The organism is Mesorhizobium sp. M1169 (assembly GCF_040318345.1).
GTDB lineage: Bacteria > Pseudomonadota > Alphaproteobacteria > Rhizobiales > Rhizobiaceae > Mesorhizobium.
Genome location: NZ_JAMYME010000003.1, coordinates 57672 through 168863, shown reverse-complemented (window position 1 = coordinate 168863; position 111192 = coordinate 57672). Strand labels below are relative to the sequence as shown.

Genomic DNA, 111192 nt, shown 5'->3' with positions numbered 1-111192 from the left:
GCCGCCTGAACGCGGCAGCAGCACCCACCAGAACAGCAGCCCCGTACCGAAGAAGCTGGCATGTTGCGCATAATGCAGGACACCCTGTGCAAGCGCCGCCTCGAACAGCGCCGGAACGTGCCACGCCCATATCGCGACGCCGTGCAGGAAGGTCGCGGCTAGAGGACGGCTGACAGCGGCCCAAACGGCTCGAAGCACCTTCGCCTGCCCGGCTGCGCCAAATGCCAGCCGCAGCTTGATCGGCAATGCCCACATCATCGCCGCCGCTGGACGGGAGGCGACCAGCAGGGGTGCCGCCACCGCCATCAACAGCTCGTGCTCGATCATGTGGGCGGTGAAAACGCGCTCACCGAATGCGTGGAGCGGGCTGACCAGTGCTGCCGCCAAAATGGCCCAGCCGGTCGCAAACAGCAGGGCTTGCCGCAACCGCAACGGGCGGCTGCGGGCACTCCGCCGCCACAGCCGAAAGGCGCCTGCCGCGTAAAGCAGTGCGACCATGGTTAGCGGCAGCGTGATCGGCAACGCCAGCGTCCAGCCGGCCTGCGAGGCACCGGCACCGTAGCAGATCGAGGTCGAGAAGAGCGCGTCGAAGCTCATCGTAGGCAGCCGTCAACAATGAGCGAGGCCGCGCCTTGCATGACGATTACCAGCGCAAACAGCACCGCGCTGAGAATGCCGATATTGGCGACGAAATGCTCGGTGCCGCGCGTACGATCCGGTTTAAAGGCGGCGCCACCTTGCTGTCGCGCCCGCCACGAAAGCACGCCGCCGAGCAAGGCCAGCACTGTCAGCACCAGCGCAATGACCGGTATGACGGGAATACCGTGGGCGCACTGCCACTCCACGAACGCATAATTCAGCTGCGTCGACACCGCCCAGGCCAAAGGCCCGGACAACAGCCCGCCCCATGATGTGCCCAAGCGAAGCGCACGCATCTCAGTCAAGCCTCGGCATCCAGTAGATCAACAGATAGATCGGGATCCAGGTCGCGACCACGAAATCCCAGTAGAAGACGTTGTCGCCAACGTCCCCGAAACGCCGGCCGCTATAGCCATGGCGCGTGAACATCAGGACCGTCAGCACCAGCGTGTCGCCGACGTCGGTAATCAGGTGCGTTGTGTGAAGGCCGAGCAGGACCCACAGCATCGAGCCGTACGCATTGGTATCCCAATAAATGTTGAGGGCCGGAAATTCGAACCACCGCACGACAAGCGGTGCGATACCGAGCAGCGACATGACGATCAGGCCGATGCGCACGGGCACCATGGCACAGGCTTCGGCGTAGCGGTTCAGTATGTGATTGGGCACCACGCTGGCGAGCAGCAACAGCGTGACGATGGTGCCCGGCCAATGGTTGGGCGGCGGCACGCCCAATGGCCATTTGGGCGATAGATAGGCGAGGTAAAGATAGGTGCCTGCGGCGAGCGCGAAGCCGGTGCCCTCCAGCGCCATGAAGGCGAGAGTGCCCCACCAGGTCGGGCTGCGCGGTCCGATCCCGAAGGTCGGGAGTTTGGAAAGATCGGCGGCAGGACGCTGTTTCATTCCTCATCCTCCGGATCGCCTTTCGGCCAGAACCAACCGATCAAAGTGATGGCGATCGGCCCGGCTCCCCAGACCACCGCCCACGGGCTGAAGATCGAATATAGAAAGGTGGCGCCGACGGCGAGCGCGGCGAACAATGGCCAGATCGACGGCGTCGCCGACTTCTCGCGCACATCTGGATGCGCCTCTGCCACGGTCGAAATGACAAGTTCGCGCGCGTCGACGCGAAGCCCGGTCGCGACAGGCAGCGTGTCACGTTCGGCCCAGAGCGGCTCGGCGTGGGTAACCACCGGGATCCGAGCGAAATTATAGCTCGGCGGTGGAGAGATCGTCGCCCATTCCAGCGTGCCGGCATTCCAGGGATTGTCCCCCGCCGGGGCGCCCCTCGAGGCGCTGTACACCAGGTTTATAGTGAACAGAACGAAGCTTAGGAACAGGATGACCGCGCCGGCTGTGATGAACAGGTTGATGTTGCCCCAGCCGAGTTCCACCGGATAGGTGTAGACCCGCCGCGGCATACCCCACAGGCCGACAATGTGCATCGGAAAGAACGCCGCATTGAAGCCTAGGAAGGCAAGCCAGAAGTGCCAGCGTCCGAGACGTTCGCTCATCATCCGGCCGGTGATCTTGGGGAACCAGAAATAGGTCGCGCCGAGCAGCGGGAACACCGACCCGCCGATCAGCACGTAATGGAAATGCGCGACCACGAAATAGGTGTCGTGCACTTGCAGGTCCAATGGCACCGACGCCAGCATCACCCCGGTCAGGCCGCCCGCGACGAACGTGAAGAAGAAGCCGAACATGAACAGCAGCGGCGTCCTGATTATCGGGCGTCCGTCCCACAATGTCGCCAGCCAGCAGAAGATCTGCAGCCCGTTCGGGATGGCGATCAGCATGCTCGAGGCGGTGAAGAAGCTCGCGCCGAGCTTGGGCAGACCGGTTGCGAACATGTGGTGAACCCACAGGCCGAACGACAGAAAGCCGACTGCGATCAAGGCCAGTACCATGCCCAGATAGCCGAATACCGGACGCCGGGCGAAAGCGGCGATGATCGAGGACACCATGCCGGTAGCCGGCAGGAATATGATGTAGACTTCGGGGTGGCCGAAGAACCAGAACAGGTGCTGGAACAGCAATACGTCGCCGCCCTCGGCGGGATTGAAGATATGGGTGCCGACCAGCCGGTCGAGGATCAGGAACGTCGACGTGATCATGACCGCCGGCATGGCGAACACGATCACGAAGGAGGTGACCAGCATCGCCCAGACATAGAGCGGAATCTTGTCCAGCGACATGCCCGGCGCGCGTTGCTTCAGCACGGTGACGATGGTGGCAACCGCAACCGCCAACGATGACACTTCGGTATAGGTGATCATCTGCGCCCACACGTCGGAACGCTTGCCTGGCCCGAATTCAGGACCGGACAGCGGCACGTAGGAGAACCAGCCGACGTCGGGCGCCATGTCGAGTGCAAACGACACCCAGGCGAAGAGGCCACCGGAGAGATAAATCCAGAAGCTGAATGCATTGAGGCGCGGAAAGGCGATGTTGCGGGTGCCGACCATCAGCGGCACGAGGTAGATGCCGGTCGCCTGGACGATCGGCACCGCAAACAGGAACATCATCGTCACGCCATGCATGGTGAACAGCTGGTTGTAGCGGTCGGGCCCGATCAGCCCGCGCTCCGGCCCCGACAGTTGGATGCGCATGGCAACGGCGCTGAGGCCACCGAGGCACAGGAAGGCGAAAGCGGTGATCAGGTAGCGCCGCGCGACAATCTTGTGGTCGACGCTCGAGAGCGCACCGATGATGCCCGGTGCCGTCTGCCATGTCCGCGCCAGCCAGCGGTCAAGGCTGAAGTCGGCGAGGCCGGTGTCGCGAGGACCGTCGCGCTCGGGGGCCAGGTCTCCTTTGCCGGCCGCTGCACGCTCGCCGGCAAGCCGACGCTCACGGGCCACGTCGGCGCTGCTCATTTCAGGCCCTCGAGATAGGCGACGATCGCATTCAGTTCGTCCCCGTCCAGTCGCACCACCGGCATGTGGGCGCCTGGCTTGATCCCCTGCGGATTGGCTATCCAGGCTGCGAGATTGCCGCGGCTCATTGTCAGCGTGCCGGCAGCGAGCGTTTGCCGGCTTGCGATATGCGTGAGGTTTGGGGCGACCGTGCCGCCGGCGATGGTGCCGCCGATCTTGTGGCACATCACGCATGGCCGTTTGAGGAACAGGTCGTGACCGGTTTTGGCCTCGGCCGACACGGGGGCGGCCGCCGGCCGCAGCTGATCGTTCAGCCAGGCATCGAAGACGGGCCGAGGTTCGGCGATGATGAAGGTGATCATATTGGCATGCTGCGCGCCGCAGAACTCGGCGCATTGCCCGCGATAGACGCCGGGCTTGTCCGCCTTCAGATCGAGAACGTTCTCGTGGCCGGGGATAAGGTCCAGCTTGCCCGAGAGGTTCGGCACCCAGAAGGAATGGATAACGTCGGTCGAGGTCACTACAAGCCGCACCGGCTCGCCCGCCGGAATGTGGATTTCATTGGCGGTCGTCAGGATGCGGTTCGGCTGATCGTTTTCGTAGCGCACCTCCCACCACCATTGATGCCCGGTCACCCGGATCGTCAGCGCCGCATCCGAGCCGATGGCGGCGAGCGTCCGGTTAGCGAAGTAGCTCAGCAGCGTCAGGCCGACCAGGATCAGAGCGGTAGCGGCGAGTGCGGCGACGACAATTCGCATCTTGCTGCGCTCGGCGGCAGCGTCGAGGACAAGCGGATCGCCGACCGGCGCCGGGCGCCGGGCCAATGGCACGATCAGCACGGCCATCACCAGAAGCCAGACCACCGTGCAGAGTGCTGTGAAGAACCAGATCAGCCATGCGAGTTCGCCCGCGGCCGGGCCCTTTGGGTCGAGCGCGGATTGCCAGCCGCTGCACCCTGCAAGGAGCAGGATGCAGGCCGTGCACCCGCCCACCGTCCAGACACCGCGGCTCACGGCGACTTCCCCAGCGTCGTGGCGTCCGGCAGGCGATTCTCGGATGGATGGGGCATCATGTCGTCGTCGCGGCCCGGCGCGGTGGAGGACGGTGCGTTGCCGCTCAGTGCCCGGACGAAGGCAGCAAGCTCCCAGATCTGGTCATCCGGGATCGTGTCGCGGAAGCTCGGCATGCCGTTTGGCCGGCCGTCCCTGATCGTGGCGTGGATGCTTTCGATCGAGCTGCCATAGAGCCACTTCTGGTCCATGAGCGCCGGGCCCATGCCGCCGCCGCCATTGGCATGGCAGCCGGAACAGTTGAACCAGTTGAACAGACGCTTGCCCTCGCTGAGGTGGAAGGCGTTGGCCTCGAACACGCCGGCCTTGCTGTCGGACGAGGTCGGCCGTTGGCCGCCCGGCTCGAGGGCAGTCACGGCTGCCGGTTGATCGCCCGAGCCGAGCGCCGATTGTGGACGCGTGTCGCGTTCCTCACGCTGGCAAGCGGCAACCGCGAGGATTGCGAACACCAGAAAGAGAAGACCTCGCTTCATTTCAAGGCGCTCCGACAGGATCGAGGCGGGGCACCTGGTAGGTCGCCAGGATCGCGTCGATCTCGGCGCGGCGTCTGGTCAGGGCGGCGTTCACCTCGCTGCGCAGCGTATCGTCGCCACGGCGCACTCCCATCGAGATGTCGAAGATCATCGGCAGTTGCGGGCCGTCCACGCGCGGCGAAACCGGCGTGATCCGCAGCGCCACCTTCTGCCTGGATGCAAAGTAGCCGGCCAACGGCCCCCAGACGACGGCCATATCGATGTCGCCATTCGCGACCGCCTCAATGATGCGCGCTGGCGGGTTCGGCGCCGAATAGTCCCCATAGACGGGGAAACCGATGAGATGGCCGACGATGCCACGACGGCCAAGCGCCTGGACGGGGGGCGAGTTGGCGCCATCGTCGCCGATCAGCTGGACGCCGATGTGCAGATCGCGCAGGCGAGGATCGTTGAAGGACGTGATTTCCGGCGCATCCTTGCGTGTCACGAACACATAGGAAGACCGGTAGTAGGGCGCGGTGGTGCGCAGCATCTCAAGATTGGCGGGCGCGCCGGGCACCAGATCGCATAGCCCGGCCTTCAGCGTGTTGCGGACGAAGCCACGGCGCTGTGCCCACCATGTGTAGGAAACAGTCGCGCCAAGCTCCGTCGCGACGAGTTCGGCGATCTTGTTTTCAAAGCCCTGCCTGGCGGCATTGGAGAACGGCATGTTGTTGGGATCAGCGCAGATCCTCAATTCGCGCGCATCGGCAACGGCGGCGACGAGCGAGAGCGCCAGTGCGCCGACCGCGGCGCCAACCCGCCGGGAAGATTTTCTCCGTGCGCGCGCAACTCGGCCGGTCGTCTCAAGGGAGCCGGAACACATACAGTGTACCTCCCGGCGTGGTTACATCCTTCAGATCCTTCATGACGTTGACAAAGCCGAGCGCGGCGGTGGCGTCGCGCGGATCGAGATCGCCGGATACGATCGCGCCGGCCCAGCCGCCGACACCCGAAAGGATCGCAACATATTGGTGCCCGTCCGGGCCGCGATAGGTGATCGGCTGGCCGATGATGCCGGACGACGTTTTGAACTGCCACAGCAGTTCGCCGGTCCTGGCGCTGACCGCCTTGAACCAGCCTTCCATGGTGCCATAGAACACGACGTTGCCGGCGGTGGCGACGGCGCCGCTCCACACCGGAAAGTTCTCCTTCAGGCTCCACGCCGGCTTGGCGGCGGCGACATCCCAGGCGGTGAAAGCACCGCGATTGCCGCCCGGCCCGGGGATCATGCGCACGTTCATGCCGACGTAGGGCGTGCCGGCGATGTAATTCACCTCGACGCCCTCTTCGTCCATGCAGAGATTGTTGTGCGGGATGTAGAGCAGACCGGTCTTGGGCGAGAATGCCGAAGGCTGCCAGTCCTTGAGGCCCGATGCGGTCGGACAGATGTCGCGGATGACCTTGCCGGTGCCGGTCTTCTTGTCCGGATTTACAATCAGCCGGCCGGTCTTGAGGTCGACGCCCGTGCTGGAATTGACGGGCCCGAAGGGGACTGCCGAGAGGACCTCGCCTGTGGTGCGATCCAACAGATAGACGTAGCCGTTGCGTTCCGGTCGGACCAGCACCTTGCGGGGCTTGCCCTGCCAGGTCATGTCGAGCAGCACCTGCTCGTTGATGCCGTCGTAATCGTGCAAATCGTGCGGGGTCCACTGATAGAACCATTTGGCTGCGCCGGTGTCGGGATCGCGGGCAAAGATGCCGGCGGTCCATTTGTTGTCGCCGGGCCGCAGATCCGGATTCCAGGGACCGGGATTTCCGGTGCCATGGAAGATCAGGTTTAGGTCCGGGTCATAGGAGATCCAGCCCCACACATTGCCGCCGCCGATCTTCCAGGCGTCGGGCGGCCACGACGTCACGCCGAGATCCTTGCCCTTGTCCATGTCGTAATGCGGCTTGAAATCGGGGCCGATCAGCACCTCGGCGTCCGGGCCGGTATTGTAGGCCGTCCAGACGACGTGCCCGTCACCGGCGTCGAGCGCCTTGATCCAGCCGCGTACGCCCATTTCGCCGCCGGAATTGCCGACCAGTACCTTCCCCTTCACCACCAGCGGCGCCATGGTGATGGTCTCGCCGATATTGATGTTGCCGATATGAGTGTTCCAGACCGGTTTGCCGGTGGCCGCATCGACGGCGATCGTGTGGCCATCGAGCGTGTTGAAATAGATGTGCCCTTCGAAGAAGGCTGCACCGCGGTTGACCACGTCGCAACAGGCAACGCCCTGCGCCGCAGGCTCGGGATTGGGCTCGAACTTCCACTTCATTGGCGCGCCGGGCTTGGTAAGGTCAAGCGCGTAGAGGATGTTGGGAAACGGTGTCACGATGTACATCGTGTTGCCGACCACCAGGGGCGCAGCCTCCTGACCCTTGTTGACGCCGATCGAGAAGGTGAAGGCCACCTGCAGGTTCTTGACATTGTCCTCGGTGATCTCCGCAAGTTCGCTGTAGCGGGTCGAGGCGTAGTTCTTTGCCGGCATCGCCCATTGGCCGTCGTCGGGCGGAGCAGCTGCGGCCGGCGGATTTATCGCAAAGCTTGACGTTGACTGAGCAACCGCCGCGGTAGTCAGCGCGAAGCCTGCCAGCAGCGTCCATCCCAGCATCGCAGCCAATGGCCTCTTTCCCCTTTTGCCAGGCACCCTATTTTTCGCCGCCACCAGTCGCGCTTGCCTCATTGGCTGTCGAGTTTGCCGACATTGGCGCAGAGCTCCATTAGCTGCCGCTGCGCCGTGTTTGTTGAACACTCTCCAACGCGTGAGCGGCGCAGAAGTGCCAAATGCAACGAAATAAATGTCGGATTCGGTTGGCCAAAGTCGGCGGCCGGGGGCTTGGGACAGCCGATCCGAATGTTAGCGCTCAAGTCGGAAGTAAATCTATTCCCGGTGGTCCGGGTTCGGCTGGAACGGAGCGGCGCTTTTCGCAGTTGTGTCGAATGCTGAATGCAGTCGAGCAACTGGCTCAATCGGTAAAAGAGCGGCGAGCGATCTTGTTCGTTGGAGCCGGGGTGTCGATGAGCGTCGGCTTGCCGTCCTGGCAAAAGCTCATCGAACACATGCAAAAAGAGCTCGGTCTGGACGAGGATACGATCGGTGCGCCGGAGGCCAGCTATCAGGCGCTTGCCGAATACTACCGGCTCAAGCAGGGGAGCCTCGGCCCTTTGCGCAGTTGGATGGATCGTGAGTGGAGCGTCTCGCGGGAAGAAGTGCAGCGGTCGGCAATCCACAAGCTCATCGTATCGCTCGATTTTCCGATCATCTACACGACAAACTACGACCGAAATCTCGAAGTTGCCTTCGAGATCCATAGCCGGCCCTTTGTGAAAGTGGCCAATGCGAAGGATTTGCCCAAGGCCACTGGCGAGGTGACGCAGATCATCAAATTCCACGGCGATTTCGACGACGACAAATCTTTGGTCCTGGCGGAGACCGACTATTTCGACCGGCTTTCGTTCGATTCGCCGCTCGACGTGAAATTTCGGGCCGACGCGCTCGGGCGCACCATCCTGTTCATCGGCTACAGCATGTCCGACATGAACATCCGTCTGCTGCTGCACCGGCTTTGGCAGACCTGGCGCCGCTCCGGCTATGACAAGAATCGCCCGAAATCCTTCATCTTCATGTCGCAGCCGAGCATCGTCCAGGAGGCTGTCCTCGGCCGCTGGGGCATCGATATGCTGACCGAAGAGGCCGACGATCCTGAGGACGCGCTGCTCGCGTTCCTGAACGAACTCAAGGATAGGGTGGGCCAGCCAGACAGCGGGTGAGAAAACCTGCGGAAAGCGGATTGGTCAGGCAGTAGGGAACCGGCTGATCCGATGTGAGTTCGGGAGGACTAACGTATCCGGGACCGAGTCTCGATGGGCGCACGCAAACACCAGCGAAAAATGCATGCCAAACACGACCTGTCGGCCGAGTTGGCCTATGAGATCGATTTTTTTGCCCGCAGGTGCGGCCTGACGAGGGACGAAGCGCTCAAGATGATGCGGGATGCCGGCCGGTTGAAGGACGGCGCAAAGGCATCTTACGAAACCGGGGCGAAGTAGCGGCATGGATCCCGCTTCGTGGTTGGCTTTTCTCGGAACGGTCATCCTGATGCAGATGCCGCCGGGGCCTGACAGTCTGCTGGTGATTTCGCGCGGCATCGGGCAGGGCCGTGATGTTGCCCTGTTCACCGTCCTGGGAATGACTCTCGGCGCCGGTATGGTCCAGTTGCCACTCCTTGCCCTCGGCATATCGTCGCTGCTCCAGGCATCGCCGTTTGCCTTTGCCATGCTTCGCTGGGCGGGTGCAGCCTATCTCGTTTGGCTTGGATCGCGTCTGATGCTGTTGCCGTCAGCCAGCGTCGCCGTCGAGCAGCCGCGCAATGTCGGACCGCTTATGGCCGCACGCGAAGGAATGATCGCCAATCTGATAAATCCCTGGCCGATAACCTTTATGGTGGCATTCCTTCCGCAGTTCGTCGATCCTGCTCGCGGATCGGTCACGCTGCAATTGCTGCTGCTCGGTGGCACCCAGAAAATGACCGGTGTGCTGGTGCTGGGCACATATGCACTCGCATCCGGCACGCTCGGGACCTGGGTCATGAAACGCCCGAAGGTAAGGCTCTGGCAGCAGCGCGTGGCAGGCTGCTTCGTCGTCTGTCTCGGTATCCGCATGGCAATCGGTGGCGCGCACCGCTGAGGATCAAGCGATGCACCGGCCACCGCCGATGGAACATCCGCCGACAATTTTCGTTGACATGCTCCACAAGGCGAGAGGTCGAACATGTCGAAGTTCCAAGCCGCTACCCCGGAGCGTTTGCAGCAGCTCAGGCTTGAGGCGACGGCGCATTTTGCGCCACTCATACTGCGCGAGGCGCTGGTGCGTCTCTGCCGGGCCTGCGGAAACGATAATCTCGACCGGTTCGAGAAGACGATGGTCGACCAAATCGAGGCATCGCGTGACGAAAAAGCCGATTTTGATGCGATGAAGGAATTTGCCATCGAACAGCTCTACGGCTGGATTCGAGAGGTCAAGTCTTCACCGGACATGAAGCAGCCACTGGAGAACGTAGATACCCGAAGGACCCCCGGCCGGTCTGAAGAGCCGCAAACGCTGGAAGACCAGTTGCAGGCGGGTCTGGAGGATTCTTTCCCGGCAAGCGACCCACCGGCTGTTGTGTCCACCGCGATTCCCGGCGGATCGAAGAAGCTGGTCGGAACCGACGAGGTCCTCAGGCAGCAGCGCGAGAAAAAGGCCGAGAACGCCAATCATTCGCGATAAACCAAGCTTTGGACGGAACTGCCGGGAAGCAGCGTGCCGGTTCACCCGCTGTCCGACATGAAGGCTGTCAGGCCACGCGCGTCATGCGGCTCGCCTTCGGCAAGAATGTTCGCCTCCCAAGCGGCGTCGACAAATGCTTGCCGCGCTTTGGCGGCCGTAATTTCACCGGTCCGGGCGCCATTCAATACATCAGCGGCGGCCAGCGCCAGCGGAGCATTGCGCGCCGGCCATTTCTCGCTTTTCAGGCAATGTACTGCTTCGAAAACGGAACTGACCAATCGCGATCGCCCAGGCTTGCCGAAATAGATGCAAACAGGGGTATCGAACTCTGTTCTCAGCACCGTATTCCTCCCGGTTCAACCAAGGTGGCCGCTTCAAGCAAGCTGGGCGTCTTCAGGGTCTACACGGCCGTCCGATGGGCGTTTCGGCCAAACGTCGTGGGCCTTCGCAGCTGATGTGGGGCGTGCTGGTGTTTCGGCTGCGATATCGTAGGCCAGAATGCCCGCCTTGCGGGCGAACGTATCGAACGCCGCGCGCACCGTCTCGACGTCGACCTCGTCAGCCAGCCCGGCGCGACAGGCGTCGAACGCCGCCTTGTGCGCCGGACCGCGGCTCGGCCATTCGTTTAAGACGTCATAGGCCTGCCAGATATTCTCGATATGGCGAGGGAAACCAAGGCCGACGAGAATTGGAACGGGGCGGCCAAACGATTTTTTTGTCATCTGTGTCTCCGCGAAAAAGCCTGTCGCATCAACGTCCGGGGCGGACACGAGGCTCATGCTCTTTAACGCGGGATTGCTGCACGGGTTGCAGCAGGTTTGTTCGATCTGCGCAGCCGGTCACTTGTTGGTCCGCATCTTCTGCCGGGGATTGATACCGCCTTGCGGCGTGGTGTCGTTCTCGACATCGCCTTCGAACGTATTGTTGCCCTGATCGAGCCGGTCGCCCTCCTTGATCGTGCCCCTGGAACTGCCGATGCCGGGATCGTTGGCAAGATCGCTATCGGCCGGCGTTTTGCCTTTGGCGTGCTTGTTTCCTGTCATGGACTCCTCCTGTTTCTTGAGGTGGCGGGCCGCCCTTGAGGTCGCAGCCAAGGCTCGCTGCGAGATCGCATTTCGACGCGCCAAATGTCGGCGCCCGAATTTGTCGGACGACCTTGATTTTGAACTCCGCGATCCCGATGGTTGTTCCGTCAAAAATATCGCCGTCGGCCGGGATTGCTCAGCCAAGTCCTCTCCGGTTTCTGGAGCCGGGTGCTTTCGCCAACCGGAACGATCTTTCGCCCAATGCATTTAACTGGTCTGCGCTCACGAACTCATTCTGGACGGGAGCTGGACCATTGCCACCTACAGCCTACGCCTTGGCGACTCGCGAAACCGAAGAAGTTTCCATCGTCGACCTCATACCCGCTTTGAGGGCTTTCGCCCGCACCTTCTGCCGCACCCCCGATGATGCCGACGACCTGGTCCAGGAGACGCTGACCAAGGGCTTGGCTAACATTGACAAGTTCGAAGCTGGAACGCGCATGAAGTCATGGCTTTTCACGATCATGCGCAACACCTACTACACGCGTGTCAGGGCCGCGGTGAGGGAAGCGCCCGGCCTGCTCGACTGCGCCTCGCTGCGGCCGATCTCGGAAGCGACGCAGGAATGGTCCGTGCAGGGCAAGGAGGTCCACCAGGCCATCCAGAGCCTTCCTGAGCACCAGCGCGAGGTTCTGATGTTGATAGGCGTTCTGGGCGTCAGCTATGAGGAAACGGCCGAAATATGCGGTTGCGCGGTGGGAACCGTGAAGAGCCGGCTCAACAGGGCACGCGCCGGCGTGCTGGAATACCTTGGCGAAAGCTCCTCGCAAACCCTGATGGAAAGGCGCAGCTATCTGTCAGAAGGACAACTGGACTTCGAAGCCGAGAGGCGCCGCTAATACACGTCACGTTAGTTGCTGGTCTCGCAAGCGCCTTTCGACAAGCGCATGCTGCAACTCGATCGCAAGTTTGGTCAGCCGGTCAGGAACCCTTTCCTGTTCGATGGCCGCAAGCAAGGAAGCGATTTCCCGGTCTATCGTCAGATCGGCACGCGTGCTGACGGAATCTTCCCTTGAGCGAGACATCGCGTTCTCTTGGCAAATGTTGGTCCCTTCACCTCACTCTGCTGGCAACAGTGCGAGTTTGCAAGAATTTGCAGGCCATCCATGCGACCGGCTTCGGTCCTTGCACAGCTTCGTCAGCGGTTGGGCTCTCGCTGCGTTTCAATTGCTCGCCGGCTGCAAGCCATATGCCGCCGCAACGATCAGTCTTCAGGCCGCCGATCCGCTGAATGATCCTGGTACTGCTCGGACTTGACCCGATTGCCGTCGAGCCCACGCTCCTTGGTGTGCTGCTTCTTGTCTCTGTTGGACAGAACGGCGTTCTCTCCGATCTTGTCCTTGGGAAGATCGGTCATCGCGCCAGCGCCAGCGCCTTTGCCGTGACTGCCGCGACCGATGTGCTTCTTGCTTCCGGACGCCATCTTGTCCTCCTTCATACCGTCGAATAGCGGCTTTTCCCGTTCGGCATCCGAACCATCGTTGGGCCGCAATGTTCCGCCGGAAATGGTAAGCAGGAAGGCATCGCCGTCCCAGTGCCGGAACGGCTTTTCGCCGTCGACGAGGACTTGCATGCCATTTGCGTTGGCGAAGTTATGGACATCGGCGCGATCCAGCGCCGGCGAGCCGCGATATGAATAATTCAAAAGCGCGGCCTTCCCCGGCCTCTTCAGCACGCGCGCGATTTCCACGAAATGTCGCTCCGCAAGGCCGGCCAGCACCAGATAGGGAAAGCTGTCGACGGCCAGCACGCGGTCGAAGCTGGCATCGCAAAAATCGGCAAGATCGAAACCGCGCGCAGGGCGGAATTCTACATTGCCGAGCCCGGCGCATCGCCGGCGGGCGATCGAGATCATCGCTGGGGATATATCGCTGCCGACGATCCGGTGCGACAGAGCGGAGAGCGCCTGTTCGAACCGACCGATACCACAGCCGATATCCAGTATGTCGCGGTCAGTGCCGGTAAAGCCTCGCCTCTCAAGCCATGCAACGATCTCAGCCGTAGCGGCGGAGAGCTTTTCCTCATTGCCCAGCGATGACAGCTGGACGCTCGCCGCCGGGGAGATCGCCGCCGCCGCGTCAAACCCGGCCGCCAGCCGCTTGACGACCGCATCGTCGGTCTCGTCCTCCCCACGCTCGTGCCGAACGGCACCACCTGTTTTGCGCAGCGTGGCGAAGATCTCGGGCCTGCGCTGCAGCAGGTCGGCAATCCGTTGTAGTTTTGCCGTCTTTCGCGAATCGGCCGAATGTGTGGTTTGTGCAATCTTCGCCAGTTCTGCGGCTTCGATTCCTGTCTCGAAACGGAGAGCCAGCCTGGCGATGACGGCTTCGACGCCGGCACCGTCTGCCATGCAGTCCTCCAGCACCCGCCTTGCTGATGTCGACCGCCGAGATCCTGGCTGCGTCGCGCTCATCGCCCTTTGCTCCGCGTCCAGATCTTGCGCATCGTCCACCGGTCTACGGCGCCCCAGCTGTACTTGTAGGCCTCTTGTCCGCGCAGAAAATCGAACTCTTCCGCGCCTTCGCAGATCGCCTGCCTTATCGCCTGGCCGATGAGCAGCGCGCCGGGACTTTCCTCGGCATAGGCCGGATCGAAGCCACCGAGATAAGCGCAAGCGCGGCCACGATGATGGAACCCGTAATAGGCGCCCACGATCGCGTTACCGATCGTGATAAGCCAGCATCGGGCAAGCACCTGTGCGACCAGCTGCGGCAGCGCCTGACGGTGGAATGCTTCAACGCGGGAATCGGACAGAACCCCGTCGCCGTGTCCGGCCCAGCGCGCGCGGTGAAAGCGGATCAGGTGGTCCAAGAATGTCTGCGGATCGGACAGAGCGGGTTCGATGGAGACACTGCCGCGTCTCGACGCGGCCCTGTGGGCGCGCCGCAATTGGCGCCTCCGCCGTGCCGGAACGCAGCCTTGAAGCGTCTGGTCGCCGGCGAGGGCGAGCACCGGGCAAGCGGCGTGACCGACGGGTTGGCACGATTCGAGCGCGGCATGCCTGATGGCAAGGCCGGCGCCGCCGGGAGGCAGATCCTGCAAGATCCACTGTGACCAGCCGACGGAAAGAACGGCGCCACCGATGACTGCGCCGACCGGTTCGGCCATCTCGGGAAGACAAAGGACATCCAGATAGTCGCTCAACGAAATGCCGAGCGGAAGCAATCGCGCGCCGGCGTCGTGGCGTTCCAGATAGAGTGGCGCCAGGCCGACCAGATCGTCGCCACGCCAGACGGCGACCGTCGCTAGCTCGCCGGGAGCAAATGTCCGCCACCATGGCAGCAACCATGCGGGAGACTGGAACGGCGTCGCCGAGGGACTGCGCGACCAAAGTTCCCACCAGTGCGGCTCGAGGGCTTCGAGGTCCGCCGGATCGTCGATGATCTCACTGCGGAGCATGTCCTGCTCACCTCGCCGTCGCGAGCTGCCCGCTGTCTGTGCCGAGCCGTGCCAGCGCCCGATAGGCGTCCATGTAGGAGGAAACCATGCGGTCGAGTGAAAAGCGCCGCCGCGCCTCGGCTCGGCAGGTCTCGGGGTCCAGGCTGGGTGCGGCAGCGATGGCTTCGGCCATCTCGTCGACATCCCCGACCAGATACCCGGTCTTGCCGTGCTCGACCACATCCGGCAGTGCGCCATTCGGGAAGGCCACCACGGGGGTGCCGCAGGCGAGCGCCTCCATTGCGACGAGCGAACTGGTCTCCGCGGCAAGGCTCGGGATGACTAGGCAGCGGGCTGTATTCAGCAGGCGCCGCTTGGCGACAAAGCCGAGCGGACCAAGGAAGCGGCGCCGGTCGTCCAGCCGGCGTTCGACCTCGTCGCGAAAATACGTTGTGTGAGTTTCATAGGGGTAGACCTTGCCACCGATGACCAGCGGCACGCTGGCCTTCTTGGCTGCGTCGAGCGCCAGATGGATGCCCTTTTCCGGGCAGACGCGGCTGAGCACGAGCGCAAAGTCGTGTTTGGCCTGCGGCTCGCTCAGCGCGTCGACGTCCACTCCGTTGGGAATCGGCCCAATCAGCCTGGCTCCCGGCGGTGCGGTTCTTTGCTGAGCCGCCGATACCGCATGCAGCCACAGATCCTCCCGCGCCGGATTGAGAGCGTCGGCCGGATACCAGTCGAGCGGCAAATGCAGGGTCACCAATGTCGGCCCGTCGCCCGGCAGATAGGCATCGAAATCGATACCGTGCAAATGGACCACGTCGATTGGCCAGCGAGCGCGTGCGGTAGCAATTACGGCGCAATGAGCACGCTGCGCCCGGCGCTTGGCCGCTTCATCGAGCACGCCCGGTTCGGCCGGCGTCTCGATGAGGACACCCGCAGCGCTCGAGCCCTGGCAGCCGATCACGATCGAGCGGTGTCCGGCCCGTACGAGCGCCTGGTCGAGCATCGACAGCACCTGCTCGGCACCACCGACCGCATCCGGCCCGACCGGGGCGAGGGGATAGGCGACGTTGAGGATGGTGAGCGTCATGGCTGGAGGGCCGAAGCTCCTCACGCTGCGGAGGCGCGCAGCCTGCCGACCGAAGGGGCAGCGATGCTGCCGGCATATCGGCGCGTCATTGCCGCGCAGAAGTCGGCGAATTCCTCCGGCACCAGCGGCGGACTGCTGTGGTGCGGCATCATTCCGCGGTGTTCCGGCGTGAAGCAGAAAGTAACCGTCACGTCGAAGTCGGCCAAAGCTTCCATCTGCCGGTCGAACCAGTCAAGTGCGTTCGGCCTGAAGCTGTCGGCCCAGGAAAGCCCGGTGCGCAGATTGGTGACGCCGAGGCGTTTCATCCAGGCAACGGCATCGTCCAGCCGGTGATCTTCGAAATGGAACCACTGCACCAGTCCCATTGCCGGCGTGTGGTGCAGGAACTCCTCGAGCGCGGGCTTTGGCGTGCCGTCCTGGCGGAGCAAGCCCATGTAGAAATGGCGGTAGTAAGACGAGCCTTCCGCCTCGCGATGGCGCGTCGTCGCTTCCCACTCGCGCGGCAGGTCGTAGAGGCTGTACCATTGGATGCGCGGTGCGTTGCCGATCAGCAATTCCGCGGTCCGGCGCAGGCCCCAGACCTGTACCTCCTCGGCGCCGAAGGTCGACACGCCGACCTCGCTGACCCATACCGGAAGATCGGTGACAGCCGAAATCTCGCCGATCTTCTGCGGCCATTCGTGGATCTGCCAGAGGTTCCAGTCGAGCGGAAAGCCGTGCACGGCGACTGCGTCGACATGATCGAGCACGCCGAATTCCTTCATCCGTGTCATGAAGCCGGCATCGATCGGCGAGATGCCGCCAAGGACCTTGGTCAAGGCCGGATTCTCCAACGCGATCGCGTCGGCGGCCAGGATTGCCGTAGCGGCGAAGCGACTCCAGTCGGGGTCGAGCTCGGGATCCCAGTGGGATTTGTTGTTGGGCTCGTTCCAGATCATGGCGGCTTCAATCATTTATCTGTCCTTTCGACGGGTAGACGGCGGCGCCGCCGGCCGGCACGTCGCCGGTGCGGCAGAAATAGACCTCCTGCTCCGGTTGCAGCACGATCTCGAAGCCGGCGCTGCGCAGCATGGCTTCGGTGCAGGCGCGATTGGGAATCCACCAGTTGGTCGGGTCGTCGGCATAGCGATGCTCGATGAAATGCAGCTTTGGGAACTCCGGCCGGTCGAACAGGTCGTGGGTCCAGAAATGATAATTCTGCTCGAGCGCCGGCACGTTGGTGCTGCCGCGCTGCATCGACTGGAAGATCATCAGGTCCCGGGCGACGTGCTCCCGGATCAGATCGAGTGCGAGCAAGGGATGGCGCAAATGGTAGAGCACGCCCATGAACAGCACGATGTCGAACCGCTCATGCAGGGCGCCAACGTCGTAGACCGAGAGCTGCCGGAATTCGATGTCGCAGTCTGCTACCTCGGCGGCAAAGCGCGCCTGCGCCAGGTAAGCCTCATCGAAATCGATGCCAAGCACGCGGCCGGCGCCGCGGCGTTTCATCTCGATCGAATAGAAACCCGCATTGCAGCCTATGTCGAGCACCGCCTTGCCGGAAAGATCGGCGGGAATGGCGTCGGCGAATTTGCGCCATTTGATCAGCGGATAGTTGCCAAGGAAATGGTCGGGAGCGGTTTCGATGCCGGCCAGTTCCATATTGTGGAACCATGGGCCGAGCGCATCGATACGGCGGCGGATTTCGGCATCGGAATGCAGCATGGCTAGCCTCTTTCGCCTGCGAGGACAGGGACGTGCTGGTGGCTGGCCAGCGTAATGTCGACTTGATCGTCCCTGGTACCGGCGGCGCTTTCAAGCAGGCGAAGTGCGGTGCGGTAGCCGTTGAAGGTGCCGACGTCGACATAGGCGGTGCCAGCCTTGATGCCGCAGGCATCGCCTCCGGCGGCGAGATAGGCATTGACCAGCGTGCCGATATATTCGTCGCACCGGTCCCGTTCCCGCCACAGCGCGGCGAGCTGGTGAAGGGTGCGGCCGGGCATCTTGAACGCACCCCAGATCCAGTTCGACGCGGCATTCTGCTGTTTGACCTGGATTTGCTTCACCCGGCTGTCCTGGTCGACAACGACGGCGTCGAAGAACTCCGGCTGGTCCACCGGAAACAGCAGGAAGGACAGGCCGTCGTCCGGGAGGGCCAGGAAGCCGTCTTCGGGAAACCAGATCGTATCGGGCAACCCGACCAGAACGGTCTCATCGGCTGTGACGAGCGGTGCGGCACGGAAGATGGCGTCGCAAAGGCCGACCGGAGAGGGCTGCACCACAAACAGCGCAGTCGCGTCGGCATAGCCGGCAGAATAATATTCGAGGATATCCGACTTACCCGAGCCGATGACGAAGCAGATCTTGTCGGCCCCCGCGCGCACCATGCGGCGCACCAGGTATTCGCTGACCGCGCAAGGCCGCTCGGTGTTGCCGTCGATGCGGCTGCCGACCGGCAGAAGCTCCTTCGAAAAGCCGAGCGGCTGGATGCGGCTTCCCCGTCCGGCTGCGGGCACGATGCCCAACATCAAACTGCCTCCTTCAACGGCTCGCCATGCGTGGAGCCGTGCAGTGCATCGGACAGGATGCGGTCGAATTCCTTCGCGCGCCGTGCCGAGGTGTGTTCCTCCAGCACCCGCTCGCGCGCTCGGCGGCGGATGGCGTCAAGCTCGGCGTCGGACAGGTCGAGCGCGGCGACCACGTCGTCGGTGCTGTTCGCCACGACGATCTCTTCGCCGGGCCGGAAAAAGGCCTCCAGTCCCGGCCATGTGTCGCTCACCATCGCGGCACCGCAAGCGGCGGCTTCGAACAGCCGGCCGGATGGGCACCAGCCCCTTTCTGCCATCGCCTCGCGGGTCACATTCAGAGTCAGCCGTGATGATGAAAAGAAGGCGGGGTGGTCGGCGGGCGGCAGGTGACGGACGAAGAAAATATTGTCGCTCCACGGGAATTCCTGCGGATATTGTGCGCCGCCAATGATGAAGCGGCGCTCCGGCAGGCGCGCAGCCGGACTGACCAGCAGCCTCTCGACCCCGGCCTGGCGGTCTGCCGCATAGGTCCCGAGATAGGAAAGGTCGCCGGCAAACTCCGGCCTGGGCGGAGCCGGCCGGTGTCGCTCTGGATCGACATGGCCGTAGAGCGGCATGACGTGGCGCGCACCCAGCATCGACCTCAATGCGTCGATCGCGGTTCCTCCCGTGTAGCTCAGCACGAGATCGAAATCGCGAAGCCCTTCCGGCCCGAAATAGGCCGGAGGCTCACCTTGTTCGATCCGCGCCAGCGTCACCGGCGTGTCCAGATCGTAGAACACCTTCAGTCCGCGGCAGGCCTGGTGGGCAAGGCGCGACGCGCTCACGGCATCGGGGCAATAGGAGGTGACGATGACGACATCGGCCTCACTCATCGCCTGCTCGGCAACGCTCTGGATGTCCTGCCAGTCCGGATAAAGGACAATGCTGCCGCCATCCAACTGATCGAGGTCGCGCGTCCCGGCATAATAGGGAGTGTTGCGTTCGAAGAAGGTGATGGACCAGCCCAGCCCGGCCATCGCCCGGATCAATCCGCGCCACAGTGTGGCGTGCCCATTGCCCCACGACGATGTCACGGTAAGACCGAAAATAGCCATGCGCATCCGGCAATTCCTCGTCAGGCAGCTTCGTTGAGTCTGATCAGCTTCGACCCCCAGTCCCCCCAAACAACCGTGGTGATCGAGGCTGGGTCGATATCGAAGCGAAAGCAGTTCCCCAGCGACAGGCCGAGCACCTTGCACACGGCGGCCTTGATGACGTCGGCATGGCTGACCAGTGCGACGCCCTGGTTCTGGTAGGTGCCGCGGACCTGCTCGATCAATGAGACGACGCGTTGCTGCACGTCCAGCATGGTCTCGCCGCTCGGTGTTCTCGCCTGCTGACGCTGGTCGTTCCACACCCGCCAGTCGGCATCCTGGTTCAGCTCCTCGAAGGTCTTCCCCGACCAGGTGCCGAAGTCGATCTCATCGATCTCCTCGCGGATCGCGATTTCACCGGCATTGCAGGCGAGCGCGATCGGATTGGCAGTCTCCTGCGTGCGTTCGCGCGGGCTGCAGAAGATTGCCGCTATCGCCTCACGTGCCATGCGGTCTGCCAGATGCGAGGCCTGTGCCTTGCCGGCTTCGCCGAGGCAAACGCCGGCCATCCTTCCGGCAAGATAACAGCCGACATTGTCGTGCGCGGCGTGGCGCACCAGAAAGAACGTCGTCGTCATTCCGCGGCATCGAGCATCGGCTCGTCCTTGCCGGCGATAAAAGAGAGCGTGCGCTGGCGCGCTTCCGCGTCGGTGAACTGCTCGGGCGGCGATTTCATGAAATAGCTGCAGGGACCGGTCAGCGCGCCCGCGATACCGCGGTCGAGCGCCAGCTTGGCGCAACGCACCGCATCGATGACGACGCCGGCCGAATTGGGCGAATCCCACACTTCCAGCTTGAGCTCGGCATTGAGCGGTACGCCGCCAAAGGTCGTGCCTTCGACCCGGATATAGGCCCACTTGCGATCGGTCAGCCACGGGACATGGTCGCTCGGCCCGACGTGAATGTTGCCGGGCTCCAGGGGAACGTCGATCTGGCTGGTGACGGATTGCGTCTTTGAGATCTTCTTCGATTCCAGCCGCTCGCGCTCCAGCATGTTGAGGAAGTCGGTGTTGCCGCCGAAATTGAGCTGGTAGGTGCGATCGATGCGCACGCCGCGCTCGCGGAACAGGTTGGCGAGCAGCCGGTGGACGATCGTCGCACCGACCTGGCTCTTGATGTCGTCGCCGATCAGCGGCAGGCCGTGCTGCTCGAAGCGCCGGCGCCACTCCGGCCGCGAGGCGATGAAGACGGGTATGCAGTTGACGAAGGCACAGCCCGCCTCGAGCGCGCACTCGGCATAAAAGCGCGTTGCCTCCTCCGAACCGACAGGCAGATATGACACCAGGATTTCGGCGCCGCTTTCGGCGAGGATCTTGCTGATGTTGGCGACGGGTTCGTCGGCCTCCACGATCTCGTCACGCAGATATTTGCCGATGCCATCCAGCGTCGGTCCGCGTTCGACGCGGGCGCCGGTAGGCGCTACATTGGCAAAGCGGAAAGTATTGTTCGGCGCGCTGTAGATCGCGTCGGCCACATCGCGTCCGACCTTGCCCTTGGCGATGTCGAAAGCGCAGACCACCTCGATGTCCTTGACATGGTAGCCGCCAAGATCGGCATGCATCAGCCCGGGTATGGGCTCATTGCTTCTTGCGTCGCGGTAATAGGTGATGCCCTGAACAAGGGAGGAGGCGCAGTTGCCGACGCCGACTATTCCGATCCGAACTTTCTTCGATCCCACGAAACCGCTGCCTATGCTGTTGAAGGTAAGTTCTTCGTGCCAAACCGCCTGCCTCGCTGATTGTTCCTTGCCGGCTGCAAAAATCGTGCAACCGATGGTGGATCAAAGTAGCGCTCGCCGAGTTGTGCAGTGAGGCCAACCGGGACGGGACAATGATCGTCTATGGCGACCACAAGCGAATTGAGAGCGCGCGACATGTTCGCAGCTCGGCCTGCGAAGCGGCCGGGCACATTGCGGACATGCCCAGCGGGATCGAACGCCACGCAGCCCTGGTCGGCCTGTTCATCAAGACCTCGGAATTGGTCCAGGGCCTTGCCGATGCTGAATTCGAGGCCAACGGCATGGACAGGAATTCCCGACAGCGGATCGCGGGCGCAAATCTCCTGGTCGGCTTGGCCCGGGACGTGGGCAGATCGTGGAGGGCCGGATTCGCCGTCGACGGCCCGATCGATGCCGACGTGCCGCGAATGCTGGCCGAACTCGATTGCGACGGCGAAATCCTCATCGGCACGGCCGAGGGCTACGCCCATTACGCGCTCTATCCGGAAAGCTATTTGGTCGCCGCGCGGCAGTCGGGTCTCGATGCGAACACATGCGTAATCGGCATCCGCAGCATCGGCCTGGGGCTTGCAGCGATGGTGGCTGCAGCCATCGGCGCACAGGCACCCGTCGGTGTCCGTCCGATCGGTCATCCGTTTCGCAGGCGGCTTGCCGCCGATCCGGAACTGATCGGCGGCTGGAGGACAAGGCCATCGGCCCATTTCGCTGTCGTCGATGAGGGCCCGGGCCTGTCCGGCAGCTCGTTTCACGCCGTCGTCGCATGGCTGCAAGCGCTGGATATCGATGCCGGGCGCATCCATCTGTTCCCCAGCCATTCGGGTGGGCCGGGTCCCGAGGCATCGGCGGACATCCGTGAGGCATGGACGGTTTGCCAAAAACACACCGCGGATTTCGAACGGACTTTCCCCGCGGGATCCGCTCTGCCGGCGCTGCGGGATTGGGTGGCCAGGACGATCGGCCGCACAGCGGTCAGCCTGATGGAAATATCCGCCGGAGAGTGGCGTCGCTTGCATTATGGCTCGCAGGATCATTGGCCACCCGTCCACCGCGGCTTCGAGCGGCGAAAGTTTCTTGCTTCTGCGGGCCGGGAAAAATGGTCGGTCAAATTCGTCGGCCTCGGTGAAATCGGAATGCACAAGGCCGAGACTGCCAGGAGGCTGCATGACGCAGGCTTTGGCCCGGAAATTGCCGGGCTGTGCCATGGCTTTCTCGTCGAACGCTGGAGCGACGGTGCAACGCTGGAGCGGGCAAGGCATTCGAAACAAAAAATGGTCGCTCATCTGGCGCGCTATCTCGCCTGGCGCGCAGCCAATCTGCCCGCCTCCGGGCCGGGTGCCTCGCTGGAGGCGCTTGCCGACATGGCCGTGCGGAATACCAGCGAGGCGCTGGGCGAAAGCCGCGCGGCGGAGCTGCGGAACTGGTTCTCGAAACAGGCTTCACCAAAGACCATGCAGCGGGTCGAAATCGACGGGCGGCTTCATCCGTGGGAGTTCATCCTTTCGCGCGGCGGAACGCTGATCAAGACGGACGCCCTCGACCATTGCCGATCGCACGATCTGATCGGCTGCCAGGACATCGCCTGGGACATTGCCGGCGCCCGTGTCGAGTACAGCCTCTCCGATGCGGCGACTGCGGCACTGTGCAAAGCTGTCGAGGCGACTACGTCTCGTCCCGTCGATGCCAAACTGGTCCACTACTACGAGCCCTGCTATCTCGCCTTCCAGCTTGGCTTGTGGAGCATGGCTGAGCGATCGGGCGATGATCGGGAACAGATCCGGCTGGCGGCCGCGGCAAGACGTTACGCTGCCGCGCTGCTTCGTTTCCTGGAAAGCCAAGGCGACCTGCGGCCCTTCGAGCGGGATCAGTCCAGCCGGCGCAGCATATCCGCTTCCTTTTCGAGGATGGCGGCTACCTCCTCGCGCTGAAGATGCGTCATCATCAGGCTCACACAACATTCCAGATAGGTGATAGAGGCGCGCCGCAGGAAGGCAGCCGTCTCCTTTGCGGCCATTTGTTCGATGTCTTTGGCGGATCGCTTCGGATGCACAATCGTCTCCATGCCGGTACCTTGGCAGAACCAGAAGCTGGACGGGTTGTTCCCGCGACGAGAAAAAGTGACCAAATCCGAAACGACCGCGCGATCATACAGCGGCCAGACGCTCCTCGCCTCAGGCCGGCAGGTTTTGCAGCCGGCCTGATGCAGAACGCACGGTGGCGGCAATTCGACGTCTTCTGTCGATCATCTGCGCCGTCTCAAGCTCGGCAAAATAGCCGATCGTGTGCATCAAACCCTGCCTGAGCGGCACTTTTGGCGACCAGCCGAGAAGCTTTCTTGCGCGGGAAATGTCGGGTTGCCGACGACGAGGATCGTCTTGCGGCAGCGGCAGGAATTTCAGGCCCGATTTGGTTGCGGTCATGCCTCTCACCAGGCTCGCCAGTTGCAGGATGGTGAACTCCCCCGGATTGCCCAGATTAACCGGCTGGCGTGGATTGGGATCGACCTCCATCAACCGGATCAAGCCGTCGACCAGATCGGAAACGTAGCAGAACGACCTGGTCTGCAGCCCGTCGCCGAATATCGTCAGCGGCCGTCTCTCGAGTGCCTGCATGATCAGATTGGAAACGATCCGTCCGTCCGCAGGGTCCATCCTGGGACCATAGGTGTTGAAGATGCGCGCGACACGGATATCGGCCTTTCCCATTCTCAAATAATCGAAGCATAAGGTTTCGGCGGTGCGCTTGCCTTCGTCATAGCAGGCGCGGGGCCCGATGCAGTTCACGTGGCCGACATAGTCTTCCTTCTGCGGATGCTGTTCGGGATCGCCATAAATTTCGCTGGTGGACGCCTGCAGGAACCGGGCGCCATTGCGCGCGGCGAGCTCCAGCAGATTGAGCGTTCCGATGACGCAAGTCCGCGTCGTATGGACCGGGTCGGCCTGGTAACGCGGCGGCGAGGCCGCGCACGCCATGTTGAAGATGCGGTCAACCGGTTCGCCAAGCTCCAACGGTCGGCAAATGTCTTGCTTGATCAGCCGAAAATCCGGACGATCGGCGATCGATGCTATGTTCTCCATGCGGCCGGTAAGGAAATTGTCGACGCAGATCACGCGCCAGCCGGCCTGGAACATTGTCTCGCAAAGATGCGAACCGAGGAAACCTGCGCCGCCGGCGACAAGCACGGTCTTGGTCCGTTGCGCCTTTCTTGATAGCTGCATCTCTATCTTCTCCCGTCTGCGGGTCATGCTGCGCTCTCGACGTCCAGATCGAGAACAGAACGTGGCGATTTGGCCTGCGCCAGCAGCGAAACGAATTCGCGAGCTCTTGCGATGCTTGTGTGAGCTGCGAGGATGAGCACGCGCGCCTGCCTGGCCATGGCAAGCCGGGCGCCGTCGGATTCCCCGGACAGGATACCGACTACGTCCTCGGTCCTGCGAGCCGTGTGGATCGTCCGCTCTGGAAACAGGCTGTCCAGTCCGGCCCAGCTATCGCTGATGATCGCCGTACCGCAGGCGGCTGCCTCGAAGAGGCGCACGCTGGGCGACCATCCGGCCGCGATCATGGAACTGCGCGTGACGTTCAACGTGTAGCGTTGGCGGCTGTAAAAGGCGGCGTGATCTGCCGGCGGCAGGTGTTCGATGCGATCCACATTGTCCGGCCAGGCGATTTCGCGCGGATATTGCGAGCCTGCCACGACGAAGCGGCGCTCCGGCATGCGACGCGCCGGTTCGAACAGCAGCGTCTCCAGCGTCGCCTGGCGGTCGGGGCTGTAGGTGCCGAGATAGCCGAGATCCCAGCGGATTGGATCACCGGTTCCGTGATGCCGTTCAGGGTCGACGGAGCAGTAGAGCGGCTCGGCCCGCCTCGCGCCGAATTCCGCCGTCAGACGGGCAAGCGTCGGCCCGCCGGTGAAGGAGAAATAGACGTCGAAATACGGGACCTGCCGCCTGGCAATGTACTCGCAATCATCGGTCGAAAGCTTTGCCAGCGTGATCGGCGTGTCGATGTCGTAGAAGCAGAACTGACCCGTGCACAGCGATGCCACGACGTCGATGATTTCAGGGCCTTCGGGAACGAAGGAGCCGACGACCACGATATCGGCATCGCGCAGGCAGCGCGCAAAATTGCGGCGAAGATCATCGATCGTTTCATAGTAGCGCAAGGCGCAGAAATCGGGATCGCGCAGATCCCGGTGACTTGCGTACCACGGCACGTCGCGTTCGAGAAAAGTGACGCGGTGGCCGAGTTCGTGGAGACCTTTAAGCAGCCCCCGAAAGGTGGTGGCGTGGCCGTTTCCCCAGGATGAGGAGAGCGACAGGCCAAGAAAGACGATGTCGAGCGGCTTTGTCATTCGGCCGCCTCCACGGTCGGACGCTCGAAATGGCGCCTGAAGATGGCGTCGGCCAAAATGGCACGTGTCGTATAGGTATGTTCGCCAAGCACGCGCCGAAGCGCCGATGTCCCGATCGCCTTAGCCCGTTCGGCACTAAGGCTTTGCATGATCTCGGCGACGTCCTCGCCATCGCGCGCGACCAGGATTTCCTCTCCGGGTTTCAGGAACAGGTCCACGCCGAGCCAGGCGTCGGTGATGAGGCATGCGCCGGCGCCCGCCGCCTCGAAAACGCGCGTCGCAGGTGAAAAGCCATTGGCCGCCATGCTGTCGCGGCTGATGTTCAGCACCGCCTTGGCCGTGACGTTCAATGCATTGTGGTCACGCGTGCCGACATGGCCGAGCCATCGGACATTGGCGGGCATCTGCTTGTCGCCCCAGCCCGATCCGCCGAGCAGGAAGCGCTGATCGGCGGAGCGGCTGGCCGGGTCGAGGAAGAAGGCCTCGACGCGCGCCTCGCGGTCCGGCAGCCGGTTGCCGAGAAAGGCGAGATCGCAGGTAAAGCGCATATCCTTGCCGACCGGATGATGCGTTTCCGGATCGAGCGCATTGTAGATCGGCACGCATTCGGCCGCCCCCATTGCCCGATAGGCCCAGACCACCGGGTCGCCGCCGCCATAGGTCAGCACGAGGTCGATTTCCTGCAGCGCGCGATGCAGCGGATGGTCGGGCTCGTCGCGCAACTGGCCAAGCGTCGCCGGCGCATCGACATCCCAGAATACGGTGAGCGCATCGGCACGGGCGTGACCGAGCACCGCCCGCAGGAGCGCGTCGTCGGCGAAACCGACGCCGCTCGCCTTGACGACGATATCTGCCTCCGCCGCTCGCGCCGCCACCTGCATCATGGCATGCGGAGTGGCCTCGTAGACGACGACGGCACACCAGTCCGGCGCCTCGATATCGCGGTTCTTCTGGCGATCGTAGACGTCCGGCTCGTAGAAGGTGATGTCGTAGCCGAGCCTTGCCAGGGCCTTGAGCAGCCCGCGGTAATAGGTGGCCGCGCCGTTCCAATAGGACGACAGCAGGCTCGACCCGTAAAATGCGATCTTCATTCGGCGGCCTCCTTTGCAAGGATCGTGTCGGCGGCTTGGCGGTGCCCGCATTCGGCGAGCACGCCGAACAGCTCATCCGCCCGGTGCCGGCATGTGTGCCGCAAGCGAATGGTCTCGAGGCCCGATGTCGCCAGAGAAGCGGCGAGATCCGCGTCGTGCAGCACGGCGCGAAGATGACGCCGCATCTCGGAACCGTTGTTTGCAAACAGAAAATCTACGCCGGGCCTGAACAGGCGTTCGACATCGGACCACGGCGCCGAAACGAGCGGAATGCCACAGGCGAGCGCCTCGAACATGCGGATGGTCGGGATGCCGGGCAGGCTTTCGCGGTATGGACGCCTGGGGATGTGCACTGTGATGCGGTTTGCTGCAAACGCCTTCGGCACGTCGGCGTTGGCGATCCAGCCTTCGTAGTGCAGGCCGGCGACCGCAAGGTCGGCGAGCGCTTGCCGTGGATAGCGAACGCCGTGGACGGTGCCGCTCAGGCCGAGTTCACGCACCGGGTCGACCAGGAACTCTCTGATTTCGGCACTGCGCTCGTCGTCGCCCCAATTGCCGATCCAGATCAAGTCGGCGCTGCGCTCGATTTCAGGATGCGGCTGGAACAGGTGGTCATCGGCTGCCTCGTGCCAGGTGAAGACCCGCTTGCCCCATCCGGCGCGAAGATAGCTTTCCCGCAGCGCCTCGCCGAAGGCTAGCACGCCGTCGTAATGTTCAAGCCGCAAGGCGGAAATCGCTTGCGTAGCCGAAATAGCGCGATGGTGCGTGTCGTGGAACAGCAGCGTGAAACGGCCGCCAGTTGCTTTCGCCCTGCCCAGCCGCGCAACAAGGTCCGGCTCGGTCCACTCATGCACGATCACCACATCGGCATCGGATATCCAGGCTTCGTGGTCGAAGGCGGCATCATAGGTGACCGGCATCAACTCGGGGAAATCCTTCCGGAATCGCTCGATCGCGAAGGACCCTTTCTCGGCTACCAGGTTCGACCGGCTCCAGCCGTCGGCGGGTTCCAGCGCGATCGTCTGGTGCCCGCGCGCGACCAGCTCACGCATGATGCCGCGCAGGAAATGTGCGTTGCCGTGGTTCCAGTCGGAAACGATCGAATGGGTGTAGAACAAAAACCGCATGATCAACTATCCGCCATGGTGGCCAGGGCCGCCTTGTCGTAGACGCCGCGCATGGCGGTCGCCTGTCTTGCCAGTGAAAATCTGCGGCTTCGGCGGGCGGCTGCCTCACCGAGTTCTCGCCGGCGCTGCGCGTCGCTGCAAAGGTTGTTGATGCATCTGGCGAGATCGTCCGGATCGCGCGCGTCGTAGAATAAGGCCGCGCCGTCCCACAATTCGCGATAGGTCGAGATATCGGCGAGCACCAAAGGCGTCTTCGACATCGCGGCTTCCAGCGTGGCCAGACCGAACGGTTCGTAGAGCGACGGCGATACGAAAATGCCGGCCCGCGCCATCAGCGAGCGCACTTCCTCATGCGGCACCGGTCCGACGGGAATGGCGTGACTGAAGCCAACATGCTGGCCGTCCGGGCCTTGCAAGGAGCCGGCGACGAAGACCGGCCATTGCGTCAGGGAGGCGGCCTGGTCCAGCACCGCCGCATTCTTTCCTTCGTCCCACCAACGCGCGGCGGCGAAAACCACCGATTCCCGCCTTTCGCTCTTCGCGCCGGGCCGTGCGCCGTTGCCGACGACGCACAGGCGCGCGATCGGCCCGTAGCAGGTTTCGAGCATGTCGGCATGGCTGCGGCTGGGTGCAACGACCATGCCTGCTTTGTCGAAACCGCGCCGGTTGCGGTCCTTCTGCCAGGCCCATTCGCCGTCCGCCGCCTGTCCCTTGACGGCGTGGAACCATGTCACCACGCAGGAATGCGACACCGCTATCACCGGGCATGGCACATCGAGCCCCGCGGCCTGCGTCGGCGCGTTGAGATGGACGATTTCGACGGCGTAGTCACGTATGAGCGGGTGCAGCTCCTGCTGCAATGTATCGAGGTCGTGCTCGTTGCGGGTCATCCAGTCGGGCGGCGTGTTGAGCCAGGTCAGCGGCGCGAATGACTGGGCCTCCTCCGCCTGCTGCCTGGACGGTTCCGGACCAAGCCCGGCAAGCACGACGCTGTCGCCGCCGGCGACCAGTTGCCTGGCCAGATCGAGCGCATAGCGCCAGACGCCACCGACGGCATCGACGGTCATCAGTATGCGACGCGGCGGGCTCAGCGTCCGCAACATGTGGCCTCCAATTCGGCCAGCGGACGCGGACGCTTCTCCTGGATGTCGCTGAACGTTCGGAAGGATGCGAGGTAATGTTCATGCGCGCGCTCCCAGGCGAGATCGTCCGGCTCGCCCCAAAGTTCGCGGTAGCTCGGCGAGCTCGGATAAGGATAGAGCGGCACCGGTTCGTTGGCCCAAACGCCGTTGTCGATCAGGTGCTTCCGCCAATAATCGACGAGCGCGGGATCGTCCTCGACCACGCCGATCAGATTGGCCTGCACGAACGGCACGTGGCGCCTTGCGTCGACCAGCAACGCGGCCAGCTCCTCGGTGCCCAAACGGCAGCGTTTTGCCAGCATGGCGCGGCCTTCCACCGTCAGGCTTTCCAGGCCCGCCTCGATCGAGACGCAGCCGGCGGCACCGAGCAGCTTCAGCAATTCCGGCTTCCAGAGGTCGATACGGGTCTGCACGCCGAACTTCACATCGCGATCGACCAGCGCTTCCAGCAATGCCTTTTGCGGCAGGAAGATCTCGTCGATGAAGTAGATGTAGCCGACACCCTGTGCGATCAGCCGGTCGATCTCGGCGATCACTGCTTCGTGGTTCCGGCGGCGATAGGCATCGCGGAAATCGATCTTGGCGCAGAAGCTGCAATTATACGGGCAGCCGCGCGACGCCTCGACCTCCGCGCCAAAGCCGACCTGGTTGTCGTCGAAGCGGTGATGGTGGTGCGAATGGGCGGCAATCCAGTCCGATGGCCATTCGAGCGGCGGGTGATCGATGAACGAGCTCGCATGCACGCCGCCGTTCGAGACCAGTTCTCCATCCTCGAAATGGGCCGTGGACGGCACCGCATTCCAGTCGTCGCGCCGGGCAAGTTCCGCGACCACTTCCTCGCATTCGCCGCGCACGACAATGTCGACGCCAAGCTTGCGCAAAGTCGGCGTCGGCGTCGCCGAGCCATGCGGCCCGACAGCGACGGTGCGGCCGCCGCGCCCGGCAAGATGATTGAGGAAATCGGCCGGCACCCGCAACTCGGGCGGTGCGCAGCGCCAGAACAGGTAGGTCGGCGCGGTGCTGACGACGGTCATGCCAGGCTCGAATGCGGCGACGCGATCGGCGAGCGCGGCGTTGTCGAGCTTCTGGATCTGCCCGTCCAGTATCAGCACCTCGTGGCCGGTGGCTTCGAGCAGCGCTTTCGAATAGCCGAGTTCGAGCGGCAGATGCGGCTGGCGGCAGCCGAAATAGATGCTGTCCTGGTACGTCCAGGACGGATTGACCAGGGCGACCTTCATGCCACGTACCTCGCCGGTTCGGGATGCGGGTCGAGGCGATGACGCTGCAGCCAGTCGGCGAGGTCGCGGATGCCGTTTTGCCACGGGACGTGCGCTTTCCATCCCAGCGCCTCGATCGCGCGTGTGTCGGCGACGAAGAACGGCTGGTCGCCGGTGCGTTCGCGGTCATAACGTATCGAAACGTCCCGTTTCGTTATGTCGCGAATCTCCTTCAGCAGCATGCGCAGGCTGACGGCGTTTTGTGGTCCGCCGCCGAGATTGAATGCCTGGCCGCTGATTTCCTTGATCCGGTCGAGCACGGCGCGATAGGCCGCGACCGCATCGGCAACGTGGAGGATGTCGCGCACCTGCTTGCCGTCGCCATAGATGGTGATCGGCCGGTCGGAGAAGGCGCTAAGCAGGAAGTGGGCGACCCAGCCCTGATCCTCCGTCCCGAACTGGCGCGGTCCATAGATGCAGCTCATGCGCAGCACCGCCGTCGGCAGGTCGTATGACTTGGCGTAGTCGAGGACATACTGGTCCGCCGCGCCCTTGGAGCAGCCATAGGGCGTGCAGAAATCGAGGCCGCGCGTCTCGTCGATGCCGTGCGCATGGATGGCCGCGTCGCGAGGCGCGTATCTGCCGTCTTCTTCGCCCATGGCGAGGTCGGCGAGGCGGCCATAGACCTTGTTGGTGCTGGCGAAAACGACGGGAATGCGCTTGCCGCCGCGGCGCGCGGCTTCCAGGACGTTGAACGTCCCGCGCAGGTTGATGTCGAAATCCTCGTCCGGTCGAACCAGGCTCGTGGTGACGGCGGTCTGCGCGGCAAAGTGGAAAACCGCCTTTGAACGCGCCACCAGCGGCATAAGCGCCTCTGCGTCGCGGATATCGGCGATTTCGATGGTCAGGCGGCTGCCGTGCTTTTGCGTCAGCCATTCCAGGTTCTGCTCGACGCCGGGACGGCTCAGGTTGTCGATGACCAGCACCGGTTCGCCGTCCGACAACAGGCTGTCGGCGAGGTTCGAGCCGATGAAGCCGCTGCCGCCGATAATGGCGATGGGCATTTCGCGAAAATCGGGTGACTCCGGTCTCATGATACCAGCCCTCGCGCTTCGAGTTCCCGCTTCATCTCGGCGCTGCGATCGATGGCGACCGTGTTGCGCACCCAGGCGACGAAATCGCCGAGCGAATGCTCCAACCGGTACTGCGGCTGGAAGCCGAGCAGTTCGCGCGCCTTCGAGATGTCGGCAAAGCAATTGCGGATATCGCCGGAGCGTGCCTTGCCGAGGATTTCCGGCTGGCGGCCAGGCACGCCCATTGCTTCGGCGAGCAGCCGGGCGACGTCGCTGACCGCGTAGGCCCGCCCGCTGCCGATGTTGATGACGTGGCCGCGTGCCTGCGGCTGTTCCAGCACCAGCCGGAAGGCGCGGGCGACGTCGCGTACATGCACGAAATCGCGCTGCTGTTCGCCGTCTTCGAAGATCAGCGGCCGCTGGCCATTGGCGATGCGCGAGGCGAAGTTCGCCAACACGCCGGTATACGGGTTGGAGAGTGCCTGTCCGGCGCCGAAGACATTGAACAGGCGCAGCGCCACCGCATCGACCCCATAGGCTTCGCCGAAGATCAGTACGGCGCGTTCCTGGGCGTATTTCGTCAGCGCGTAAATTGAGGCGAGATCGACCGGTTTCTGTTCGTCGGTGGGCAGCGGCGACAGGACTTCACCTTCTGGGGACAGGGGATTCCATTGGCCGCTGCGGATATCGTCCGGCTGCCGTCTTGCATTGTCGATGCGCCGGCCGTCCGGCGTCGCATAGAGACCCTCGCCATAGACGCTCATCGACGAAGCAACGACGATCCGTTCGATCGGGCGTTTGATCAGCGATTCCAGCAACGTGGCGGTGCCGAGGTCGTTGGCGCCGACATAGCGGGCGATCTCGTACATGGACTGTCCGACACCCACTTCAGCCGCCAGGTGAATGATCGCGTCGACATCGTCGACCGCCTCTGCGATGGCATCGCGATCGCGAACGTCGCCTTTGATCAGTTTGGCGCCTGGCGGCAGGCTGATTGCCTCGCCACCATGCACCTGGTCCAGCAGCGCATCGAGAATTGAAACCCCATAGCCATGTTCAACGAGTTCCTGGGCGACGTGGCGGCCGATGAAACCGCAGCCTCCCGTGACCAGTATACGTTTCACGACAACTCCTCATACGAATGGCTTTGCCGCCCCAAACTTCCGGGCGAAAGGTTTGTTCCCTTGCTTCAACAAAGTTCCCGGAACGCTGCGCTCCGAAAGCGACCCCGCCTTGGGCTGGGCACGGGAACATCGAAGCGCGCTTGGTGTTAGGAGCCATAATCAACCAACCGCGCGCACATGCCGGGCAGCAATGCATCTGCTGGTTGTGTGAGGGCAGACCGGAGCAACGCGTGAGATCTCGCGGCCTGCGGTGGAATCGAAGGGAGATTGCGATGTCTGAATCCAAGACGACCACCGATCACGACGAAATCCGCCGTTGGGCCGAGGACCGCGACGGGCGACCGGCGGTGGTGCGCACCAAGGGCGAGGGAGGCATACTGCGCATCGACTTCGGCGAGCCTGAAGAGACGTTCGAGCCTGTCGAATGGGACGAGTTCTTCAGGATCTTCGATGAGAACGAACTGGCCTTCCTCTACCAGGATGAGACCAGCGGCGGAAAGACCAGCCGCTTCAACAAATTCGTCGAACGCAGCCGGAAGTAGGGTCGCGGCAAACAGCGGCCACGGTCAGTGCAGCAGGTTTGGCCCGCGTGCCCTGACGATGTTTCGCATGATGCCGTTGAGCCAGTCCTCCGTGGAGGAGCCGGATCGTCTCTTGTCGATTTCGCCGATGGCCTGTTCGAGCGTTCGCTCGACCAGCCGGTCGGAGGCCTCCACATCTCCCAGCAGCAGGCGCGCCGCGAGCCTGAGCTTGGGCAGCAGCGAAAATACGTCGTCCGAGGGCTCCGACGCTCGGCCTGCAGGCGTCTCGGCTGGGAAGAGAGCATCGAAGACAGCCTGGCCGTTCGAGGATTTTCGGAGGCTGCTGGCATAGCGAAGGCGCTCAGGAATAACGATGTCTTCATCGCCGCTGAAAAACACGAACGGCACGCCACGGCGCATCAACTCGTCGGCGATCGGGAATACCCGTCGTCCGTTGAGATTGACGTCCAGGATCGCGGCCTCCGCCTCGTCCGTATGTTTCGATGCCTGTTCGACCGTCGCCACTGGGCCAAGCACGACGGCGCCCATCTTGCTGAAGTAACGTGCAAGATCGCCCGCCAGCATCCATTCGTCCTCGACGATCAGGATATGCAAGCCTTGCAGGTCGCGCACCTCATTGTTCCTTCTTCCTGCGGAATTTACGGCTGTCGGCGCGGACTTCCGCAAAATGGCGGGCCAGGACCTCTTGCAACCGTTCCGCGAGCGCGAGCAGGCGAGGCGGGATGTTTTCAGATACCGGGAACTTGGTCAGATCCGGCGAGGGCAACAGGATTCGCTTGGCCGGCTTTATTTCAGGTGGTCGTCTTGCCATTGGAACCGCCTCCGAAGCCAAATGTTAATGCCCAGCCGCGGTGCTTTGTTCCGTTACTGGACTATTTACTGGCCTCAGGCTCGGCCCGGTCTTAGTCTGAGGCGTGATTAGGGTCTGAGGCCCGATTTGACGGCTTTGTGTTCGCGGCTGTTACCAGGGGCTTGGCGTGGCATCCCAGAATGGCAGATTTCCCATAGTCGGCGTCGGTGCATCGGCCGGCGGCATTCCGGCGATGGAGGGCTTGTTCAAGGGAATGACCGGCGGCACCGGCATGGCGTTCGTCGTCGTCACGCACCTCAGCCCGGAGCGGGAAAGCCTGCTGCACGAGGTCATCCGACGTTACACCGAAATGCCGGTCTTGGTGGCCGAGGAGGGGGCAGCGGTCCAACCCGACCAGGTCTATGTGATGCCGCAAAACGTCGTTCTCACCATCCGTAAGGGCGCGCTTTCGCTGCGCCGGCCGAACACGTTCAGCCGCGAGCGCAAGCCGATCGATATCTTCTTCAGCGCATTGGCCGAGGACCAGGGCGAGTATGCCGTCGGCATTATCTTGTCGGGTGGCGATTCGGACGGCACGCTCGGCGCCAGGGCAATCAAGGAGCATGGCGGGCTGACCATTGCCCAGGCCTCCAACGGTTCCGGCCCGCGCAATCCAGCCATGCCGCAGAGCGCGATTTCGAGCGGCCTGATCGACATAGCGGCGCCCGCCGAGCAGATCGGTGCAAAGCTTCAGGCGTTTGTCCGCGGTTTCGACGTGCTGAACGGCCTGACCGAAGCAGACGACGAACACAAGGCCGAGATGGATCGGGCCCGCGATGAAATCTACGCCATTTTGCGCAGCCATTCCGGTCACGACTTTTCCGGCTACAAGGCCAAGACGTTCCTGCGTCGCGTAAAGCGGCGCATGCAGATAACGCAGCTGCAGTCGATCACCACCTACACAGAACGGCTGAAAAGGGATCCGGACGAGGTGGCGAAGCTGTTTCGCGACCTCCTCATCAACGTCACCAGCTTTTTTCGCGACGCCGACGCGTTCAAATTGCTGGAGGACAAGATCATACCGCAGATTTTCGAAGGCAAGAACGCCTCCGATGCGGTGCGTGTGTGGGTGCCCGGCTGCGCCACCGGCGAGGAGGTGTTCTCGATCGGCATGCTGATGCGCGAGCGCATGGAGAAACTTTCGGCGCCGCCGCGCGTCCAGATATTCGCGACCGACATCGATGAGCCGGCGCTCGCGGTGGCGCGTGCGGCACGTTATCCAGAAGCGCTGCTGCACGGGCTTTCGCCCGAGCGCAGGCAACGCTTTTTCCACAGTGACGGCGAGAGCTATGTGCTCGGCAAGGAGGTGCGCGAACTGTGCATCTTTTCGCCGCACAGCATTATCCGCGATCCTCCCTTCTCGCGCATCGACATGATTTCGTGTCGCAACCTGCTGATCTATTTCGGCCCGCAGATCCAGAACCGGGTCATCCCGATCTTCCACTACGCGCTGCGCCCGGGCGGCTATCTGTTCCTCGGGACCTCGGAAACCATCGGTCAGCACGGTGACCTGTTTGCCACGGTCGACAAGAAGCAGCGGATATTCCAGGCGCGGGAACATGCCACGCCGCGGCCGCCGGTCCTGATCGGCAATGGCCGCACGGGTGCCCTTCCGGTCGGACGCGGCGGCTCGAAGAAGGATGCGGCCAGCCATTCACTGCGCCAGGCGATCGAGGCTCAGGTGCTGGAGCGGTTCGCCCCGCCTCACGTTCTGGTCAATGGCGATGGCGACATCGTCTACTATTCGGCGCGGACGGGCAAATATCTGGAAGCGCCGCAAGGCGCCCCGAGCCGGCAGTTGCTGACCCAGGCCCGCCACGGGCTGAGACTGGAACTGCGCGCCGCGTTGCGGGAAGCAGCCACGACGCGCCGCACGGTCGTGCGGGAGAATATAGCGGTCGAGGAAGACGACGGACAGCTTCAGTTCATTACATTGACGGTCGAGCCATACACGGAACGCGGTAATGGCGAGCCCCTCTACCTCGTCCTGTTCAATCCGGTGGGACAGTCCCAGATCCGCTCCGAGCCGGCACACGAAAGCCGCGGCACCGACGACGCGGCCAATCTCGAGCGGGAGTTGCGCGACACACGCGAGCGGCTGCAATCGACCATCGAGGAATACGAAACCGCGCTGGAGGAAGTAAAATCTTCGAACGAGGAACTCGTCTCCGTCAATGAAGAGGCGCAGTCGACCAATGAGGAGCTTGAGGCCTCGAAGGAGGAGATGCAGTCGCTCAATGAAGAGCTAAACACCATCAACGCGGAGCTGACCGGCAAGATAGAGGAACTCGATCGCGCCAACAGCGATCTCAGAAACTTGTTCGAAAGCACGGAAATCGCCACCATCTTCCTCGACCGCAACCTTGTGGTGCGGACCTTTACTCCCGCCGCGTCGTCGTTCTTCAACTTGCGTCCGTCCGATGTCGGCCGCCCGCTGACCGATCTTTCGAGCCGACTCGACTACCCCGAGTTGAAGCGGCACATCCAGGCGGTGTTCGAGACGGGAGAGACCCTGAACCATCACCTTGCGCGCGATGACAACGGCCGGTTTCACCTGGTTCGCATCAACCCTTATCGGGACAAGAGCGGCGGCGTCCAAGGCGTGGTCGTGACCATGATCGACGTGACGACGCTGGCGCAGGCGGAAGAGCGTCAGCAGGTGCTCATCTCGGAGCTGAACCATCGCGTCAAGAACATGCTGGCGGTCGTCGCCAGCATCACCAACCGGACCCGTGAAAACTCGGCGTCGAAAGACGAGTTCGCCGACGCCTTGATCGGCCGCCTGCAGGCGATGTCACGAGCATACAGTCTGCTCTCGCGAGAAAGCTGGACCGAAGCTTCCGTCGAGGAACTGCTGCGCCAGGAACTCGATCCCTTCGGGGCCGAACGGTTCGAACTCCATGGCAAACGGGTAAGCCTCAAGCCGGTACAAGGGCTTTCCTTCGGCATGGCAATCCATGAACTGGCGACGAATGCCGCGAAATATGGCGCACTTTCGAAACCTGCCGGGCGGATAGTCGTGAAATGGTTGGTGGCGGACGGAACCTTCAGGCTCACTTGGCGCGAGAAGGGCGGCCCCCGAATCAAGGAGCCAACCGACAGCGGCTTCGGCCTTACTCTTCTGCGCGGAGAAATCGGCTACCGGCTGGGCGGAAAGGTTGAAACAACTTTCCACTCAAATGGTTTGGAGGCGGAAATCGCATTCCCTCTGACCCGTGAGGGCTCGTCGTGACCGGAAAGATGCGTGTGCTGATCGTCGAGGACGAATGGCTGATCGCCGACGACGCGGCGGCTTACCTGCGCAAAGCCGGCCATCAGGTGGTTGGACCTGTTTCGTCGGTAACGGCGGCACTCCGGCTCGTTGGCGAAGGCGGGATCGACGCCGCGTTGCTGGATATCCAGTTGAACGACGAGACCAGCTATCCGATCGCGGAAGCGTTACGGACGCGCGGTGTTCCGTTCGCCTTCCTCTCAGGCTTTGGCGAACGCGAAATTCCAGCCGGGTTCCGCGCTTGCAGGATGGTGCAGAAGCCGGCGAGCCAGAGTGCGATCCTGAATGCCGTGGATGAACTCGCGCGAGCCGGCTGAGGTCGCGATTGAAAGTCGCGCCAAGTCACATCGGCGTGGTGCGTGCCTGCCGCGAACGACGAACGCCTATGGCAATATCCGCACCGGTACCGATTTGACCGCCGGAACATGAGCCCTCTCGGCTCTGTGCCACAAAGGAACCAGCGGGTTGAGCTCGGGGTAGTAACCGGCGCAATTTCCCTCCGGCACCGAGTAAGGCGTGATGCGCAGTCCGTGCACGCGGCGCTCCACACCGTCCCGCGCGTTGGCTTCGAGATCGACCTCCTGTCCCGCGCTCAAACCGAGGCGCTGGATATCCTTTTCATTCATCAACAGCACCATGCGTGTGCCGCTGATGCCGCGCAGCCGGTCGTTGTAGCCGTAGACGGTCGTGTTGAACTGGTCGTTGGAGCGCACCGTGATCAGTGTCAGCACATCATCGCCGGCGACATCGATGTCAGGATCGGTTTCAAGGCCACTTGGCAGCTTGAAATTGGCCTTCTTGTTCGGCGTCTCCCACACCCGCTTGCTCGCCTTGATGTCGCGATGGAAGCCGCCGGGCGTCAGGAAACGCTCGTTGAAGTCGCGGAAATGTTGGGGGTAGCAGCGCTCGATTTCGTCGCGGATGCGGGAATAATCCCCAACCCACTCATCCCATGGGATCGAACTCCTGCCCGGCACCGTGGCCTTGGCGAGTTCGGCGACGATCCTGGGCTCTGAAAGCAGATGCGGCGAAGCCGGAGGTCGCGATCCGAACGAGCCGTGGATACAGGCGGTGGAATCCTCTACCGACACCCTTTGGTCGCCGCTTGCCTGATGGTCTCTTTCCAGCCGTGACAGGCAAGGCAGCAAATAGGTTGTCCGGCCGGCGATCAGGTGACTGCGGTTGAGCTTGGTCGCGATCTCGACATGCAGGTCGAGCCCACGCCAGGCTTTCTCGACCAGGCCGGTTTCCGGAACGGCCCGCACGAAATTGCCGCCGAGTCCGACGAAGCCCTTGACCGATCCGTCGATGACGCCTTCGCAGGTCTCGACCGTATCGAGGCCTTTTTCGCGCGGCGGTTCAAAGGCGTAGAACTCGGCGAATTTGTCGAGCGGGACGAGCTCGGGTTTTTCCGATATGCCGACGGTGCGCTGCCCCTGGACATTGGAATGGCCGCGCAGCGGCGAAATGCCGGCGCCGGGTTTTCCGATATTGCCGCGCAGCATCAAAAGGTTGCACAGCATCTGGACGTTCTCGGTGCCGTGCCGATGCTGGGTCAAGCCCATGCCGTAATTGCCGATCACCGCGTTGGCATGGCTGTAGACCTCGGCGACATGCTCCAGGTCGGTCTGCGCAATGCCGGATCGCGCGACGATATCGCTCCACTGGGTTTTGCGCAGGAAGGCTTCGAATTCGGCGAAGCCATGCGTGTGTTCGGCGATGAAAGCCGTGTCGAGGACACGCGTCCTGCCGCTTTCGCGGGCGTCGTCGTCGAGCGCCAGCAACGCCTTGGCGATACCCGTCATCGCGGCGATATCGCCGCCCGAACGAACCTGGAAGTAGTCGCTGGACATTTTGGTTCCCGGTCCGGGCGACAGCATGTCGAGGGGGTTTTGCGGATTCTTGAAGCGCTTCAGTCCCCGCTCGGGCAAGGGATTGAAAGTGAAGACGGGCACGTTGCGTTGACGTGCCTCCTGCAGCGGATGCAGCAGGCGCGGCGCCGTCACCCCGGTATTGTGCCCGAAGAAGAACATCATGTCGCATTTCGCAAAGTCTTCGAGCTGCACGGTCCCCACCGGCGAGCCGATCGATTCCGGCAAGCCGACCGAGGTCGATTCATGACACATGTTGGACGAATCGGGCAGGTTCGAAGACCCATAGATCCGCGCAAAAAGCTGGTACATGAACGAGGCCTCGAGCGAGGCCCGGCCGGACGTGTAGAACACCACCGATTTGGGATCGAGCCGCCGCAGTTCGGCAGCTATGTCGCGGAATGCATCGTCCCAGGAAACCGGCTCGTAACGGTCGGTGGCGGCATTGTAGCGCATGGGCTCGGTAAGCCTGCCCTGCTTCTCAAGATCGTGGTCCGGCCAATCGAGCAGTTCCGTCACCGAATGCTCGCCGAAGAAAGCCGGTTCGCAGCGCAGCTTGGTCTGGTCCCACATCGTCGCTTTGGCGCCGTTTTCACAGAATTCGAAAGGCCTCGGCTGGGCTGGCTTTGCCCATGAGCAAGACACGCACATATAGCCGTCGGCCTTGTTCTGCTTGAGCAGCGTGCTCCATATCCCGGACAACAGCAGGCCTTCGCCTCGCGCCTTGCGGACCAGTGATTTGAGCGATCCCCAGCCGCCTGTCGGGTGGTCGTATTTCTTGGTTTCGATGCGATCGGTTACGGCGGGTCTCATGCAAGCCACTCCCTGTAAGAAGAGCGCTCATACGAACCCGCCGTGAGGCTGAATGTTCCCGGCCGGCTCCGTCCCGTCACGCCGTTCCGTCTCGCCGGAACCATTTCCGCCATCGTTTGTTCGGCTCGAAGAAAGGAGCCGCGCGAAATGGAGCGACGTAACGCGTTAATTGCGATGGTGATTTCGGCCATCATCATCGTCGGCTTTCTCATCGGCTTTTTGTACGGCGATATGGGCTGGCGAACTTCGCCGCTCAAAAGAGCCCCTGAACAGAACCAGGGTGGCAATGCTCCGGCCGATACCTCGCCTGCCGCCGGCATCAAGAAGAACCCCAAGGAAAATACCGAAATGCCAGGCCAGCAATGAGTGAGACTCAGCAATGAAGGCAGGCAATGCCACGAACTGAAACGGGGTCCTGTTTTTGCGGCGCCATAACGGCGGAGATGCGCGGCGAGCCGTTCTGGATTTGCTCCGATCACGATGACGACTGCCGCAAGGCGATAGGAAGCCCGCTAACGGTGTGGGTCGGCTATCGGCCTTCCGAATTCACATTGCTCACCGGCACGCCCAAGACCTTTTCGAAAACCCCCGGCGTGCTCCGGTCCTTCTGTGCGGATTGCGGAACATCGATCGGCTATGTCGACCAGGGCCTGCCCGACGAACTCTATCTGTCGGTCGGCTTTCTCGACCACCCCGAACGGTTTCCGCCGCAGGCTCACGCATATTGGGACATGAGGCTTCCCTGGGTCGACTTTCCAGACGAGCTGCCGCGGGTGGGAAGGTATTCGAGGCGGCGCGATCCGGCGTTCGGAAATCCGGCGGACCGCTAGCCTGCTGCCCGCTTGCAGGTGGAAAACGTACCGTTCGCAGTTTCGTACGAATACGACAATTGGCGCGCGGCCGAAAACGCGCAATTATAGGCCAATGGGCCGCCGTTTGGATGACAAGCTCGATTGCAAGGCGTGCGGGACGATCCTGATGGAAATTCCCGACAACCCGAAGGATTCGACGCCGATCTATTGCAGCAATTGCGGCGCCTATCTTGGCGAATGGGGCGATCTGCAGGAGGATTTCTTCAGGCAGGCGTTCGGTGCCCAGGCCTTCGATCTGAACAACGGAAACATCATCAAGAAATAATCCTGGATTGTGCAGGCCAAGCCACGGCCTGCGGGCCCGGCTATTCGAGGCAATTGCCGTTCGGACCGGGCCCATCGGGAACCTTTCTCCCGAGCCGCTTGTTTGGGTGGCGGAAGGAGACACGCCATGAGCACAAAACCTCCCCCTGTGCCGCCGAAGAATCTGAGCCCAAAGGGCGCCGGTGACAAAAAACCGGTAGCAGCCGACCAGGCACCGCAATCAGCCGTTCCGGATCCCGACAAGCAGGGCCAGCAAGGCAATACGAAGGTCAACACCACCCATCAAGGCAACGTCCAGGATCGCTAGGTCATGTCCACGTCGAAGAAGACTCCGGCCAGCATCCGCCAGGGCGGTCCCGGCGCCGCGCACGAAAACGCCAAGAAGCCGCCGAGCGTCGAAAAGCCGCCGGCCGACTCCGACCGTCGCAGCCACAGCAAGGTCTCCGGCGGGGGCGGCGAACGCGACAGCCACCATACCCACGACCCCGAAAAGAAAGGCGACACCCGGCCCGCGCATCAGGACAAATGAAGTCGGGCGGCGACGCGACGACCGGTGAGGTTCGAGCGAAGTGTCAGCGGGGACGGCGCGCCGAGGCAATCGGCACGACGTTGTCGACATTTGCCGCCGGCAAATCAAACAGCATCGGAAGCCCCCGCGTCGCGGCCATCTCCACGATCAGTTCTTCGATGGAGTGATCGGTCAGACGCGTCTCGACGCCCAGCCGGATCATCGCCGCCAGCTTGTGCACCGGCACGGGCACGGACTTCGCCCGGTCGTCGAGCAGCTTGCTGATTTCGATCACGACATCGGCGTCGATATTCCTGGGCAAGTCTCGCATAAGCGCCTCCCCGCCAAACGAAACGAAAAGCCCGCCGCACCTTTCGATACGGCGGGCGATCCAGTGATGCGTACCGGCGAGGGGATCGGGGTGGGCGTGCCGGCGCGCGCAGATCGCAAGTAATTTTAGTTAAATCCGTCAACTTCGATGTGTCACGGAAAAACGTCTGTACGTTTTTTACCGAACCGCACGGATCGTTAGCTGTCCCCGCCGTCGCGCGGCGCGACCGCACGGATGGCGTGACCCTTTGCCCTTCGGACAGCGAACTCAAACAGTATACATTATAAACTTAAAACATCTTGCCAGGCGATCCAGCCTGTGCTCCACTTCGCATTGGACGTGGCGTTGCAGGTCGAATTCTATCGATATGTAGCTGCATTTCAACGGATCACTGCGAGAACACAGCCTCAAACAATATACGAAATCTTCGCATGGGAAGGCGTGGATGACGGAAACGATAGAGCTCAAACGGGTTGGCGATGGCAATCTGCGTGCCCAGGTCTATCAACAAATCCGGCTGACGATACAGCATGGCGAATTGGCGCCTGGCCAGAAGCTCGTCGATGTCGATATTGCCGCCCAGCTCGGCATTTCCAGAATGCCTGTTCGCGACGCCTTGATGCAGTTGGTGCATGAGGGCTATCTCGTCGGCACGACACGCGGCTTCACCCTGCCCACGCTTACCGCGACGGATGTCGCCGACATCTTCGAGGTCCGCCGCCTGCTTGAGCCACGGGCCGCCGCGCACGCCGCACGGACACTTGACGCCGCTGGCCTCAAGACGCTGGCAGCCGCGCTTCGGGAGGCCGAGGCTGCGGCCGCCGCCGGCGATGCCGACCGCTTTTTCCAGGCCAATTCGGCATTCAGGAATTGTTGGCTCGGCGCCGTCGAGAACGAGCGCCTTTCCCAAACGATTGCAAGGTTCGCCGACCATGTGCTCGTCGTCCGCTTAAGGACGCTGTCGCACCAGCCGACGCAGGCCGTCATCGTTGCCGGCATGCGCGCAATCTATGAGGCATTCGTCAAGCGCGACGCCGTCGCCGCTTACGACCGCATGACCCACTTCATTCAGAACGCCGAGGAGCGTTTCACGAAGCTTAGCCCACCGTTTCAAAACTCCAACGGTGAAGGTGAGGGCATGTCGCGGCAGGGGAAAGCATGATCAGGAAGCAGCACCCGCTGAAAGGGCCGAACAGGTTCAAGCTCGGCGTCTTTTCAATGAATGCCGATGGCGGCCTGGCAATGACCACCGTTCCCGAGCGCTGGCGTGCCCGCTGGGAAGACAACCTAAACTCCGCCTGCATCGCCGATCGCGCCGGCCTCGAGTTTCTGCTGCCGATCGCCCGCTGGCGCGGCTTCGGCGGTTTGACGCATGTGCGGGAATGGTCGTTCGAGACGTTCACCTGGGCGGCGGGCCTTGCTGTCGCCACGGAAAACATCGGCCTGTTCATGACGGTGCATGTGCCGCTGGTTCATCCGCTGCAGGCTGCAAAAGCGCTGGCGACGGTCGACCACATCTCCAACGGGCGTGCCGGCTTGAACATCGTCTGCGGCTGGAACCCGGATGAGTTCGCCATGTTCGGGCAGACGGTCGGCGAGCGGACCTACGATCAGGCCGAGGAATGGATCAACATCATCGTGCGTGCCTATCAATCGAGGGAGCCGTTCGACTTCAGCGGCGAGTTCTATGATCTGAAGGGCGTCGTCAGCCGGCCGCCAAGCCTGCAGGCGCCGCGACCGGTGACCATGAACGCCGCCTTCGGCGCGCCGGGGCGCAACTACGCAGCGCGCCACTGCGATTATCTGTTTTCGACCTTTTCCGAAATTGCCGACGGCCGTGCGCATGTGGTCGACATCACCAACCGCGCGGCCGAAGTCGGGCGCGAAGTCGGCGTCTATACGGTTTGTCACGTCGTCTGCCGGGAGACCCAGCAGGAAGCCGAGGATTACTACCGGCACTACGCGCTGGAATGCGCGGACGAGGGTGCGGTCGACGAGCACATGCGCAAGAAGAAGGAATTCGCGAACTCGCACGATGCGAAGGCTTTCACCGAATATCGGCAAAGGTTCGCCGGCGGTGCCGGAACCTTCCCACTCATCGGCACGCCGGAAAAGATCGTCGACGACCTCACCGAGATCATGGACCAGGGTTATTCCGGCGCCGCCCTCACATTCGTCAACTACACCTACGAATTGCCATTCTTCTGCGACCGCGTGCTGCCGCTGATGCGCCAGGCCGGGCTTCGAGTAAATTGATGCCGGCGGCCGCCATTCCGACGCCGTGGGTGGATGGGCACGACGCCATCAATCCGCGCGCCTTCAAGCAGGCTATGCGGGCCGTGGCGGGCTCGGTCGCCATCCTCGCGTCGGAACATGACGAGATCGGTTTTTGCGGCATCACGGCGACGGCCCTCTGTTCGTTCAGCGCCGAGCCGCCTTCCCTGCTGGCCTGCGTCAACCGCGGCAGCACCTTTGCCTCGGCCATTCGCGAAGGCTCGCCGTTTTCGGTCAATCTTCCCGCCGGCGACCAGGAGAACGTTGTACGTGCCTTTGGCGGCATGACCAAAGCCAAGGGCGCCGCGCGGTTCTCGTCCGGATCATGGGTGCGTGGCGAAACCGGCGCGCCCTTGCTTGTCGGCGCACGGGCAATATTCGAATGCCGGGTGGCCGAAATCATCGTGCGGGCATCGCACATGATCGTCATCGGCATCGTCTCGGGCGTTGCGCTGGACCGCGCTCATCGATCGCCGGTCTTCTACGCGCATGGGCGGTTCCTGACAGTAGGAGATGATGCCAACTAACCGCCGTTCACGCGGCGGCGCGGCGATTGCAATTTTAGATCGACCCGATCATGGACGAACTATCAAAGGGAGTATGGCAATGCGCATTTGGAAATCCCTTGTTCTGGCTGCACTCATGTCAGGTGTGGCGGGTAGCGCCGCGGCCGAAGAGGTCGTCCTCAACGCCGTGCATTTTACACCGACGCAGAACGGCTACGCCCAGAGCTTCCTGAAGTTCGTTCAGAAAGTGAACGAAAAGGGCAAGGGCGTGGTCCAGATCAACGTCCGTGGCGGGCCGGAGGTCATTCCGCCGATCCAGCAGGGCGCGGCGCTTAGGAGCGGCCTGATCGATGTGATCGACACACCGGCAGGGCAGTTCCTCGAACTCGTGCCCGAAGGCGAGGTTTTCTCCGCATCGACGAAGACGCCGTGGGAGGTCCGCGACAATGGCGGCTGGGATTTCATCAGCGGAATTTTCGAGAAGAAGGCCAATGCCCATCTGCTGGCGCATGTCGACGCGGGTTCGGGCTTCAACGTCTTCACCGTCGACGAACCCAAGCTCAACAGCGAAGGCAGCATCGACTGGGGCAGTCTGAAGATCCGCTCGTCGCCGCTCTACCGCGATTTCCTTGAATCCTTGGGCGCAACGGTGATCGTGCAAGCGCCGGGGGATGTCTACACCTCGCTCGAGCGCGGCGTCGTCAATGCCAACGCCTACACGGTATTTGGTTATGCGTCGTTCGGCTGGGACAAATTCACCAAATACCGTGTCGACCCGCAGTTCTTCAAAACCGACGTGCTGATCTCGATCAACAAGGCCAAATGGGACACGCTGTCGCCCGAAGCGCAGAAGCTGCTTGCCGACACGGCCGTCGAATACGAGCGCGCGAGCTATGACGCCAACCTTGCCCAGTCCGAAAAACAGGCACAGGCGATGATCGACGGCGGGCAGAAGGTGATCAGCTTGACCGGCGCCGGCCGCGACAAATTCCTGGCGGCTGCCACGCAGGCGAGCTGGGCGAGAATGGCCAAACGCGATCCCACCAGCATCGATCAGTTGAAGAAATTCTTCCAGTAGCCCGAGCCGAGGGTGCCTTGCGTGCCCTCCATCAAAGCTGGGCCAAGGAGGCAAAGGTGGACATGAGGGTCGTCGGGAATGGACAGATCGTTTGCAGTGATTGGGAAGCTGAGCCTTGCGTTGGCGGCGGCGGCAAAAGTGGTGCTTGGCCTCATCATCGTCGCGGTGGTTGCTGATGTGTGCGTCCGCAATCTGGGCCTGAGGCCGCTTGCCTGGGCAGTATCGGCGACGGAATACGGCCTGCTTTACGCGGCATTCCTGCCGATGCCATGGCTGGTCCACAGCAAGGGCCATGTCTTCGTCGAGTTCCTGCGCCAGGCGCTGCCGGTGCGGGCACGGGCGGTGCTTGAAAAGCTGGTCTATCTCGCCTGCATCGGCGTCAGCCTCTACCTCGGCAGCGTCGCTCTGTCTTCGCTGACAAGTGCCGTTGCGGGCGGCGAATATGAAACGCGCAGCTTCGATATGCCGAAATGGCTGGTCTTTCTGCCCATCATGCTCGCCTTCTATCTCTCGGCGCTGGAATGGCTCAGATATCTGCTCGGCCGTGACACGCTGTACACGCTCGATCCGCTGGAAATGGAAGGGCTCTGACCGGTGGCCTGGCTGTTTCCATTCGCCGTGCTCGTTGGCACCATCCTGGTGTTGATGGGCCTTGGGCTGCCGGTCGCCTTCGCGTTCTTCGTCACCAATGTGATCGGGCTGTATCTGTTCTTCGGCGGCTCGATCGGCGTGACGCAGATGGTCGCCAACTTCTCCGACGCTGTCTCGACCTACGCGCTTGCTCCGCTGCCGATGTTTCTTGTCATGGGCAGCCTGTTCTTCCGCTCCGGCCTCGGCGAGAAGGTCATCTACGCGCTCGACCTGTGCATCGGCAATCTGCGCGGACGCCTCGCCTATGTCGTGCTGGCCGCCGGCACGATCTTTTCCGCGCTGTCGGGCTCGAGCCTCGCCAATACCGGCATGATGGGCTCGCTGATGGTGCCCGAGATGCTGAAGCGGGGCTACAAGCCGCATATGGCCTACGGGCCGGTGCTTGGCGCCGGAAGCCTTGCCGTCATCATCCCGCCATCCTCGCTGGCCGTCTTGCTCGGCTCGCTGGCCCAGATCGACGTCGGCGCGCTGCTCATCGCGGGGGCTCTGCCTGGACTGCTGCTCGTTGTCATGTATGCGGCGCTGATCTTCGCACAGACGAAGATCGATCCGGACGCCGCTCCGCACTATCCGGTGCCCGCCGTTCCCGCGGCCGAGAAGGTGAGGGCGGTTGCCGTCAACATCATTCCGATGAGCGTCGTCGTGTTCATGGTGGTCGGCACGATCATCCTTGGAATAGCGACCCCGACCGAGTCGGCAGGCCTCGGCTGTGCCGCCGTCTTCGCCTTGTTGGTTGTCTACCGACGGTTCAGCTGGTCGGTTGTCTGGAAGTCGCTGGACGATGCGATGAAGGTCACCGGCATGACCTTCCTGATCATCTCGGCTTCGACGACGTTCTCGCAGATATTCGCCTTCTCCGGCGCCTCCAACGGCTTTATCCAGTTCATCGTCGGCTACGATCTTGGACCGTATCCCATGCTGCTCATGATGGTGCTCGTCATCCTGCTGCTCGGCATGTTCATGGATCAGGTCTCGATGATGCTGATCACGCTGCCGATCTTCCTGCCGATCGCCCAGCAATTCGGCTACGAGCCGGTATGGTTCGGGCTGATCCTGCTGCTCGCCTACGAGGTCGGCTTCACCACGCCGCCGTTTGGTCTGCTGCTGTTCATCATGATCGGCGTTGCGCCGAAAGGCACATCGCTCAAGACGGTTGCCATGGCTGCGGCGCCTTACATCGCGCTGACGCTTCTGCTGATCCTGCTGATTGTCCTCTTTCCGCAGATCGCTCTCTTTCTTCCGAATTTGATCTAGTCGAACTCGATCCAGCAGGTGTCCACATGCGCTTTGCCTATCTTGCTTTCTTCCATGATGACCGCGAGGCAAATTTGGCCATCGCCGGTGAAGACGTTGACGCCGTGCGGCGTGTGATTGCTTCAACGCCGGGCCTTGGGCTTGCAAATATCTATCTGCCCGAAGTGGCGACGGACATGTTCAACAACGATGGTCCACCGCCGGTCTTTGGCTTCCAGCTCTATTTCGACGAACTGGCGGACATGGAGGCGGCGCTGGCGCCGTCCGGCCATCTGCAGGCGCTTGCCGCACCTGGTATGCTGTCGAGCATCGCCGGTTCGAGGCCGACGCAACAGGCAATGTGCGTGCGTCCGTTTCCCGTCGACGACGCTGGCGTCAAGACGTCCGGGCTGCCCTGCAGCTATCTTGTCCACTATCCCGGGCCGGCCGAAGACATGAATGCCTGGCTCTACCACTATGTGACGCATCATCCGCAATTGATGCGGGGCTTCCCCGGCATTCGCCACATCGAGGTTCTGTCGCGACTGGATTGGTGCGGTTCGCTGCCCTGGCCGCGGATCGACCATATGCAGCGCAATCGCGTCATGTTCGACAGTCCCGCTGCATTGACGCACGCGCTGCAATCGCCGGCGCGGCTGGAGATGCGCGCCGACTACAAGACCTTCCCGCCGTTTTCAGGCGGCAGCCGGCATTTTCCGATGTCGACGGAAGCCGTGCATCCTTCGTCAAGGGCCACATAGGCAAACAGGTTTTTGCCGACGCCGAAAATTTCTGGAGATTTCATGTACGACTTTCGCAAGAAATGTGTCTCTCTCGATCGCCTCATCGGAACCTTCTGTGCCATCCCGCACCCTGTTGCGGTCGAAGTGGCCGCCGCCAGCGGGGTCGATTTCCTGTGCATCGACTGGGAGCATTCGCAGATCGGCCGCGAACGGCTCGAGGATCTGATCCGCGCCGCCGATGTCCACAAGGTTCCCGCGATGGTGCGCGTTCCCGGCCACGCGCCGGAGTGGATGGCGGCCGCGCTCGACGCCGGCGCGTCGGGTGTCCTGGTACCCCGCGTCTCCACGGCCGAGCAAGCGCGCATGGCGGTCATGGCCTGCCGGTACCCGCCGGTCGGCGCCCGCGGTGTCGGCCCGGGCCGCGCCGCCGGTTACGGCTACAGGATTCCGGACTACCTCAACTCGGCCAACGAGGTCCTGACGGTCGCCATCCAGGTCGAGACGGCCGAAGGGCTCGCCAACATCGACGACATCGTCCAGGTCGACGGCGTCGACGTGATCTTCATCGGTCCCGGCGACCTGTCGGTTTCGATCGACGCCATGGGGCCGGCCCGCCAGGAAAAGCTCAATGCAGCGATTATGAGGATCGCGGCCGCGGCGCGCACGGCCCGCAAGGCCGTCGGCATCTTTCGCCCTTCGGCGGATGATGTCGGCAAATGGTCGCGGCACGGCATCAGCTTCCACATGCTGGCCAGCGACACGATGTTTCTCGGGGCCGGCCTTGCCGCCGGCGTCGCCTCGGCGCGCAGCGCCTCATAGCAAGAGTTTGCCATGAAGATCATCAAGACCGACGGTGTGCTGTCAGTCGAGGAGGAGCAGCTGCGCTATCTTGACGGCCTGAACGTCGAATTTGTCGAGAAGACGCTGCTCACGGAAGATGCCCTGATCGAACACTGCCGCGACGCCGACGCATTGATGGTATTGCGGGAGCCGATCACGGCTCGCGTTTTGGCGGAACTGAAGAGGCTCAAGGTCATCGGACGGTTCGGCGTAGGGCTCGATTCGATCGACGTCGATGCTGCCAGCCGTGCCGGTGTTCAGGTAACCTACGTGCCGGACGCCAATCTGGTTGAAGTCAGCACCCACGCCATGGCCCTGATCCTGGCCTTGACGCGCAGGCTGAAGCAGTTCGACAGCGCGGTGCGCGCCGGCCGCTGGGCTGCAATGACCGATGGCGCCGGCATCACACGGCCCGACAGGCAGATCCTCGGCCTGATCGGCTTCGGCCAGATCGGGCGGCTGACTGCCGAGCGGGCGCGGGTCTTCGGCTACCACATCATCGCCTACGATCCGCATATGCCGGCCGAGCGCATCGCGGCCGGTGGTGCCGAACCGGTCGGCTTGGACGAGCTGCTGGCCAGGGCCGACATCGTCTCGCTGCACGTTCCAGCGACACCGGAGACCAGAAACATCATGTCGGCGCAAGCCCTGTCGCGGCTGAAGAAAGGGGCGATACTCATCAACGTGGCCCGCGGCGGCCTGGTCGACGAGGTTGCATTGGCGGACGCGATCCGGCGCGGCCATCTGGCAGGCGCCGGCATCGACACGTTCGAGCGGGAGCCGCCTTCGCCCGACAATCCGCTGCTGGCGCTGGACACCGTCCTGGTCAGTCCACACGCGGCGCACTACTCGACCCAGTCTTACGCGGAGGTTCGCAACAAGGTGTTTGCCGATGTCGCATCGGTCCTGCGCGGCGGCAAGCCTGTATATCCGGTCAACCGGATATGACCAATTCCCGATGTCGGCACCACCTCTATCCGCCTGCTCCGCGGAACCCAAGTCCTGCAAGTCGGGGTTCGCAGGGCGATAAGGGGCAGCGCAACCTGTCGCGATTTATCCGGTTTGCCACATTTTGTTCTTGCTTTGTGCCGGCAGCTATGCTACTAATTTGCGTATGGTGATGATTCACCGAGGACCCGCCGCAAGGCGGTTTTTTTGTCTTTAGGTTTCAGCGTCATCTGTCGAGGCTCTGCTCGGCTTGTCGCGACGCTCGACGATGTAGATGTGATCGGCGACCAGCACCACGTCGCCATGCTGGTTGATCACCTCGCAGCGCTCGACGACCCGGCCTGAATCGGGTCGCTTCGGGTCGTCTTCCCTAGCCGAGATGGTGGTGCGGGTCCTGATCGTATCGCCGATGAACACCGGCTTGATGAAGCGCAGCCGGTCGTAGCCATAGGAGAAGGCAACCGGGTTGACGACGCTGGCCGTCAGCCCGACGCCGACCGAAAACACCAGCGTGCCGTGGGCGATGCGCTGCCCGAACGGCGTCGTCTTCATGAACTCGGCGTCCATGTGGTGGGGAAAGAAATCACCGGTATGGCCGGCATGGACGACGAAGTCGGTCTCGGTGATGGTGCGCCCGCTGGTCATGCGCGACGACCCGATCCGGTAGTCCTCGAAATAGACTGTCTGCTCCATGTCAGGGCCTCGCCGCTATCGGTGTTGCCGGCGCCGCGCTCGATCGGTAGGCGGCTTCGACCAGCGCCATGGTGTTCCAGCCGTCCTCGACGGAACTGACAAGCTCGGCGTCCTCGCCCGACGCGTAGCGCTGGACATTGGCCATGCGGCCGGCAAAGGCGTCCGGAAACCATGCGCCGACGAGTGGAACCGCAATCCAGTCCGTGCCGCCTTTGGGGTAGATTTCGAGAATGTCCGGCTCGCCGCGCGGATAGTCGAGGTTGACGCCCAGTTTGAGGTAAGCGGCGCCTTCGGTGCCGCAGATGCGGAATTCGCAGGCCTGGTGTTTTCGACCGAATTTGTGATCGTGGTTGATCGACAGTGCACAGCGCACCGTGTCGCCATAGTCGAGAATCGCGCTGGTGCGCGTTTGCGCAACCTTGTGGCCGGGATGGCCGAGCGTCTTGGCGTGAACCCCCTTGGGGTCGCCGAGCAATTGCCGGATCAGGTCGAGATAATGGATGGAATGCATGGCGATCTCGACGCGCGGCGCCTGCAACAGGAATTCCCAGAGCTGCCAGGGTGTCGCCAGCGCCAGCCATGCATCGAAATCGACCACTTCGCCCAGCCAGCCCTTGGCGATCGCATCCTTGAGCGCCAGCATCATCGGCGCGAAGCGAAGCTGGAAATTCACCGCCGCCTTCAGGTCTTTGGAGCGGCAGATTTCGAGGATCTCGGTCGCCTCGGCGAGATTGCTGCCCATCGGCTTCTGGATCAAGGCCACGGCATTGTCGGGCAACGCCCTGAGCACGCCGGCGTGGTGAGCCGGGGGCGTCGCCAGATCGAAGACGGCGTCCTTGATTGACGCAGCTTCCTCGACCGACCGGTAAGCGGTGACGCCCCATCTCTGCGCCAGTTTTTCCGCCTTGGGCAGGTCGGGGTCGAACAGCCCGGCAACCGGGAAGCCGGCTTTCCCATAGGCCGGGAAATGCGCATCGCCGACGATCGAGCCGGCGCCGAAAATCACGATCGGCCTGCGCTTTGACGGCTGTGCCCAGGCCTGGGAGAGCGAGGCAGGATCGAAAATGTCATCAGTCATAATGGAAGACTTCGTCCATCGACGCCCACCACTCGCCCTCCTTGCGGGTTGGCAGCGGCTCCTGGCATGGCATGCAGAGCGCCCACCATTCCTGCGTCGTGGGATCGGCGGCCATCTTCGCCATGTCGGCGGCATAGTCGGTGCCGTGGTACTCGAAGGTGCTGAACAAAAGGTGCTCCGGCTCCCTCAGATAAATCGAATAATTCTTGATGTTGCAGGCGGAAATCATCTTGAGGACGTCCGGCCACACAGCAGCGTGAAGCCGCACATACTCGGCGACTTTCTCCGGCTTGAGGCCGAGCACCATTCCCATTCGCTGCATGTCCGCCTCCTATTTTTCTATCGCCATGGTGAATTCCGCGATGCTCTTCGCCTTGATCGCATCCCAGTCCCAGTCGATGCCGATGCCGGGTTCGTCCGGCGCCAATGCGTGCCCGTTCTCGATACGCATTTTCTTGCCGGTCAGCTCGTCGAGCTGGGGAATATACTCGACATATCTGCCGTTCTGAACGGCGCATGTCAGGCTGACATGCAGTTCCATCAGGAAATGCGGGCAGACCGGTATGTCGAACGCCTCGGCTGCATGCGCCACCTTCAGCCACGGCGTGATGCCGCCAATGCGACCGACATCGACCTGCACGATCGAACACGCGCCCTTTTGCATATATTCGCGGAAATGCCGGATCGAGTAGAGCGACTCGCCGACGGCGATCGGCGTAGACGTCGCATTCGACAGGCGGATATGGCCGTCTATGTCGTCGGCCGGCAACGGTTCCTCGATCCAGGCGAGATCGAGTTCACGCAAGCGCTCGGCCCGGCGGATCGCCTCGTCGACCGAAAAGCCCTGGTTGCAGTCGGTCATGATTTCGTAGGAATCTCCAACCGCCCGGCGGACCGCCGTCAGCCGGGCAAGATCCTCGGAGCCGTGCGGCTTGCCGATCTTGACCTTCGAGCCGCGAAACCCCTTGCCCTTGGCGGCCAGCGCATCCGCGACCAGCGCCTCGGTTTCGATATGCAGCCAGCCGCCTTCGGTCGTGTAGAGCGGGCAGCGGTCCTTGGCGCCGCCGGCCAGCTGCCACAGCGGCAGCCTCTGTTTCCTGGCCCGCAGGTCCCAAAGGGCAGTGTCGATGGCCGCGAGCGCGATTGCCGTGATCGCGCCGATCGTCGTGGCATGGGTGGCGAACTCCAGCTCGTGCCAGATCGCCTCGATCATGTCGGCGTCGCGGCCGATCAGCCGCGGCGCAAGGTGGTCGGCCAGCAGCCGCATCACCGAGGAGCCGCCGGTGCCGATCGTATAGCTGTAGCCGGTGCCGACCGCGCCGTCGGCGTCGGTGATGGTGACGATCGGTGTTTCCTGGCTGACAAAACTCTGGATGGCATCGGTGCGCTTGACCTTCGGCACCAGGTCGACCATCCGCAGTTCGATTTTCTCGATCTTTGCCATGGTTTTAACCTCGCAATGTCTTGCCCGTTTCAGCAGAAAACAGATGGGCCTGCGACAGGTCCAGGCTCATCTTGACCCGGTCGCCGGCTTTCAGCGGCTTTGGATTGAGCATCCGCGATACCCAGTCGCTGCCGTTGAATTCGGCGAACACCAGCGTCTCGTTGCCGAGCGGTTCGGTGACGGTCACCGGCAACTCCACCTGGTGGACGTCGACGTCTTCGCCGGAGCTGATGCCATGCCCGGTCGGATAGATGTCGTCGGGCCTGAGGCCGAACACGACTTTGTCGCCGGCCTCGATATTGGCCTTGAACTGGCTGGGCAAAGGCAGCCTCTCGCCGCTGGCGAACAGCAGCTGTCCGTCGTCGACAACCGCCTCATGCAGATTCATCGGCGGCGAGCCGATGAAGCCCGCGACGAAGCGTGTCTGCGGCCGGCGGAAGACCTCGTCGGGTGTGCCGACCTGCTCGATGAAACCGTCACGCATGATGACGATGCGGTCCGCCAATGTCATCGCTTCGACCTGGTCATGGGTGACGTAGATCACCGTCGACCGGACCTTGGCGTGCAGCTTCTTGATCTCGGTGCGCATCTGCGTCCGAAGCTTGGCGTCGAGATTGGAAAGCGGCTCGTCGAACAGGAAGACGTCGGGATCGCGCACGATGGCGCGGCCCATGGCGACGCGCTGGCGCTGTCCGCCCGACAGCTGCGATGGCCGGCGGTCGAGCAACTGGTCGAGGCCGAGAATGCCCGATGCTTCGGCGACGCGACGGTCCATTTCTTCCTTTGCGGCGCCGGCTATCTTGAGCGAGAAGCCGAGGTTTTCGCGCACCGTCATATGCGGGTAGAGCGCGTAGGACTGGAACACCATCGAGATGTTGCGCGAGCGCGGCGGCAGGTCGTTGACCATGCGGCCGCCGATCTCGATGATCCCGTCGCTGATCGCCTCGAGGCCGGCGATCATGCGCAGGGTTGTCGACTTGCCGCAGCCGGACGGCCCGACCAGCGCGATGAATTCGCGGTCGGCGACCTCGAGATCGATGCCGTGCACCACCGCCACCGGGCCATAGCTTTTGGTGAGGTTCTTGAGCGATACGGTTGCCATGTCAGCCTTTCACCGCGCCGGAAGTGAGGCCGCCGACGAGGTGTTTCTGGACGATGAAGGTAAGCGTGAGCGCCGGTATGACCATCACCACGGCCAGCGCGCACATGCCGCGCCAGTCGATGGTGAATTCGGCCGTATAGTCGAGCAGGCCGACCGGCAGGGTCTTGGAGTTGATCGAGCGCGTCAGCTGCGAGGCGAGCGCGAACTCGTTCCATGAAGTGAGGAAGGCAAAGATGCCGGCCGAGGCGATGCCGGGCCCCGCGAGTGGAAACTCGACCTGCCAGAACGCCTGCCAGCGCGTGCAGCCGTCGATCTGCGCGGCTTCGGCGAGATCTTTCGGCACCTGGCGGAAAAAGCCGTCGATCACCCAAACGGTGAACGGCACGTTGAGCGCGACATAGACCAGGATCAGCCCGAAATGCGTGTCGATGATGCCGAGCCGCGCAAAGACGAAGAACAGCGGCAGCGACAGCGCGATGCCGGGCACCGTGCGCGTCAGCATCAGGCCGAGGAACATCGCCGACTTGGCGCGAAAGCGGTAGCGCGCAAAGGCGTAGCCGCCGGCCATGCCGATGACGATGGCGATCACCGTCGAGGTCACCGAGATGATCAGCGAATTGCGGAAGTAGTCGAGCACCGGAATGCCGCCCTGGCCGACGCCGCTGAACATGGCGATGTAGGCGTCGAGCGAGAGTTGCTGCGGGATCCACACCGGCGGCTTGGCCATGATTTCGACGGTCGGCCGCAGCGACGACAGCACGATCCAGATGCCGGGCAGGCAGATGACCAGCATGGCCAGGGACAGTCCCATGCCGTGAACGATGCCGAGCGCTTTGTTGCCGACGCGATGCAGGCTGTTCTGGTCCATCCTCACCACTCCGCCGCGATCTGCGTGCGCGCCGCGGCGAGCTTGCGGTAGAAATAGACGGTGAACAGGATCGACAGCAGGATCGAGAAATAGGCCATGGCATTGGCCAGGCCCATCCTGGCGTCGCCATAGGCGGTGCGGGCGACCAGCGTCCAGACCAGTTCGGTGCGGCCGGCGGGGCCGCCGTCGGTCATGATCTTGACGATGTCGTAGGCGCGCGCGACGTCAAGCGAGCGGATGGTCATGGCGATAAAGGCAAACGGCATGATGAACGGCCAGGTGACATAGCGGAATGTCTGCCACGGCGTGCAGCCGTCGACGCGGGCCGCCTCGACCGGTTCGCGCGGCATCGCCAGCAGCCCGGCCAGGATCAGGATCGCGAACACCGAGGTCGACGACCAGATCTCGGCGATCAGGATGGCGATGAAGGCGAGATTGCCGTCGATCAGCCACGGGATGGCGCGATCGGTCAGGCCGAGCCCCTGCAGGGCGTTGTTCACCAGGCCGATATTGTCATTGAACATGAATTTGAACTGGAAGCCGACGAGGATCGGCGAAAACATCATCGGAAACATCATGATGGTGCGCAGGATCCGCTGGCCGCGCGATGCCTTCTCCACCAGCAGGGCGAGCCCGAGCCCGATCAGCATTTCCAGGTTGAGCGCCACCGTCAGCAGCACCACGGTGCGGGCAAAGGCGACCCAGAAAGCGCGGCTGGTCAGGATGGCGACGTAGTTGCGCGCGCCGATGAAGACCCAGAACGTCTCCGGCCTGGTCAGCCGGAACGGCGTGAAGCTGGAATAGAGCGAAAGCAGCAGCGGCACCACCACCACCGCCGCCAGAACGATCACCGCCGGCAGCAGGAGCAGCAATGGCGGCGAAGGTCTCCAGCCTTTCATGGCGATCCGGTTCTGGTTGGTGCCCGGACACCGAAGGCCGCCATCGGCGCGCCGGGATCAAGACAAAGCGTGTTGCGCATGGGTCGTAAAAAGTTCGGGGGCGCCGCTCTTCGATGAGCGCGGCGCCCCCTTGGGAGAATGGTCAAAGCTTGCCGGCGTCCTCGAGGATTTGCGTGGCCTTGGCGGCAGCGTCGTCCAGCGCCTGCTTGGAGGTCTTGTCGCCAAGGATGGCGGCCTGCAATTCGGGATAGACGGCGTTGGAGATTTCGATCCATTCAGGTGTCTGCGGCACGGCAAAAGCGTGCTTTGCCTCTTCCTGGAAAGCCGCCAGCACTTCCTTCTTGTAAGGATCGCTGGCCGCCTGCTGGATGTCCCAGTCCCACACCGCCGTGCGGGTCGGCAGTGGGCCGCTTGCCGCCTCGAGCTTCTGACTGTCCTCATTGGTCAGGAACCAGACAAGCGATGCCGCGGCTTCCTTGCTGGCGCAGTTTTCGGTGACCGAAAATCCGTGGTGCCCCGACCAGCCGGTGCGAATGCCGGCCGATCCCTTCGGCGCCACCTTCACGCCGACATTGCCGGCGACCTTCGATGACTTCGGATCGTTGAAGAAGCCTGCCCAGCCCGGCCAGTCGAGGTTGATGGCGACGGTGCCCGAGGCAAAGCCCTGGCCGAGATCGTCCCACAGATAGTTGGTGGTGCCGGCCGGCACCGCCTTGGCCTTGTAGAGATTGACGAACCAGTCGAGCGCGTGCACGCCGGCTTCCGAGTTGAAGGCCGGCTTGCCGTCCTTGTCGAGGTATTCGCCGCCGTCGGCGATGAGCATCTCGTAAAAGCGGCCGTTGATCGCCTCTTCCTTGCCGGCGAACTGGGTGCCGTAGAAATCGGGCGGGCTGGCGAAGAATTCCGCCTGCTGGGCGACCTCGTCCCAGGTGTCGGGCGGTGTCAGATCCTTGCCGTACTTGGCCTTGTAGGCGGCCTTCTTGGCTTCGTCCTGGTAGAGACTCTTCTGGTAATAGAGCGCCGAGACGTCGAACTGCGCGCGAGGCAGCATGACCAGCTTGCCCTCGAGCGTGGAGGCCTTGATCGTCGACGGCACGAAGGCGTCGATCTCCTCCTTCGGCAGCAGCTTGTTGAGATCGGTGTAGATATCAGGATATTGCGGCGCGAAGGACGAGTGGTTCGACCCGACGCACCAGTTGATGCTGCCGGAGGCGATGTCCGACTTGATCTCCTTGTCGAGCTCGAAGTGGTTTTTCTTCGAGATCACGTTGACCTTGGCGCCGGTCAGTTTTTCCCATTCGCCGATGCGCGCGTACAGCCCTTCATATTGCTGGCCGCCGATCAGCTTGGCGTCGATGGTGACGCCGTCGAATTTACCGGGCAGGTCGGCAGCAAGGGCAGCACTCGCACCAAGTGCGAGCAGCGTTACGCCGGCCGACAGGCCGCAAAACAGTTTCGTCATTGTATCCTCCCAAGAGTCTGCGTCGATCCATAGCGAGGGCTGATCGGCAGCTTCATTCATATACAAACAAAACATTTATAGGATCGTCAAGCCGAAAGTTCTTCCGGAAGCAATGCCGTTATGCGTATATGAAAGGTGAAATTCACTGGAGAAGCCCAATGGCAGAGGACGAGGAAGACGACCGCTATCGAGCCCCGGCGTTGGACAAGGGGCTCGACATTCTCGAGCTGCTGGCCGGCGTCGACGGCGGCCTGACGCAGGCGGAAATCGCCAAGAAACTCGACCGCAGCCCGAACGAGTTCTATCGCATGCTGGATCGGCTGGTGCGGCGCGGCTATGTCACGCGGCCGGATGGCGACCGTTACTCGCTGACGCTCAAGCTGTTTGGCCTGGCGCAGCTGCACGCGCCGGTGCGCCGGCTGGCTTCCTACGCGACGCCGCTGATGCGCGAACTGGCCGAAACCACACAGCAGGCAAATCAGCTGGTCGTCTTCGACCGCGGTTCCGCGGTGGTGATCGCACAGCAGGAGGCGCCGGATTACTGGGGCATCTCCATCCGCGTCGGCTCGCATATCAGCCTGTTCGACACCGGGTCCGGCCATGTATTGCTGGCGTTCCGCCCGCCGGAAGAGCGGCAGATGATGATCTCAGAACATCTGCGCAGTACCGACAAGCCGCCGCAGTCGCCGGAATTCTTCGCCCGCCTCGACCAGATCAGGGAACGCGGCTACGAGATGATGGCGTCGATGCAGACGGCCGGCGTGTTCAATCTGTCGACGCCCGTTCTCGGCTCGGATGGCAAGGCCATCGCCGCACTGTCGATCCCCTACATAACCCTGGTCAACGCACCCAAGGCGCCCGACATCACCAGGACGATAGAGCTGCTGCTGGCAGCGACCGAAAAGCTGTCGCAACTGGCGGGATCGACCGTCAAGCAATCGCGATGAATTCTTATTTGAATGAAGAATTTCTCCGTGAGATGATCTCGAAGTCGCCAAGGAGGAGCGCCGCCATGATCTTCGACACCCATCTGCACCTGATCGACCAGTCCGCGCTGCGCTATCCCTGGCTGGCCGGCGTGCCGGCACTCAACCGCGATTTCTCCTACGACGACTATGCAGTCCAGGCCCGCCGCGCCGGCATCGAGGGCGCATTGCATATGGAGGTCGATGTCGATCCTGCCGACATCGAGGCTGAAACCAGCCGTGTCAAAGCGCTGTCGCGGGAAAAGGCCAGCTTGCTGCGGGGGGCAATTGCCTCCTGCCGTCCGGAAGAGCCCGGCTTTGCCGCCTATCTCGAGCGCCAGCGCGCCGATCCTTTCGTCAAAGGCTTTCGCCGCGTGCTGCACGTCATGCCGGACGAGCTTTCGGAGGGCGCGCTGTTTCGTGAAAACATCAAGCGGCTTGCCGGCAGCGGCCTGACCTTCGACCTTGTCGTTCTGCCGCACCAGATCCCCAAGGCGATTGCACTCGCCGACCTCGCGCCGGACGTGCAGTTCGTGCTCGACCATTGTGGCGTGCCCGACATCAAGGGTGGTGCCGAGCACCCCTGGCGCGAGCACATGGCGGAGATCGCGCGGCGCCCGAACGTCGTCGGCAAAATTTCCGGTGTGGTCGCCTATGCGGATGCCGGATCCTGGACTGTCGAAACGCTGCGTTCCTATGTCGAGCACACCATCGAATGCTTCGGCTGGGACCGCGTCGTGTGGGGCAGCGACTGGCCGGTCTGCACGCTCGGCGGCGGGCTTGCGACCTGGGTGGCGGCAACGCACGCGCTGCTCGCCGGCACCAGCACCGATGAACGGCAGCAACTGCTGTCCGGCAACGCCAAGCGGCTGTGGAGCTTGTAGAGCATTTTGCAGCCAAGTGGAATCGGGCGTCGCACAAATGCGGCTAAAACGAATAGGTGGCCTCAGATCGTCGCCGACACGTGCCGCTCGCGACCGTAGAGCGAAACCAGGAGCACGATGACCAGGCCAAGTGCCGCCTGCACCGTCGAGGGCCGGAAGCCGAGGCCGATCAGCAGCGTGTTGATCTCCGTCAGCACCAGCACGCCGGCAATGGTGCCGAAATAGCTGCCGCGGCCGCCGACAAGGGCGGCGCCGCCGACCACCACTGCCGCGATCGTCTGGAACAGATAGGGCTGGCCGACATCGCCATAGGCAGAGCCGGTGAAGCCGAGCAGCAGCACGCCGGCCGCGGCGGCGAAGAAGGCGCTCGCGGCATAGGTCACGGTCCACATGCGGACTGGATCGATCAGCGCCAGCGGCGCAGCACCTGGATTGCTGCCTAGGGCGTAGAGACGGCGGCCGTATGGCGTGCGCGCCAGCACCAGCGCCACCAGCAAGGTCAACACCAGTACGCATGGCACCAGCCCCGGCACCGGCAGCGGTCCGACCGAACCGCCGATCGAAACGAAGGCGGAAACCGCTTGCGGCGCCGATCCGGATGGAAAACCACCGGTCCACAACAGGACGGCGCCTTGCACAATCATGCCGATGCCGAGCGTGACGATCAGCGGGTGGATGTCGAGCCCGCGCGAGATGAGGCCGTTCAGCGCCCCGATCAGTAAGGCGAGCGCGCTGACGACCGCGCAGACAAGAGCAAAATTCCAGCCGACGCCGTAGAGCTGTGCGGCAACGACATTGGCAAAGCCGATGATGAAGGGGATCGACAGATCGATACCGCCCAGGATTACGACGAGGGTCTGGCCGATCGATGCCACCGCCAGCAGCGAGGCGATCACCAGCAGCGCCCGGATGGCGAACGGCTGGGAGTAGCCCGGGATGAGCAAGGTGCCAAGGAGATGCAAGGCGACAGCGACGGCAAAGGCACCGGCGACGCGGGCATTGGTGGACTGGAACCAGTTCCGGCTCATGCTTCTCAGCCTTTCCGTCCCGAGAGCCGCTCCTGCAGCGCCGTCATGATGACGGCCACAACCAGGATCGCGCCATAGGCGATCTGCAGCACATAGGTGGAGACGTTGAAGGCGGTCAGCACGCTCTGCAGCAGGAAGATGTCGACAGCGCCGATGGCGGCGCCGGCGAGCCCGCCGCGCCCGCCGGCAAGGCTGACGCCGCCGAGCGCCACCGCGGCAATCGCGATCAGCGTGTAGGTTGGCCCGATATTAGGGTCGGCCGAACCGATCAGGGCGGTCAGCATGAGGCCGGCACAGGCGGCAAGTATGCCGGTCATGACATAGGCGATGAAACGTACTTTCGTCACCGGAATGCCGGCCGTGTAGGCGGCGCGGTCGTCGCTGCCCACCGCCATCAGCTGGTCGTAATAAGGCGTCTGCCGCACCAGCCACCAGAACAGGAAGATCAGCGCCAGCGGCAGCGCCGACCAGGGTCCGGCCATTGCCTTCAGCCAGCCCGGCGCCGGGCCGATCGGCGCCGGCAGGACGGTCAGCGTCATGCCGGTGAGGATCAGATAGGTGCCGAGCGTTGCGACGATCGGCTGGATGCGGACGATGGTCGCCAGAAAGCCGTTGGCGGCGCCGACGATCGCGCCGATCAGAAGCGCCGCCGGCACGATGACCAGCGGCGAAGACATGCCAAGCCTGAGAAACAGCAGCTGGATCACCATCGCATTGACGAAGCCCATCAATGGCCCGACGGAAATGTCGATGCCGCCGCGCCCGGCGAGGATCACCGGAGCCGAGGCGAGCGCTGCGCCGATCAGCGGCGCGGCGAGCCCGATCAGCGCGCCCCAGGCGGCAGGATGGAAGCGCGCCGGATTGAGCAGCAGATTGACCGCGATCAGGATGGCCAGCAGCACTGCCGCAAAGCCAGCGCCGCGCCATCGCGCCGCCATGCGCCGCAACCCGCTCATGCGGCGCGTCCGAACATGGCGGCGATCACCGTATCGCTTTTCATCTCGTCTCCGGTGATTTCAGCCGCCACCTGCTGTTCGCGGAACACCAGCACGCGATGGCAAAGCAGGAGGATCTCCTCGATCTCGCTCGACAGGATGACCAGAGCCATGCCGTCCGCCGCCAGTCCACGAAACACATCGTAGAGGACATGGCGCGTCGCCACGTCGACACCGCGCGTCGGATCATTGAGGAGCAGGATCGCCGGTTCCAGCGCCAATGCACGGGCCAGCAGCACCTTCTGCTGATTGCCGCCAGAAAGCGTGGTGATCGGGGCGTCTGGCCGTGGCGCGATGATCGACAGTCTGTCCCGATAGCGTTCATAGCGCTGCCGCCGCGCGGCGAAGCTGAGCAGGCCGTACCGCGTGTCGCGCGACAGCGTCGAGACGGCAAAATTATCGAGCACCGATTGGGTCGGAAAAATGCCGGTGGTGCGCCGGTCGCGCGGCAAATAGGCGATGCCGCCGGCGACCGCCTTGCGGAAATTGGTGATCGCACGCGCTCCGGTTGTCGCCTCGACGGTCACCTCGCCGTCGGCCGGGCGTTCCAGGCCGGCCAGCACTTTCAGGAACCGCTCCTGTCCGTGGCCGTCGAGGCCGGCAAGGCCGACGATCTCGCCAGGCGCGATGGTTTGCGTCATGGGGCTTGCGCCTGGCGCGATCACCAGGCCACGCACCGAAAGGCTGGCGCCATCAGCCATGCGCCAGCTCCGCCGCCGTGCGTGGCGCCATCGCTCTGAGAAGTTCGGATGCGGAGGACGTGCCGCGTTCCTCAGTCGTCACCACGCTGCCGCCGCGCAGCACGGAAATCCGGTCCGAAAGCGACATCACCTCGTCCATGCGATGGGTGATGAACAGGATCAGGCAGCCTTCGGAGGCAAGCTTGCGCATCATGGCAAAGACCGCCTCGCGATCGGCAAAGTCGAGCGCCGCCGTGACCTCGTCAAGGATGAGGATGCGCGGGCTGCGCACCACGGCGCGGGCGAGCACTACCAATTGCTGAACCGCAAGCGGCAATTGCCCGGCCGACTGGTCGAGCGGGATCTCGGTCACCGCGAACCGCTTCAGCACCGCTTGCGCGTGTTGCCGCCGCTCGGCACGCGGCACGGTGCGCGTCAGCAAGCCGTCGAGGCCGAGCAGGATGTTGTCCGTCACCGAACGGTCGGGCGCGATCAGCACTTCCTGGAACACGGTGGCCAAACCGGCGGTCTGGAACGCCGCCGGCGAGAGGCCGGCAAAGGGCGCTCCGTCGAGCAGGATCGCGCCGCTGTCTGGCTGGACGATCCCCGACAGCAGCTTGACCAGCGTGCTCTTGCCCGAACCATTCTCGCCCAGGATGGTGTGGATCGTGCCGGCGCGGAATGCGATTGAGGCATTGGCCAGCGCAATCGTTTCGCCGTAGCGTTTCGAGATGGCCTGGACTTCCAGCATGAGCAATCCTGATGGAGAAAGCCGGCACCGCCCGTGCGGAGCCGGCCTTCGTATCCTACTTGGCGCAGGCGTCCGGCACCTTCGAATAATCCCACCCCTTGGTCGGTGCCGGATTGGCGAAGTAGGCATCGAGCCATTCCTCCGGCATCGGATCCTTCGGCGGGACCGGGAAGATCGAGACGGCGTCCGGCGTCATGCAGTCCTTGTACCAGGCGCCGAGGTCGGCATTGTGCACCGGCGGAATCGGGATCAGCAGCGTGTTGAGCTTCGGCTTCTGTCCGTCGAGCATGCGCACGCCGACACGAAACAGCGTCTCGGCCGTCCAGTGCGGCAGAACCGCATGGCCTTCGAAGCGGTATTTGTCGGGATTGGCCTTCCAGTAGCCGAGCGCATCGCCGGTGATCGAGCCGGTGATCAGCGGGGCAGGGCGGCCGGCCTCGGCAAAGGCCTCGGCGACGACGCGGCTTTCGCTGCCCGTCGTCCACACCGCATCGATCGGCGCCGGATTGGTGGCGATCGCCTGCAGCACCGCCGTCTTGGTGACGTTGGCCGTCCAGTTGCCGTTGACGCTGCGCGAGACCTTGAGCTTTGAATTTTCGGCCAGCGCCTTGTCGCCACCCTGGCGCTCCTGCACGACGATCGGGTGACCGGCAATGCCTTCGACCAGAAGCACGCTGCCGCCGTCCGGCATTGCTTTGCCGATCGCGGTCATCATGTCGTAGCCCCAGCGCGCATAGTTGGAATCGACGTTGATCGCATTCGGGCTGGTCACCGACCCAGCTGCCGTGATGAAGGGGATGCCGGCTTTGGCTGCGGCATCGATGGCATCGTCCAGCGCCGTCGCCGAGCCGGGGATCGAGGTGATGATCGAGCATTTCTTGTCGATGAAGGCGCGGATCTGGTTGATCTGCTGACTGGCGTCGTTGTTGGAATCCGATACCTCGAAGCTCGCCACGGTGCCGTCGGCGATCAGGCCTTCGACCAGCCGCTTCAACTCCTTGGTCACTGTGACGCGCCACGGATTGCCCTGGTAGGACTCGGAGTGGCACCATTTCCACGGCTTTGACGGCGGCGTGAAATTATCCCAGGCCGACGGCAGCACCTTTTGCGGCGCGCCGTCATATTGTGCCTTCAGTTCGGTCGGCAATCCAGCAATCACGCCCGAAACGTCTTGAGCGCAGGCTATGGTCGTGACCGATGCAAGTGCGGTTGCGGCCATAAGGCCGCGGATCAGGCTGTTCATGTTCTCCTCCGTTCGGTTGTTCAGGCTCCTCCGCCGGCAACGCCGGACACCTGCGTCGAAAGGCTCTCCCGAAACAGGCGATTGAGATCGGCAACGACGCGAGCGGCATTGTGCCTTTCGCTCAGGCCGAGATTGATGCGATCGGACGCCGCCTGCTGGAACGCCATGTAGCCGTCGTGCCGCGGCCTCACCCAGGCACCTTCGAGCGTAGCCCGCGTGTCCTTGTAGAAATTGCCGGCGGCGGCGTTGACGGCGGCATCCGTCCAGGCTGCCGCATGGCCGGGCTGGCCGCCGGCCGAGGCGTAGGGGCCGCGCTGCACGTCACCGCTGGCGATCCAGTAGGCGAAGTCGATTGCTGCCTGTCCGGCCTTCGAGAAGGCCGACACGGCGATGCCGGTCCCGCCGAGCGCCGAGCCTTTGGGGCCGGCATTGCCAGCGGCCGGGATATCCGCGAAAGCCAGGCGGGTGGGTCGAAACCCGGCGATGGCATAGGAGACATAGCCATAGATCAGCGGCGCGCAGGCGATCCGCGAGCCGGATCCGGCCATTTGCTCCAGAACCGCGATCGGATCCATGCCAAGACAGGCCGGGTCGACGAGGGCTGCGATCTCGCGCATCATCTCGAAGACCTGCTTGCCCGCTGCCGGATCCACGTGGTCGCCAGGGCCTTCACCGGCGGGCCGGCCGAGATTGCCGGCAAGCGTGTAGAACACCATCAGCGAATGCGGCGGCCTCAGCGGCAACAGCACGTGGCCTTGCCGCGCCAGATCGAGGGCATCGGCCCAGCTCGCCGGCGCAGCCGAAAGCATGTCGGGCCGCCATGCCTGCACCTGGCTGGCCGCGTCGATCGGAAACGCCCACTGCCGGCCTTGCCAGTTGTAGCTCGGAAAGGACCGGCCGACACTGCCCGCCGCAAGTGCCGCGCGTTCGGCTTCCCGGCCGGCGACATCGAGCGGCGCCAGGCAATTCTCGGCGGTGATCTGGCCGACATGCGGATGGTCGACGACGATCAGGTCGTAGGCACGGGCCAGTTCCTCGACCGGGAAGGATTCGAAATCCTGCAGCGAGCGCTTGTCCCATTCAACGGCGATGCCAGTTTGTTGCTTCCACAGTCTCGAACAGGCGACCATCGGGTCATAGCCGCGCGGATGGCTCCAGGTCATGCCTTTGAGCGTGACGTCGCTCACAGCCCGAACTCCGCGCGGATTTTTGCGCTGTGCTCGCCGATGCGTGGCGCGGCCCGCTCGACCTTGGCGCGGATGCCGTCTACCCTGAGCGGCGAGCGCGTGGTGAGGATCGAAACGTCATCCTCGCGCGTCACCGTCTGCAGCATGTCGAGGACCTGGAAGCCTTCGCTGGCCATCATTTCCGGCCAGGTCAAAACCTTGGCGCACCAGATGTCGGCAGGCTCGAGAATGGCAAGCCATTCGTCGACCGTCTTCGTTGCGATCTTTTGCGCGATGATCGCCTTGATCTCGTCGCGGGCGGTGAACCAGGTCGACGACTGGTCGCGATAGGGCGCAAGCTCCTCGAGCCCGAGGAGATCGGCGAGTTTCGAGATCGGCGTCATGGCGATCGCCAGATAGCCGTCCTTGGCCGGATAGACGCCGTAGGGCGCCGAGAGATAGGCGTGCGCGCTGCGGAAGCTCGACCGCCGCGGCAGCCTGCGCCCGTCATTGAGATGCGTGGTCAGCACCTCGAACTGGAAGTCGACCAGCGCTTCGAGCAGGCTGGTCTCGACATGGCTGCCCTTGCCGGTCACGCCGCGCCGCACCAGTGCGGCGAGGATGCCTTGCGCGGCGGCGGAACCCGCCAGCATGTCGGCGATCGCCAGGCCGAAGGGCACCGGCCCCTGGTCCTCGTCGCCGTTCAGCCACATCACGCCGGAGCGGGCCTGCGCCAGCAGATCCTGCCCCGGCCGCTTGACCCACGGGCCTTCCTCGCCATAGCCGCTGATCGAGGCATAGACCAGGCGCGGATTGATCTTGCGCACCGCCTCGTAATCGAAGCCCAGGCGTTCGATGACGCCGGGCCTGAAATTCTGGATCAGCACGTCGGCCCTGGCCAGCAGGCCGCGCAGCGCCGCAAGGTCGGCCTCGTCCTTCAAGTCGATGGCAAAGCTTTCCTTGGCGCGGTTGATGGCATGGAAAATGGTGGAATCGCCGCCGATCTCGGTGTCGCTGAGATAGAGCCGGCGCGACAGGTCGCCGCCGTCAGGCCGTTCGATCTTGATGACCCGAGCGCCGAGGTCGAGCAGTCGCAGCGAGCAGTAAGGCCCGGACAAGAACTGGCTCATATCGACAACGATGAGCCCGGTCAGCGGCAGTTCGGCAATGGCAGCCATTGCCTATTTCTCCGTCTTACCGGCGAAATCGGCCGGATTGCGGTACTTCACCGTCTGCAGGTGCTCGCAATAAAGCACGAGCTCGCCTTCACCCTTGAAGACTTCATAGCTGGCGCGGATCAGCCCCATTTCCTTGTATTTTGGCTTCTTGTCGAGGTTGGAGCGGATCGAATAGATCGTGTCGCCTATGAACACCGGCTTGATGAAGCGCAATTTGTCGTAGCCATACGAAAAGGCGTTGACGCAATTGGTGGCGACGAGACCGAGCCCGGCCGAGAACACGAAGGCCCCTGCCACCAGCCGCTTGCCGAAAATGCCTTGCGTCTCGGCGAACATCTGGTCCTGCACGTATGGATGGATGTCGAGCACCAGCGTGTTGAAGAGATGGCTGTCGCCCTCGGCAATGGTCCGGCGCAGCGAGCGGATCTTCTGGCCGACCGGCCAGTCTTCGTAGAACCAGTTCTCCGCGTTCCAGACGGGAAGGTCGGCGTGATCCCTAGGCATGTTGGCGGGGTGTGTCGATGCCACGCCCACGGTTGGCGCGAAACCGCTCATGACAACTTCCTCTGGGAGCGGGAATCGTCCATTAGGGCGCGCCGCAGACCAGCGAAATGCATGATCGATCCTCCCGTCAATTTTCTTTTGTGAATAGTATTTTCACATATGGGGTTGTGTTGCAAGCGTGAACAGGCGAAATTTTGCCTGCTCCGTTGGGGCCAATGCCGGCGGAACAAGGGAGGAAGTGATGCAGAATGCCTGTCTGATTTTCGTCGGCAGCCTCAATCGCGACGCCCCGTATTTTCAGGGCGCGCGCGGCATCGGGCTGGGTGTCTACAGTTTCGACGAAGGGACGCTGCAGACGAAGAAACTGGCCGAGACGGGAGACATCGACAATCCCACCTTCCTGTCGGTGACGCCGGACGGCTCCCACATCTATGCCAACTCAGAAGTGTTCACCTGGCGCGAAGGGGTGGTCTCGGCCTACCGTTTCGACAGGCAGACCGCCACGCTGTCCTACATCAACAAGCAGCCGACGCTGGGCAGCATCACGGCGCACAACACCATCACGCGCGACGGGACCAAGCTGCTGGTCGCCAATTACGGCATGGGCGAGGGCGGCCCCGATCGCTCGGTCGTGGTCTATGGGTTGGGTGAGAATGGCGGCCTGACAGCGCCGTTGTCGAGCGTTGTCCATAGCGGGACCGGACCAGATCCCGCCCGCCAGGAGCGGCCGCATGCCCATAGCGTAACCGAGACGGTTGCCGGCGGCATGGCGATCGTCGCTGACCTCGGCATCGACCGGCTGGTGTCCTATCGCATCGGCTCAGACGGCAGCCTGACGAAGCTCGCCGAGTCGGCGCTTGCTCCAGGCGCGGGTCCGCGCCATCTCGCACTGCATCCGGGCGGTCGCTTCGTGTTCGTCATGAACGAGCTGGATTCGACGGTTGTCTCGCTGGCGCTGGACGAAGCATCAGGCAAGCTTACGGTGATCGACAGCAAGCCGGCCGTGCCCCCAGAGGCGCGCGACGGCAATCACTGCGCCGACATCCAGATCTCGCCTGACGGCCGCTTCCTCTATGGCTCCAACCGCGGTCATGACAGCATCGTCGTGTTTTCGGTCGACCAGCAAACCGGCAGGATTGCCCTTGTCGAATATACGCCCTGCGGCGGTGCCACGCCGCGCAATCTGGCACTGACGCCCCCGGGCGGCCATCTGTTCTCGGCCAACCAGAATGCCGACCGCATCTCGATTTTCGCCCGTGATGCCGCAACCGGCCGGCTGACCGACACCGGCCGATCCATCGATATTGGCACGCCGATGTGCGTGAGGATCGTGCGTTGAGCGCTGGCGGGTGAAAATTCCGCCAGTACCATGGCCATAAGAACGTGTCGTTTCAATACGAGTGTCGGGACGCCCGTCGCGCGAGATAGGGAGCCACCAGCGCGCGTATGTCTGCGGCCGCTACGTCACCGGCAGCACGCAATGCGCGCTCGTAGCGCTCATATTCGTCAACTGCGCCTTCGAAATCATTGCGGCACAGTTGCTCCTTTATCAGCGCTTTGCAGATCGGTCCGGCATCTGGATAGAAGTCCAATACCCCTAAATATATCGCCCGTGCTTTGTCGGCTTGGTCGGCCGCCTCCAGCCGCTGGCCGAGCCGCAGCCCAAGATCGATCAGTTCGCGACGCACGCGCTCGCAAGCCGGGAGCGACCAGGAAGCGGTTCGCTCGTGCAACAACAACGGACCCGGGAATGCATGGAAGAGCGCCTCCGCGTCTGGCCGCAATCCCTCCGCATTGACCTTTGCGACAGTCTTGAGCCGTGCTTCCCAGTCGGCGAGGTCGACCCAGACCTTGTCCGATGCAAGGCGAAGCTTGCCTTCGCGCTGGACGATGAGGTCGGTCCGTCCCAACAGCTTGCGCAGCCGATGAAGCGCCTGGTCGCACGCCGCCCGCGCCTGGTCGCCGTCGAGGTTGGGCCACAGCCAGTCCTGAATGGTCTCCTGCGAGCAGGTATTTTCCTTTGAGATCGCCAGCACTCGCAGGATGTCGAGGGCCTTCGTCGGCGGCTTCGCGCCGAGCGCGAGAGGGTTTGCATCGAGTTCGAGCCGAAAGCCTCCGAGGACGTGGACCCTGAGCGGCCAGGGCCAGGCGGCGGGCCGCCGGGGCGGCGGCTCGAGCCGGCGTTCGCGGATCAACGACCGGCAGAACTCGGGCTCGATGCCGCGCTCAAGCGCATCGCCAAGCAGTTCGGCGAGCAATTCCGGGACATTGAGCAGCACCATTGGCCAGCTGATGTCGCGCAGCGCTTCCAGGAAGGCCTGCAGCCGGTCGCCATAGTGCGGATCGTCGCTCCACAGGTTCTCCAATGCGGCCGCTGCCAGAATGCATATCTCGGTTCGCTTGTGGGCGCCGCCGTCCAGCCGCGGCAGCAGATCGCTGAGAAGCACGGCGGCTTCGCGCGGCTTCCTGTCCGCCAGCAGCACCTGGAACTGCGTGATGTAGTGCGGCCAGCGCTCGATCATCGGCTCGTTGGCCGCCTCGATGGCAGTCATGAAGCGCTCGCAATCCTGGTAAGCGGCCGTGAAATCGCCTTGCCTGGCATGGAGCGCGGCGTGGCAATCGGCGACGACGGCGACCTGCGTGGTGAAACGGCTGTCGGCGATCTCGGCCAAACGCTCGACCACTTGGTGGAACTCGGCAAAATCGTTGCGGACCTTCATCTGCATTTGCAAATGATAGAGCCCCCCGAACTCCACGCCCCTCAGCGATTCGCGCTCGCCAATCGCGATCGCCGCCCGCAACGCCGCTTCGGCCGACGGATAGGGAAAATCCCTTCTCTTATAGGGAAAATAACGTCCACTTTCCGCACCAAAGGCGACCAGCCACATGCCGAGAATCCAAGGCAGCACGCTCTTGTCACTCAAATCGTCAACGACGCTGTCGGCGGCCTTGGCGAACAGATCGGCGCGCATGGTCGATACCGAAAGATCGATCAGCGTTTCGCTGGCAAGCAGCCGCAATCCGCTCGGATCGCGCTCGGGATTCCGGGTCAACCGCTCCAGGAGTTCGGTTTCGAGTGCTTGTCCGGCGGGGCTGCTGCGATAGCAGTCGTCGCCGAAGTTCAGCGCCCGCATCATGCCAATGCGTACCAGCATCGCTTCCTCGGAAGGTAGTTCCGGAAGCCCGCGTTCGATCAGCTCGAACGCCCGTCGCGTCCACATGGACAGACCTTCGTACGTGCGCCAGCTGGCAGTCTTGACCAACACCGCCCGCGACACAGTGAGGCACAGGCCGCGCAGATCGTCGGCCTCGCCAAAGGCTTGCCACGCCTTGGACAGCCAACGCTCCGCCGCAGCGTCGTCGGGCATGTGGGCCACGCCCAGCCAATAGAAATGCCAGCCATTCATGATGGTTTCCGGCAATCGGCCGCACCACTCGATGAAGGTCGCGCGGCTCCCTTGCGCCAGCAAGTCCTCTGCGCGGCTCAGCAGCAGGTCGCTCGCTTGGTCCCAGTCGTCGGCCTGTAAGGCGAGGCGTATGGCTTCGTCATGACGGCCCGCCCCCGCAAGGACCTTCGCCGCCTTTCGCCGGAGCGATTGCTGCTCTTCCCTGGCAATTTGTTGTGCGAAACGACGCTCGAGGAAGTCGCGCAAGAGGTCATGAAGGTGAAAGATATCGCGGTTGTTTTCCGAGCGCGTGACCAGCAACTGTCGCCTGTAGAGCCTGTCGAGCAGCTTTCCTGCTTCGCCCGACCCGATCATCTCGTCAGCCAACCCGACGCTGATTTCGGGCAGCAGATTGAGTTTCAGCAGCATGTCCTGGTCGGCGGCAGGAAGGGAAAGGAAGAAATGACGGCCGAGAACGTCGGGCAGCACATTCTGCCCGCCGGGGACCGTCTCCGTTGTGCCGTCCGGTCCGGTTTTTGTGCCTTGATCCGCGAGCAGGACGAGCCCGACCGCCCAACCGCGCGCCGCCTCGACATCGACCCGAGCGGCGTCCCTCGAACGCAGGTGGACGAGATCGCGCGCTTCCGCGGTCGAGAATTCGAGCGCGTGGCGGTCGATGACAGCCATTTTGCCCTCGAGAATGAGGTCGCCCAATTCCTCTTGCGGCAGCGTGCGTGAGACACATATGCAGCGGACGGTGTCAGGAAGTTCACGGAACATCTCGTAAAGCACCGCCCGAAATTCTGCGGTATCGGCGTCGTGCAAATCATCGAGCACCAGAATTGTGCCGGGCTTTAGCCGAGCGAAATAGGCTCTGGAAAAGCGCCTGGCGAACTCCTTCGGCTGCTCGGCATACTCGACGCCGAAGACCGGCATGTCTCCAGCCGAGACTGAGTCCAGCGACTGCGCCAGATATTGAAAGAACCGCGCTATATCCTGGTCGCCCTCATCGACACGGTACCATATGTGCGGCGCCTCGACGCTTTCGAGATAATCGATGACCGCGGTCGTCTTGCCGTAGCCGGCCGGTGCCGCCACCCAGCATACGCTCGACCGCGACACCCGATCGATCGCTTCGAGAACGCGGTTCCGCCTCAGTATCCTGGCGCTGCGCGGCGCCGCCAGCTTGGCGATCCGGCCTGTGCCCGAGAGCGGTTGCGTCGCATCGGCTTCAAAGGCGTCTAAGGCGGCCATGGGGGCTCCCGCTCGACCAATCATCGAGCGACGGTCGTGCTGCCATGACCGTCCCGCCGATCCGATTGACGTTAGCCTGGCGCAGTCATGCGACAATTCGTGGGGGCTTCGTAGATGAAGCGGCACTGGCTGATCCCGGGAGGGCGGATCTCGATGGTTGCGCAACCTGAAACTGGGCAATGGACGGCGGGCGAACCTCGCACTCGGTCTTCGACCGTCGCCTCCAAATCCGGTAGAAGACCTGATCATGGCTATTCCCTCCGATTGGCAAGCTCATGGGCTGCCTGGCAGTCCTTTCCAAACGCACGAGCTCATCCTGTGCGCAGTGGCATCCGCGCACATCGGTACGGTCACCTAGTTTCCCGGCGATTGATCTCCCAGTTTTCGCAAGCGTGCCTAGTTTTCAAGGCTTGTTGGGCGCCCGGGTCTTCGGTGCCTTACGCAACCGGAAATCGGGAAGCGGACGGGACCGGATTGTGCGAGGGGATGGGCGACCGGTGGATCCCGCACTCTGTTTTCGACAATCCGCTCCAGCGGCCCGCGCGCGGATTGTCCGCACTGCCGCACGCGACGGTGCAGGGCGCACAACCGATCGAGAAATAGCCTTTTTCGATGAGCGGATGCCGGGGGAGGCGATGATGGTCGAGATAGACCTCGATCTGCTGCCGGGTGAAGCGGGCGAGCGGCTCGATTTTCAGGCGTCCGTCAGTTTCTTCCAGCGTCGCAACATCCGTGCGAACTCCGCCATGATAGCGCTTGCGGCCGGAAATCCAGGCCTTGAAACCGCTCAGGGCCTTCTCGAGCGGCAGCACCTTGCGGATGTGGCAGCACCGGTCCGGATCGCTGCGGTGCAGCGATCCAGAGCCGTCGAGCACCCGCAGGACATTTGCCCGGGGCGTGACGATGCGCACGTCGGTGAGGCCGAGCAAGGCCGTCAATTGCGTACGATAGGCGACCGTTTCCGCAAACAGCTTTCCGGTATCGAGCGTGACGATGGGGAGCGACCTGTCGATCGATGCGGCCATGTGCAGCAACACCGCAGATTCCGCGCCAAATGAGGAGACGAGCGCTACCTTTCCGCGGAACAAGTCGGTGACGAGTGGCGCCAGCAGCTCGGGTCCGTCGAGATGGTTCAGCTCCGCGACGATGCCTTCATGCATGGCGATTCGGTCCGGTTTTGGCGTGACGCGGCCGGTTCATAGTCTGCTCACGAAATCGAGGATCGCCTGGCGGTCGGCCTCGTCCAGGCCGAAGAAGCGGTCGCGGACGATCTGCGCCGTGCCGCCATGCGCGAACACTGCATCGCGCAGTGTGGTCGCGCGGCCGTCATGCAGGAAGCGCTGGCGCAGGCGGATGCCGACCAGCGGCGTTGTCCGCCATTCGGCGCCGATGGCGTTACCCTGGATGATCTTGTCGTCGAGCGCCGATCCCATGTCGTGCAGTAAAAGGTCCGAGTAGAGCCTGACTTCGCCTTTTGCGCCCGCCAGCGCCGGCACATGGCATTTGGCGCAGCCGACCAAAGCGAAGAGCCTTCCGCCATCGCTGGCCAGCATTGCGCTTTCGCTCGAGACCGATGGCGAGGCCGGGAAGCCGGCCGAGAACGGGATCAGTGCGCCATAGGCCAGGGTTGCCGACAAAAGCACTCCGCTGGAGCCGAGGCCGATCAGGCGCCACGCACCGCCGGCTTCGGCGAGACGGCCGATGCGTGTGGTGATCCCGAGCGCGACCATCACCATCAGGAACAGGAACTGGTCGACGTCGAGAATGCCGCGGCGCAATTGCGGATCGAGAGTGATTTGCGAATTGAGCATCACCACGCCGATGAAGGCGACGATGAACCACGGGAACGGGATCGGCGTTGCTCCGGGCGCGCTCTTGCGGCCGCGAAAGAACGTGCCGATGGCCAGCAGAAGCGGGATGAGCATCAGCACCTTGCTGAGCTTGACGAGGGTAGCGGTGTTCAGCGCCCCGTCCGAGACTGCGAAGGAGGCGCCGTAGACCTGCGCCAGTTCGAAGATGCTCGCGCCGACGAACACGCCGTAGAGCCGGTCGTCGAGATGCGGCAGCCAGCCGCCCAGGAACATCACGGGATAGACGAGCAGCGCCGCGGTGCCGCTGAGCGTGATCAGGGCGATCGCAACCCCCGCGCTCTGGTCGCGTGCGCGCATCAGCGCAGCCACTGAGAGAATGGCGGCTGCGCCGCAGACGGCGCTTCCGACCGCGACCAGCAACGCGATCTCGGCCTCCAGCCTGAACAGCCTACGTGCGATGGCGTAGAGCAAAGCCGCGACCAGGATCAGTTCGATGGCCGCCACCGCGAGCGGCATCAGCCCGAGATCGAGGAACAGTCGCGTCGTGACGCGGAAGCCGACAAGGACGACCGCCAGGCGCAACAGGTAGCGCTTGGTGAAGTCGAGCCCCGGGCGCAGGACGTCGGGGCAGGCAAAGCTGTTGCCGATCAGCAGCCCGAAGAGCATGGCGACGAGGACCGGATTGCGCGACAGCGGCTCGCCCAATCCGCCGGCAATCCAGCCGCCCGCAAGGGCGAGCGCGGCCGCCACGGCGATACCGGGCAAGATCGAGCGCGCTTGTTCCGGCGCATGCGAAAACGTCAGGGCGATGCTCATCGCCTGGCCTCCTCGGCCGGGGTGAGCATTCGCAGATAGGCAGCCACCGCCTCGATCTCTCCGGACCCTTGTTCGACGGGTTGCGTGTCCGTCCCGCTGTGGCCGGAGACGACGCTGGTGATGCCGAGCTCCCTGGTGAAAGCGTCGGCGACCATCTCTTCGAGGACCGCAATGTCGGCCTTCCAGCCATAGCGGCCGACGCGCGTCGCGCCGTTGGCATCGAGGACATAGTGCGGGCGGCCCTTGATCCCGTCGCCTTTGCTGACTGCCTGCGCCTCGATGACGCTGTCGGGTATGTCGTCTATGCCAGCGACGCCGTAGAGGCTGGGCGGCATGCGCAGCGAGATGACATTGGCCTGCTGCGGCAGTGCAGCCGGTTCAGCCGCGATGCCGGCACCATCGCGCAGCATGTAGCGCCGGGCGACCGGGCTGTTGGGATGATCGATCGGGACAGTGCGCCCGGATCCCGGATCCATATGGGCTATCCTGCGCGCGAAACGGTTCTCATCCGCGCTCGCACCGCCGGGGCCGGGATGGCAGGACAGGCAGGACGTCGCATTGAACAATGGTCCAAGACCGGTCCGCGGCGTGAAATCGGTCTGAAACAGCTCCCTTCCGCGAGCGGCGAGATCGGGGTTGGCGGCAGCATTTTGCGTCTGCTGGGCCGTCGCCGACACGCCGTGCTCGTCAAAAGCAGGGACCTCGAGCAGCGCTCCGTCGCGGCCGGGAAATCCGGGAAGCTCGCCGCCTATCGTTATCCAGATCCGCTGCGCGTCCGCCGACGTTGCGATGGCTCGCAGGCGATCGCCGCCGAGAGGCCCAAGGCCAGGGATGTCGATCGTCGCTCGGGCGAGAAGCCGGCCGTCCTGGCTTATGCGCAGTAGCGAGCCGTCGCCGCGATTGGCGACGAACAGGTCCGACCCGCCGGCAAGCGTCGTATGGCTCGAAAAGTGCGGATTGGCGATCTCGGGGACAGCGGCGGCGATGTCGACTGGACGATCGAATTCCGGCAGCGAGACCATGCCAGCCCCGGCGACCGTGAAATGCCGCCGGTCGTCTTGCAGTTTCAGCAGCACCAGCCGGTCGCGGCCGGGGTCGGCGATGTAGAGAACACGGTCCGGATTCCACTTGAAGGCAATGCCGATGACGCCGGGATCGTCGCCGCTGTTGCGGCCCATGCTCACCGTGCCAGGGCCGGCTAGGCCGTCGACACCGTCCTGGACATGGATCTGGACCACGCTGCCGTCCGCAGTGACCGCGGCGAACACGGCAAATCCGCTGCCGTCCGGTGACGGGCCGAGAAACGCCGTTCCGAGTGCACCGGTCTGCAGCCCGCCGGGCGTCAGTTGGCCGCTTGCCCGGTAGTTCAGCCGCTTCGCCAGCCATCCATTGGCCAGCCAGCCGCGCGCCAGCCATCCAGTGGGTTGAGCGATCTGCGCTTGTTTGCGATCGGTAGACCGGCCGGCGAACACGCCGCCGGCCTCGCGGCTTGGCGCATTGTCGAGCGGGGCTCCGTCGGGGTCGACGACGGTGACGCTGCCTTCGCCGGCCAATCCGTTCGGCGCGTTGGCGATCCAGGGCCTTCCAAAGGCGTTGTTGATCGAGATGTAGCGCGGTCCGGATGCCGCCGCCAGCCGCGCCGTTCGAGCCTGGCCATTGTAGCGCCGGTTGAGGAATGGCTCGCTCTGCGCCGTGTAGAGCTGGACTGGGCTCGCTCCGCCATAGTCGGCTAGATCTTGGTCGGTGAGATCCTGCGGAACCAGGATCGTGCCCGATTTGTCGCCGCGCGGATCGATCGACAGGATCGCGCCAGGTTTGAATACGAGATCGCCTGGGGGCGCGCCGAAATTGCTGCCTACCGCGACCAGAACCCTAAGCGGATCGAGCACACGTCCTTCGCGCGTGGTCAGCAGGAATTCCGGATTTCCCGGTATCGGTCCGCCACTATGAAAACGCCCCACCTCGCGCACGCCGGCCACGCCCGGCAGCCCGACGGCGACGATACGGGCGCCCAGGCGCCAGGCGGAGATGTGATCGCTGGTGAAGCCCACCGTCGACAGCAAGATGAAAGACACAGCTGTCATTCCGGAGATAATCCGGCCAAACGAAAGGTCCAGCGAGGCGCAGCTTCCTCGCGACCGACGAGTTTTGACGAAATCCATAAGCACCGCGGCAAGGCCCTTGCGCATTGCGACATCCCCGGCTCGATACCTCGATGCGTCTACATGCGGCCCCGAGCATGTGACGCTTATCTCGACGCAATCATTGAACAGGTGCACTTACGTATCGTGTACGGCACCTCAACCGCCGGCCGTATCTTGCGCTTTGGGGGAAGGCGTGCGCCGCGCGCGCTTCGCAAGGCAAGCGCTTGTCGGGCAAAGGTGATTATGGGCATGGCGAGGTTGCCGCGAACGGCAAATTTTCAGAACTCGAGCGCCTGCCTGAGTGCCGGGCCGCTCCTGACGCGCAAATCGAGGTCGGCCTCGATATGGTCGATGTGGTGCAGCATCAGCGCGCTGGCGCGTTCGGCATTGCCATTTTCCAGCGCCTCGAGGATCTGCGTGTGTTCGTTGTGGCCGCAGCTCGAGATGCCCGAGCGGCCATAGAGTGCGATCACCAGCGATGAACGAGCGACCAATTCCTCCATGAAGCGCTGCAGGATGACGTTTCCCGCGACCGACGCCAGAAGCAGGTGAAAATCCCCCGACGCCTTGATCTCCGATCGCCTTGCGTTCGGTCCGCGTTCGGCGATGAAACGGCCTTCTTCGTCGAGCTGGGCCTTGAACGCGGCGACATGCGCCGGCGTCATCCGTCCGGCGGCGGCGATCGCGATGCCTGGTTCGATGAGCCGGCGCGAAGCAAAAACCTGCCGCGCTTCCTCCGGCGACGGATTGGCGACGAAGGCGCCGCGATTGCGCTCGGTGCGCACCAATCCCTCGAAGGAAAGCATCTGCAGTGCGGCACGCGCCACGGTGCGGCTGACATCGAACAGCGTGCCGACTTCGCCTTCGGAAAGCTTTGTTCCCGGCGCCAGCCGGCGATCGACGATCGCGTCGCGCAACTGGTCGCGGATCGCCTGCGCGCGATCCTCGTTGGCGGCCTCGATAGCAGGGAAGGTCTGGTCGGCAATGTTCATGGCAGTGGTCCTGCGTTCTTCTACCCTGAATCGCATCGCTTGGACGAGAGACAAAGTGAATACAGAGATGAAAAAGATTGCATACGATCTTTGCGGAGATCGGCGGCAATCGCCTATAATTTGTGCATTGCACAAGGCCGACGTATCGGCAGCTACATAGAGGCGGCCCTGATTTCTTCGAGGATTCAGTCAGTTGGCGCGGCGGTGCGCAACTGGCACGCATGATGCTTTGGCTAATCCGACCAAAGGGGAAGCTGGATGTCCAAAGCCGCCGAAATCGACATTGTGTCCGTTTCGAAAGTCTATGGCGCGACGACTGCCGTCGAAAGCATCAGCCTGAAAATCCCTGCCGGAACCTATTGCTGCCTGCTCGGTCCGTCCGGCTGTGGCAAGACCTCGACGCTGCGCATGATCGCCGGGCACGAGAGCATATCGAGTGGCGACGTGCGTCTCGGCAACACAGTGGTCACCGACCTGCCGCCGGCCAGGCGCGGCACTGCCATGATGTTCCAGTCCTACGCACTGTTTCCGCATCTCGACCTGATCGACAACGTCGCCTTCAGCCTGAAGATGAAAGGCGTCGGCAAGGAGGAGCGCCGCGCCAAGGCGCTCGACATGCTGAAGCTGATGCAGATGGAGGCCTATGCCAGCCGCCGCCCGGCGCAGCTTTCCGGCGGGCAGCAGCAGCGCGTTGCCCTTGCGCGCGCCTTGATCACCGATCCCGAGGCGCTGTTGCTCGACGAACCGCTTTCCGCGCTCGATCCTTTCCTGAAGATCCGCATGCGAGCCGAACTGAAGAAGCTGCAGACGTCGCTCGGCATCACTTTCGTCCACGTCACCCACAGCCAGGAAGAGGCGATGGCGCTGGCCGACCTGATCGTGGTGATGAACGACGGCCGTATCGAGCAGGCGGCGCACCCTCGCACGGTGTTCGAGCGGCCGGCCACGGCCTTCGTCGCTCGTTTCATGGGCGACCACAATGTCATCTCCGGGCGCGTCGCCGGCAGTCGCGACGGCATGGTCGTTTTCGATGTGCCCGTCGGCGTCACGCTCGCCGCCAGCGGGCAGGGCAGGGAGACCGGGGAACCCATCGACATCGCCATTCGCACCGACCACGTGCGCATCGGCGAGCCGCCGGCAGCCGGGCTCGGCTTCACTGGCATCGTTTCAAACATCGAGTACCGCGGTTCGACCGTGAAGCTCTTGGTCAATGGCGCCGGCATCGAAGATTTCACGGTGATCGTCGACGACACCAGCTTCTTCGCCAGGCCGGTTGCCGTCGGCGACGCAGTGCCGATCGCCTGGGACGCCGAGGACGCGATCGTCCTTGGCCGTCTCGATTCCTGAAATCCAGCATAACCAACCAAAACAGGGGAACTGAACATGACCAACACCACCGACAAGAAGACTGGAATATCGCGACGTTCGCTGCTCAAGACAGGTGCCGCCGCCGTCGGTTTCGCCGCCGGTTCCGGCGCCATATCTGGCTTTCCGACCATCTGGGCGCAATCGAACATTACGCTGCGCCAGTTCGGCACCGGCGTATCCAACCTCAATGCCATCGCCGACAAGTGCAAGGCCGACCTCGGCATCACGCTGGAGATGACAGCAACCGATTCCGACGCCGCCGCGCAGCGCGCCGTGACGCAGCCCGACAGCTACGACATCGCCGACATCGAATACTGGATCTGCAAGAAGGTGTTCCCGACAGGCGTCCTGCAGCCGATGGATGTCAGCAAGCTGAAATATTACGACGAGCTGGTGCCGCTGTTCAAAACCGGCAAGCTGACGCCGGACAGCGTCATTGCCCAGGGCACCGCGCCGCATACCGTCGGTTACGTCGAGGCGCAGGACAGCAAGGTCTTCGCCAAGGCGCCGACCAACTGGTTCACCATGGTGCCGACGATCTACAATGCCGATACGCTCGGCATCCGCCCCGACCTCGTCGGCCGCGATATCACCACCTGGGCCGACATCATGGATCCGGCCTTCAAGGGCAAGACCGCCATCCTCAACATCCCGTCGATCGGCATCATGGATGCGGCGATGATCATGGAGGCAACGGGCAACATCAAATACGCCGACAAGGGCAACATGACCAAGGAGGAGATCGACAAGACGATCGACTTCCTGATCAAGGCCAAGCAAGCCGGCCAGTTCCGCGCCTTCTGGAAATCCTTCGACGAGAGCGTCAACCTGATGGCTTCAGGCGAAGTCGTAATCCAGTCGATGTGGTCGCCGGCCGTGGCCGCGGTCCGCTCCAAGGGCATCGCGTGCCGGTTCCAGCCGCTCAAGGAAGGCTACCGGTCCTGGGGTGGCGGGCTTGGCCTGGCAGCCCATCTCTCCGGCGCCGAACTCGATGCCGCCTATGAATACATCAACTGGTACACGTCCGGCTGGGTTGGCGGCTATCTCAACCGCCAGGGCTATTACTCGGCCAACATGGTGTCGGCCAAGAAGTTCATGTCCGAGGACGAGTGGGGCTACTGGATCGAAGGCAAGCCGGCAAAGGGCGATATCCTGTCGCCGGACGGCAAGGTCATGGAAAAGGCTGGCGCCGTGCGTGACGGCGGCTCGTTCGAAGAGCGCATGGGCAAGGTCGCCTGCTGGAACTCGGTCATGGACGAGGACCGCTACATGGTGAAGCGCTGGAACGAGTTCATCGCTGCTTGATGCCCTCTGCCTTCTCCCCTTGTGGGAGAAGGTGGATTGGCGCGCAGCGCCAAGACGGTTGAGGGGTGCTGGACGGAGCACTGTTGGTGCCAAGCTGGAACACCCCTCATCCGACCGAGCTTCGCTCGGCCACCTTCTCCCACAGGGGGAGAAGGGAACACCCCTCAGTCGCATCGCCGACTTCGACCGAGATATAGATGGCAGTAGCGCTCGAACAATCCACGCACGTTACGTCTGCAAAGCCTGCCAGACGCAGGCGCTCCTTTGCCGGAGTCGCACCCTATCTCCAGGCGGCACCGCTGGCGCTGATCCTCGGCGCGTTCCTCCTGCTGCCGATCCTGATGATCGCCGTGGTCTCATTCTGGGACTACGATTTCGCAGCGATGTATCCGGATTTCCTGACCACCAATTATTCCGACACGCTCGGCTCCTGGGTCACCTGGAAAACCTACTTGAATACACTGAAATACGCCGCCATCGTCTGGGCGCTGACGCTGTTCATCGGTTTCTGGGTCGCCTATTTCCTTGCCTTCCATATCAGGACCACGGCCATGCAGATGGTGCTGTTCCTTGTCTGCACGGTGCCGTTTCTGACCTCTAACATCATCCGCATGATCTCGTGGATTCCGGTGCTTGGCCGCAATGGCCTAGTCAACTCGACGCTGGTGCAAATGGGGCTGATCCCGAAGCCGATCGAATGGCTGCTCTATTCCGAATTCGCCGTGGTGCTGGCTATGGTGCATCTCTATACGCTGTTCATGGTGACGCCGATCTTCAACACGCTGATGCGCATCGACAAGTCGTTGATAGAAGCCGCGCGCGACGCCGGTGCTTCCGGCTGGCAGGTTCTGTGGAACGTCGTCATTCCGCTCGCCAAGCCCGGCATGGCGATCGGCACCATTTTCGTCGTCACCCTGGTGATGGCCGACTTCTCGACGGTGCAGGTGATGTCCGGCGGGCAGAGCGCCTCCGTCGCGCTGATGATGAAGAACCAGATGTCGCTGCTGCAATATCCGGCAGCTGCCGCCAACGCCGTCGTGCTCTTGGTGCTGGTGCTGCTGATGGTCGCGGGCATCCTGCGCATCGTCGACATCCGCAAGGAGCTGTGAGGCGATGAGCCAGGACAAGCGCACCCTCGAATTCTATGTGTTGGCGGCGTTCTTCGGTCTTTTCGTGTTGTTCCTCTACGGCCCGCTTTCGGCGATCCTGATCCTCTCTTTCCAGGGCGAGAACGGCGGTCTGACATTTCCGCTGAACGGCGTGTCGCTGCACTGGTTCGCCAATTTGTTCGAGCGCCAGGCGGTCGGCGACTTCGGCGGCAGCTTCAAACGCTCGCTCGTCCTTGGCCTGATGGTGATGGTCGTCACTGTCGCCGTGTCGCTGCTCGCCGGCCTGGCCTTCCGGCAGAAATTTCGCGGCGCAACCGCACTGTTCTATCTGGCCGTCGCCAGCCTGGTCGTGCCGTCGATCATCATCAGTCTCGGCATCGGCGTCGTCTTCCAGCAGATCGGCTTCCGCCCCGCCTGGTACACCTCCGCTTTCGGCGCCCATCTGACCTGGACCTTGCCTTTCGGCGTGCTGATTATGTTTGCTGTCTTCAACCGGTTCTCGCCAGCCTATGAGGAAGCCGCGCGCGATCTCGGAGCATCGTCGTGGCAGACCTTTGCCCATGTCGTGCTGCCGATGATCGCGCCCAGCCTGATCGGCGTCGGCCTGTTCGGCTTCACTCTGTCATATGACGAGTTCGCCCGCACGCTGATGACCTCGGGCACGTTCAACACGTTGCCGCTCGAAATCTACGGCATGACGACGAATGTCACGACGCCGGTGCTCTATGCGCTGGGCACCGTGACGACCGTGTTTTCCTTCCTGGTGATCCTGCTGACGCTCGGCGCAATCGTCTATGTCGGCCGCCGCCGCGAGCGTGCCTGACAGTGCAGATCCTCGTCGTCAATCCAAACACCACCGCCAGCATGACCGACACTATCGCGGCGGCAGCCCGATCGGTCGCTGCTCAATCGACGAAGATCGTTGCCGTCACCTCGTCGATGGGACCTGTATCGATCGAAGGCTATTACGATGAAGCACTTGCCGTGCCCGGCCTGCTGGTCGAGATCGCCGCCGGCGAACGCTCCGGCGCGCAAGCCGCGATCATTGCCTGTTTCGACGACACCGGCCTCGATGCCGCGCGCGCCATGGCCAACATTCCGGTCATCGGCATTTGCGAGGCATCGCTCAGCACGGCCTCGTTCATCGCCCAGCGCTTCACCGTCGTCACCACCACCGGACGTTCGCGCGTGCCGGTCGAAGGCCTGGTGCAACGCTATGGCATGGCGGGGCGGGCACGCGTGCGCGCCGCCGACATCCCGGTTCTTGCCCTCGAAGATCCGGCGTCCGACGCACTGCTCAGGCTGCGCAGCGAGATTGCGCGCGCCATCGACGAGGATCGCGCCGAGGCGATCGTGCTCGGCTGTGCCGGCATGGCCGATCTGGCGGCGGCGCTGCAGCGGGAATTCGGGCTTCCGGTCATCGACGGCGTGGGCGCTGCCGTGAAACAGGCCGAGGCATTGATCGCCCTTGGCCTGACGACATCCAAGCGCGGCGCCTATGCAAGCCCGTTGGCAAAGTCTTATCATGGCGCGTTGAAATCCTTCGCGCCTGGCGCCGCCGAGTGATCGCAATGCCCCGAACGATCCGAACGCTCGCACGTGAAGAAGTGCAAACCCTTGTCGATTGGGCGGCGGCGGAAGGCTGGAATCCCGGCCTTAACGATGCCGCGCTGTTTCAGGCAGCCGACCCGCAGGGCTTCATCGGCGCCTTTATCGATGGCGAGATGGCGGCCGGCATTTCGGCCGTTGCCTATGGCGACGGTTTCGGCTTCATCGGCCTCTACATCTGCCGGCCGAACAGGCGTGCCCAAGGTCATGGCAAGGCGGTCTGGGATGCCGGCATAGCGCGGCTCGGCAACCGCACGATCGGCCTCGACGGCGTTGTCGAACAGCAGGTCAACTACCGCAACATGGGTTTTGCACCGGCCTACCGGACGATCCGGTTCATGGGGTCACCGAATGTGCCGGCAGCCGTCGGCAACGACATTCGCGCCATAGGGCCGGAACTCGTGCCGGACATACTGGACTATGACCGCCGCTTCTTTCCCGGTCCGAGGCGATCCTTCCTGGAACACTGGCTGCGCCCGCCGCATATGGCGCTTGCGATCCTCAAGCACGGCGCCATTGCGGGATACGGCGTCGCGCGCCAATGCCGGGACGGCTGCAAGATCGGCCCGCTCTTTGCCGACAGCCTGGACGCGGCAAGCCATCTCTTCGCCGCGCTCGCGCACATGTCCGGTCCCGGAAACGTCCATCTCGACGTTCCCGAAACCAGCCGGCAATTTGCAGACTTGCTGTCGTCCGCAGGCCTTCAACCGGGCTTCGAGACGGCTCGGATGTACAAGGGAAAGGCGCCGCAGCTCGTGCAGTCCGGAGTTTTTGCGATAACGACGTTGGAGTTGGGGTGAGGCGGTACAAGCCGACTTCCAGTGCAAAGTCGGGCAACAGGACTACGCGGTCTATTTTTCCTGAACTGAAATGCCGGAATCATCGATGCGAAGTTCCACGCCTTTCGGCCTAGTCTCCTCGCGATAAACGTAAATCCCCAACGCAATAACGGCGACGGCCAAAGCGCCGATGATGAGATAAAGATAGTTCTGCTTCATCCGCTGTCGTTAACAACATGGTGTGGGCGAGTCTAGCAGTTCGGGTATCAGGACGGCGGCCAGAGACGCACGTCGATCAGCCATCCAGCCGGTCGCGCAGCATGCTCCAGGGGAGCACCATGTTTGGTGCATGCCGCATCAGGCTATGGAACGGGATCGGCGACGGCGGCGCAAACGGCAGCGGCAAATCCTGAGGCTTTGTGCCATCAGCCCAATCCGCAAGCACCTTGCCCATCGCAGTGGTCATGGCGATGCCGCGTCCGTTGCACGCGAAGCCGGCGATCAGCCCGGGGCCGAGATCGACGAGGTGCGGCAGGAAGTCGGGCTCGACGGCAGCCATCCCCGACCAGCTGTATTCAAGCGGCGGGATGTCCGGGAGATCGAGATATCTGGCAAGCCGCCGCCAGATCGCCCGCGGCACCCGCGTGTCGGCACCGGGGCCAAAAACATGCATGCCGCCGGTGATCAGCCTGTTTTCGCCGTCGAAGCGGAAGGTGAGGAGATTGCGTCTTGTGTCGCCGACGCCTTGCCCGCCAGGAAGCAGGCGAGTGCGTATTTCGCGCGGCAGCGGCGCTGTCGCGATCTGGAAGATTTTCAGCGGGAAATAGGTTCGCTGCAACGCCCGATCCAGCGCTCCGCCATAGGCGTTGGTGGCGACCAGCACCTTTCCTGCGCGTACCGAACCGGAGGCCGTCTTCAAAGCCCAACCATCGCCTATGTGATCGATCGACGCGACACGCGTATGCTCGAAGATGCGCGCTCCGGCCTTTTCCGCCGCGTCGGCCAATCCGCGCGCATATTCGACCGGATTGAGGACGCCACCCGATCTGTCGATCCAGCCGCCGAGATAACCGCGAACGCCGGTCAGCTCTTCGACCGCCTGTCTATCCAGCGCAATAGCCGGCCTTCTGCGCGGTGCCCATTGTTCGGCGCGCGATCTGGTCTTTTGCAAAGCAGCCGGTGAATGGGCTGGTTGTATCCAGCCGCTCTGGACGGCATCGCATTCGATGGCATGCCGCCTGATCAGGTCGAAGACGAGGTCGGCGCTGCCGGCGGCGAAATCGACAAGGCGTTCGCCGCGTTCGGGCCCGAGTTGGGCAATGATATCGTCGGGGTCTCTTTTCGCGAAATTCGGCACGACGAAGCCGGCATTCCTGCCGGTTGCCCCCCAGGCGATGATTTCCGCCTCGAGGACGGCAACCGAGATGCCTTTCTCGGCACTGTGCAGCGCGGTGGAAAGGCCTGAAAACCCGCCGCCGACAATTGCCAGATCGACATCGAGTGCGCCTTCGAGGGTGGGCCGGTCGCGGCGACTGCGGCTGACGGCATGCCAAAGGGAAACGCCGTGCGGCCGGGTCACAGCGTTCATGAGCCGCTCTCGCTCGGGGCCACGCGTCGACGTTTGCCGAACCTTGGACGCCGCGGCCTGTCGCCAAACAGGCCGTTCGGCCTGACCAGAAGGATGACGCACAGCATCACGCCAATGGCGACGATCTGCAGCGAAGCGGCGCGGGCCTGCTGTTCCGGCGAGAACAACATACTGGTCAAGGCTCCCGATCCGGCCCATATCGCCCAGACCAGGATGCTGCCGATGACGGCGCCGATGTTGCTGCCCGAGCCACCGACGATCAGCATCACCCAGACCTGGAAAGTCAGTGCCGGCAAATAATTGTCCGGGGCGATGAAGCCGGTGAAATGCGCCTGCAGCGCACCGGCAAGCGCCATGATGGCGCCACCGACGGCAAAGGCCTGGACGCGGTAGAACCGTGCGCTTTTGCCTAGGGATATCGCGGCCCGCTCATCCTCGCGAAGCGCCTTCAACACGCGCCCCCACGGGCTGCGCGACAGATGCTCCAGCGCGAGATAGACGATCAGCGTCACCACCGAGACGATCGCAAGGTTCGAAAGGTTGAACAGCAACGGCGTTTCGGCAAGGCCGCCGAACGGACGCGGAATAAAGCCGATGCCGAACGGCCCGCCGGTCAGCTTCTGGGCATTGAGCGCTGCCAGTTGCACGACGACGGCGACGCCGAAAGTAGTGATCGCCAGATAGTCCGATCTCAAGCGTAGCGTGGCAATGCCGGTGATGGCGGCGGTGACGCCGCCCAATAGCATGGCGCCAAGCCAGCCGATAAGGATCGGCAGGTCGAAGCCGCCCAGGCGCGCGGCATCGTCGGGCGTGGTCAGCAGCGCCGAGGTGTAGGCGCCGATGGCAACGAAGCCGGCGACCCCGACATTGAAAAGCCCGGTCAGCCCCCATTGCAGATTGAGCCCGAGCGTGATGAGCGAAAAGATCAGCGCGGTGGTCAGGAAGAAGGCGCCGTAGCCGAGCAGATCCATCAGCGTTCCCTCACTCCGAAAAGGCCGATGGGCCGCACGAACAGCACCGCCATCAGGATGATGAACGAGACGGCTGCCCGCCATTCGGCGCCGATCAAATGCACGGCAGCCGCTTCGGCCATGCCGATGATCAGGCCGCCGAGAACGGCGCCAGGCACGCTGCCGATGCCGCCGAGGATGGCGGCCGCGAACATCGGCAGCAGCATCTCGAAACCCATGAACGGGCGGATCTGGATGAGAATGCCGATCATGACGCCGGCGACGCAGGCCAGCGCGCCGCCGATGATCCAGGTGACGCGCACCACCCTGGCGACGTCGATGCCGACGATGCGGGCAAGTGCCGCGTTCTGGCTCAATGCCTGCATCGAGCGGCCGGTCTGGGTCCGCGCCATCAGGAGATGCACGCCGAGCACCAGCACGGCGGTCAGCAGCAGCAGCGCGATCTGGTCCGGGGTGATGCGGATGCCGAAACCTATCGGTATGGCGATCTGGATCGCCCGGCTGAAATAGGTCGGACGCGAGGTGAAGATGAATTCGAGCAGGCTTCTCAGCGCCATCGAGGCGCCGAAGCTCGCCATCACCACGATGATCGCCTGGCCCTTGGCCCGCAGCCGCGCGAACAGCACCATGTCGAGCACCAGCGCCAGCAGGCCGGTGGCCGCCATGCCGATGATGAGCGCGACGATCAGCGGCCAACCGAAGGAGAGGGGCGCGATCGGCGCGATCTTGCCGAAAATCGCGCCAATGGCGCCAACCACGGCGAGCGTCGCATAGGCGCCCCAGGCCATGAAGTCGCCATGGGCGAAGTTCGAGAAGCGCAGGATCGAATAGGTGAGTGTCACGCCGATGGCGCCGAGGCCGATCATCGAGCCTGCCAGCAGTCCGTCGACGACGAATTGCAGGTTCATGCCGCGCTTCCTTGTCCAAGATCGAGGCGGCGCTGGCCAAGATAGAGTTCAGCCACGACCGGGTCGCTCCAGAGCTCGGAGGCGACGCCTTGGTGCCGCTCCTTGCCCTCAACCAGCACATAGGCGCGGTCTCCAATGGCAAGCGCTGCCTTGGCGTTCTGTTCGACCAGCAGGATGGTGACGCCGGACTTTCGGATGCCGGCCAGCATCTCGAACACCGTCGCCACGAACTTCGGCGACAGGCCGGCCGACGGCTCGTCGAGCACCAGCACCTTGGGATGGACGATCAACGCCCGGGCGACAGCCAGCATCTGCCGCTGTCCACCCGACAGATTGCCCGCGGCCGTTCTGCGCTGACGGGCGAGATCGGGAAAGGCCGCATACATTTCCTCGATGCGGGCTGGGACCTCGCGCGGCCTCAGGATGCCGCATGCTACCCTGAGATTGTCCTCGACCGACATCAGCGGGAAGATGTTCTCTGTCTGTGGCACGAAGGCAAGGCCAAGGCGGACCATGATGTGAGCGGGCGACGCCGTGATATCCTTGCCGTCCAGCAGCACCGCGCCGCCGGTGATCGGGACAAGGCCGGCGATGGCCTTGATAAGGCTCGACTTGCCGGCGCCGTTGGGACCGAGAACGACGACGATCTCGCCCTGGTCGACGGTGATCGAAGCGCCGCGCACGATCGGAACGCCAGGCTCGTAGCCGGCTTCGAGATCGCGGACATCGAGTACCTTTTGGCTCATGCCGTGCCTCCGAGGTAGGCCTCGATGACGCGCGGGTCGCGCGCCACCTCCTCCGGAGTCCCTTCGCACAGAAGCTGGCCGCTCGCCATGACCAGGACGCGGTGGCAAAGCCGCGTCACCATGTCGATATTGTGCTCGATCAGCAGGAAGGTGATGCCGCGCGCATTGATGTCGCGGATGCGATCGATAATGATCTCGAGCAGGGTTGCGTTGACCCCGGCCGCCGGCTCGTCGAGCAGGATGATCGCCGGGTCGGCCATCATCACGCGGGCCAACTCGAGCAGCTTGCGCTGGCCGCCTGAAAGCACGCGCGCAGGTTCGTGCGCGAGGTGAGCGATCGTGACGAGCTCGAGCAGTTCGACGGCTCTTGTCTCGGCAGCCCTCTCTTCGGCAGCGACTCGCCGGGGCGTCAGGAAATTGGCGAGCAGTTTTTCTCCAGTCTGTCCTTGCGCGGCCAGCATGACGTTTTCGATCAGCGTCAGGTTAGGCAAGGGCCGGGGGATCTGGAACGTGCGGCCAAGGCCGCGGCCGATGCGGCGATGGGCTGCTTCCCCCGACACCGATACGCCATTGAGGAGGATTTCGCCGCTGGTCGGCAGAATGCTGCCGGCGAGCAGGTCGAACATCGTGGTCTTGCCGGCGCCGTTCGGGCCGATGAGGCCGAGTATTTCACCCGGCCGGACGTCAAACGAGACATTGTTGACCGCGACGAGGCCGCCGAAGCGCTTGACGACGTTCCTGGCCGTCAGAACCGGCGTGCGGATCTCCTCCTGCCGTTCCGTCGTGTCGCCCATGAATCCCTCAGGCCGAAAGCGATCTTCGCCGCCAATGATTTGATTTGTGATCACACTTGCTTTGATCACGCTATTCGGCTTTAATTTCTTCCGCAAGCCGAAAACGGCCAAGACCGGGATTGCCCATGCAGAAGGCCGCCATCGAAAAGAACAATGAGGTGATCGCAGCCCAGCTTACGCCGGTCGGCCGCGAGACCGTGCAGGATCGCGTCTATTCGGAGCTGCGCCGCGCCTTGATCGGCGGCCTTTTCGAGCCAAGCCAGGTTCTGACCATCCGCGGCCTCGCCGACGCGCTGGTCACCAGCACCATGCCGGTGCGCGAGGCGCTCGGACGGCTGATCACCGAGAAGGCGCTGGAGGCGCTTCCCAACCGTTCGGTGCGCGTGCCGCCGATCACGCTGGAGCGCATCGACGACCTCTTGCGCGCCCGCTCCCTGATCGAGGGCGAAGCGATCGCCCTGGCCGCCACGCGCATCAACGCGCGCCAGATCGCTTCGGTCGAAGCCATGCTGGGGCAATGGGACGAGATGCGCGCGCTCAAGCACAAGAAGGATATCGACCGCGAGGCCACGCTCAATCAGAGCTTCCATTTCGAGATCTACCGTTGCTGCGGTTCCGCCGTGCTGATCCCGATGATCGAGAGCCTCTGGTTGCAATCGGGGCCTTGCATCCGCGTTGCCATCTACGCCTTCTCCGACGCCGGCGAGGTCGATACGGCCCACTACCACCGCAGCATTGTCGCAGCGCTTGCGAGGCAGGATGCGCAAGCGGCGCGCGAGGCGCTGGTGGCCGATATCAGCCGGCCCTTCGCCTTTCTGCGCGACAAGCTCCAATCCACAAGCAAGGAAGGATTGAGGGCATGACGGCGCCTGGCATCAGCATCACCGAGCCACGCTCGAAGCTTTCCGTGACCGCGCTGCTGTTGCCTGAAAAGGCGCCCGACAACGCTGCCTTCCTGCTGGCGTATCTCGAGCAGCCGCGCGTCGTTGCCGGCATCCATGCTATGTGGACGGGGCCGGAAATCTCCTGCCCGGTTCCATCAGCCGAACTTGAGGGCCAAACCTATGCCAGGCCCTTGCCGGCGGAGAACGCAACGCTGACGCCGCAGCCGGGCGACATCGTGTTGTCCTACGTGCCGCCGCGCATGTGGGGCGGCAACCCGAATGCCATCTTTGACGTCGGCCTGTTCTACGGAGCGGGTGCACGCCTGCTGTTCCCGATCGGCTGGCTTGCCGGAAGCGTCGTCGCGCAGCTGGTGCCTGAGGATCGCGATAAATTCGCAGCCGCTTGTGGCGTGATCCGCCGCAACGGTGCCTGCGACATCACCTTCACCCGGGTGGAGATCTGAATGGCTGAGACCGACGACAGTTTTGAGCTCTTCGACCTTCGCGTCGAGGCGGTTATCCCCGAGGGCAAGCCGATCTATTGCGGCGCCAAGCCCGGCGACTATTTCGAGTTGAAGGGCGAGATGCTGTCGATGCCAGCGGGGCAAGGTTTCTCGATCTATTCCATTGCGGCAGTGTTGCCGCTTCTGGCCGCAAAGCAGCGCCCGACCCACAGGAACGACTGGATGACGTCGGACGCCGAGATCGCTTGTCCGGATCCCAATTGTGCCAGCCGGCTGAGGATCGTCAGGACCGGCAAGCGGCGGTTCAGCCATGCCGAAACGACGGCGGTGCCGCTGCCGAAGGAGAATGACCGGAGATGACCGCCAAGGCTTTCGAGCTCAGCCCCGGCTATACGATCTCGCGCGTTATTCGCGGCGGCTGGCAGCTTGCCGGCGGGCACGGCGCGATCGACCGCCAACAGGCGGTAACCGACCTGATCGCCACCTTCGACGCCGGCATCAGGACCTATGATTGCGCCGATATCTATACCGGTGTAGAGGAGCTGATCGGCGCGGCACGCCTGCGCCTTGCCAATGAGCGTGGCCTTGATGCTGCCGCCAAGATGAAGGTGCACACCAAGCTGGTGCCTGACCTCGAACGGCTTTCCACGATCAGCCGCGACTACATCAGCAGCATCGTCGAGCAATCGCTGCGGCGGCTGAAGACCGAGCGGCTCGATCTCGTGCAGTTCCACTGGTGGGACTATGCGCTGCCCGGCTATGTCGAAGCGATGGGCTGGCTCAACGAAATCCGCAGGGAAGGCAAGGTGCGCAACATCGGCACCACGAACTTCGACACGCCGCGGTTGGCCGAGATCCTGGCCGCCGGTGTGCCGCTGGTCAGCCAGCAATTGCAATACTCGGTGCTCGACCAGCGGCCAGCCAACAGCCTTGCAGCGCTCGCCAGCCGGCACGGCGTCAGTTTCCTCTGCTACGGTTCGGTGGCTGGCGGCTTCCTCAGCGAAAAATGGCTTGGCGCTGCCGAGCCGCAGACGCCGCTCGAAAACCGATCGCTGGTCAAATACAAGCTGATCATTGACGACTTTGGTGGCTGGGAGCTTTTCCAGGAGTTGCTTCGCACACTGAAGGCCGTCGCCGACCGCCACGGCGTCGATATCGCCACCATCGCCAGCGCCTGGGTGCTGGAGCAGCCGCAAGTGGCGGCCATCATCGTCGGCGCTCGCAACCAGGCGCACGCCCTTGCCAATTCCAGAATCATGGACGTCGCGCTCGATGCCGACGACCGGGCGAGGATCGCTGCCGTGATCGCGCAAAGCCGTGGGCCGCTGGGAGACGTCTACACTTTGGAACGCGACCGTCACGGCCGCCACGGCTCGATCATGCATTACAATTTGAATGCAGGCAGGAAATGAACGCGGCCATGGACGAAAAGCCCTCCTTGCTTTCCCGCGCCAGCGCCGAGGTGGTCGATCTCCACCGCTTCTTCGTCGACTGGTTCAATGCGGCGAGTGCGGACAATTCAGATTTCAGGCGCTTCGAACGCGTCATGGGCGAAGGCTTCCGCATGGTTGTGCCGGACGGCCAGGTCCTCGATCGTGACGCGGTGCTCGACCATGTCAGGGCAAGCCGCGCCACTTGTGACGGCGATTTCACCATCTCGATCGAGGAAATCCGGGCCGGCTGGCAACAAGGCGACACGATCGTCGTCAGCTACATCGAAGCGCAGCAGCGCGCCGGCAAACATAGCCGCCGCCGCTCAAGTGCCGTTTTCACCACCAGTTCATCGGCGCCCAACGGCGTCGAATGGCGACATCTGCATGAAACCTGGCTGCAGATGCCGGAAGGCTGAACAGGCTCAAGACATCAATGAGAGTCGTGTAACGAAAGGGGAACAACAATGAAAAAGACCATACTTCAGATCACCACCGCGCTCGCACTGCTGACAGCGGCCGGCGCAGCGCAAGCCGCCGATTGCAAGATCACCGTCGGCCTCGTCATGGAACTGACAGGCCCGGCCGGCGAGTACGGCCAGGCCGGCGCCAAATCGGTTGAGATGGCCTTCCGCGACATCAACGATGCGGGCGGCGTCCGCGGCTGCGATCTCGCAACCGACACGCGCGACAGCCAGAGCCAGGGCAACATTGCGGTCGACGCCGCGACGCAGCTCGTGCAGGTCAAGAAGGTGCCAGTGATCATCGGCGGCATCATCTCCTCGGTGTCGATCCCGATCCTGACCTCGGTCACCGCTCCGGCCAAGATAGTCCAGGTGTCGCCTGCTTCCTCGTCGCCGACGCTGACGGCGCTCGGGCGCGACGGCAAGACCAACGGCATCTTCTTCCGCACCATCACATCTGATGCGCTGCAGGGCGTCGCCGCCGCCAAATATGCCATCGACAAAGGCTTCAAGAAGCTGGCGGTCATCCACGTCAACAACGACTTCGGCGTCAACATGGTGGCGGAATTTTCGCGCGCCTATAAGGCACTCGGCGGCACCATCGTCTCCGACACGCCCTACAATGAAAAGCAGTCGAGCTATGCCTCGGAAGTGACGGCGGCGATGGCCGGCGAGCCCGACGGGCTTTATCTCATCAGCACGCCTGTCGACGGCGCAACCATCGCCCGCACTTGGATTTCGCAGGGCGGTGTCCAGAAATTCCTGCTCAATGACGGCATGAACAGCCCGGACTTCATCGAATCCGTTGGCGCGGATTATCTGAAGGATGCGTACGGCACTTCCTCCGGCACCAGCCCGACCGCATCGACCGAGTATTTCACCAAGAACTACAAGGAATTTTCGGGCATCGAACCGTCGAACCCGGCGGCCGACCGGTCGTATGATGCCGGCGCCATCGTCGGCCTGGCCATCGCCATTGCGGGCTCCGAGGATCCAGCCAAGATCAAGGAGGCGATGTACAAGGCGGTCGACCCGGCCGGCACGCCGATCTATGCCGGCAAGGACGAGTTCGCTAAGGCGCTCGGCCTGATCAAGGATGGCAAGCCGATCCGCTACGAAGGCGTCATCGGCCCGGTCGCCTTCGACAAATACGGCGACATCACCGGCCCGTTCCGCCTCTGGAAGATCGTCGACGGCAAGGTGACGACCGACGGCGAAATGACGACGGATGACGTCAACGCCCTGCAGGCGAAGCTTCAGTAAGCCGCCCATGTCTTGTCCGGCATCGATCCCATTCCATTGAGGTTGATGCCGGACACTTGCATGTCCTGTTGCTGGTCAGGCCGGCCTGGAAACGACCACCGCACCAGCCCAGAGCGGCCTCGGTTCAACGCAGCTTTGACACCACCCACGGTCGAGCCGACGAGATCGGCAATCTCTTCCAGCGAATAGTCGAAGACATCCTTGAGCAGGACGCAGGCGCGCTCCTTGGGCGGCAGATGGATCACCAGCCGCTCGATGGCGCGATCCGCGCCCTGGCCCGCCGTCCAGCGAAATGAAGCTGCCCACGATCAATTTTCTCATCGCGTGTCTCCGGTTGCGCAACAGGCATCCAGTCGGATCCAAGAACCGGCGCAAACGAACCGGCCCGACGGATGACCACAGGATGCTTGCCTGAGACGTTTCCGGTTCGACTTTGGATACGCGTGAGAATCGTTTGAGCTAATAAAGCGGCTTGGCCATATGCCGGGGGGTCGGCCATTCCGTCGTTATCCCCGGCTGCACCGGCCGCTCGAGATAGGTCGACAGGACCACATAGCTTCGGGTCGAGGTGACGCCGGGTGTTTCGTAGAGGCGCGACAGCAGGCCCTCGAGCGCCCGCGTGTCCTCGGTGCGGACCTTGATCAGCATGCATGTGTCGCCGGCCACCGAATGGATCTCCTCGACTTCGGGGTGTTCGGAGATTGCCATCAGCTCCGGCGTCTTTCCCCACCCCTTTGTGTCGATATGGACGAAGGCAAGCAGCGGCTTGTGCACCGCCTTGGGATCGATGATGACCGCGGTGTTGCGGATGGCGCCGCTGCGCCGGAGGCGCTTGACGCGTTCATGGGCTGCCGGCGGTGAAAGGCCGACGCGGTCGCCGAGCTCGGCATAGCTGATCGTGGCGTCGTCGACCAGAACGCCTAATATTTTTCGGTCGGTTGCATCGATATCGCGGGCGGCGGGCCTGTTCTGCGGAATGCCATCTGTTTCTTCATCCATATTAAAATTCCCGATTGATGCAGAATTTAATACGGCCATTATTGCCATATGTCGAACACTGATCAAGTCGCCACATTCGCAGCGGCGCCCAGGCCGCCAATCCCGGCACTCGCTTACCTGCTGACGGGGTGCATTGCCGTGATCGGCTCGAACTCGCTGGTGCTCGGTCCGATCGCGCCGGCGGTGGCCGCGTCCTTCGGCACAAGCGTGCCGGCGGTTATGATCGCGTCGGCCGCGTTCGGGCTCGGGACGTCGGCAAGCGCCTTGTTCCTGGCGCGCTATATCGATCGGCTTGGCGCCCGCCGCATGCTGCAAGGGGCGTTGCTGCTGCTGGCGATAGCGCTCGTCGCCAGCGCCGCTGCGCCGACCGTGACGGCGCTGGTCGCGGCCCAGCTTCTCGCCGGCATCGCTGCAGGTGTCGCCATGCCGGCAATCTATGCCAGCTCCGCCGCGATTGCGCCGCCCGGCCGCGAAAGCGGCACCATAGGCGTCGTGCTGACCGGCTGGACGCTGAGCATGGTCGCCGGGGTTTCGCTGTCGGCCGTGCTTGCCGATCTGGTGCATTGGCGCGCCGTATTCGCTGCGGTCGCGGTGCTCTCAGCACTCGCCTTGGCCAGCCTGTCGCTGACCTCGCTCAGCGATGTCAGGAAGAGCGGTCCGGCACCGACGCCGCTGGGTGCGTTGGCCGTTCCGGGCATAGTGCCGCTGCTGGTCGCCTGCGCGGCCTTCATGACCGCGTTCTACGGCATCTACGGCTATCTGGGCGATCACCTTCACAACGGCTTGGGACGGCCGGTCAGTGCCAACGGGCTGGCCGCGCTCGCCTATGGTGTCGGCTTTGGCGCGGCGGCACTTCTTGACGGCGTTATCGACCGCTTAGGCGCGCGGCGTGTCATGCCATTTGCCTATCTGCTTGTCGCGGTCGTCTATGTAGTGATTGCCGCGGCAAGCAGTAGTTTTCATCTGACCATAGTGGTGATAGCCGTCTGGGGCCTTGCCAATCATTTCGGGCTGAACGTCCTGGTGATGCGCCTGTCGGCGCTCGACCCTGCGCGTCGCGGCACGATCATGGGTTTGAACAGCGCGGTGACCTATCTTGCGGTGTTCGTCGGCACCACGGCGTTCGGACCGCTCTATTCCACGTTCGGTTTTGCAGCATCGGCGGTGATTGCAGCTTTGCTCATGCTGATCGCTGCTGCGGCAGCGGCGTGGCGTTCGCCGAAGCTATAGCGCAGCAAGGCTTGCTTCTCGGGCCCGTCCTTCGATAGATGCTTGGCGGATGAACAATACAACGCTTGAGACAACCGCCGACCCCTTGCCGCACGAGCTGGCTTTTCTCGGAGAGCGGCTTGCGGCGTTCAACGACAGTGATGTCGGCGCCTCCTGCAGGAAGGCATTGGCCGTGTTCGTGCGCGATGAGCACGGCGCTATTGTCGCCGGCATCTCGGGATATACAGCCTGGGGCTGGCTCTATGTGCAATGGCTCTGGGTCGATGAAAAACTGCGCGGTCACCGCATGGCCGGCAGGATGCTCCAGGCGGCCGAGAGGGAGGCGATCGCCCGCGACTGTCACGGCGCCTGGATCGACACGTTCAATCCCAAGGCCGCCAAGGCCTATGAGCGCCAGGGCTATTTGCCCTTCGGCGTGCTTGCCGATTTCCCCATTGGCCGCAGCCGTATCTTCCTGCAGAAGAAATTGTTGGCTTAGTTAGCCGGCAAGGCGTCCGCCGCGCATCGGCTGGGGCACGCCGGTCGTACTGGGAAAGCTGATCGGCAAGCCCCTGAGCACGCGCACTGCCAGGAACGCAAAACACTCCGCCTCCACCGCATCGCCCTTCCAGCCAAGCGCCTCGGCCGGAACCGCTTCCACGCCAGCGCGGCTGGCAAGCATGGCCATGATCGTTGGGTTGTGTCGACCGCCACCGCTGACCACCAGCCGCTTCGGCCGGCGCGGCAGAAGATCGAGCGCCTTGCCGACGGCGGCCGCGGTGAAGGCCGTCAGCAGGGCTGCGCCATCCTCGGTGTTCATTCCGTCCGCCATCGAGGCGCCGAAATCGAAACGGTCCAGCGATTTCGGATAGGGTTTGGTCAAATACGGATGCTGCAGGAGCTTGGCCAGCCGTGCCTCGTCGACCGTGCCGGCGCGGGCAAGGGCGCCGTCGCGGTCCATTTCGCCGAGCCCCTTCGATTTGATGAAATCGTTCAGCGGTGCGTTGGCGGGCCCGGTGTCGAAGGCAACAACATTGCCCGTGCCGTCCCACCAGGTGATGTTGGCGACGCCGCCGAGATTGAGCACCGCCGTGTCGCCGGTGGCGTCGGCTTCGCGCAGCAGCGCGGCGTGATAGGCGGCCGACAGCGGCGCGCCCTGGCCGCCGGCGCGCATGTCGGCCGAGCGGAAGTCATAGGCGACCCTGGTGCCAAGGATGGCATGCATCAGCTCGCCGTCGCCAAGCTGGCGGGTCTGGCCCAGTCGGCCCACTTGCGGGGCACGGTGCAGCACGGTCTGGCCGTGGAAGCCGACGACCCCTATATCGGCCATCGTCAGCCCGTGGCTTTCGACCAGATCCTTGACTGCCGCGGACTGGGCGCGCGTCAGCGCTTCCTCTGCCTCGTGGAAGATTGCCGGTTCCGGTCCGGTGAAATTCCAGCTCCTTGCCTGCCGCAGCGTCTCTTCCAGCAAGGTCCGGATCGACTGCGGGTAGGGGGCCAGCGTGTAGATGCCGAAGTCGTCAATCCGTTCGCCGTCGGTCTTGATCAGCGCGACATCGATATTGCCGTCCAGCACGGTGCCGGTCATCAGGCCGACGGCCCACATGGGTTCGCCATTTTTCGGATTCATGGTTGTCAGGCTCCGTTGACGAGATCGCCGACCGCTTGGCGAAGCGCTGCGATCCCGCTGTTGAAATGACGTGTCGGATGGATCCGGTTGGTGAGCAAGGTCCAGGCTCTGCCTTTGTCGAAGTCGACCCACAGCCCGACACCGGTAAAGCCGGTATGCCCGATGGTTTCGGGGCTGCATAACCGGCCGCCGGACCAGCCTTCGTAGGGTCGCTCCCAGCCATGGGTGCGGGTCGCCGACAAGGGGGTGCGCATTAGCGCGATCGAACGCTGCGACGCGCCGGTCCCGTCCAGCAGCCCTTGCGCAAAGTCGAGGACCGAAGCCGCCATTCCGAACAGGCCGGCGTGACCGGCACCTTGCAAGGCCGAGCAATTGTCGTCGTGGACTTCGCCGCAGAGCACGCGATGGCGCCATGTGCAGTCTTCGGTCGCCGCCGCTTGATCCGGTTCGGCGGAGAACGCGAAGCCCGGACCGGGATCTATGTCGCGAATGGTCTTGCCAGACAGGCGCTCCAGGACGAAGCCGAGCAGGATGAAGTTGATATCGGAATAGACCGGCTCGCCAGCCTGCCATTCGCGCTGCAGGATGAAGGCGCGCAGCAGGTCCGGATCATGGCCATAGGTGTAGATCGGTGCGACGGCGGGAAACGGTGTCTGATGGCCGAGACACTGGCGAAACGTTACGTTCCGTTCCCAGGCTTTTTCGTCATATTGGCGAAGGTCGGGCAGGACGGAAATCAGCGGCGCGTCGAGGTCGATGAAGCCTTCTTCCGCCAGTGCCAGGATACGCGACGTGGTGAAGATGACTTTGGTCAAGGATGCGAGGTCGAACCATGTCCCGACATGCATCGGCCGTACCTTGGGCACGACTTGGGCTGAGCCGATTGCCCGGACGATGCGTTCGCCGTCCCCGTCAACTATGCCGAGCACGCCGCCCGGAATGCGCGATGCGGCCACGGCCGCTTCGAGCGGGGCGAATGCGCGGGAGAAGAAATCATGGCCGATCAACTACGCCTCCGTTTGGAAGGCAGCGAGGGGGCTGTCCCTCCGGCCTTTCGTATCCTTGGGCGACAATCATCACACTTCCACCCGTGCTCTATGATCCGGCCCGAATTGCTGCCAATTAGCCGGCCCCGGCTCAAACCCCAGCGGACGCACGAGCGAGGGGACCTGGCGCGTGTCCAGCTCGAAACGTTCATGCCGCCGGTCTATAGTAGGAACGGCGGCGATAAGCTGTTTGGTATAGGAGTGCTTCGGCTCCGAGAGCACCGATCTGGCATCGCCGATCTCGACGATCTGGCCGGCATAGATGACCGCGATGCGATGGGCGATCCGCTCGACGACAGCCATGTCATGCGAGATGAACAGATAGGCCAGCCCGAATTCACGCTGCAGCTCGATCAAAAGCTCCAACACCCTGGCCTGCACCGACACATCGAGCGCCGAAACCGCTTCGTCGAGGACGACAACCGAAGGATTGAGCATCAGCGCGCGAGCGATGCACAGGCGTTGCCGCTGGCCGCCGGAGAATTCGTGCGGATAGCGCCGCAGGCTGTTTTCCGGAAGGCCGACGCGTCTCAGCAGCGCGGCCATTTTCGCCCGCGTTTCAGCAGTTATCCGTCCGCCGGTAGCGATCACCGGCTCCGCGAGGAGGTTTTCGACGGTGAGTCTGGGATTAAGCGAGCCATAGGGATTCTGGAACACCATCTGCACGGGAAGGGCGCTCTGCCCGGCGGCGGCCTTGCGCGCGCTGGCCGAGATCGTGCCGCGCGTCGAGCGCACCAGCCCCAGAATCGCGCGGGCGGTGGTGGACTTTCCGGAACCGCTCTCGCCGACGACCGCCAATGTCTCGCCCGGCATTAGCTCGAAATCCACACCGTCCACGGCATGGACGGCACCGCTGGTACGGCTGAAAAACCCAGCCTTGACCGGAAACCGCACTACGAGGCCATCGACCTTCAGCGCCGGCTCGGCAGCTTTTTGCGTTTCGCGTTGCACGTCCTTGCGTGCGGCACTGCCGCCGGCGAAATGCGGCACCGCATGAAGCAGATGCCGCGTATAGGGATGCCGCGGATCGTCCAATATCTGGTTCAATGCGCCCTGCTCGACAGCTTCTCCGCCTTGCATCACCATCACCTTGTCGGCGATGCCTGCAACCAGACCGATGTCGTGGGTGATGAAGATCATCGACATCCCGGTTTCCTGCTTTAATTCGGCGAGCAGCGCCATGATCTGCGCCTGCACCGTAACATCCAGCGCCGTCGTTGGCTCGTCGGCAATGAGCAGGCGCGGGTTGCACGCAATCGCCATGGCGATCATCACCCGCTGCAGCATGCCGCCCGAAAGCTGGTTGGGCGTGTATTTCAGCCGCCGTGCAGCGTCGGGAATACGCACGCGGTCGAGCGCGTCCTTGGCCGCCGCCGTCGCTCGCCGGCCGGTCAGGCCGCGATGCAGGCGAAACGATTCCTCGATCTGCCTGCCGATGGTCAGCACCGGATTGAGCGAGGTCATCGGCTCCTGGAAGATCATGCCGATTTCGCCGCCGCGGATCTTCGTCAATTGCGGCTCGGCTGCGGCTGTCAGGTCGAAGGTGCTGCCGTCGGCCCGCCTCAGCTTGATCGACCCGCCGGTGATGCGGCCGCCGCCATAATCGACGAGGCGATTGATCGACAGCGCCGTGACCGACTTGCCCGAGCCGCTTTCGCCGACGATTGCGAGCGTCTCGCCGTCGGCGAGATCGAAACTGACGCCGCGCACGACCTCATTGGCTTGCGGGTTGCGGCCGAAGCCGACGCGCAATCCGCTGACGGACAGCAGCGGGATCATGCGATCGATCTCCGCATCTTCGGGTCGAGGACATCACGCAACGCATCGCCGAGCAGGTTGAAACCGAGGATGCCGATCATGATCGCCACGCCCGGGAAGATCATCAGCCAGGGAGCTGTCTCCATCAGATTGCGGCTGTCGCTCAGCATCAGGCCGAGCGACGCGGCGGGCGGCTGCGTGCCGAGCCCGAGGAAGCTTAAGCCGGCTTCGGTCAGCAGTGCCCAGGCCAGCGCCAGCGTCACCTGAACCGTCAGTGGCGCCACCAGATTGAGCAGCAGATGCCGTGTTACGATATAGCCCGCACTGCTGCCGAACGTGCGGGCCGCGTCGACGAACTCGCGCGCCTTGAGCGACAGAGCCGGACCTCGCACGACGCGCGTGAAGATCGGTGTGTAGACGACGGCGATGGCAATGACGCTGGTCGAGGTTCCCGGTCCCGCAACCGCGACGATCAGCAGCGCCAGCAGGATCGCCGGGAACGCCAGCACAACGTCCATGATGCGCATCACCATGCCGTCCCAGCGGCGCCCGAACCAGGCTGCCGCCAGCCCGAGCACGGTGCCGGCCAGTGTCGCAAAGGCGACCGAAAAGAAGGCCACGATGAAGGACTGGCCGATCCCGGTCATCAGCCGACTTGCGACATCGCGGCCGAACAGGTCCGTGCCCATCCAGTAGATGCCGTCAGGCGCATGCAGTCGCTCGACCCGGTGCTGCGTCAGCGGATTGTGCGGCGTCAGCCCCAGCATGCCAAGCACGGCAAGCAGCAGATAAAGCGCAACGATGGCACCGCCGATCCGGCCGCTGGGATGCGCAAATATAGCCCGCAATGTCGCCATCAGTGCTCGCTTAACCGGATACGCGGGTCGAGCGCGACATAGGCGAGGTCGACGAGGAGATTGACGATCATGAAGTTGAAGGCGATGAATAGCACGCTTCCCTGCACCAGCGCGTAGTCGCGCTGCAGGATGGCATCCAGCACCATGCGGCCGAGACCGGGCAGCGCATAGATCTGCTCGACGATGACAGCTCCGCCCAGGAGGTAGCCGAACTCTATGCCGCTCAGCGTCACGACCGGGATGAGCGCGTTGGGCAAAGCATGCCGCCAGATGACGCCGCGCGCCGAAACGCCCTTGCTACGCGCCGTCCTGACATAGTCGTCGCTGAGCACATCGAGCATCGCCGAACGCGATATGCGGGTCACCGAAGCCGCGAAGGCAAATCCAAGCGTGACCGCAGGCAGCAACAGCTGGCCGAGATTGCGCAGCGGATCCTGCCACAGCGGCGAAAACTCGCCCATCGCCGGCAAAACGCCAAACCCCGCCGACAGCGTGTAGATGATCAGCAGGGCAAGGACGAAGTTCGGCGTCGACTGCCCGATCATTGCGACAACGCGCACGCCGAGGTCGGACAGCCTTTCGTTATGGGTGGCGGCAAAGATCCCCGCCGGCATGCCGACAAGCAGGGCGATGACCATCGACAGCAAGGCGAGTTCCAACGTTAGCGGGAAACGCTCGAGGATGACGTCGAGCACCGGCCTGCCATAGGTGGACGAAATGCCGAGATTACCTTGGAAAAGACCAAGCAGCCAGCGCCAGTACTGGATGAACCAGGGCTGGTCGATGCCGAAATAAGCTGCAAGCGCATCGCGCTGCTGCGGCGTCAGCAGGCCGGCTTCGGTCCCCAGCATTGCCGTGATCGAATCGCCCGGAACCATCCGGATCGCCAGGAACACCACGATGGATACGCCAAGCAGGACGAGAGGGAAGGTCGCCAGTCGCCGCATCAGATAGTTCACGCGAAGAATTCCTCTCGTCCGGCACAAAGCAGCTACTGGATCGTCACCTTGGCGAGGCTGAACAGCGAACCTGTCGGCACCGGTTCGAATCCTGCGATATTCTTCTGCTGTGCCGTGTAGCTGTAGGACGTGTAGAGCCAGATCCAGGGCGACATCTCAGTGATGTGCTTCTCGAAGTCGGCGAAGATCGCTTTGCGCGCTGCCGGGTCGGTCTCGGTGCGGCCCTTCTGCATAAGACTGTCCAGCGTGTCGTCGATATAGTTCGCCACCTTCTGCAGATTGCCCGTCTTGGTCCAGTAGCGGTTGTACATAGTGTAGGGATCGGCCCTGCCGCCGTTCAGCGCGACGGCCATGTCGAAATCGCCCTTCAGCCAGGCGTCGACATAGACGTTGAGCTCCATCATCTTGATGTCGAGCTTGACGCCGATTTCTGCGAGTTGCGACTGGATGACCTGGGCTTCCGCCGCTGCCGTCGGCGGCTCGCCGGTGGCGCCGATCACTGTCGCCGAAAAGCCGTCGGCATAGCCGGCTTCGGCCATCAACTGCTTGGCCTTCTCAATGTCGCGCTTATAGCAGAACAACTGCTTCGGATCGGTCGCCAGTGCCGGGATGGTCAGCGGGCCGGTGACCTTGCCTTCGCCGAGCGAGGCGGTGTCCAGCACTTCCTGCCGGTCGATGGCGCAGGAAATCGCCTGACGCACCTTGAGTTCGGTCATCGGCTTGCGGGAGGGATTGAGCTGCAGCACGTGATAGGCAAGCACCGGCACGCGGTTCAACTGCAGGCTGGCTTCCTTGGGCACCAGCGTGGCGACAAGCGGATCGTTGAGCAGGGCAAAATCGATCTGCTTGGTGCGCATCGCCGCCAGGATCGCCGTCTCGTCCGGCAGCACGCTGATTTCGATGCCGTCGACGCCGGTCGCGCCGCCTGCCCAGTCCTTGTTGGCGACAAGCACTTCCTTGGAATTCGGATCCCATTTTTCGAGCTTGAACGGACCCGAGCCGATCGTTGTCGTGCCGATCGAGCCGGCCGCGATTTCGCTTGCCGGGACGATCGCCGCATTGACGTCGCTCATCGCCGTCAGGATCGGCACGTCCGGCTGCGAGAGGTGGAACACGACGGTGGCGGGATCGGGCGTGTCGATGCTGGCGATCGAGAGAAAGTTGGCGCGCGCCGCAGCACCCGTCTTCTCGTCGAGTATGCGCTCGAACGATGCCTTGACGTCGGCCGAGGTCACGGCGGCGCCGTTCTGGAATTTTGCTTTCGGATTGAGCTTGAAGCTCAGCTCCTTGCCGTCCGGCGAGAACTGCCATGAATCGGCAATCGCGGGCGTGATTTGCAGGTTTGCGTCGAGCCGCACCAGCGGTTCGTAGATCAGCTCCAGCAGCCGCAGTGAGGAGAATGCCGTCTGCTTGTGCGGATCAAGACCGGTGGCGTCCTGCGACCACGCCATATGCAGCGTCGCCGCACTCGCCTGCACCGGTAGCGCGGCGATGCCAACCATTGCCGCGAGCGTCATGCCGGAAAGCAGTTTCTTGCCAATGTGCCGTACCATTGTCGTCTCCCATTATTGTTAAACCAGATGCCTTGCAGTTCCCCGGACCGCTTCAAAGGGACACACGCCCCGGAACATCGGCCCAGTATCCATGCGGTTTTACACCGTCTTTTCGCCTATCGCTTTGCGCAGGAAACCTCCCGCGTTGGCAAGCGCCTTACGTGCTTCTTCGACACCCATGCCGGTGATCGTCACCAGGATTGCCAGTTTTACATCATTGCCGGTCTGGTCGAGTGCCTGTCGTGCCTGCTGTGCCGCGCAGCCGGTCGTCTGCATCACGATCCTGACCGCCCTTGCGACAAGCTTCTTGTTGCTTGGATTGAGGTCAACCATCAGGTTCTGATAGCTCTTGCCGATGCGGATCATGCTGGCGGTAGACAGCATATTGAGCACCAGCTTTTGCGCGGTTCCCGATTTCAGCCGGGTCGAGCCGGTGAGGACCTCCGGGCCAACCACCGGAGAGATGGCAATATCGGCAATGCCGGCAATGGTCGATCGAGGATTGCAGGACAACGCCACGGTGGTGGCTCCCACCTCCTTGGCATAGGTCAGGCCGCCGATGACATAAGGTGTGCGTCCGCTGACAGCGATGCCGACCACCACGTCGTCGGCGGTCAGCTTGATGTCCTGCAGCGCCTTTATTCCCTGTTTCGGATCGTCCTCGGCGCCTTCCGCAGAGTGCACCAGCGCGTCGACGCCGCCGGCGATCAGGCCCACCACCATGTCCTCGGGTACGCCGAAGGTCGGCGGGCATTCCGAGGCGTCAAGGACGCCGAGCCGGCCGCTGGTGCCAGCCCCCATATAGACAAGGCGTGCACCGTCCTGGAACGCGCTCACGATCCGGTCCACGGCCGCAGCAATATCGGGGATGACCTTCTCGACGGCTGCCGCAACGCCTTTGTCCTCGTCATTGATCTTGCGCAGCACCTCGAGGGTCGGCAACAGATCGATGTCCATGGTTTTCGGGTTCCGGTCCTCGGAAACCAGCCGCTCCAGCTCCGACATCAACCCTTGTTCGACCACTTCGCTTACTTTCAAGTGCGACTGCGAGCAGGACTGTGATGCCCACAGCAAGCGGCGTCCAGTGCCTGCACCTGGCCGTCGGCTCCGTACCGGCTGCGCCGGTTCTGTTTCGTTAACTTTTTAGAATTCGATATTCCCTGTGTCAACGGAAAGTAGGAATATTATATTCCTTGCGAGCAAGGCATCACTGGCGGCAGAGGGATTTTCTGGCCAGGATTATGGCTCCCGAAACCGCGTCGCCGTCGGCCGGCTTCAGCCGTCGGCGGACGTCGGGAGCGAGCCATGGCTCAAGCGGGCTGGACAACCCTCCGAGCAGCGTAACCCGCGGCGCGCCTTTTTCGAACAGCACCCGCACGAAGGTGTCGATCTGCTCGGCAGCGCCTTGCACGATCCGCCGACCGGCCGGATCGCCCTGATCGGCATGGCGGATCACCATCGGCGCCAGGGCGGCATAGTCCGTCGCACTGGCGCGGTCCATCCAGGCCACCGCCTCGAACGGATCGTCCTTGAAGCGCTGCATCACCTCGGCCAGCAGCGCCGTCCGCTCATGCCGACCGTCATGGGCTCGCAAGGCAAGCTGCACTGCCTTCAGTCCGAGATCGGCGCCGCTGCCCTCATCGGAAATCGGAAAACCGTAGCCGCCGACGCGCAGGTCGCGCCCTTCGACAAAGCCGAGCCCGATCGAACCGGTCCCGGCTATGACGATGGCGCCGTCTTGACCCGAATGCGCGCCAAGGCAAGCCGCGACGCCGTCGCTGACGAAGTCGATGCTCGCAAAGGGTTGTTCGATGCCATGAAACGCCTCGAGCGCACCCTTACGGCCGATGCCGGCAACACCGATACCCGCGCGGATCCTGGCGATTTCCGCCGCCGTGAACCCTCCCTCTTCGATCGCCGCGCCAAAGGCTTTGGCAATCGAGGCCCAGGCCACCTCTATACCGAGTCGCGTTGTCGCCGGGCCCGACAGGCCTTGCCCGAGCACGGTTCCTGCCTCGTCTTCGATACGCGCCCGGCAGCCGGTTCCGCCGCCATCGACGCCCAGGAAATAATGCGGAGACGCCCGACCGGCACTCATTGCCTTATTCGTTCGATCTGGGCGCCGCACAGCCGGAGCTTGCGGTCCAACTGCTCGTACCCGCGGTCGAGATGATAGACGCGATTGATCGTCGTCTCGCCCTCCGACACCAGCGCTGCTAGCACCAGCGAGACGGAGGCGCGCAGGTCGGTCGCCATCACTTGCGCGCCCTTCAGCTTCTCGCCTCCGCGCACCAGCGCCATGGTGCCTTGCAGCTTGATATTGGCGCCGAGCCGCATTAGTTCAGGCACATGCATGAAGCGGTTCTCGAAGATCGTCTCGCGCAACAGCGAAGCGCCCTCGGCACAGCACATCAACGCCATGAACTGCGCCTGGAGATCGGTCGGAAAGCCCGGATAGGGCTCCGTCGTCACGTCGACCGCCTTGAGCGGCCCGTCTCTCGATACGATCAGCCCGCGGTCGCCCGGCCATATTTTCACACCGGCTGCTTCGAGCAGCTGGACGACGGATGCCATGTGCTCGAGCCGCGCGTGGGTCAGCTCGAGCTGACCGCCGGTGACGGCCGCTGCGACGGCATAGGTGCCAGCCTCTATCCGGTCCGGAATGATGTCGTGCGTGGCGGCGCGCCAGTCTGTGCTGCCCCCGATCAGGATGCGGTGCGTGCCGGCGCCCTCGATCCGCGCGCCCATGTCGTTCAGGCAGGCGGCAAGATCGGCCACCTCCGGCTCGCGGGCCGCGTTGAGGATCTCGGTCTCGCCGTTTGCCGTCGTCGCCGCCATCATCGCCGTTTCGGTCGCGCCGACCGACGGCGAGCTCAAAACGATGCGCGCGCCTTTCAGTCCGCCCGGCGCAGACGCGACGATCAGTCCGTTTTCGATCGCGATATCGGCGCCAAGTGCGGCAAGTGCGGCGACATGCATGTCGACCGGCCGTGCGCCGATCGCGCAGCCGCCAGGCAGCGAGACCCGGGCATGGCCGAAGCGGGCAAGCAGTGGACCGAGAACCAGCACCGTCGCGCGCATGCGCCTGACGGTATCGTAGCTTGTCTCCCTGGAAGCGGCAGCACTGGTATCGATTGTGGCGGCATGCGCCGATCTGGTGACTTCGGCCCCATGAAGGCCGACGACGCCAAGCATGTTGTCGATATCCGTCACCTCAGGCAGGTTGGTCAGCTGCAGCGGATAGGGGCTGAGCAACGCCGCCGCTATTTGCGGCAAGGCCGCGTTCTTGGCGCCGGAGATCGTCACCGCGCCCTCAAGCCTGTGCCCGCCGACGATCCGCAATTTGTCCATGGCTCTGACCTAATCCCGAGCTGTCGGCGAGTCTACGATCTTTTCATGTCCGAATCGTCGACATGCCCGAAGGCTGGGCCGCAACCGCACCAGTCGAGATTTGATGGTTCATTCTTGGCTGTCAATCAGAGGCGGAATAATTTATTCCTTGGCTTGGCGTTGTCTATGACAGGCAATGGGGGAACGCATGTCCGTCCTGAAGAAGATCGAGGCCAAGCTCGAAGTCATGGCGCCCGGCGACCGCGAGATCGGTCAGTATATCGTCGATAATCCCGACCAGATGCTCCGCCTGTCGACGGCGGCGCTTGCCGCCGAGATCGGCCGCAGCCAGTCGAGCGTCGTCAAGTTCAGCCAGAAGCTCGGCTATTCCAGCTATCAGGAGCTTAAGCTCGCCGTCAGCGAGGCCAAGTCGCAGGAATGGCACGTGCCGGCCGGCATGATCCACGGTTCGATCGAGGTCGGCGACAGCTATCTGGTCATCCTGCGCAAGCTGATCGGCAGCAAGCTTTTGTCGATGCAGCAGACCGTCGCGGCCAACACCGAGCAGGAAATCGGCAAGGCCCTCGAAGCATTGAATGGTGCGCGCCGCATTCATTTGGCCGGCGTCGGCGCATCCTCGCTGGTGGCGCGCGATTTTTCCTACAAGCTGATGAAACTCGGCCGCAACGTGCTGCACGACAGCGACAGCCATGTGCAGATGGCCAATGTCTCGACGCTTGGAAGAGGTGACGTGCTGTTCGCGCTCTCCTATTCCGGGGCGAGCATCGAAACCCTGCGGATAGCTGAACTTGCCCGCAAACGTGGCACCACCGTGATCGCCGTCACCGGACTTCGCGACAATCCGCTGAGCCGGGTTGCCGATATTCGCCTCCACACGATCGCCGATGAAGAGCGCGCGCGCTCGTCATCGATAACTGCGCGTGATGCACAACTGACGGTGACCGACCTGCTGTTCATCCTGCTCGTGCAGAAGCAGCCTGACGCCAACGAATACGTCCACAACAGCGAATTGGCCGTCTCGGTGCTGAAGGCTTAGCGCTCTTCGCCGTCTCGTTAAGGCCTCAGTTTCTCCCCGGCGCTGCACGCCGACAAGAGCAACTTTCGTCCTCCTTGGTGAAATAGCTTTCTTCAATGTGCTCACCCGCTTTCTTCGTCCGGCTGGCAGAGAGTCGCGGGAGCGCCGATTGGTCAAATGCCGCCGGTCGAAACAAATGTTGACAATGTCATCTGTTGTTGCGAAAGCGTTCAGCTTCGAATTTGACGGCCGGGTGAGACAATGGACGACCTTGGAGCACAGGAACAAGCGGTTCTCGACCTCATTGCGGCGAACCCATTCGCCGGCCAGCAGGACATAGCAACGGTGCTCGGCATCGCCCGCTCGACGGTCGCGGCCCACATCGTGCAACTCGTCAACAAGGGATACATTCTCGGCCGTGGTTACGTCTTGCCGACGTCCAAGCGCATGGTCTGCGTCGGCGGCGCGGTGCTCGACCGCAAATACCACGCCAAGAAGGATCTGATTTTCGAGACGTCGAACCCGGTCGACGGCTATCGCAGCTTCGGCGGGGTTGCCCGCAACGTCGCCGAAAACCTTGCCCGCCTCGGCGTCGATATAAGCTTCGTCTCGATCGTCGGCGACGATGAAACCGGCCGCTCACTGGTCCGGCATCTGCGCGACCTCGGCGCCGATGTCAGCCAGATCATCACCACCACGGAACGGCCGACGGCGGAATACGCGGCCATCCTCGACCGCAACAACGACCTCGTGCTCGGCATTGCCGACATGGAGATCTTCGATCTGTTTTCGTCGTCCTATCTCGACCGCTTCTGGCCGCATCTGGCTTCGGCGACATGGGTGTTCATCGACTGCAATCTGCCGGCCGCGACCCTCGCAGCACTGATGTCGCGCAAGCAGGGTGCGCGCTTCAAGCTCGCAGTCGACACGGTATCGGCGCCGAAATCAGCGCGCCTGCCGAAGGACCTGACCGGCATCGATCTTCTGTTCACCAATCATGACGAGGCCAATACGATGCTCGGCATTTCGGATGCCGACAGGCGGCTGACGCCGGAGCAAGCAGCGGCAGCGCTGCGCGCGGCCGGCGCCGGCGAGGTGATCGTGACCGTGGGCGCGCATGGATTTGCCGTTGCGACTGAGAGCGGTGTGACGACCATGCACTCCGTCCCGGCGCAGCCCGTCGATATCACCGGCGCCGGTGACGCGATGATCGCCGGCACACTGTACAAGGTGCTTTCGGGTGAGCCGGTCGCTCATGCCGTGCGCACCGGCGCGCTACTTGCCACACTGACCACCGAGAGCGAAGCCAGCGTCCATCCCGATCTGTCGCCGCGCTTCCTTGCCGCCGGCATGTACCGCATTCCTGCCTGAAAGCGAGATGATATGAAACCTTTCCTTGTCCACCTGAACGATGAAGTCGCTGCTGCGCTTGATGAAGGCCGCGCGGTGGTGGCATTGGAATCGACGATTATCACCCACGGCATGCCCTATCCGGCCAATCTGGAAACTGCCCGTGGTGTCGAGACCGTGGTGCGTGAAAACGGCGCCGTGCCCGCCACGATCGCAGTGGTCGCCGGCAAGATCAAGGTTGGCCTCGACGACCGTGAGCTGGAAGAGCTGGCAGCGGCAAAGGGCGTGGTCAAGGCTTCCGGGCGCGATCTCGCCGCCATCATGGTGCGCGGCGGCTCGGCCGGAACCACCGTCTCGGCGACAATGCGGATCGCCGCTTTAGCCGGGATCGGCATTTTTGCGACCGGGGGCGTGGGCGGCGTGCATCGCGGCGCCGAAGCCACTTTCGATATCTCCGCCGACCTGACCGAACTCGGCCAAACCGGCACGACCGTCGTCTGCGCCGGAGTTAAGTCGATCCTCGATATTGCGAAGACGCTGGAATATCTGGAAACTCAGCGCGTGCCGGTGATCGCCTATGGGAGCGATGATTTTCCGGCTTTCTACACCCGCTCCAGCGGGCTCAAGGCCGATCATCGCCTCGACACGCCCGATGAGATCGCGCGAGCCATGCTGCTGCATGACGAGATGGAATCCGGCACCGGCATTCTCGTCGCCAACCCTATTCCCGAAGCGGACGCGCTCGATCCGGCGTTCATCGACGGCACGATCGCAGCGGCCGTGGCTGAGGCCGAGAAGCGCGGCATCGGGCGCAAGGAACTGACGCCGTTTCTGCTTGCACGCATCAATGAGCTTTCGCAAGGCCGCAGCCTGAAGGCCAACATCGCGCTTGTCCGCAACAACGCCGCGCTTGCTGCCCGCATCGCGGTTGCGCATGCGGAATTGAAGGGCGCGACCAGATAGAGACAGCGCCCGGCCAGCGCTACGCACCTTCGATTTCAGCCCGGCGCGAGGTCGAAGATGCGCCCGGCATTGAGGATGTTGTTCGGGTCGAAGGCTGCTTTCAGGCGCCGCATGGCCGCGATCTCGGCGTCGCTGCGCACAAGGTGCAGCCATTCCTTCTTGTCCAGGCCGATGCCATGCTCGGCCGAGACGCCGCCGCCAGCCGCGGCCACACCCTGGTAGATGATCCCGTATGCGGCCGCCGGATCCGCGGTGCGGACCTGGTAATGCAGATTGCCGTCGCCGAGATGGCCGAAGACGTAGATGTCGGCGCCAGGGTCGACGGCCCTGATGCCGGCTTCTGTTTCGCCTAGGAAAGTCGCCATTCTCGCCAGTGGGATGCTGATATCGACGCCGATCAGGCCTGCCATCGAAAACAGGAAACGGTTGGCCTCCTCGCGCACCGCCCAGAGCGCCCGGAATTCGCGCGGCGATTGCGAGACGACCACGTCGTCGATCACGCCATCTTCAACCGCCTGCATCAGCACCGCGGCAAAACGTTCGCGGTCGCGGTCGGGCTCGCTGCCCTGTATCTCGGCAAGCACATAGACGGGCGAGCCGACCGGCAGCGGCGCCGGCGCCTCCATGCCGGCGATCATGGCGCCATAGAGCGGTGCGAAATTCACCTCATAGGCCGATAGCAAGGGCCCGAGCTTCCGCCTGAGCAGCGCAAGCAACGTGATCGCCGCGTCCAGCGAAGCAAGCGCGCAGAAGGCATTGATCTCGGTGGCCGGCTTCGGATGCAGCCGCAGGCATGCGCGCGTGACCACGCCGAGCGTGCCTTCGCTGCCGATGAACAATTGGCTGAGGTCGTAGCCGGAGTTGTCCTTCGCCAAACCCTTGAGCGAGGTCAGGATACTGCCGTCGGCAAGCACCGCTTCCAGCCCAAGCACCTGCGCCCGGTACATGCCGTAGCGCAGCACACGGATGCCGCCGGCATTGGTGGCGACATTGCCGCCGACGGTGGCCGTGCCGCGCGCTCCGATGTCGACGCCGAACAGCAAGCCGGCCGCATCGGCGGCTTCCTGCACCGCTTGCAGCGGCGCGCCGGCCTCGGCGATGATGGTCGCCGCCTCGCGGTCGATAGCCTCAACGGAAGTCATGCGCTCCAGCGACAGCACCGCTTCGCCGCGCTGGATGCGCGCCGCGCCCGCAAGACCGGTGCGGCCACCCTGGACGACGAGCCTTTGCCCGACCTCGTTGCACAGGCGCAGAATGTCCGACACCTCGCCGGTCGTGCGTGGACGCAAGACGATCGCCGGCGGCGCGCCGTCCTTGCCGTCGGGGTCTTCCCGGTAGCGTGGTCCGGCCTCCTCAGCCGAGACAATCGCTGACCTGTCCAGCCGCTTTTCCAGCCGCGACAGAAGCTCGGTAATTTTCTGCGACATGTGGCTCAAGGACATGAACGGCCCGGGCGCATCGACGCG

At 63.2% G+C, this 111192-nt stretch carries 116 protein-coding genes and 1 pseudogene (1 of these 117 cut by a window edge); 44 read left to right on the top strand and 73 right to left on the bottom strand.

The genetic code is table 11. The annotated features are described in order from the left end of the window. The 8 genes in view from NKH41_RS04355 to NKH41_RS04320 are tightly spaced (at most 1 nt apart) and all read right to left on the bottom strand, a layout consistent with a single transcriptional unit that may run on beyond the window. On the bottom strand, positions 1 to 597 hold the 5' portion of the coding sequence (locus tag NKH41_RS04355; RefSeq protein ID WP_352768263.1) for a cytochrome c oxidase assembly protein. It extends 288 nt beyond the left edge of the window; only the first 597 of its 885 coding nucleotides appear in the window; it begins with the start codon at positions 595 to 597; its stop codon lies off the left edge, out of view. Beyond that, positions 594 to 935, bottom strand: a complete 342-nt coding sequence (locus NKH41_RS04350; RefSeq protein ID WP_352457440.1) for a hypothetical protein — start codon at positions 933 to 935, stop codon at positions 594 to 596. Before NKH41_RS04350 ends, NKH41_RS04355 begins: the two co-directional genes overlap by 4 nt. 1 nt (position 936) lies before the next feature. Further along, complete coding sequence (locus NKH41_RS04345) at positions 937 to 1542, bottom strand: cytochrome c oxidase subunit 3 (RefSeq protein WP_352457412.1); 606 nt, start codon at positions 1540 to 1542, stop codon at positions 937 to 939. Then, on the bottom strand, positions 1539 to 3515 hold the full coding sequence (gene ctaD / locus NKH41_RS04340; protein ID WP_352768266.1) for a cytochrome c oxidase subunit I: 1977 nt from the start codon (positions 3513 to 3515) through the stop codon (positions 1539 to 1541). Before ctaD ends, NKH41_RS04345 begins: the two co-directional genes overlap by 4 nt. Then, on the bottom strand, positions 3512 to 4528 hold the full coding sequence (gene coxB / locus NKH41_RS04335) for a cytochrome c oxidase subunit II (protein ID WP_352768269.1): 1017 nt from the start codon (positions 4526 to 4528) through the stop codon (positions 3512 to 3514). The genes ctaD and coxB overlap by 4 nt, the downstream gene beginning before the upstream one ends. Then, positions 4525 to 5058 carry a c-type cytochrome gene (locus tag NKH41_RS04330; protein WP_352768271.1) on the bottom strand — a complete coding sequence of 178 codons (534 nt, stop codon included), beginning with the start codon at positions 5056 to 5058 and terminating at the stop codon, positions 4525 to 4527. Before NKH41_RS04330 ends, coxB begins: the two co-directional genes overlap by 4 nt. Position 5059: 1 nt before the next feature. After that, complete coding sequence (locus NKH41_RS04325; RefSeq protein WP_352451521.1) at positions 5060 to 5923, bottom strand: substrate-binding domain-containing protein; 864 nt, start codon at positions 5921 to 5923, stop codon at positions 5060 to 5062. Continuing rightward, positions 5904 to 7697: a methanol/ethanol family PQQ-dependent dehydrogenase gene (locus NKH41_RS04320; RefSeq protein ID WP_352768499.1), complete on the bottom strand. Its 1794-nt coding sequence runs from the start codon at positions 7695 to 7697 to the stop codon at positions 5904 to 5906. Before NKH41_RS04320 ends, NKH41_RS04325 begins: the two co-directional genes overlap by 20 nt. A 329-nt stretch (positions 7698 to 8026) precedes the next feature. On the opposite strand from NKH41_RS04320, the gene NKH41_RS04315 reads away from it, so the two are divergent. The 4 genes from NKH41_RS04315 to NKH41_RS04300 all read left to right on the top strand — a co-directional run bounded on the left by NKH41_RS04315 (position 8027) and on the right by NKH41_RS04300 (position 10355). Further along, positions 8027 to 8857, top strand: coding sequence for an SIR2 family NAD-dependent protein deacylase (locus NKH41_RS04315; protein ID WP_352768501.1), 831 nt, complete (start codon positions 8027 to 8029; stop codon positions 8855 to 8857). 93 nt (positions 8858 to 8950) lie between these two features. Next, the gene (locus NKH41_RS04310; RefSeq protein WP_352768274.1) at positions 8951 to 9136 is read left to right on the top strand and encodes a hypothetical protein; all 186 of its coding nucleotides are present in this window, start codon (positions 8951 to 8953) and stop codon (positions 9134 to 9136) included. Positions 9137 to 9140: 4 nt separating this feature from the next. Continuing rightward, on the top strand, positions 9141 to 9773 hold the full coding sequence (locus NKH41_RS04305; RefSeq protein WP_352768277.1) for a LysE family translocator: 633 nt from the start codon (positions 9141 to 9143) through the stop codon (positions 9771 to 9773). A gap of 84 nt (positions 9774 to 9857) precedes the next feature. Continuing rightward, the gene (locus NKH41_RS04300; RefSeq protein WP_352768279.1) at positions 9858 to 10355 is read left to right on the top strand and encodes a hypothetical protein; all 498 of its coding nucleotides are present in this window, start codon (positions 9858 to 9860) and stop codon (positions 10353 to 10355) included. Positions 10356 to 10396: 41 nt separating this feature from the next. On the opposite strand, the gene NKH41_RS04295 is transcribed toward NKH41_RS04300, so the two are convergent. From NKH41_RS04295 to NKH41_RS04285, 3 genes are all read right to left on the bottom strand, one after another. Then, entirely contained in the window at positions 10397 to 10696 is a 300-nt protein-coding gene (locus NKH41_RS04295) for a DUF982 domain-containing protein (protein ID WP_352768282.1), read from the bottom strand. A gap of 33 nt (positions 10697 to 10729) precedes the next feature. Beyond that, positions 10730 to 11077, bottom strand: coding sequence for a DUF982 domain-containing protein (locus NKH41_RS04290; protein ID WP_352768284.1), 348 nt, complete (start codon positions 11075 to 11077; stop codon positions 10730 to 10732). Positions 11078 to 11194: 117 nt separating this feature from the next. Continuing rightward, the gene (locus NKH41_RS04285; protein WP_292657608.1) at positions 11195 to 11398 is read right to left on the bottom strand and encodes a hypothetical protein; all 204 of its coding nucleotides are present in this window, start codon (positions 11396 to 11398) and stop codon (positions 11195 to 11197) included. Positions 11399 to 11715: 317 nt separating this feature from the next. Here NKH41_RS04285 and NKH41_RS04280 point away from each other — a divergent pair, with 317 nt between their 5' ends. Further along, entirely contained in the window at positions 11716 to 12279 is a 564-nt protein-coding gene (locus tag NKH41_RS04280) for a sigma-70 family RNA polymerase sigma factor (protein ID WP_352488584.1), read from the top strand. A 48-nt stretch (positions 12280 to 12327) separates the two neighbouring features. Continuing rightward, the gene (locus tag NKH41_RS04275; protein ID WP_280952093.1) at positions 12328 to 12456 is read left to right on the top strand and encodes a hypothetical protein; all 129 of its coding nucleotides are present in this window, start codon (positions 12328 to 12330) and stop codon (positions 12454 to 12456) included. 188 nt (positions 12457 to 12644) lie between these two features. Here NKH41_RS04275 and NKH41_RS04270 read toward each other — a convergent pair whose 3' ends face one another. The 10 genes and pseudogenes from NKH41_RS04270 to NKH41_RS04225 all read right to left on the bottom strand — a co-directional run bounded on the left by NKH41_RS04270 (position 12645) and on the right by NKH41_RS04225 (position 21235). Further along, a complete protein-coding gene (locus NKH41_RS04270) occupies positions 12645 to 12863 on the bottom strand; it encodes a hypothetical protein (RefSeq protein WP_023676213.1) in 219 nt (72 codons plus the stop codon). Positions 12864 to 13085: 222 nt separating this feature from the next. Beyond that, positions 13086 to 13790 (bottom strand): annotated as a pseudogene (locus NKH41_RS04265) (class I SAM-dependent methyltransferase); the annotation flags it as partial. Positions 13791 to 13849: 59 nt separating this feature from the next. Continuing rightward, the gene (locus NKH41_RS04260) at positions 13850 to 14839 is read right to left on the bottom strand and encodes a GNAT family N-acetyltransferase (protein ID WP_352768287.1); all 990 of its coding nucleotides are present in this window, start codon (positions 14837 to 14839) and stop codon (positions 13850 to 13852) included. A gap of 7 nt (positions 14840 to 14846) precedes the next feature. After that, on the bottom strand, positions 14847 to 15911 hold the full coding sequence (locus tag NKH41_RS04255; RefSeq protein ID WP_352932144.1) for a glycosyltransferase: 1065 nt from the start codon (positions 15909 to 15911) through the stop codon (positions 14847 to 14849). A 20-nt stretch (positions 15912 to 15931) separates the two neighbouring features. Beyond that, on the bottom strand, positions 15932 to 16864 hold the full coding sequence (locus NKH41_RS04250) for a glycoside hydrolase 5 family protein (protein WP_352768292.1): 933 nt from the start codon (positions 16862 to 16864) through the stop codon (positions 15932 to 15934). Further along, a complete protein-coding gene (locus NKH41_RS04245) occupies positions 16857 to 17618 on the bottom strand; it encodes a TIGR04290 family methyltransferase (RefSeq protein ID WP_352768295.1) in 762 nt (253 codons plus the stop codon). The genes NKH41_RS04250 and NKH41_RS04245 overlap by 8 nt, the downstream gene beginning before the upstream one ends. Positions 17619 to 17620: 2 nt before the next feature. Then, on the bottom strand, positions 17621 to 18421 hold the full coding sequence (locus tag NKH41_RS04240; RefSeq protein ID WP_352768297.1) for a nucleotidyltransferase family protein: 801 nt from the start codon (positions 18419 to 18421) through the stop codon (positions 17621 to 17623). Continuing rightward, entirely contained in the window at positions 18421 to 19524 is a 1104-nt protein-coding gene (locus NKH41_RS04235; RefSeq protein WP_352472875.1) for a CgeB family protein, read from the bottom strand. The genes NKH41_RS04240 and NKH41_RS04235 overlap by 1 nt, the downstream gene beginning before the upstream one ends. A 14-nt stretch (positions 19525 to 19538) precedes the next feature. Then, a complete protein-coding gene (locus tag NKH41_RS04230) occupies positions 19539 to 20135 on the bottom strand; it encodes a histidine phosphatase family protein (RefSeq protein ID WP_352472876.1) in 597 nt (198 codons plus the stop codon). Then, complete coding sequence (locus tag NKH41_RS04225; RefSeq protein ID WP_352768301.1) at positions 20132 to 21235, bottom strand: inositol-3-phosphate synthase; 1104 nt, start codon at positions 21233 to 21235, stop codon at positions 20132 to 20134. Before NKH41_RS04225 ends, NKH41_RS04230 begins: the two co-directional genes overlap by 4 nt. 239 nt (positions 21236 to 21474) lie before the next feature. Here NKH41_RS04225 and NKH41_RS04220 point away from each other — a divergent pair, with 239 nt between their 5' ends. Then, a complete protein-coding gene (locus NKH41_RS04220; RefSeq protein ID WP_352768304.1) occupies positions 21475 to 23220 on the top strand; it encodes a hypothetical protein in 1746 nt (581 codons plus the stop codon). Here the strand turns inward: NKH41_RS04220 and NKH41_RS04215 are convergent. The 9 genes from NKH41_RS04215 to NKH41_RS04175 all read right to left on the bottom strand — a co-directional run bounded on the left by NKH41_RS04215 (position 23157) and on the right by NKH41_RS04175 (position 32417). Next, positions 23157 to 23354 (bottom strand): hypothetical protein, encoded by a 198-nt coding sequence (locus tag NKH41_RS04215; protein WP_023676132.1) that lies wholly within the window; start codon positions 23352 to 23354, stop codon positions 23157 to 23159. The genes NKH41_RS04220 and NKH41_RS04215 overlap by 64 nt on opposite strands. Positions 23355 to 23463: 109 nt before the next feature. Beyond that, entirely contained in the window at positions 23464 to 24510 is a 1047-nt protein-coding gene (locus NKH41_RS04210; protein WP_352472879.1) for a UDP-glucuronic acid decarboxylase family protein, read from the bottom strand. A gap of 23 nt (positions 24511 to 24533) precedes the next feature. Beyond that, entirely contained in the window at positions 24534 to 25643 is a 1110-nt protein-coding gene (locus NKH41_RS04205; RefSeq protein WP_352768308.1) for a CgeB family protein, read from the bottom strand. After that, positions 25640 to 26734 (bottom strand): CgeB family protein, encoded by a 1095-nt coding sequence (locus NKH41_RS04200; protein ID WP_352768311.1) that lies wholly within the window; start codon positions 26732 to 26734, stop codon positions 25640 to 25642. Before NKH41_RS04200 ends, NKH41_RS04205 begins: the two co-directional genes overlap by 4 nt. Then, positions 26731 to 27861: a CgeB family protein gene (locus NKH41_RS04195; RefSeq protein WP_352768314.1), complete on the bottom strand. Its 1131-nt coding sequence runs from the start codon at positions 27859 to 27861 to the stop codon at positions 26731 to 26733. Before NKH41_RS04195 ends, NKH41_RS04200 begins: the two co-directional genes overlap by 4 nt. A gap of 2 nt (positions 27862 to 27863) precedes the next feature. After that, entirely contained in the window at positions 27864 to 28964 is a 1101-nt protein-coding gene (locus NKH41_RS04190) for a glycosyltransferase family 4 protein (protein ID WP_352768317.1), read from the bottom strand. Then, positions 28949 to 30241: a TIGR04295 family B12-binding domain-containing radical SAM protein gene (locus NKH41_RS04185; protein ID WP_352768319.1), complete on the bottom strand. Its 1293-nt coding sequence runs from the start codon at positions 30239 to 30241 to the stop codon at positions 28949 to 28951. Before NKH41_RS04185 ends, NKH41_RS04190 begins: the two co-directional genes overlap by 16 nt. Next, positions 30238 to 31314, bottom strand: a complete 1077-nt coding sequence (locus NKH41_RS04180; protein ID WP_352768322.1) for an NAD-dependent epimerase/dehydratase family protein — start codon at positions 31312 to 31314, stop codon at positions 30238 to 30240. The genes NKH41_RS04185 and NKH41_RS04180 overlap by 4 nt, the downstream gene beginning before the upstream one ends. Further along, complete coding sequence (locus NKH41_RS04175) at positions 31311 to 32417, bottom strand: NAD-dependent epimerase/dehydratase family protein (protein WP_352768325.1); 1107 nt, start codon at positions 32415 to 32417, stop codon at positions 31311 to 31313. The genes NKH41_RS04180 and NKH41_RS04175 overlap by 4 nt, the downstream gene beginning before the upstream one ends. A gap of 272 nt (positions 32418 to 32689) precedes the next feature. Here NKH41_RS04175 and NKH41_RS04170 point away from each other — a divergent pair, with 272 nt between their 5' ends. Next, positions 32690 to 32959, top strand: a complete 270-nt coding sequence (locus NKH41_RS04170) for a hypothetical protein (RefSeq protein WP_352467978.1) — start codon at positions 32690 to 32692, stop codon at positions 32957 to 32959. A 24-nt stretch (positions 32960 to 32983) separates the two neighbouring features. On the opposite strand, the gene NKH41_RS04165 is transcribed toward NKH41_RS04170, so the two are convergent. Further along, positions 32984 to 33571: a response regulator gene (locus NKH41_RS04165; protein WP_352768328.1), complete on the bottom strand. Its 588-nt coding sequence runs from the start codon at positions 33569 to 33571 to the stop codon at positions 32984 to 32986. Between the two features lies 1 nt (position 33572). Next, positions 33573 to 33770, bottom strand: coding sequence for a hypothetical protein (locus tag NKH41_RS04160; protein WP_352502190.1), 198 nt, complete (start codon positions 33768 to 33770; stop codon positions 33573 to 33575). A gap of 166 nt (positions 33771 to 33936) precedes the next feature. Between NKH41_RS04160 and NKH41_RS04155 the strand changes: the two genes are divergently transcribed. Together NKH41_RS04155 and NKH41_RS04150 are read left to right on the top strand one after the other, a co-directional pair. Beyond that, a complete protein-coding gene (locus tag NKH41_RS04155) occupies positions 33937 to 37041 on the top strand; it encodes a CheR family methyltransferase (protein ID WP_352777659.1) in 3105 nt (1034 codons plus the stop codon). Between the two features lie 8 nt (positions 37042 to 37049). Continuing rightward, positions 37050 to 37397, top strand: coding sequence for a response regulator (locus tag NKH41_RS04150; RefSeq protein ID WP_352502221.1), 348 nt, complete (start codon positions 37050 to 37052; stop codon positions 37395 to 37397). A gap of 66 nt (positions 37398 to 37463) precedes the next feature. Here the strand turns inward: NKH41_RS04150 and NKH41_RS04145 are convergent, their stop codons facing one another. Beyond that, positions 37464 to 39764: an FdhF/YdeP family oxidoreductase gene (locus tag NKH41_RS04145; RefSeq protein ID WP_352768333.1), complete on the bottom strand. Its 2301-nt coding sequence runs from the start codon at positions 39762 to 39764 to the stop codon at positions 37464 to 37466. Between the two features lie 147 nt (positions 39765 to 39911). Here NKH41_RS04145 and NKH41_RS04140 point away from each other — a divergent pair, with 147 nt between their 5' ends. The 5 genes from NKH41_RS04140 to NKH41_RS04120 all read left to right on the top strand — a co-directional run bounded on the left by NKH41_RS04140 (position 39912) and on the right by NKH41_RS04120 (position 41429). Continuing rightward, positions 39912 to 40130 (top strand): hypothetical protein, encoded by a 219-nt coding sequence (locus NKH41_RS04140; RefSeq protein ID WP_352472892.1) that lies wholly within the window; start codon positions 39912 to 39914, stop codon positions 40128 to 40130. A 26-nt stretch (positions 40131 to 40156) separates the two neighbouring features. Continuing rightward, on the top strand, positions 40157 to 40594 hold the full coding sequence (locus NKH41_RS04135) for a GFA family protein (protein WP_352768336.1): 438 nt from the start codon (positions 40157 to 40159) through the stop codon (positions 40592 to 40594). A 148-nt stretch (positions 40595 to 40742) separates the two neighbouring features. Next, positions 40743 to 40901: a hypothetical protein gene (locus NKH41_RS04130; protein ID WP_023716639.1), complete on the top strand. Its 159-nt coding sequence runs from the start codon at positions 40743 to 40745 to the stop codon at positions 40899 to 40901. A 126-nt stretch (positions 40902 to 41027) separates the two neighbouring features. Then, the gene (locus NKH41_RS04125; protein ID WP_352768339.1) at positions 41028 to 41207 is read left to right on the top strand and encodes a hypothetical protein; all 180 of its coding nucleotides are present in this window, start codon (positions 41028 to 41030) and stop codon (positions 41205 to 41207) included. Positions 41208 to 41210: 3 nt separating this feature from the next. After that, complete coding sequence (locus NKH41_RS04120; protein WP_352768342.1) at positions 41211 to 41429, top strand: hypothetical protein; 219 nt, start codon at positions 41211 to 41213, stop codon at positions 41427 to 41429. A 43-nt stretch (positions 41430 to 41472) separates the two neighbouring features. Here NKH41_RS04120 and NKH41_RS04115 read toward each other — a convergent pair whose 3' ends face one another. After that, positions 41473 to 41703, bottom strand: a complete 231-nt coding sequence (locus NKH41_RS04115) for a hypothetical protein (protein ID WP_352932134.1) — start codon at positions 41701 to 41703, stop codon at positions 41473 to 41475. A gap of 481 nt (positions 41704 to 42184) precedes the next feature. Here NKH41_RS04115 and NKH41_RS04110 point away from each other — a divergent pair, with 481 nt between their 5' ends. From NKH41_RS04110 to NKH41_RS04070, 9 genes are all read left to right on the top strand, one after another. Then, a complete protein-coding gene (locus NKH41_RS04110) occupies positions 42185 to 42901 on the top strand; it encodes a GntR family transcriptional regulator (RefSeq protein ID WP_352502196.1) in 717 nt (238 codons plus the stop codon). Further along, entirely contained in the window at positions 42901 to 43995 is a 1095-nt protein-coding gene (locus NKH41_RS04105) for an LLM class flavin-dependent oxidoreductase (protein ID WP_352455311.1), read from the top strand. Before NKH41_RS04110 ends, NKH41_RS04105 begins: the two co-directional genes overlap by 1 nt. Next, entirely contained in the window at positions 43995 to 44540 is a 546-nt protein-coding gene (locus tag NKH41_RS04100; protein ID WP_352768347.1) for a flavin reductase family protein, read from the top strand. Before NKH41_RS04105 ends, NKH41_RS04100 begins: the two co-directional genes overlap by 1 nt. 79 nt (positions 44541 to 44619) lie before the next feature. Next, on the top strand, positions 44620 to 45597 hold the full coding sequence (gene dctP, locus NKH41_RS04095) for a TRAP transporter substrate-binding protein DctP (protein ID WP_352750156.1): 978 nt from the start codon (positions 44620 to 44622) through the stop codon (positions 45595 to 45597). A gap of 78 nt (positions 45598 to 45675) precedes the next feature. Then, the gene (locus NKH41_RS04090) at positions 45676 to 46188 is read left to right on the top strand and encodes a TRAP transporter small permease (protein ID WP_352612143.1); all 513 of its coding nucleotides are present in this window, start codon (positions 45676 to 45678) and stop codon (positions 46186 to 46188) included. A 3-nt stretch (positions 46189 to 46191) separates the two neighbouring features. After that, the gene (locus tag NKH41_RS04085; RefSeq protein ID WP_352768350.1) at positions 46192 to 47502 is read left to right on the top strand and encodes a TRAP transporter large permease; all 1311 of its coding nucleotides are present in this window, start codon (positions 46192 to 46194) and stop codon (positions 47500 to 47502) included. Between the two features lie 26 nt (positions 47503 to 47528). Continuing rightward, on the top strand, positions 47529 to 48242 hold the full coding sequence (locus tag NKH41_RS04080) for a hypothetical protein (RefSeq protein ID WP_352768352.1): 714 nt from the start codon (positions 47529 to 47531) through the stop codon (positions 48240 to 48242). Positions 48243 to 48284: 42 nt separating this feature from the next. Beyond that, complete coding sequence (locus NKH41_RS04075; RefSeq protein ID WP_352768355.1) at positions 48285 to 49043, top strand: HpcH/HpaI aldolase family protein; 759 nt, start codon at positions 48285 to 48287, stop codon at positions 49041 to 49043. Positions 49044 to 49055: 12 nt separating this feature from the next. Next, on the top strand, positions 49056 to 50012 hold the full coding sequence (locus tag NKH41_RS04070; RefSeq protein ID WP_352932128.1) for a C-terminal binding protein: 957 nt from the start codon (positions 49056 to 49058) through the stop codon (positions 50010 to 50012). 213 nt (positions 50013 to 50225) lie between these two features. Here NKH41_RS04070 and NKH41_RS04065 read toward each other — a convergent pair whose 3' ends face one another. From NKH41_RS04065 to NKH41_RS04030, 8 genes are all read right to left on the bottom strand, one after another. Next, complete coding sequence (locus NKH41_RS04065; RefSeq protein WP_352502203.1) at positions 50226 to 50705, bottom strand: MaoC/PaaZ C-terminal domain-containing protein; 480 nt, start codon at positions 50703 to 50705, stop codon at positions 50226 to 50228. Position 50706: 1 nt separating this feature from the next. After that, positions 50707 to 51783: a Gfo/Idh/MocA family protein gene (locus NKH41_RS04060; protein WP_352768360.1), complete on the bottom strand. Its 1077-nt coding sequence runs from the start codon at positions 51781 to 51783 to the stop codon at positions 50707 to 50709. Continuing rightward, entirely contained in the window at positions 51776 to 52105 is a 330-nt protein-coding gene (locus NKH41_RS04055; protein ID WP_023676093.1) for an L-rhamnose mutarotase, read from the bottom strand. The genes NKH41_RS04060 and NKH41_RS04055 overlap by 8 nt, the downstream gene beginning before the upstream one ends. A 9-nt stretch (positions 52106 to 52114) precedes the next feature. Further along, entirely contained in the window at positions 52115 to 53227 is a 1113-nt protein-coding gene (locus NKH41_RS04050) for a mandelate racemase/muconate lactonizing enzyme family protein (RefSeq protein ID WP_352768363.1), read from the bottom strand. Positions 53228 to 53231: 4 nt separating this feature from the next. After that, entirely contained in the window at positions 53232 to 54329 is a 1098-nt protein-coding gene (locus NKH41_RS04045; protein ID WP_352451566.1) for an ABC transporter ATP-binding protein, read from the bottom strand. 1 nt (position 54330) lies between these two features. Further along, positions 54331 to 55197, bottom strand: coding sequence for a carbohydrate ABC transporter permease (locus NKH41_RS04040; protein ID WP_352768366.1), 867 nt, complete (start codon positions 55195 to 55197; stop codon positions 54331 to 54333). Positions 55198 to 55199: 2 nt separating this feature from the next. Then, a complete protein-coding gene (locus NKH41_RS04035; RefSeq protein WP_352612160.1) occupies positions 55200 to 56096 on the bottom strand; it encodes a carbohydrate ABC transporter permease in 897 nt (298 codons plus the stop codon). A 142-nt stretch (positions 56097 to 56238) separates the two neighbouring features. Continuing rightward, positions 56239 to 57558, bottom strand: coding sequence for an ABC transporter substrate-binding protein (locus NKH41_RS04030; protein WP_352768372.1), 1320 nt, complete (start codon positions 57556 to 57558; stop codon positions 56239 to 56241). A gap of 158 nt (positions 57559 to 57716) precedes the next feature. Between NKH41_RS04030 and NKH41_RS04025 the strand changes: the two genes are divergently transcribed. Next, entirely contained in the window at positions 57717 to 58505 is a 789-nt protein-coding gene (locus NKH41_RS04025) for an IclR family transcriptional regulator (RefSeq protein ID WP_352768375.1), read from the top strand. A gap of 65 nt (positions 58506 to 58570) precedes the next feature. Then, positions 58571 to 59407 (top strand): amidohydrolase family protein, encoded by an 837-nt coding sequence (locus tag NKH41_RS04020; protein WP_352777676.1) that lies wholly within the window; start codon positions 58571 to 58573, stop codon positions 59405 to 59407. Positions 59408 to 59469: 62 nt separating this feature from the next. Here NKH41_RS04020 and NKH41_RS04015 read toward each other — a convergent pair whose 3' ends face one another. From NKH41_RS04015 to NKH41_RS03980, 8 genes are read right to left on the bottom strand one after another with little or no spacing between them, the layout of a single operon-like run. Beyond that, entirely contained in the window at positions 59470 to 60435 is a 966-nt protein-coding gene (locus NKH41_RS04015; protein WP_352502960.1) for an ABC transporter permease, read from the bottom strand. A 5-nt stretch (positions 60436 to 60440) separates the two neighbouring features. After that, on the bottom strand, positions 60441 to 61391 hold the full coding sequence (locus NKH41_RS04010) for an ABC transporter permease (protein WP_352768381.1): 951 nt from the start codon (positions 61389 to 61391) through the stop codon (positions 60441 to 60443). Next, positions 61388 to 62131 carry an ATP-binding cassette domain-containing protein gene (locus NKH41_RS04005; RefSeq protein WP_352768384.1) on the bottom strand — a complete coding sequence of 248 codons (744 nt, stop codon included), beginning with the start codon at positions 62129 to 62131 and terminating at the stop codon, positions 61388 to 61390. Before NKH41_RS04005 ends, NKH41_RS04010 begins: the two co-directional genes overlap by 4 nt. After that, complete coding sequence (locus NKH41_RS04000; protein ID WP_352768386.1) at positions 62124 to 62861, bottom strand: ATP-binding cassette domain-containing protein; 738 nt, start codon at positions 62859 to 62861, stop codon at positions 62124 to 62126. The genes NKH41_RS04005 and NKH41_RS04000 overlap by 8 nt, the downstream gene beginning before the upstream one ends. Positions 62862 to 62916: 55 nt before the next feature. Then, positions 62917 to 64104: an ABC transporter substrate-binding protein gene (locus tag NKH41_RS03995; protein ID WP_352768389.1), complete on the bottom strand. Its 1188-nt coding sequence runs from the start codon at positions 64102 to 64104 to the stop codon at positions 62917 to 62919. A gap of 20 nt (positions 64105 to 64124) precedes the next feature. Continuing rightward, positions 64125 to 65267 carry an extracellular solute-binding protein gene (locus NKH41_RS03990; RefSeq protein ID WP_352777718.1) on the bottom strand — a complete coding sequence of 381 codons (1143 nt, stop codon included), beginning with the start codon at positions 65265 to 65267 and terminating at the stop codon, positions 64125 to 64127. A gap of 20 nt (positions 65268 to 65287) precedes the next feature. Continuing rightward, positions 65288 to 66448 (bottom strand): CaiB/BaiF CoA transferase family protein, encoded by a 1161-nt coding sequence (locus tag NKH41_RS03985; RefSeq protein ID WP_352768392.1) that lies wholly within the window; start codon positions 66446 to 66448, stop codon positions 65288 to 65290. Between the two features lie 3 nt (positions 66449 to 66451). After that, entirely contained in the window at positions 66452 to 67003 is a 552-nt protein-coding gene (locus tag NKH41_RS03980; protein WP_352768395.1) for a MaoC family dehydratase, read from the bottom strand. A 190-nt stretch (positions 67004 to 67193) separates the two neighbouring features. On the opposite strand from NKH41_RS03980, the gene NKH41_RS03975 reads away from it, so the two are divergent. Beyond that, positions 67194 to 68291: a lactonase family protein gene (locus NKH41_RS03975; RefSeq protein WP_352768397.1), complete on the top strand. Its 1098-nt coding sequence runs from the start codon at positions 67194 to 67196 to the stop codon at positions 68289 to 68291. Positions 68292 to 68343: 52 nt separating this feature from the next. Here NKH41_RS03975 and NKH41_RS03970 read toward each other — a convergent pair whose 3' ends face one another. The 5 genes from NKH41_RS03970 to NKH41_RS03950 all read right to left on the bottom strand — a co-directional run bounded on the left by NKH41_RS03970 (position 68344) and on the right by NKH41_RS03950 (position 77355). Then, complete coding sequence (locus NKH41_RS03970; protein WP_352768399.1) at positions 68344 to 71592, bottom strand: AfsR/SARP family transcriptional regulator; 3249 nt, start codon at positions 71590 to 71592, stop codon at positions 68344 to 68346. A 437-nt stretch (positions 71593 to 72029) separates the two neighbouring features. After that, the gene (locus NKH41_RS03965; protein WP_352768401.1) at positions 72030 to 72752 is read right to left on the bottom strand and encodes a phosphoadenylyl-sulfate reductase; all 723 of its coding nucleotides are present in this window, start codon (positions 72750 to 72752) and stop codon (positions 72030 to 72032) included. Positions 72753 to 72788: 36 nt separating this feature from the next. Further along, entirely contained in the window at positions 72789 to 74219 is a 1431-nt protein-coding gene (locus tag NKH41_RS03960) for a putative sulfate exporter family transporter (RefSeq protein WP_352768404.1), read from the bottom strand. After that, positions 74216 to 76303: a di-heme oxidoredictase family protein gene (locus NKH41_RS03955; protein ID WP_352768407.1), complete on the bottom strand. Its 2088-nt coding sequence runs from the start codon at positions 76301 to 76303 to the stop codon at positions 74216 to 74218. The genes NKH41_RS03960 and NKH41_RS03955 overlap by 4 nt, the downstream gene beginning before the upstream one ends. A 338-nt stretch (positions 76304 to 76641) precedes the next feature. Continuing rightward, positions 76642 to 77355, bottom strand: coding sequence for a GntR family transcriptional regulator (locus NKH41_RS03950; RefSeq protein ID WP_023676076.1), 714 nt, complete (start codon positions 77353 to 77355; stop codon positions 76642 to 76644). A gap of 258 nt (positions 77356 to 77613) precedes the next feature. On the opposite strand from NKH41_RS03950, the gene NKH41_RS03945 reads away from it, so the two are divergent. The 6 genes from NKH41_RS03945 to NKH41_RS03920 all read left to right on the top strand — a co-directional run bounded on the left by NKH41_RS03945 (position 77614) and on the right by NKH41_RS03920 (position 83545). Then, positions 77614 to 78702 carry an ABC transporter ATP-binding protein gene (locus tag NKH41_RS03945; RefSeq protein ID WP_352768409.1) on the top strand — a complete coding sequence of 363 codons (1089 nt, stop codon included), beginning with the start codon at positions 77614 to 77616 and terminating at the stop codon, positions 78700 to 78702. A gap of 36 nt (positions 78703 to 78738) precedes the next feature. Beyond that, positions 78739 to 80028: an ABC transporter substrate-binding protein gene (locus tag NKH41_RS03940; RefSeq protein WP_352472208.1), complete on the top strand. Its 1290-nt coding sequence runs from the start codon at positions 78739 to 78741 to the stop codon at positions 80026 to 80028. Positions 80029 to 80225: 197 nt separating this feature from the next. After that, entirely contained in the window at positions 80226 to 81137 is a 912-nt protein-coding gene (locus NKH41_RS03935; RefSeq protein WP_352612193.1) for an ABC transporter permease, read from the top strand. Between the two features lie 4 nt (positions 81138 to 81141). Then, positions 81142 to 81960, top strand: coding sequence for an ABC transporter permease (locus NKH41_RS03930; protein WP_352451583.1), 819 nt, complete (start codon positions 81142 to 81144; stop codon positions 81958 to 81960). Positions 81961 to 81962: 2 nt separating this feature from the next. Beyond that, the gene (locus NKH41_RS03925) at positions 81963 to 82703 is read left to right on the top strand and encodes an aspartate/glutamate racemase family protein (RefSeq protein WP_352472211.1); all 741 of its coding nucleotides are present in this window, start codon (positions 81963 to 81965) and stop codon (positions 82701 to 82703) included. A gap of 5 nt (positions 82704 to 82708) precedes the next feature. After that, positions 82709 to 83545, top strand: a complete 837-nt coding sequence (locus tag NKH41_RS03920; RefSeq protein WP_352768412.1) for a GNAT family N-acetyltransferase — start codon at positions 82709 to 82711, stop codon at positions 83543 to 83545. Positions 83546 to 83596: 51 nt separating this feature from the next. Here the strand turns inward: NKH41_RS03920 and NKH41_RS03915 are convergent, their stop codons facing one another. From NKH41_RS03915 to NKH41_RS03890, 6 genes are all read right to left on the bottom strand, one after another. Further along, the gene (locus NKH41_RS03915) at positions 83597 to 83743 is read right to left on the bottom strand and encodes a hypothetical protein (RefSeq protein WP_352452379.1); all 147 of its coding nucleotides are present in this window, start codon (positions 83741 to 83743) and stop codon (positions 83597 to 83599) included. 76 nt (positions 83744 to 83819) lie between these two features. Next, on the bottom strand, positions 83820 to 85112 hold the full coding sequence (locus NKH41_RS03910) for an NAD(P)/FAD-dependent oxidoreductase (protein WP_352768415.1): 1293 nt from the start codon (positions 85110 to 85112) through the stop codon (positions 83820 to 83822). Next, a complete protein-coding gene (locus tag NKH41_RS03905) occupies positions 85109 to 86086 on the bottom strand; it encodes a branched-chain amino acid ABC transporter permease (protein ID WP_352768506.1) in 978 nt (325 codons plus the stop codon). The genes NKH41_RS03910 and NKH41_RS03905 overlap by 4 nt, the downstream gene beginning before the upstream one ends. After that, positions 86083 to 86991 (bottom strand): branched-chain amino acid ABC transporter permease, encoded by a 909-nt coding sequence (locus tag NKH41_RS03900; RefSeq protein ID WP_352768417.1) that lies wholly within the window; start codon positions 86989 to 86991, stop codon positions 86083 to 86085. Before NKH41_RS03900 ends, NKH41_RS03905 begins: the two co-directional genes overlap by 4 nt. Next, positions 86988 to 87737, bottom strand: a complete 750-nt coding sequence (locus NKH41_RS03895) for an ABC transporter ATP-binding protein (protein WP_352612204.1) — start codon at positions 87735 to 87737, stop codon at positions 86988 to 86990. Before NKH41_RS03895 ends, NKH41_RS03900 begins: the two co-directional genes overlap by 4 nt. After that, complete coding sequence (locus tag NKH41_RS03890; protein WP_352612206.1) at positions 87734 to 88531, bottom strand: ABC transporter ATP-binding protein; 798 nt, start codon at positions 88529 to 88531, stop codon at positions 87734 to 87736. Before NKH41_RS03890 ends, NKH41_RS03895 begins: the two co-directional genes overlap by 4 nt. Positions 88532 to 88656: 125 nt before the next feature. On the opposite strand from NKH41_RS03890, the gene NKH41_RS03885 reads away from it, so the two are divergent. Genes NKH41_RS03885 through NKH41_RS03860 form a run of 6 tightly spaced genes read left to right on the top strand, consistent with a single transcriptional unit; the run spans position 88657 to position 93036 of the window. Beyond that, positions 88657 to 89394: a GntR family transcriptional regulator gene (locus tag NKH41_RS03885; RefSeq protein ID WP_352768419.1), complete on the top strand. Its 738-nt coding sequence runs from the start codon at positions 88657 to 88659 to the stop codon at positions 89392 to 89394. Then, a complete protein-coding gene (locus tag NKH41_RS03880; RefSeq protein ID WP_352768421.1) occupies positions 89391 to 89879 on the top strand; it encodes a DUF3830 family protein in 489 nt (162 codons plus the stop codon). Before NKH41_RS03885 ends, NKH41_RS03880 begins: the two co-directional genes overlap by 4 nt. Beyond that, entirely contained in the window at positions 89880 to 90239 is a 360-nt protein-coding gene (locus NKH41_RS03875) for a TIGR04076 family protein (RefSeq protein WP_352472221.1), read from the top strand. It begins immediately after the preceding gene. Next, a complete protein-coding gene (locus NKH41_RS03870; RefSeq protein WP_352542252.1) occupies positions 90236 to 91291 on the top strand; it encodes an aldo/keto reductase in 1056 nt (351 codons plus the stop codon). Before NKH41_RS03875 ends, NKH41_RS03870 begins: the two co-directional genes overlap by 4 nt. 8 nt (positions 91292 to 91299) lie before the next feature. Next, on the top strand, positions 91300 to 91728 hold the full coding sequence (locus NKH41_RS03865; protein ID WP_352542251.1) for a DUF4440 domain-containing protein: 429 nt from the start codon (positions 91300 to 91302) through the stop codon (positions 91726 to 91728). Positions 91729 to 91776: 48 nt separating this feature from the next. Then, on the top strand, positions 91777 to 93036 hold the full coding sequence (locus NKH41_RS03860) for an ABC transporter substrate-binding protein (RefSeq protein ID WP_352768424.1): 1260 nt from the start codon (positions 91777 to 91779) through the stop codon (positions 93034 to 93036). Here the strand turns inward: NKH41_RS03860 and NKH41_RS03855 are convergent. Then, positions 93030 to 93293 carry a sigma-70 region 4 domain-containing protein gene (locus tag NKH41_RS03855; protein WP_352503014.1) on the bottom strand — a complete coding sequence of 88 codons (264 nt, stop codon included), beginning with the start codon at positions 93291 to 93293 and terminating at the stop codon, positions 93030 to 93032. The genes NKH41_RS03860 and NKH41_RS03855 overlap by 7 nt on opposite strands. Positions 93294 to 93495: 202 nt before the next feature. Beyond that, on the bottom strand, positions 93496 to 94035 hold the full coding sequence (locus NKH41_RS03850; protein ID WP_352452390.1) for an Lrp/AsnC family transcriptional regulator: 540 nt from the start codon (positions 94033 to 94035) through the stop codon (positions 93496 to 93498). A 48-nt stretch (positions 94036 to 94083) separates the two neighbouring features. Here NKH41_RS03850 and NKH41_RS03845 point away from each other — a divergent pair, with 48 nt between their 5' ends. Together NKH41_RS03845 and NKH41_RS03840 are read left to right on the top strand one after the other, a co-directional pair. Beyond that, on the top strand, positions 94084 to 95265 hold the full coding sequence (locus NKH41_RS03845) for an MFS transporter (RefSeq protein WP_352612215.1): 1182 nt from the start codon (positions 94084 to 94086) through the stop codon (positions 95263 to 95265). A 49-nt stretch (positions 95266 to 95314) separates the two neighbouring features. Further along, positions 95315 to 95743 carry a GNAT family N-acetyltransferase gene (locus tag NKH41_RS03840; RefSeq protein ID WP_352612217.1) on the top strand — a complete coding sequence of 143 codons (429 nt, stop codon included), beginning with the start codon at positions 95315 to 95317 and terminating at the stop codon, positions 95741 to 95743. Here NKH41_RS03840 and NKH41_RS03835 read toward each other — a convergent pair whose 3' ends face one another. The 9 genes from NKH41_RS03835 to murA form a co-directional block, all read right to left on the bottom strand. Continuing rightward, positions 95744 to 96874 carry an anhydro-N-acetylmuramic acid kinase gene (locus NKH41_RS03835; protein ID WP_352612219.1) on the bottom strand — a complete coding sequence of 377 codons (1131 nt, stop codon included), beginning with the start codon at positions 96872 to 96874 and terminating at the stop codon, positions 95744 to 95746. Positions 96875 to 96879: 5 nt separating this feature from the next. Next, on the bottom strand, positions 96880 to 97881 hold the full coding sequence (locus NKH41_RS03830) for a serine hydrolase domain-containing protein (protein ID WP_352768426.1): 1002 nt from the start codon (positions 97879 to 97881) through the stop codon (positions 96880 to 96882). Between the two features lie 69 nt (positions 97882 to 97950). After that, the gene (locus NKH41_RS03825; protein ID WP_352472237.1) at positions 97951 to 99699 is read right to left on the bottom strand and encodes an ABC transporter ATP-binding protein; all 1749 of its coding nucleotides are present in this window, start codon (positions 99697 to 99699) and stop codon (positions 97951 to 97953) included. Beyond that, positions 99696 to 100535 carry an ABC transporter permease gene (locus NKH41_RS03820; RefSeq protein ID WP_352472238.1) on the bottom strand — a complete coding sequence of 280 codons (840 nt, stop codon included), beginning with the start codon at positions 100533 to 100535 and terminating at the stop codon, positions 99696 to 99698. The genes NKH41_RS03825 and NKH41_RS03820 overlap by 4 nt, the downstream gene beginning before the upstream one ends. Beyond that, positions 100535 to 101494 carry an ABC transporter permease gene (locus NKH41_RS03815; protein ID WP_352472240.1) on the bottom strand — a complete coding sequence of 320 codons (960 nt, stop codon included), beginning with the start codon at positions 101492 to 101494 and terminating at the stop codon, positions 100535 to 100537. The genes NKH41_RS03820 and NKH41_RS03815 overlap by 1 nt, the downstream gene beginning before the upstream one ends. A 32-nt stretch (positions 101495 to 101526) precedes the next feature. Then, positions 101527 to 103047, bottom strand: a complete 1521-nt coding sequence (locus tag NKH41_RS03810; protein ID WP_352472241.1) for an ABC transporter substrate-binding protein — start codon at positions 103045 to 103047, stop codon at positions 101527 to 101529. A 99-nt stretch (positions 103048 to 103146) separates the two neighbouring features. After that, the gene (murQ, locus tag NKH41_RS03805; protein WP_352542256.1) at positions 103147 to 104070 is read right to left on the bottom strand and encodes an N-acetylmuramic acid 6-phosphate etherase; all 924 of its coding nucleotides are present in this window, start codon (positions 104068 to 104070) and stop codon (positions 103147 to 103149) included. A 184-nt stretch (positions 104071 to 104254) separates the two neighbouring features. Further along, the gene (locus NKH41_RS03800) at positions 104255 to 105145 is read right to left on the bottom strand and encodes a glucosamine kinase nucleotide-binding domain-containing protein (RefSeq protein WP_352472242.1); all 891 of its coding nucleotides are present in this window, start codon (positions 105143 to 105145) and stop codon (positions 104255 to 104257) included. Further along, positions 105142 to 106398, bottom strand: coding sequence for a UDP-N-acetylglucosamine 1-carboxyvinyltransferase (gene murA / locus NKH41_RS03795; protein ID WP_352502988.1), 1257 nt, complete (start codon positions 106396 to 106398; stop codon positions 105142 to 105144). Before murA ends, NKH41_RS03800 begins: the two co-directional genes overlap by 4 nt. A gap of 187 nt (positions 106399 to 106585) precedes the next feature. Between murA and NKH41_RS03790 the strand changes: the two genes are divergently transcribed. The 3 genes from NKH41_RS03790 (at position 106586) to NKH41_RS03780 (ending at position 109726) form a co-directional block, all read left to right on the top strand. After that, positions 106586 to 107434 (top strand): MurR/RpiR family transcriptional regulator, encoded by an 849-nt coding sequence (locus NKH41_RS03790; RefSeq protein ID WP_352768429.1) that lies wholly within the window; start codon positions 106586 to 106588, stop codon positions 107432 to 107434. 240 nt (positions 107435 to 107674) lie between these two features. After that, the gene (locus NKH41_RS03785; protein WP_352768431.1) at positions 107675 to 108784 is read left to right on the top strand and encodes a carbohydrate kinase; all 1110 of its coding nucleotides are present in this window, start codon (positions 107675 to 107677) and stop codon (positions 108782 to 108784) included. 12 nt (positions 108785 to 108796) lie between these two features. Then, positions 108797 to 109726 carry a pseudouridine-5'-phosphate glycosidase gene (locus tag NKH41_RS03780; protein WP_352502990.1) on the top strand — a complete coding sequence of 310 codons (930 nt, stop codon included), beginning with the start codon at positions 108797 to 108799 and terminating at the stop codon, positions 109724 to 109726. 35 nt (positions 109727 to 109761) lie between these two features. Here the strand turns inward: NKH41_RS03780 and NKH41_RS03775 are convergent, their stop codons facing one another. Next, positions 109762 to 111153 (bottom strand): FAD-binding oxidoreductase, encoded by a 1392-nt coding sequence (locus NKH41_RS03775; protein WP_352768434.1) that lies wholly within the window; start codon positions 111151 to 111153, stop codon positions 109762 to 109764. Positions 111154 to 111192: the final 39 nt, after the last annotated feature.

Coding starts and splice junctions, on each gene's coding strand:
- NKH41_RS04290 (WP_352768284.1), bottom strand. CDS start 11,077: ATGACAAAAAAATCGTTTGGCCGCCCCGTTCCAATTCTCGTCGGCCTT.
- NKH41_RS04220 (WP_352768304.1), top strand. CDS start 21,475: ATGCCCAGCGGGATCGAACGCCACGCAGCCCTGGTCGGCCTGTTCATC.
- NKH41_RS03930 (WP_352451583.1), top strand. CDS start 81,142: ATGAGCCAGGACAAGCGCACCCTCGAATTCTATGTGTTGGCGGCGTTC.
- NKH41_RS04090 (WP_352612143.1), top strand. CDS start 45,676: ATGGACAGATCGTTTGCAGTGATTGGGAAGCTGAGCCTTGCGTTGGCG.
- ctaD (WP_352768266.1), bottom strand. CDS start 3,515: ATGAGCAGCGCCGACGTGGCCCGTGAGCGTCGGCTTGCCGGCGAGCGT.
- NKH41_RS04300 (WP_352768279.1), top strand. CDS start 9,858: ATGTCGAAGTTCCAAGCCGCTACCCCGGAGCGTTTGCAGCAGCTCAGG.
- NKH41_RS04065 (WP_352502203.1), bottom strand. CDS start 50,705: ATGGAGCAGACAGTCTATTTCGAGGACTACCGGATCGGGTCGTCGCGC.
- NKH41_RS04275 (WP_280952093.1), top strand. CDS start 12,328: ATGCTGCAACTCGATCGCAAGTTTGGTCAGCCGGTCAGGAACCCTTTC.
- NKH41_RS04180 (WP_352768322.1), bottom strand. CDS start 31,314: ATGAGACCGGAGTCACCCGATTTTCGCGAAATGCCCATCGCCATTATC.
- NKH41_RS03835 (WP_352612219.1), bottom strand. CDS start 96,874: ATGAATCCGAAAAATGGCGAACCCATGTGGGCCGTCGGCCTGATGACC.
- NKH41_RS04345 (WP_352457412.1), bottom strand. CDS start 1,542: ATGAAACAGCGTCCTGCCGCCGATCTTTCCAAACTCCCGACCTTCGGG.
- NKH41_RS03885 (WP_352768419.1), top strand. CDS start 88,657: ATGCAGAAGGCCGCCATCGAAAAGAACAATGAGGTGATCGCAGCCCAG.
- NKH41_RS03800 (WP_352472242.1), bottom strand. CDS start 105,145: ATGAGTGCCGGTCGGGCGTCTCCGCATTATTTCCTGGGCGTCGATGGC.
- NKH41_RS03975 (WP_352768397.1), top strand. CDS start 67,194: ATGCAGAATGCCTGTCTGATTTTCGTCGGCAGCCTCAATCGCGACGCC.
- NKH41_RS03965 (WP_352768401.1), bottom strand. CDS start 72,752: ATGCATGAAGGCATCGTCGCGGAGCTGAACCATCTCGACGGACCCGAG.
- NKH41_RS04330 (WP_352768271.1), bottom strand. CDS start 5,058: ATGAAGCGAGGTCTTCTCTTTCTGGTGTTCGCAATCCTCGCGGTTGCC.
- NKH41_RS03920 (WP_352768412.1), top strand. CDS start 82,709: ATGCCCCGAACGATCCGAACGCTCGCACGTGAAGAAGTGCAAACCCTT.
- NKH41_RS03860 (WP_352768424.1), top strand. CDS start 91,777: ATGAAAAAGACCATACTTCAGATCACCACCGCGCTCGCACTGCTGACA.
- NKH41_RS03940 (WP_352472208.1), top strand. CDS start 78,739: ATGACCAACACCACCGACAAGAAGACTGGAATATCGCGACGTTCGCTG.
- NKH41_RS03935 (WP_352612193.1), top strand. CDS start 80,226: ATGGCAGTAGCGCTCGAACAATCCACGCACGTTACGTCTGCAAAGCCT.
- NKH41_RS04245 (WP_352768295.1), bottom strand. CDS start 17,618: ATGCTGCATTCCGATGCCGAAATCCGCCGCCGTATCGATGCGCTCGGC.
- NKH41_RS03780 (WP_352502990.1), top strand. CDS start 108,797: ATGAAACCTTTCCTTGTCCACCTGAACGATGAAGTCGCTGCTGCGCTT.
- NKH41_RS04140 (WP_352472892.1), top strand. CDS start 39,912: ATGGAGCGACGTAACGCGTTAATTGCGATGGTGATTTCGGCCATCATC.
- NKH41_RS03875 (WP_352472221.1), top strand. CDS start 89,880: ATGGCTGAGACCGACGACAGTTTTGAGCTCTTCGACCTTCGCGTCGAG.
- NKH41_RS03810 (WP_352472241.1), bottom strand. CDS start 103,047: ATGGTACGGCACATTGGCAAGAAACTGCTTTCCGGCATGACGCTCGCG.
- NKH41_RS04000 (WP_352768386.1), bottom strand. CDS start 62,861: ATGCTGGAAGTCCAGGCCATCTCGAAACGCTACGGCGAAACGATTGCG.
- NKH41_RS04120 (WP_352768342.1), top strand. CDS start 41,211: ATGTCCACGTCGAAGAAGACTCCGGCCAGCATCCGCCAGGGCGGTCCC.
- NKH41_RS03985 (WP_352768392.1), bottom strand. CDS start 66,448: ATGGCTGCCATTGCCGAACTGCCGCTGACCGGGCTCATCGTTGTCGAT.
- NKH41_RS03845 (WP_352612215.1), top strand. CDS start 94,084: ATGTCGAACACTGATCAAGTCGCCACATTCGCAGCGGCGCCCAGGCCG.
- NKH41_RS03895 (WP_352612204.1), bottom strand. CDS start 87,737: ATGAGCCAAAAGGTACTCGATGTCCGCGATCTCGAAGCCGGCTACGAG.
- NKH41_RS04070 (WP_352932128.1), top strand. CDS start 49,056: ATGAAGATCATCAAGACCGACGGTGTGCTGTCAGTCGAGGAGGAGCAG.
- NKH41_RS04015 (WP_352502960.1), bottom strand. CDS start 60,435: ATGAGCCGGAACTGGTTCCAGTCCACCAATGCCCGCGTCGCCGGTGCC.
- NKH41_RS03890 (WP_352612206.1), bottom strand. CDS start 88,531: ATGGGCGACACGACGGAACGGCAGGAGGAGATCCGCACGCCGGTTCTG.
- NKH41_RS04145 (WP_352768333.1), bottom strand. CDS start 39,764: ATGAGACCCGCCGTAACCGATCGCATCGAAACCAAGAAATACGACCAC.
- NKH41_RS03995 (WP_352768389.1), bottom strand. CDS start 64,104: ATGAACAGCCTGATCCGCGGCCTTATGGCCGCAACCGCACTTGCATCG.
- NKH41_RS04110 (WP_352502196.1), top strand. CDS start 42,185: ATGACGGAAACGATAGAGCTCAAACGGGTTGGCGATGGCAATCTGCGT.
- murA (WP_352502988.1), bottom strand. CDS start 106,398: ATGGACAAATTGCGGATCGTCGGCGGGCACAGGCTTGAGGGCGCGGTG.
- NKH41_RS04040 (WP_352768366.1), bottom strand. CDS start 55,197: ATGGACCAGAACAGCCTGCATCGCGTCGGCAACAAAGCGCTCGGCATC.
- NKH41_RS04230 (WP_352472876.1), bottom strand. CDS start 20,135: ATGACGACGACGTTCTTTCTGGTGCGCCACGCCGCGCACGACAATGTC.
- NKH41_RS03825 (WP_352472237.1), bottom strand. CDS start 99,699: ATGATCCCGCTGCTGTCCGTCAGCGGATTGCGCGTCGGCTTCGGCCGC.
- NKH41_RS04310 (WP_352768274.1), top strand. CDS start 8,951: ATGGGCGCACGCAAACACCAGCGAAAAATGCATGCCAAACACGACCTG.
- NKH41_RS04250 (WP_352768292.1), bottom strand. CDS start 16,864: ATGATTGAAGCCGCCATGATCTGGAACGAGCCCAACAACAAATCCCAC.
- NKH41_RS04160 (WP_352502190.1), bottom strand. CDS start 33,770: ATGGCAAGACGACCACCTGAAATAAAGCCGGCCAAGCGAATCCTGTTG.
- NKH41_RS04025 (WP_352768375.1), top strand. CDS start 57,717: ATGGCAGAGGACGAGGAAGACGACCGCTATCGAGCCCCGGCGTTGGAC.
- NKH41_RS03955 (WP_352768407.1), bottom strand. CDS start 76,303: ATGACAGCTGTGTCTTTCATCTTGCTGTCGACGGTGGGCTTCACCAGC.
- NKH41_RS04125 (WP_352768339.1), top strand. CDS start 41,028: ATGAGCACAAAACCTCCCCCTGTGCCGCCGAAGAATCTGAGCCCAAAG.
- NKH41_RS04320 (WP_352768499.1), bottom strand. CDS start 7,697: ATGCTGGGATGGACGCTGCTGGCAGGCTTCGCGCTGACTACCGCGGCG.
- NKH41_RS04045 (WP_352451566.1), bottom strand. CDS start 54,329: ATGGCAACCGTATCGCTCAAGAACCTCACCAAAAGCTATGGCCCGGTG.
- NKH41_RS04100 (WP_352768347.1), top strand. CDS start 43,995: ATGCCGGCGGCCGCCATTCCGACGCCGTGGGTGGATGGGCACGACGCC.
- NKH41_RS03865 (WP_352542251.1), top strand. CDS start 91,300: ATGGACGAAAAGCCCTCCTTGCTTTCCCGCGCCAGCGCCGAGGTGGTC.
- NKH41_RS03785 (WP_352768431.1), top strand. CDS start 107,675: ATGGACGACCTTGGAGCACAGGAACAAGCGGTTCTCGACCTCATTGCG.
- NKH41_RS04130 (WP_023716639.1), top strand. CDS start 40,743: ATGGAAATTCCCGACAACCCGAAGGATTCGACGCCGATCTATTGCAGC.
- NKH41_RS04055 (WP_023676093.1), bottom strand. CDS start 52,105: ATGCAGCGAATGGGAATGGTGCTCGGCCTCAAGCCGGAGAAAGTCGCC.
- NKH41_RS04215 (WP_023676132.1), bottom strand. CDS start 23,354: ATGGAGACGATTGTGCATCCGAAGCGATCCGCCAAAGACATCGAACAA.
- NKH41_RS04315 (WP_352768501.1), top strand. CDS start 8,027: ATGCTGAATGCAGTCGAGCAACTGGCTCAATCGGTAAAAGAGCGGCGA.
- NKH41_RS03950 (WP_023676076.1), bottom strand. CDS start 77,355: ATGAACATTGCCGACCAGACCTTCCCTGCTATCGAGGCCGCCAACGAG.
- NKH41_RS03775 (WP_352768434.1), bottom strand. CDS start 111,153: ATGTCGCAGAAAATTACCGAGCTTCTGTCGCGGCTGGAAAAGCGGCTG.
- NKH41_RS04060 (WP_352768360.1), bottom strand. CDS start 51,783: ATGACTGATGACATTTTCGATCCTGCCTCGCTCTCCCAGGCCTGGGCA.
- NKH41_RS04235 (WP_352472875.1), bottom strand. CDS start 19,524: ATGCGCATGGCTATTTTCGGTCTTACCGTGACATCGTCGTGGGGCAAT.
- NKH41_RS04210 (WP_352472879.1), bottom strand. CDS start 24,510: ATGCAGCTATCAAGAAAGGCGCAACGGACCAAGACCGTGCTTGTCGCC.
- NKH41_RS03945 (WP_352768409.1), top strand. CDS start 77,614: ATGTCCAAAGCCGCCGAAATCGACATTGTGTCCGTTTCGAAAGTCTAT.
- NKH41_RS04305 (WP_352768277.1), top strand. CDS start 9,141: ATGGATCCCGCTTCGTGGTTGGCTTTTCTCGGAACGGTCATCCTGATG.
- NKH41_RS04010 (WP_352768381.1), bottom strand. CDS start 61,391: ATGAGCGGGTTGCGGCGCATGGCGGCGCGATGGCGCGGCGCTGGCTTT.
- NKH41_RS04035 (WP_352612160.1), bottom strand. CDS start 56,096: ATGAAAGGCTGGAGACCTTCGCCGCCATTGCTGCTCCTGCTGCCGGCG.
- NKH41_RS04185 (WP_352768319.1), bottom strand. CDS start 30,241: ATGAAGGTCGCCCTGGTCAATCCGTCCTGGACGTACCAGGACAGCATC.
- NKH41_RS04005 (WP_352768384.1), bottom strand. CDS start 62,131: ATGGCTGATGGCGCCAGCCTTTCGGTGCGTGGCCTGGTGATCGCGCCA.
- NKH41_RS03840 (WP_352612217.1), top strand. CDS start 95,315: ATGAACAATACAACGCTTGAGACAACCGCCGACCCCTTGCCGCACGAG.
- NKH41_RS04020 (WP_352777676.1), top strand. CDS start 58,571: ATGATCTTCGACACCCATCTGCACCTGATCGACCAGTCCGCGCTGCGC.
- NKH41_RS03990 (WP_352777718.1), bottom strand. CDS start 65,267: ATGACCTGGAGCCATCCGCGCGGCTATGACCCGATGGTCGCCTGTTCG.
- NKH41_RS04150 (WP_352502221.1), top strand. CDS start 37,050: ATGCGTGTGCTGATCGTCGAGGACGAATGGCTGATCGCCGACGACGCG.
- NKH41_RS04135 (WP_352768336.1), top strand. CDS start 40,157: ATGCCACGAACTGAAACGGGGTCCTGTTTTTGCGGCGCCATAACGGCG.
- NKH41_RS04270 (WP_023676213.1), bottom strand. CDS start 12,863: ATGGCGTCCGGAAGCAAGAAGCACATCGGTCGCGGCAGTCACGGCAAA.
- NKH41_RS03915 (WP_352452379.1), bottom strand. CDS start 83,743: ATGAAGCAGAACTATCTTTATCTCATCATCGGCGCTTTGGCCGTCGCC.
- NKH41_RS03980 (WP_352768395.1), bottom strand. CDS start 67,003: ATGAGCGGTTTCGCGCCAACCGTGGGCGTGGCATCGACACACCCCGCC.
- NKH41_RS03960 (WP_352768404.1), bottom strand. CDS start 74,219: ATGAGCATCGCCCTGACGTTTTCGCATGCGCCGGAACAAGCGCGCTCG.
- NKH41_RS04030 (WP_352768372.1), bottom strand. CDS start 57,558: ATGACGAAACTGTTTTGCGGCCTGTCGGCCGGCGTAACGCTGCTCGCA.
- NKH41_RS03970 (WP_352768399.1), bottom strand. CDS start 71,592: ATGGCCGCCTTAGACGCCTTTGAAGCCGATGCGACGCAACCGCTCTCG.
- NKH41_RS04075 (WP_352768355.1), top strand. CDS start 48,285: ATGTACGACTTTCGCAAGAAATGTGTCTCTCTCGATCGCCTCATCGGA.
- NKH41_RS03900 (WP_352768417.1), bottom strand. CDS start 86,991: ATGAACCTGCAATTCGTCGTCGACGGACTGCTGGCAGGCTCGATGATC.
- dctP (WP_352750156.1), top strand. CDS start 44,620: ATGCGCATTTGGAAATCCCTTGTTCTGGCTGCACTCATGTCAGGTGTG.
- NKH41_RS03910 (WP_352768415.1), bottom strand. CDS start 85,112: ATGAACGCTGTGACCCGGCCGCACGGCGTTTCCCTTTGGCATGCCGTC.
- NKH41_RS04080 (WP_352768352.1), top strand. CDS start 47,529: ATGCGCTTTGCCTATCTTGCTTTCTTCCATGATGACCGCGAGGCAAAT.
- NKH41_RS03870 (WP_352542252.1), top strand. CDS start 90,236: ATGACCGCCAAGGCTTTCGAGCTCAGCCCCGGCTATACGATCTCGCGC.
- NKH41_RS04195 (WP_352768314.1), bottom strand. CDS start 27,861: ATGCGGTTTTTGTTCTACACCCATTCGATCGTTTCCGACTGGAACCAC.
- NKH41_RS04350 (WP_352457440.1), bottom strand. CDS start 935: ATGCGTGCGCTTCGCTTGGGCACATCATGGGGCGGGCTGTTGTCCGGG.
- NKH41_RS04325 (WP_352451521.1), bottom strand. CDS start 5,923: ATGTGTTCCGGCTCCCTTGAGACGACCGGCCGAGTTGCGCGCGCACGG.
- NKH41_RS04260 (WP_352768287.1), bottom strand. CDS start 14,839: ATGCTCCGCAGTGAGATCATCGACGATCCGGCGGACCTCGAAGCCCTC.
- NKH41_RS04200 (WP_352768311.1), bottom strand. CDS start 26,734: ATGAAGATCGCATTTTACGGGTCGAGCCTGCTGTCGTCCTATTGGAAC.
- NKH41_RS03850 (WP_352452390.1), bottom strand. CDS start 94,035: ATGGATGAAGAAACAGATGGCATTCCGCAGAACAGGCCCGCCGCCCGC.
- NKH41_RS04050 (WP_352768363.1), bottom strand. CDS start 53,227: ATGGCAAAGATCGAGAAAATCGAACTGCGGATGGTCGACCTGGTGCCG.
- NKH41_RS04205 (WP_352768308.1), bottom strand. CDS start 25,643: ATGACAAAGCCGCTCGACATCGTCTTTCTTGGCCTGTCGCTCTCCTCA.
- NKH41_RS03880 (WP_352768421.1), top strand. CDS start 89,391: ATGACGGCGCCTGGCATCAGCATCACCGAGCCACGCTCGAAGCTTTCC.
- NKH41_RS04240 (WP_352768297.1), bottom strand. CDS start 18,421: ATGTTGGGCATCGTGCCCGCAGCCGGACGGGGAAGCCGCATCCAGCCG.
- NKH41_RS03820 (WP_352472238.1), bottom strand. CDS start 100,535: ATGGCGACATTGCGGGCTATATTTGCGCATCCCAGCGGCCGGATCGGC.
- NKH41_RS03790 (WP_352768429.1), top strand. CDS start 106,586: ATGTCCGTCCTGAAGAAGATCGAGGCCAAGCTCGAAGTCATGGCGCCC.
- NKH41_RS04255 (WP_352932144.1), bottom strand. CDS start 15,911: ATGACGCTCACCATCCTCAACGTCGCCTATCCCCTCGCCCCGGTCGGG.
- NKH41_RS04170 (WP_352467978.1), top strand. CDS start 32,690: ATGTCTGAATCCAAGACGACCACCGATCACGACGAAATCCGCCGTTGG.
- NKH41_RS04285 (WP_292657608.1), bottom strand. CDS start 11,398: ATGACAGGAAACAAGCACGCCAAAGGCAAAACGCCGGCCGATAGCGAT.
- NKH41_RS04190 (WP_352768317.1), bottom strand. CDS start 28,964: ATGTTGCGGACGCTGAGCCCGCCGCGTCGCATACTGATGACCGTCGAT.